The 115,343-nt window shown below is 57.0% G+C and carries 102 protein-coding genes, 2 tRNA genes, 1 other RNA gene and 1 pseudogene (2 of these 106 running past the window's edge); 60 read left to right on the top strand and 46 right to left on the bottom strand.

The features are described from left to right. From LQ945_RS13390 to rpmH, 6 genes are all read right to left on the bottom strand, one after another. Nucleotides 1–136, bottom strand: the beginning of a protein-coding gene (locus LQ945_RS13390; protein WP_044554292.1) for an MBL fold metallo-hydrolase. It extends 665 nt beyond the left edge of the window; only the first 136 of its 801 coding nucleotides appear in the window; its start codon is at nucleotides 134–136; the stop codon falls past the left edge of the window. A gap of 155 nt (nucleotides 137–291) precedes the next feature. Continuing rightward, nucleotides 292–1,656, bottom strand: a complete 1,365-nt coding sequence (gene mnmE, locus LQ945_RS13395; protein ID WP_270100955.1) for a tRNA uridine-5-carboxymethylaminomethyl(34) synthesis GTPase MnmE — start codon at nucleotides 1,654–1,656, stop codon at nucleotides 292–294. A 101-nt stretch (nucleotides 1,657–1,757) separates the two neighbouring features. Further along, nucleotides 1,758–3,395, bottom strand: a complete 1,638-nt coding sequence (gene yidC / locus LQ945_RS13400; protein ID WP_262241687.1) for a membrane protein insertase YidC — start codon at nucleotides 3,393–3,395, stop codon at nucleotides 1,758–1,760. 2 nt (nucleotides 3,396–3,397) lie between these two features. Continuing rightward, a complete protein-coding gene (gene yidD / locus LQ945_RS13405; RefSeq protein ID WP_012004505.1) occupies nucleotides 3,398–3,655 on the bottom strand; it encodes a membrane protein insertion efficiency factor YidD in 258 nt (85 codons plus the stop codon). Beyond that, on the bottom strand, nucleotides 3,619–3,978 hold the full coding sequence (rnpA, locus tag LQ945_RS13410; protein ID WP_004950547.1) for a ribonuclease P protein component: 360 nt from the start codon (nucleotides 3,976–3,978) through the stop codon (nucleotides 3,619–3,621). Before rnpA ends, yidD begins: the two co-directional genes overlap by 37 nt. Before the next feature lie 18 nt (nucleotides 3,979–3,996). Continuing rightward, nucleotides 3,997–4,137: a 50S ribosomal protein L34 gene (rpmH, locus tag LQ945_RS13415; RefSeq protein WP_004093983.1), complete on the bottom strand. Its 141-nt coding sequence runs from the start codon at nucleotides 4,135–4,137 to the stop codon at nucleotides 3,997–3,999. Nucleotides 4,138–4,818: 681 nt separating this feature from the next. Here rpmH and dnaA point away from each other — a divergent pair. The 5 genes from dnaA to yidA all read left to right on the top strand — a co-directional run bounded on the left by dnaA (nucleotide 4,819) and on the right by yidA (nucleotide 11,824). After that, nucleotides 4,819–6,216, top strand: a complete 1,398-nt coding sequence (gene dnaA, locus LQ945_RS13420; RefSeq protein WP_048824038.1) for a chromosomal replication initiator protein DnaA — start codon at nucleotides 4,819–4,821, stop codon at nucleotides 6,214–6,216. 4 nt (nucleotides 6,217–6,220) lie between these two features. Then, on the top strand, nucleotides 6,221–7,321 hold the full coding sequence (gene dnaN / locus LQ945_RS13425; protein ID WP_044554296.1) for a DNA polymerase III subunit beta: 1,101 nt from the start codon (nucleotides 6,221–6,223) through the stop codon (nucleotides 7,319–7,321). Nucleotides 7,322–7,366: 45 nt separating this feature from the next. After that, nucleotides 7,367–8,452: a DNA replication/repair protein RecF gene (recF, locus tag LQ945_RS13430; protein ID WP_012004508.1), complete on the top strand. Its 1,086-nt coding sequence runs from the start codon at nucleotides 7,367–7,369 to the stop codon at nucleotides 8,450–8,452. An 18-nt stretch (nucleotides 8,453–8,470) separates the two neighbouring features. After that, on the top strand, nucleotides 8,471–10,885 hold the full coding sequence (gene gyrB / locus LQ945_RS13435; protein ID WP_044554297.1) for a DNA topoisomerase (ATP-hydrolyzing) subunit B: 2,415 nt from the start codon (nucleotides 8,471–8,473) through the stop codon (nucleotides 10,883–10,885). 123 nt (nucleotides 10,886–11,008) lie between these two features. After that, a complete protein-coding gene (yidA, locus tag LQ945_RS13440) occupies nucleotides 11,009–11,824 on the top strand; it encodes a sugar-phosphatase (RefSeq protein WP_044554298.1) in 816 nt (271 codons plus the stop codon). Between the two features lie 43 nt (nucleotides 11,825–11,867). On the opposite strand, the gene LQ945_RS13445 is transcribed toward yidA, so the two are convergent. Continuing rightward, nucleotides 11,868–12,809, bottom strand: a complete 942-nt coding sequence (locus tag LQ945_RS13445) for an ornithine cyclodeaminase family protein (protein ID WP_044554299.1) — start codon at nucleotides 12,807–12,809, stop codon at nucleotides 11,868–11,870. Next, nucleotides 12,796–13,764: a threonine/serine dehydratase gene (locus tag LQ945_RS13450; protein WP_044554300.1), complete on the bottom strand. Its 969-nt coding sequence runs from the start codon at nucleotides 13,762–13,764 to the stop codon at nucleotides 12,796–12,798. Before LQ945_RS13450 ends, LQ945_RS13445 begins: the two co-directional genes overlap by 14 nt. Before the next feature lie 172 nt (nucleotides 13,765–13,936). Between LQ945_RS13450 and LQ945_RS13455 the strand changes: the two genes are divergently transcribed. Next, nucleotides 13,937–15,217 carry a DUF3748 domain-containing protein gene (locus LQ945_RS13455; protein WP_044554301.1) on the top strand — a complete coding sequence of 427 codons (1,281 nt, stop codon included), beginning with the start codon at nucleotides 13,937–13,939 and terminating at the stop codon, nucleotides 15,215–15,217. 34 nt (nucleotides 15,218–15,251) lie between these two features. Here LQ945_RS13455 and LQ945_RS13460 read toward each other — a convergent pair whose 3' ends face one another. Next, nucleotides 15,252–15,596, bottom strand: coding sequence for a YceK/YidQ family lipoprotein (locus LQ945_RS13460; RefSeq protein WP_044554302.1), 345 nt, complete (start codon nucleotides 15,594–15,596; stop codon nucleotides 15,252–15,254). Nucleotides 15,597–15,899: 303 nt separating this feature from the next. Here LQ945_RS13460 and ibpA point away from each other — a divergent pair, with 303 nt between their 5' ends. The 3 genes from ibpA (at nucleotide 15,900) to LQ945_RS13475 (ending at nucleotide 18,723) form a co-directional block, all read left to right on the top strand. Beyond that, on the top strand, nucleotides 15,900–16,313 hold the full coding sequence (gene ibpA, locus LQ945_RS13465; protein ID WP_044554303.1) for a small heat shock chaperone IbpA: 414 nt from the start codon (nucleotides 15,900–15,902) through the stop codon (nucleotides 16,311–16,313). A 98-nt stretch (nucleotides 16,314–16,411) separates the two neighbouring features. Further along, complete coding sequence (gene ibpB, locus LQ945_RS13470) at nucleotides 16,412–16,840, top strand: small heat shock chaperone IbpB (protein ID WP_044554304.1); 429 nt, start codon at nucleotides 16,412–16,414, stop codon at nucleotides 16,838–16,840. A gap of 224 nt (nucleotides 16,841–17,064) precedes the next feature. Continuing rightward, entirely contained in the window at nucleotides 17,065–18,723 is a 1,659-nt protein-coding gene (locus LQ945_RS13475) for a putative transporter (RefSeq protein WP_044554305.1), read from the top strand. 36 nt (nucleotides 18,724–18,759) lie between these two features. Here LQ945_RS13475 and LQ945_RS13480 read toward each other — a convergent pair whose 3' ends face one another. Together LQ945_RS13480 and LQ945_RS13485 are read right to left on the bottom strand one after the other, a co-directional pair. Next, nucleotides 18,760–20,013, bottom strand: a complete 1,254-nt coding sequence (locus LQ945_RS13480; RefSeq protein WP_044554306.1) for a valine--pyruvate transaminase — start codon at nucleotides 20,011–20,013, stop codon at nucleotides 18,760–18,762. A 134-nt stretch (nucleotides 20,014–20,147) separates the two neighbouring features. Further along, nucleotides 20,148–22,217 carry an alpha-amylase gene (locus LQ945_RS13485; RefSeq protein WP_044554307.1) on the bottom strand — a complete coding sequence of 690 codons (2,070 nt, stop codon included), beginning with the start codon at nucleotides 22,215–22,217 and terminating at the stop codon, nucleotides 20,148–20,150. Nucleotides 22,218–22,405: 188 nt separating this feature from the next. On the opposite strand from LQ945_RS13485, the gene LQ945_RS13490 reads away from it, so the two are divergent. Next, a complete protein-coding gene (locus LQ945_RS13490; RefSeq protein ID WP_044554308.1) occupies nucleotides 22,406–22,654 on the top strand; it encodes a CopG family ribbon-helix-helix protein in 249 nt (82 codons plus the stop codon). Then, nucleotides 22,644–22,931 carry a type II toxin-antitoxin system RelE/ParE family toxin gene (locus LQ945_RS13495; RefSeq protein WP_044554309.1) on the top strand — a complete coding sequence of 96 codons (288 nt, stop codon included), beginning with the start codon at nucleotides 22,644–22,646 and terminating at the stop codon, nucleotides 22,929–22,931. Before LQ945_RS13490 ends, LQ945_RS13495 begins: the two co-directional genes overlap by 11 nt. 43 nt (nucleotides 22,932–22,974) lie before the next feature. On the opposite strand, the gene ghrB is transcribed toward LQ945_RS13495, so the two are convergent. The 8 genes from ghrB to LQ945_RS13535 all read right to left on the bottom strand — a co-directional run bounded on the left by ghrB (nucleotide 22,975) and on the right by LQ945_RS13535 (nucleotide 30,489). Further along, nucleotides 22,975–23,952 carry a glyoxylate/hydroxypyruvate reductase GhrB gene (gene ghrB / locus LQ945_RS13500; protein ID WP_270100957.1) on the bottom strand — a complete coding sequence of 326 codons (978 nt, stop codon included), beginning with the start codon at nucleotides 23,950–23,952 and terminating at the stop codon, nucleotides 22,975–22,977. Nucleotides 23,953–24,118: 166 nt separating this feature from the next. Further along, complete coding sequence (locus LQ945_RS13505) at nucleotides 24,119–25,387, bottom strand: MFS transporter (RefSeq protein ID WP_044554311.1); 1,269 nt, start codon at nucleotides 25,385–25,387, stop codon at nucleotides 24,119–24,121. A 109-nt stretch (nucleotides 25,388–25,496) separates the two neighbouring features. Beyond that, complete coding sequence (locus tag LQ945_RS13510; RefSeq protein WP_269935228.1) at nucleotides 25,497–26,456, bottom strand: sugar kinase; 960 nt, start codon at nucleotides 26,454–26,456, stop codon at nucleotides 25,497–25,499. 5 nt (nucleotides 26,457–26,461) lie between these two features. Then, nucleotides 26,462–27,214: a sugar phosphate isomerase/epimerase family protein gene (locus LQ945_RS13515; protein WP_270100958.1), complete on the bottom strand. Its 753-nt coding sequence runs from the start codon at nucleotides 27,212–27,214 to the stop codon at nucleotides 26,462–26,464. A 183-nt stretch (nucleotides 27,215–27,397) separates the two neighbouring features. Next, nucleotides 27,398–28,414, bottom strand: coding sequence for a LacI family DNA-binding transcriptional regulator (locus tag LQ945_RS13520; RefSeq protein ID WP_270102987.1), 1,017 nt, complete (start codon nucleotides 28,412–28,414; stop codon nucleotides 27,398–27,400). Between the two features lie 146 nt (nucleotides 28,415–28,560). Further along, nucleotides 28,561–29,223, bottom strand: a complete 663-nt coding sequence (locus LQ945_RS13525) for an OmpA family lipoprotein (RefSeq protein WP_044554315.1) — start codon at nucleotides 29,221–29,223, stop codon at nucleotides 28,561–28,563. Nucleotides 29,224–29,491: 268 nt separating this feature from the next. Beyond that, entirely contained in the window at nucleotides 29,492–29,926 is a 435-nt protein-coding gene (locus LQ945_RS13530) for an N-acetyltransferase (protein ID WP_270102988.1), read from the bottom strand. Beyond that, the gene (locus tag LQ945_RS13535; RefSeq protein ID WP_269935230.1) at nucleotides 29,923–30,489 is read right to left on the bottom strand and encodes a DNA-3-methyladenine glycosylase I; all 567 of its coding nucleotides are present in this window, start codon (nucleotides 30,487–30,489) and stop codon (nucleotides 29,923–29,925) included. Before LQ945_RS13535 ends, LQ945_RS13530 begins: the two co-directional genes overlap by 4 nt. Nucleotides 30,490–30,686: 197 nt before the next feature. Between LQ945_RS13535 and LQ945_RS13540 the strand changes: the two genes are divergently transcribed. After that, on the top strand, nucleotides 30,687–32,675 hold the full coding sequence (locus LQ945_RS13540; RefSeq protein ID WP_270100959.1) for an autotransporter outer membrane beta-barrel domain-containing protein: 1,989 nt from the start codon (nucleotides 30,687–30,689) through the stop codon (nucleotides 32,673–32,675). A gap of 18 nt (nucleotides 32,676–32,693) precedes the next feature. Here LQ945_RS13540 and LQ945_RS13545 read toward each other — a convergent pair whose 3' ends face one another. Continuing rightward, nucleotides 32,694–34,034: an MFS transporter gene (locus LQ945_RS13545; RefSeq protein WP_270100960.1), complete on the bottom strand. Its 1,341-nt coding sequence runs from the start codon at nucleotides 34,032–34,034 to the stop codon at nucleotides 32,694–32,696. Between the two features lie 263 nt (nucleotides 34,035–34,297). Between LQ945_RS13545 and glyQ the strand changes: the two genes are divergently transcribed. Both glyQ and glyS read left to right on the top strand, forming a co-directional pair. Continuing rightward, on the top strand, nucleotides 34,298–35,212 hold the full coding sequence (gene glyQ / locus LQ945_RS13550) for a glycine--tRNA ligase subunit alpha (RefSeq protein ID WP_044554320.1): 915 nt from the start codon (nucleotides 34,298–34,300) through the stop codon (nucleotides 35,210–35,212). A gap of 9 nt (nucleotides 35,213–35,221) precedes the next feature. Next, nucleotides 35,222–37,291, top strand: coding sequence for a glycine--tRNA ligase subunit beta (gene glyS / locus LQ945_RS13555; protein ID WP_182823348.1), 2,070 nt, complete (start codon nucleotides 35,222–35,224; stop codon nucleotides 37,289–37,291). Between the two features lie 38 nt (nucleotides 37,292–37,329). Here glyS and LQ945_RS24855 read toward each other — a convergent pair whose 3' ends face one another. Further along, the gene (locus LQ945_RS24855; protein ID WP_333482949.1) at nucleotides 37,330–37,512 is read right to left on the bottom strand and encodes a Fic family protein; all 183 of its coding nucleotides are present in this window, start codon (nucleotides 37,510–37,512) and stop codon (nucleotides 37,330–37,332) included. Nucleotides 37,513–37,782: 270 nt separating this feature from the next. On the opposite strand from LQ945_RS24855, the gene LQ945_RS13560 reads away from it, so the two are divergent. From LQ945_RS13560 to LQ945_RS13575, 4 genes are all read left to right on the top strand, one after another. Continuing rightward, the gene (locus LQ945_RS13560; RefSeq protein WP_270100961.1) at nucleotides 37,783–38,502 is read left to right on the top strand and encodes a DUF3053 domain-containing protein; all 720 of its coding nucleotides are present in this window, start codon (nucleotides 37,783–37,785) and stop codon (nucleotides 38,500–38,502) included. A 533-nt stretch (nucleotides 38,503–39,035) separates the two neighbouring features. Next, entirely contained in the window at nucleotides 39,036–40,955 is a 1,920-nt protein-coding gene (locus LQ945_RS13565) for a PTS mannitol transporter subunit IICBA (RefSeq protein WP_270100962.1), read from the top strand. A 58-nt stretch (nucleotides 40,956–41,013) separates the two neighbouring features. After that, entirely contained in the window at nucleotides 41,014–42,165 is a 1,152-nt protein-coding gene (locus LQ945_RS13570) for a mannitol-1-phosphate 5-dehydrogenase (RefSeq protein WP_182823342.1), read from the top strand. Between the two features lie 94 nt (nucleotides 42,166–42,259). After that, the gene (locus tag LQ945_RS13575) at nucleotides 42,260–42,811 is read left to right on the top strand and encodes an MltR family transcriptional regulator (RefSeq protein ID WP_044554476.1); all 552 of its coding nucleotides are present in this window, start codon (nucleotides 42,260–42,262) and stop codon (nucleotides 42,809–42,811) included. Here the strand turns inward: LQ945_RS13575 and LQ945_RS13580 are convergent. Then, nucleotides 42,808–43,416 (bottom strand): LysE family translocator, encoded by a 609-nt coding sequence (locus LQ945_RS13580; protein WP_044554326.1) that lies wholly within the window; start codon nucleotides 43,414–43,416, stop codon nucleotides 42,808–42,810. The genes LQ945_RS13575 and LQ945_RS13580 overlap by 4 nt on opposite strands. Nucleotides 43,417–43,556: 140 nt before the next feature. Here LQ945_RS13580 and LQ945_RS13585 point away from each other — a divergent pair, with 140 nt between their 5' ends. Together LQ945_RS13585 and LQ945_RS13590 are read left to right on the top strand one after the other, a co-directional pair. Continuing rightward, a complete protein-coding gene (locus LQ945_RS13585) occupies nucleotides 43,557–45,023 on the top strand; it encodes a PLP-dependent aminotransferase family protein (RefSeq protein ID WP_262241987.1) in 1,467 nt (488 codons plus the stop codon). 71 nt (nucleotides 45,024–45,094) lie between these two features. Next, nucleotides 45,095–45,457 (top strand): YibL family ribosome-associated protein, encoded by a 363-nt coding sequence (locus LQ945_RS13590; RefSeq protein ID WP_044554328.1) that lies wholly within the window; start codon nucleotides 45,095–45,097, stop codon nucleotides 45,455–45,457. Nucleotides 45,458–45,488: 31 nt separating this feature from the next. Here the strand turns inward: LQ945_RS13590 and LQ945_RS13595 are convergent, their stop codons facing one another. From LQ945_RS13595 to fdhD, 5 genes are all read right to left on the bottom strand, one after another. Further along, entirely contained in the window at nucleotides 45,489–46,268 is a 780-nt protein-coding gene (locus LQ945_RS13595) for a class I SAM-dependent methyltransferase (protein WP_270100963.1), read from the bottom strand. A gap of 108 nt (nucleotides 46,269–46,376) precedes the next feature. After that, complete coding sequence (gene yiiM, locus LQ945_RS13600) at nucleotides 46,377–47,048, bottom strand: 6-hydroxyaminopurine reductase (RefSeq protein WP_270100964.1); 672 nt, start codon at nucleotides 47,046–47,048, stop codon at nucleotides 46,377–46,379. A gap of 91 nt (nucleotides 47,049–47,139) precedes the next feature. Further along, nucleotides 47,140–49,068: a methyl-accepting chemotaxis protein gene (locus LQ945_RS13605; protein WP_270100965.1), complete on the bottom strand. Its 1,929-nt coding sequence runs from the start codon at nucleotides 49,066–49,068 to the stop codon at nucleotides 47,140–47,142. A 124-nt stretch (nucleotides 49,069–49,192) separates the two neighbouring features. Then, nucleotides 49,193–49,813, bottom strand: a complete 621-nt coding sequence (sodA, locus tag LQ945_RS13610; protein WP_044554332.1) for a superoxide dismutase [Mn] — start codon at nucleotides 49,811–49,813, stop codon at nucleotides 49,193–49,195. Nucleotides 49,814–49,923: 110 nt separating this feature from the next. Continuing rightward, nucleotides 49,924–50,760, bottom strand: coding sequence for a formate dehydrogenase accessory sulfurtransferase FdhD (gene fdhD / locus LQ945_RS13615; protein WP_270102989.1), 837 nt, complete (start codon nucleotides 50,758–50,760; stop codon nucleotides 49,924–49,926). Nucleotides 50,761–50,914: 154 nt separating this feature from the next. Here fdhD and fdnG point away from each other — a divergent pair, with 154 nt between their 5' ends. The 11 genes from fdnG (at nucleotide 50,915) to darG (ending at nucleotide 63,552) form a co-directional block, all read left to right on the top strand. Further along, a complete protein-coding gene (gene fdnG / locus LQ945_RS13620) occupies nucleotides 50,915–53,962 on the top strand; it encodes a formate dehydrogenase-N subunit alpha (RefSeq protein ID WP_270100966.1) in 3,048 nt (1,015 codons plus the stop codon). Between the two features lie 12 nt (nucleotides 53,963–53,974). After that, nucleotides 53,975–54,874, top strand: a complete 900-nt coding sequence (gene fdxH, locus LQ945_RS13625) for a formate dehydrogenase subunit beta (RefSeq protein ID WP_020824680.1) — start codon at nucleotides 53,975–53,977, stop codon at nucleotides 54,872–54,874. Next, nucleotides 54,871–55,506: a formate dehydrogenase cytochrome b556 subunit gene (gene fdoI / locus LQ945_RS13630; protein ID WP_013810963.1), complete on the top strand. Its 636-nt coding sequence runs from the start codon at nucleotides 54,871–54,873 to the stop codon at nucleotides 55,504–55,506. The genes fdxH and fdoI overlap by 4 nt, the downstream gene beginning before the upstream one ends. Next, a complete protein-coding gene (fdhE, locus tag LQ945_RS13635) occupies nucleotides 55,506–56,435 on the top strand; it encodes a formate dehydrogenase accessory protein FdhE (protein WP_044554336.1) in 930 nt (309 codons plus the stop codon). Before fdoI ends, fdhE begins: the two co-directional genes overlap by 1 nt. 148 nt (nucleotides 56,436–56,583) lie before the next feature. Continuing rightward, nucleotides 56,584–57,231, top strand: coding sequence for a DcrB-related protein (locus tag LQ945_RS13640; RefSeq protein WP_270100967.1), 648 nt, complete (start codon nucleotides 56,584–56,586; stop codon nucleotides 57,229–57,231). 34 nt (nucleotides 57,232–57,265) lie between these two features. Then, on the top strand, nucleotides 57,266–57,871 hold the full coding sequence (locus LQ945_RS13645; protein ID WP_270100968.1) for a glutathione S-transferase: 606 nt from the start codon (nucleotides 57,266–57,268) through the stop codon (nucleotides 57,869–57,871). Nucleotides 57,872–57,938: 67 nt separating this feature from the next. Continuing rightward, nucleotides 57,939–59,330, top strand: a complete 1,392-nt coding sequence (gene selA, locus LQ945_RS13650; RefSeq protein WP_270100969.1) for an L-seryl-tRNA(Sec) selenium transferase — start codon at nucleotides 57,939–57,941, stop codon at nucleotides 59,328–59,330. Beyond that, the gene (selB, locus tag LQ945_RS13655; protein WP_270100970.1) at nucleotides 59,327–61,168 is read left to right on the top strand and encodes a selenocysteine-specific translation elongation factor; all 1,842 of its coding nucleotides are present in this window, start codon (nucleotides 59,327–59,329) and stop codon (nucleotides 61,166–61,168) included. Before selA ends, selB begins: the two co-directional genes overlap by 4 nt. Before the next feature lie 74 nt (nucleotides 61,169–61,242). After that, complete coding sequence (locus LQ945_RS13660; protein WP_270100971.1) at nucleotides 61,243–61,836, top strand: DarT ssDNA thymidine ADP-ribosyltransferase family protein; 594 nt, start codon at nucleotides 61,243–61,245, stop codon at nucleotides 61,834–61,836. Next, a complete protein-coding gene (darT, locus tag LQ945_RS13665) occupies nucleotides 61,823–62,479 on the top strand; it encodes a DUF4433 domain-containing protein (protein WP_270100972.1) in 657 nt (218 codons plus the stop codon). The genes LQ945_RS13660 and darT overlap by 14 nt, the downstream gene beginning before the upstream one ends. After that, the gene (gene darG / locus LQ945_RS13670; protein ID WP_270100973.1) at nucleotides 62,476–63,552 is read left to right on the top strand and encodes a macro domain-containing protein; all 1,077 of its coding nucleotides are present in this window, start codon (nucleotides 62,476–62,478) and stop codon (nucleotides 63,550–63,552) included. The genes darT and darG overlap by 4 nt, the downstream gene beginning before the upstream one ends. A 39-nt stretch (nucleotides 63,553–63,591) precedes the next feature. On the opposite strand, the gene LQ945_RS13675 is transcribed toward darG, so the two are convergent. Then, nucleotides 63,592–64,839 (bottom strand): MFS transporter, encoded by a 1,248-nt coding sequence (locus LQ945_RS13675; RefSeq protein ID WP_270100974.1) that lies wholly within the window; start codon nucleotides 64,837–64,839, stop codon nucleotides 63,592–63,594. Between the two features lie 219 nt (nucleotides 64,840–65,058). Between LQ945_RS13675 and LQ945_RS13680 the strand changes: the two genes are divergently transcribed. Then, nucleotides 65,059–66,051, top strand: a complete 993-nt coding sequence (locus LQ945_RS13680; protein WP_270100975.1) for an acyltransferase — start codon at nucleotides 65,059–65,061, stop codon at nucleotides 66,049–66,051. Here LQ945_RS13680 and LQ945_RS13685 read toward each other — a convergent pair. The 5 genes and pseudogenes from LQ945_RS13685 to xylA all read right to left on the bottom strand — a co-directional run bounded on the left by LQ945_RS13685 (nucleotide 66,046) and on the right by xylA (nucleotide 71,998). Further along, nucleotides 66,046–66,969, bottom strand: a complete 924-nt coding sequence (locus tag LQ945_RS13685) for a GlxA family transcriptional regulator (RefSeq protein WP_270100976.1) — start codon at nucleotides 66,967–66,969, stop codon at nucleotides 66,046–66,048. The two genes, LQ945_RS13680 and LQ945_RS13685, sit on opposite strands and share 6 nt — an antisense overlap. A 2-nt stretch (nucleotides 66,970–66,971) precedes the next feature. Then, the gene (locus LQ945_RS13690) at nucleotides 66,972–67,523 is read right to left on the bottom strand and encodes a cysteine hydrolase family protein (RefSeq protein ID WP_270100977.1); all 552 of its coding nucleotides are present in this window, start codon (nucleotides 67,521–67,523) and stop codon (nucleotides 66,972–66,974) included. 99 nt (nucleotides 67,524–67,622) lie between these two features. Continuing rightward, a pseudogene (locus LQ945_RS13695) lies at nucleotides 67,623–69,037 on the bottom strand (amidohydrolase family protein). A 143-nt stretch (nucleotides 69,038–69,180) separates the two neighbouring features. Beyond that, nucleotides 69,181–70,632 (bottom strand): xylulokinase, encoded by a 1,452-nt coding sequence (xylB, locus tag LQ945_RS13700; RefSeq protein WP_270100978.1) that lies wholly within the window; start codon nucleotides 70,630–70,632, stop codon nucleotides 69,181–69,183. 46 nt (nucleotides 70,633–70,678) lie between these two features. Continuing rightward, nucleotides 70,679–71,998 carry a xylose isomerase gene (gene xylA, locus LQ945_RS13705; RefSeq protein ID WP_270100980.1) on the bottom strand — a complete coding sequence of 440 codons (1,320 nt, stop codon included), beginning with the start codon at nucleotides 71,996–71,998 and terminating at the stop codon, nucleotides 70,679–70,681. Nucleotides 71,999–72,364: 366 nt separating this feature from the next. Between xylA and xylF the strand changes: the two genes are divergently transcribed. The 4 genes from xylF to xylR all read left to right on the top strand — a co-directional run bounded on the left by xylF (nucleotide 72,365) and on the right by xylR (nucleotide 77,457). Continuing rightward, on the top strand, nucleotides 72,365–73,360 hold the full coding sequence (gene xylF, locus LQ945_RS13710; protein WP_020824692.1) for a D-xylose ABC transporter substrate-binding protein: 996 nt from the start codon (nucleotides 72,365–72,367) through the stop codon (nucleotides 73,358–73,360). Between the two features lie 29 nt (nucleotides 73,361–73,389). Then, nucleotides 73,390–74,931 carry a xylose ABC transporter ATP-binding protein gene (locus LQ945_RS13715; protein WP_270100981.1) on the top strand — a complete coding sequence of 514 codons (1,542 nt, stop codon included), beginning with the start codon at nucleotides 73,390–73,392 and terminating at the stop codon, nucleotides 74,929–74,931. After that, the gene (gene xylH / locus LQ945_RS13720) at nucleotides 74,909–76,093 is read left to right on the top strand and encodes a xylose ABC transporter permease XylH (protein ID WP_044554348.1); all 1,185 of its coding nucleotides are present in this window, start codon (nucleotides 74,909–74,911) and stop codon (nucleotides 76,091–76,093) included. Before LQ945_RS13715 ends, xylH begins: the two co-directional genes overlap by 23 nt. A gap of 185 nt (nucleotides 76,094–76,278) precedes the next feature. Further along, nucleotides 76,279–77,457 (top strand): D-xylose utilization transcriptional activator XylR, encoded by a 1,179-nt coding sequence (gene xylR, locus LQ945_RS13725; RefSeq protein ID WP_044554349.1) that lies wholly within the window; start codon nucleotides 76,279–76,281, stop codon nucleotides 77,455–77,457. Nucleotides 77,458–77,506: 49 nt separating this feature from the next. Here the strand turns inward: xylR and LQ945_RS13730 are convergent, their stop codons facing one another. Beyond that, the gene (locus tag LQ945_RS13730) at nucleotides 77,507–78,361 is read right to left on the bottom strand and encodes a LysR family transcriptional regulator (protein WP_044554352.1); all 855 of its coding nucleotides are present in this window, start codon (nucleotides 78,359–78,361) and stop codon (nucleotides 77,507–77,509) included. Nucleotides 78,362–78,571: 210 nt separating this feature from the next. Here LQ945_RS13730 and LQ945_RS13735 point away from each other — a divergent pair, with 210 nt between their 5' ends. The 5 genes from LQ945_RS13735 to LQ945_RS13755 all read left to right on the top strand — a co-directional run bounded on the left by LQ945_RS13735 (nucleotide 78,572) and on the right by LQ945_RS13755 (nucleotide 83,478). Continuing rightward, nucleotides 78,572–79,687 carry a cyanate transporter gene (locus LQ945_RS13735; RefSeq protein ID WP_420136190.1) on the top strand — a complete coding sequence of 372 codons (1,116 nt, stop codon included), beginning with the start codon at nucleotides 78,572–78,574 and terminating at the stop codon, nucleotides 79,685–79,687. A gap of 76 nt (nucleotides 79,688–79,763) precedes the next feature. Next, entirely contained in the window at nucleotides 79,764–81,110 is a 1,347-nt protein-coding gene (locus tag LQ945_RS13740; protein ID WP_270100983.1) for an esterase-like activity of phytase family protein, read from the top strand. 102 nt (nucleotides 81,111–81,212) lie between these two features. Further along, nucleotides 81,213–81,307, top strand: a tRNA-Sec gene (locus LQ945_RS13745). A 248-nt stretch (nucleotides 81,308–81,555) separates the two neighbouring features. Beyond that, nucleotides 81,556–82,590, top strand: coding sequence for a virulence RhuM family protein (locus tag LQ945_RS13750; protein WP_270100984.1), 1,035 nt, complete (start codon nucleotides 81,556–81,558; stop codon nucleotides 82,588–82,590). A gap of 135 nt (nucleotides 82,591–82,725) precedes the next feature. Next, nucleotides 82,726–83,478 (top strand): nucleotidyltransferase domain-containing protein, encoded by a 753-nt coding sequence (locus tag LQ945_RS13755; protein WP_269935256.1) that lies wholly within the window; start codon nucleotides 82,726–82,728, stop codon nucleotides 83,476–83,478. Nucleotides 83,479–83,514: 36 nt separating this feature from the next. On the opposite strand, the gene LQ945_RS13760 is transcribed toward LQ945_RS13755, so the two are convergent. Then, nucleotides 83,515–83,688, bottom strand: coding sequence for a hypothetical protein (locus LQ945_RS13760; protein ID WP_269935257.1), 174 nt, complete (start codon nucleotides 83,686–83,688; stop codon nucleotides 83,515–83,517). A gap of 393 nt (nucleotides 83,689–84,081) precedes the next feature. Continuing rightward, on the bottom strand, nucleotides 84,082–84,669 hold the full coding sequence (locus LQ945_RS13765) for a histidine phosphatase family protein (RefSeq protein WP_269935258.1): 588 nt from the start codon (nucleotides 84,667–84,669) through the stop codon (nucleotides 84,082–84,084). A gap of 144 nt (nucleotides 84,670–84,813) precedes the next feature. On the opposite strand from LQ945_RS13765, the gene LQ945_RS13770 reads away from it, so the two are divergent. Beyond that, nucleotides 84,814–85,050 carry a DUF4282 domain-containing protein gene (locus LQ945_RS13770; protein ID WP_044554358.1) on the top strand — a complete coding sequence of 79 codons (237 nt, stop codon included), beginning with the start codon at nucleotides 84,814–84,816 and terminating at the stop codon, nucleotides 85,048–85,050. Between the two features lie 36 nt (nucleotides 85,051–85,086). On the opposite strand, the gene LQ945_RS13775 is transcribed toward LQ945_RS13770, so the two are convergent. From LQ945_RS13775 to LQ945_RS13795, 5 genes are all read right to left on the bottom strand, one after another. Next, complete coding sequence (locus LQ945_RS13775) at nucleotides 85,087–85,509, bottom strand: HIT family protein (RefSeq protein WP_269935259.1); 423 nt, start codon at nucleotides 85,507–85,509, stop codon at nucleotides 85,087–85,089. A 103-nt stretch (nucleotides 85,510–85,612) separates the two neighbouring features. Continuing rightward, nucleotides 85,613–86,650 (bottom strand): LacI family DNA-binding transcriptional regulator, encoded by a 1,038-nt coding sequence (locus LQ945_RS13780; RefSeq protein ID WP_269935260.1) that lies wholly within the window; start codon nucleotides 86,648–86,650, stop codon nucleotides 85,613–85,615. A gap of 68 nt (nucleotides 86,651–86,718) precedes the next feature. Further along, nucleotides 86,719–87,480, bottom strand: a complete 762-nt coding sequence (locus LQ945_RS13785; RefSeq protein ID WP_270100985.1) for an SDR family NAD(P)-dependent oxidoreductase — start codon at nucleotides 87,478–87,480, stop codon at nucleotides 86,719–86,721. 24 nt (nucleotides 87,481–87,504) lie between these two features. Next, nucleotides 87,505–89,376: a TRAP transporter large permease subunit gene (locus tag LQ945_RS13790; protein ID WP_270100986.1), complete on the bottom strand. Its 1,872-nt coding sequence runs from the start codon at nucleotides 89,374–89,376 to the stop codon at nucleotides 87,505–87,507. Nucleotides 89,377–89,399: 23 nt separating this feature from the next. Continuing rightward, on the bottom strand, nucleotides 89,400–90,413 hold the full coding sequence (locus tag LQ945_RS13795; RefSeq protein ID WP_270100987.1) for a TRAP transporter substrate-binding protein: 1,014 nt from the start codon (nucleotides 90,411–90,413) through the stop codon (nucleotides 89,400–89,402). Nucleotides 90,414–90,734: 321 nt separating this feature from the next. Between LQ945_RS13795 and LQ945_RS13800 the strand changes: the two genes are divergently transcribed. Then, entirely contained in the window at nucleotides 90,735–92,183 is a 1,449-nt protein-coding gene (locus tag LQ945_RS13800) for an alpha/beta hydrolase (RefSeq protein ID WP_044554364.1), read from the top strand. On the opposite strand, the gene LQ945_RS13805 is transcribed toward LQ945_RS13800, so the two are convergent. Beyond that, entirely contained in the window at nucleotides 92,180–92,929 is a 750-nt protein-coding gene (locus LQ945_RS13805; RefSeq protein WP_182822634.1) for an NAD-dependent epimerase/dehydratase family protein, read from the bottom strand. The two genes, LQ945_RS13800 and LQ945_RS13805, sit on opposite strands and share 4 nt — an antisense overlap. 91 nt (nucleotides 92,930–93,020) lie before the next feature. Then, the gene (locus LQ945_RS13810; protein ID WP_270100988.1) at nucleotides 93,021–93,884 is read right to left on the bottom strand and encodes a LysR family transcriptional regulator; all 864 of its coding nucleotides are present in this window, start codon (nucleotides 93,882–93,884) and stop codon (nucleotides 93,021–93,023) included. A gap of 114 nt (nucleotides 93,885–93,998) precedes the next feature. On the opposite strand from LQ945_RS13810, the gene LQ945_RS13815 reads away from it, so the two are divergent. From LQ945_RS13815 to LQ945_RS13830, 4 genes are all read left to right on the top strand, one after another. Then, nucleotides 93,999–94,757, top strand: a complete 759-nt coding sequence (locus tag LQ945_RS13815; protein ID WP_269935265.1) for an SDR family NAD(P)-dependent oxidoreductase — start codon at nucleotides 93,999–94,001, stop codon at nucleotides 94,755–94,757. A 262-nt stretch (nucleotides 94,758–95,019) separates the two neighbouring features. Continuing rightward, on the top strand, nucleotides 95,020–96,882 hold the full coding sequence (gene bglF, locus LQ945_RS13820) for a PTS beta-glucoside transporter subunit IIABC (protein WP_270100989.1): 1,863 nt from the start codon (nucleotides 95,020–95,022) through the stop codon (nucleotides 96,880–96,882). 14 nt (nucleotides 96,883–96,896) lie between these two features. Continuing rightward, nucleotides 96,897–98,300, top strand: coding sequence for a glycoside hydrolase family 1 protein (locus LQ945_RS13825; RefSeq protein ID WP_020824716.1), 1,404 nt, complete (start codon nucleotides 96,897–96,899; stop codon nucleotides 98,298–98,300). Between the two features lie 128 nt (nucleotides 98,301–98,428). Beyond that, nucleotides 98,429–99,823, top strand: coding sequence for a carbohydrate porin (locus tag LQ945_RS13830; protein ID WP_269935268.1), 1,395 nt, complete (start codon nucleotides 98,429–98,431; stop codon nucleotides 99,821–99,823). Between the two features lie 3 nt (nucleotides 99,824–99,826). Here the strand turns inward: LQ945_RS13830 and LQ945_RS13835 are convergent, their stop codons facing one another. Next, on the bottom strand, nucleotides 99,827–100,426 hold the full coding sequence (locus LQ945_RS13835; RefSeq protein ID WP_270100990.1) for an HD domain-containing protein: 600 nt from the start codon (nucleotides 100,424–100,426) through the stop codon (nucleotides 99,827–99,829). Between the two features lie 112 nt (nucleotides 100,427–100,538). Between LQ945_RS13835 and LQ945_RS13840 the strand changes: the two genes are divergently transcribed. From LQ945_RS13840 to LQ945_RS13875, 8 genes are all read left to right on the top strand, one after another. Then, nucleotides 100,539–101,003 (top strand): MarR family winged helix-turn-helix transcriptional regulator, encoded by a 465-nt coding sequence (locus LQ945_RS13840; RefSeq protein ID WP_020824719.1) that lies wholly within the window; start codon nucleotides 100,539–100,541, stop codon nucleotides 101,001–101,003. Between the two features lie 158 nt (nucleotides 101,004–101,161). Continuing rightward, nucleotides 101,162–101,587 (top strand): organic hydroperoxide resistance protein, encoded by a 426-nt coding sequence (locus LQ945_RS13845; RefSeq protein ID WP_004934114.1) that lies wholly within the window; start codon nucleotides 101,162–101,164, stop codon nucleotides 101,585–101,587. 226 nt (nucleotides 101,588–101,813) lie between these two features. Continuing rightward, a complete protein-coding gene (eptB, locus tag LQ945_RS13850; protein ID WP_270100994.1) occupies nucleotides 101,814–103,508 on the top strand; it encodes a kdo(2)-lipid A phosphoethanolamine 7''-transferase in 1,695 nt (564 codons plus the stop codon). 120 nt (nucleotides 103,509–103,628) lie between these two features. Next, on the top strand, nucleotides 103,629–104,219 hold the full coding sequence (gene uhpA, locus LQ945_RS13855) for a transcriptional regulator UhpA (protein WP_020824721.1): 591 nt from the start codon (nucleotides 103,629–103,631) through the stop codon (nucleotides 104,217–104,219). Beyond that, a complete protein-coding gene (gene uhpB / locus LQ945_RS13860; RefSeq protein ID WP_262240193.1) occupies nucleotides 104,219–105,760 on the top strand; it encodes a signal transduction histidine-protein kinase/phosphatase UhpB in 1,542 nt (513 codons plus the stop codon). Before uhpA ends, uhpB begins: the two co-directional genes overlap by 1 nt. 94 nt (nucleotides 105,761–105,854) lie before the next feature. Next, a complete protein-coding gene (locus LQ945_RS13865; protein WP_269935271.1) occupies nucleotides 105,855–107,186 on the top strand; it encodes an MFS transporter in 1,332 nt (443 codons plus the stop codon). A gap of 120 nt (nucleotides 107,187–107,306) precedes the next feature. Further along, nucleotides 107,307–107,383, top strand: a tRNA-Pro gene (locus tag LQ945_RS13870). Nucleotides 107,384–107,414: 31 nt separating this feature from the next. Further along, nucleotides 107,415–107,542: non-coding RNA, RtT sRNA (locus tag LQ945_RS13875), on the top strand. Between the two features lie 53 nt (nucleotides 107,543–107,595). On the opposite strand, the gene LQ945_RS13880 is transcribed toward LQ945_RS13875, so the two are convergent. Together LQ945_RS13880 and LQ945_RS13885 are read right to left on the bottom strand one after the other, a co-directional pair. Continuing rightward, nucleotides 107,596–107,943, bottom strand: a complete 348-nt coding sequence (locus tag LQ945_RS13880; RefSeq protein ID WP_269935272.1) for a glycosyl transferase family 1 — start codon at nucleotides 107,941–107,943, stop codon at nucleotides 107,596–107,598. Beyond that, on the bottom strand, nucleotides 107,940–108,230 hold the full coding sequence (locus LQ945_RS13885) for a toxin-antitoxin system TumE family protein (protein WP_269935273.1): 291 nt from the start codon (nucleotides 108,228–108,230) through the stop codon (nucleotides 107,940–107,942). Before LQ945_RS13885 ends, LQ945_RS13880 begins: the two co-directional genes overlap by 4 nt. 381 nt (nucleotides 108,231–108,611) lie before the next feature. Here LQ945_RS13885 and LQ945_RS13890 point away from each other — a divergent pair, with 381 nt between their 5' ends. From LQ945_RS13890 to dppD, 5 genes are all read left to right on the top strand, one after another. Continuing rightward, nucleotides 108,612–110,303: a glycosyl hydrolase family 18 protein gene (locus tag LQ945_RS13890; RefSeq protein ID WP_044554375.1), complete on the top strand. Its 1,692-nt coding sequence runs from the start codon at nucleotides 108,612–108,614 to the stop codon at nucleotides 110,301–110,303. Nucleotides 110,304–110,907: 604 nt separating this feature from the next. Then, a complete protein-coding gene (dppA, locus tag LQ945_RS13895) occupies nucleotides 110,908–112,515 on the top strand; it encodes a dipeptide ABC transporter periplasmic-binding protein DppA (RefSeq protein ID WP_020824727.1) in 1,608 nt (535 codons plus the stop codon). 170 nt (nucleotides 112,516–112,685) lie between these two features. Next, a complete protein-coding gene (gene dppB, locus LQ945_RS13900; protein ID WP_044554376.1) occupies nucleotides 112,686–113,705 on the top strand; it encodes a dipeptide ABC transporter permease DppB in 1,020 nt (339 codons plus the stop codon). Nucleotides 113,706–113,716: 11 nt separating this feature from the next. Continuing rightward, nucleotides 113,717–114,619: a dipeptide ABC transporter permease DppC gene (gene dppC, locus LQ945_RS13905; RefSeq protein ID WP_044554377.1), complete on the top strand. Its 903-nt coding sequence runs from the start codon at nucleotides 113,717–113,719 to the stop codon at nucleotides 114,617–114,619. 15 nt (nucleotides 114,620–114,634) lie between these two features. Further along, nucleotides 114,635–115,343, top strand: the 5' portion of a protein-coding gene (gene dppD, locus LQ945_RS13910) for a dipeptide ABC transporter ATP-binding protein (protein WP_270100996.1). It continues 272 nt past the right edge of the window; 709 of the gene's 981 nt are visible here — the first part of the coding sequence; it begins with the start codon at nucleotides 114,635–114,637; its stop codon lies off the right edge, out of view.

A 115,343-nucleotide genomic window follows, 5' to 3' on the forward strand; every position in this document is an offset into this window, starting at 1 on the left:
TATCAGGGCCGGTATCAAATAAAACGCTGGCAGTTTCATCCTGAAGCAGCAGGCTTAATCCGGCCTTGGCCAGCAGTGACGGATTTGCGCCGGCGGCGCGGCGGTTTTCCAGCAGCACCTTGAAGGTTAATGCCATCTTTGCTCGTTCCTGAGAGGGATCCCTGACCCACCAGTATATCGTAGAGGGTTGTGACGGCTCTGTGAGCCAAGGCGCAGAGCGGGGCAAAGAAAAACGGCCAGAACAAAGGCTTGTCCTGGCCGTGAATAGGTCGGTCGTTGCGTTACCGCCGCTTATTTACCGATACAGAAACTAGAGAAAATGCGTCCCAGCAGGTCATCGGAGGTGAATTCGCCGGTGATTTCACTCAGCGCTTGCTGCGCCAGTCGCAATTCTTCGGCCAGCAGCTCCCCCGCGTAAGCGCTCACTAACTGTTCTTTGCCCTCGACCAGATGCTGGGCCGCTTGCTCAAGTGCCTGCAGGTGGCGGCGGCGCGCCAGGAAACCGCCTTCCATATTGCTGGTGAAGCCCATACTCTGCTTCAGGTGGTCTCGCAGCAGGTCGATACCTTCACCGGTACGCGCCGATAGGCGAATAAGTGAGTGACCATTTACTTCTGTCATACCCAAGGTTTCACCGGTGATGTCGGCTTTGTTGCGCACCACGGTGATAGGTAGACGATGTGGCAGGCGGGCCATAAACTCCGGCCAAATCTCTGCCGGCTCGGTCGCCACGGTGGTGGTGCCATCGACCATGAACAGCACGCGGTCGGCCTGTTCGATCTCGTTCCACGCACGTTCGATACCGATACGCTCCACTTCGTCGCTGGCTTCGCGCAGGCCGGCGGTGTCGATGATGTGTAAAGGCATGCCGTCGATGTGAATATGCTCGCGCAGCACGTCGCGAGTGGTGCCGGCGATATCGGTGACGATAGCCGCTTCGCGACCGGCCAGTTCGTTCAACAGGCTGGATTTACCGGCGTTAGGACGGCCGGCGATCACCACTTTCATCCCTTCGCGCAGCAGGCTGCCCTGACGCGCTTCTGCGCGTACGTTGTCCAGGTCGGCCATGACTCCATTGAGCTGCGCTTCGATTTTACCGTCAGACAGGAAGTCGATTTCCTCATCCGGGAAGTCGATCGCTGCTTCTACGTAGATTCGCAGGTGAGTAAGTGCTTCCACAAGTTGATTGATGCGGGTGGAGAACGCCCCCTGCAGCGAGTTCATGGCAGAACGCGCCGCCTGTTCAGAGCTGGCGTCGATCAGGTCGGCAATCGCTTCGGCCTGTGCCAGATCCAGTTTGTCATTAAGGAAGGCACGCTCGGAAAACTCGCCGGGACGAGCGATACGCACGCCGGGCAGCGCCAGTACGCGTTTGAGCAGCAAATCGAGGATAACCGGCCCGCCGTGGCCTTGCAGTTCCAGCACGTCTTCGCCGGTAAACGAGTTCGGGCCCGGAAACCACAGCGCGATGCCCTGATCCAGGGTGGCGCCTTCGGCATCACGGAAGGGCAGATAATCGGCGTAACGCGGCTTCGGCAGTTTGCCGAGCAGGGCCTGGGCTACGTCTTTGGCGCCACGGCCGGAAATACGCAAAATGCCGACGCCGCCGCGTCCCGGCGGGGTGGCTTGGGCTACGATGGTATCGGTGGTGCTCATAGTGATTCTCTCTGACGATTCAATATGCAAAAAGGCGGTCTTAATGACCGCCTCTTATCTTTTGCTGCAAGGGTTCAGCGCGCCGAACCCCTACAATACGCTTAGGTCTTTTTCTTGTCGCGGCTGTGCAGACCACGTTTTTCCAGGCCGCGGTAAATCAGCTGCTGCTGGAGGATGGTCACCAGGTTACTGACGATGTAGTACAGCACCAGACCTGACGGGAACCACAGGAAGAACACTGTGAAGATCACCGGCATAAAGGTCATGATTTTCTGCTGCATCGGGTCAGTGACGGTGGTTGGCGACATCTTCTGGATGAAGAACATCGTCACGCCCATCAGGATTGGCAAGATGTAGTACGGGTCTTGCGCCGACAGGTCATGGATCCACAGGGCGAACGGCGCATGGCGCAGCTCAACCGAGCCCATCAACATGTAGTACAGCGCCAGGAAGATTGGCATCTGGATAACCAGCGGCAAACACCCACCCAACGGGTTCACTTTCTCAGACTTGTACAGCGCCATCATTTCCTGGCTCATGCGCTGTTTGTCATCACCGATACGCTCACGCATCGCCTGCAGTTTTGGCTGCAGCATGCGCATTTTGGCCATCGAGGTGTACTGCGCTTTGGTCAGCGGGTACATGATGCCACGCACGATGAAGGTGATGATGATAATGGAGAAGCCCCAGTTACCGATAAAGCCGTGGATAAACTTCAGCAATTTGAACAGCGGCTGAGAGATGAACCACAACCAACCGTAATCCACGGTCAGATCCAGGTGCGGCGCCAGTTGGGCCATCTGGTCCTGCAGTTCCGGACCCACCCACAGGGTGGCATTCAGCTGCTGCTGCGCACCAGGCTGCACCACTACCGGAGTAGATTTGAAGCCAATGGTGGACAGGTTGTCGCCAGGCTTGGCGGTATAGAAGGTGTTGCTGCCCTGAGTTGCCGGTACCCATGCGGTGGCGAAGTACTGTTGCAGCATGGCAACCCAACCGCCCTGCGTGGTGACACTCAGGTTTTCGTCCTTATCGAACGCATATTTCTGGTATTTGTCTTCGCTGGAAGAGTACGCCGCACCACGGAAGGTGTGCAGAGCGAAGTTGTTGCTGCCGGTGTCACGGTGCTTAGGCAGCTCGGTCGTCTGCTTCAGTTGGCCGAACAGGGTCAGTTCCAGCGGGGTGGTGCCTTTGTTGTCGACGTTGTAGTCAACAGCAACTGCGTAATGATTACGCTTGAGCACGAAAGTCTTGGTGTAGATTGCGCCGTCTTTACCGGTAAAGGTCAGCGGAATGCGCAGCTCTTCCTGGCCTTCCGGCAGGGTGTAGCTGTCCTGCGCCGCCTGGTACAGAGGACGTTCGCCGTTTGCCGGGTTATCCGGACCGTTTCTGCCGGTCAGGCCGCTTTGCGCCTGATAAACAAATGACGGTGTGGTTTCCAGCAGTTGGAATGGCGTCGATGAACCCAGAGTGTCCGGGTAAGCCAACAGTTTAGCCTGCTCGATATCACCACCACGGGTGTTGATGGTCAGCGACAGCACGTCAGTATTAACGGTAATCAGTTTACCCTGACCACTGGCTGGAACTGCTGAGCTTGCGGCATCACCGGTAGCAGTGTTCGAAGTCTGTTGCGTGGTCTGGGCGACTGGTTGCGGAGCGTTGTCCGTTTGCCAGGCTTGCCAGATCATGAAAGACACGAACAGCAGAGCGATGAGGAGAAGATTGCGTTGCGAATCCATCGTTAGTGTTCTCTGTTATCGTCGGGTTTCGGCGGCACGGGATCATCGCCACCTGGGTTCAAGGGGTGGCATTTTAATACGCGTTTCAATGCTAACCAACTGCCTTTTATCATGCCAAACCTGCTTAATGCCTCAATTGCGTAATGAGAGCATGTCGGCTGGAAGCGACAACGAGGCCCAAGCAGCGGACTGATGACGAGCTGGTAAGCCCGCACCAGCCCGATCAGGATGCGGGAGCCTGGCGACAGTGGCGACGCCATAATTTTTCCAAAGCTTCCGTCAGCGCGCGGTTATCCAAATCCGCTATCCCTTTTTTGGCCACCACGACAAAATCCATCGCCGGTAACTCGTGCTGACGTAAGCGGAAGCTTTCGCGGGTTAGGCGTTTGATCCGATTGCGTTCATGCGCGCGTTTGACGTGTTTTTTGGCGACGGTAAGACCGATGCGGGGATGCCCCAGCTGGTTCAGGCGGCCGAGGATGGTGATTTGCGGCGTGCCAGCCCGTTGTGGCTGCTGGAAGACGAAAGTGAAATGAGTGGGAGTTAACAAACGTAACTCCCTGGGAAAAGCTAGCTTAACCACTCAGCGGGTTAGCTTTTATTACTTAGAAACAGTCAGACGAGTACGGCCTTTCGCACGACGGCGGGCCAGAACTTGACGACCATTTTTGGTTGCCATACGAGCACGGAAGCCGTGGCTACGGTTGCGCTTCAATACGGACGGTTGGAAAGTGCGTTTCATGGCGATTTCTACCTAAACTTAAATAATTACTGATCAGTAAACGCGTTTGGCTATTCGGCGTGAAGACGACCGACGCCTCAATCGCAATATATAAAGAGGCGGGATTGTAATAATTGTACAGTCCTGAGTCAATTCACATCGCGCTAGCCTACCTGGTTGTCTGCCAATACGGAGTAAAATCCGGTTTTGGCCCGTGGTCACCGCAGAATCCTGTCTGGTTAATGACACACCATTAAGGAACCAGGCACACACGTAGGGCGAAGATTATACGGACTCGGGGGTAAATCGCAAGGATCCCGACGCGATCCTTGTGGCTAAAGCCAAGGATCCGACGTGGATAACAGGGTATAACCGGTTGACAATGTAAAAAATGCCGTTCTTCAGACGAGATTTTGCCTGCAATTTTGCGTGACTGGCGAAAAGATCGCCGCAGGCCGGGGCCTGTGGATAAAATGGATCTAATCTGTGATGAAGGGGAGGATCTCTTGCGCGGATTGCGCTATGATCCGTCATTCCGATCGCGATCTCTCAAGCGGGGATCGTGAGGGACATAAACCGTGAAAGGCGGTTCGCATCCCCCACAGGCAAACAGCCGATGCCGGGTATGTGTCAAAAATCATGAGTTATAAAAAATTAGCCTGATTCTTTTCTTTTATTGATCTTGTTCGAGTGGAGTCCGCCGTGTCACTTTCGCTTTGGCAGCAGTGTCTTGCCCGATTGCAGGATGAGTTACCTGCCACAGAATTTAGTATGTGGATACGCCCATTGCAGGCGGAACTGAGTGACAACACCCTGGCGCTGTATGCGCCAAATCGTTTTGTGCTGGATTGGGTTCGCGATAAGTACTTAAACAATATCAATGGCCTGTTGAATGATTTCTGCGGTACGGATGCCCCCTTGCTGCGTTTTGAAGTGGGCAGCAAACCGCTCTCCCAAATCATCAGCCAGACCGTTACCGCCAGCGTGAGTGCAAGCGCACCCAGCGCACCGGTAGCGCGAGCCGTGGCACCGTCCCGTCCCAGCTGGGACAACGCGGCTCCTCAGCCTGAACTTTCCTACCGCTCCAACGTTAACCCAAAGCATACCTTTGATAACTTTGTTGAGGGTAAATCCAACCAGTTGGCGCGCGCGGCGGCCCGCCAGGTGGCGGATAACCCGGGCGGTGCCTATAACCCGTTGTTCCTGTATGGCGGCACCGGCCTGGGTAAAACGCACCTGTTGCACGCGGTAGGCAACGGCATCATGGCCCGCAAGGCCAACGCCAAAGTGGTCTATATGCACTCTGAACGCTTTGTTCAGGACATGGTCAAAGCCTTGCAGAACAATGCCATTGAAGAATTTAAGCGTTATTACCGCTCGGTCGATGCGCTGCTGATCGATGACATCCAATTTTTTGCCAATAAAGAGCGTTCGCAGGAAGAATTCTTCCATACCTTTAACGCCCTGTTGGAAGGCAATCAGCAGATTATCCTGACCTCAGACCGCTACCCCAAAGAGATTAACGGCGTGGAAGATCGCCTGAAGTCTCGCTTCGGTTGGGGGCTGACGGTGGCGATCGAGCCGCCTGAGCTGGAAACCCGCGTGGCGATCCTGATGAAAAAGGCCGACGAGAACGATATCCGTCTGCCAGGCGAAGTGGCGTTCTTTATCGCCAAGCGCCTGCGTTCCAACGTGCGTGAGCTCGAAGGGGCGCTGAACCGCGTGATTGCCAACGCAAACTTTACCGGCCGTGCCATTACCATTGATTTCGTGCGTGAAGCGCTGCGCGATCTGCTGGCTCTGCAGGAAAAGCTGGTCACCATCGATAATATTCAAAAGACGGTGGCGGAATACTATAAAATTAAAGTCGCGGATTTGTTGTCCAAGCGGCGTTCGCGTTCCGTTGCCCGCCCGCGCCAAATGGCGATGGCATTGGCAAAAGAACTCACCAACCACAGCCTGCCAGAAATCGGCGATGCGTTTGGTGGCCGCGACCATACCACGGTGTTGCACGCCTGCCGGAAGATTGAGCAGCTGCGTGAGGAAAGTCACGACATCAAAGAAGATTTCTCCAATTTAATCAGAACATTATCTTCCTAGCGCTATGAAATTTATCGTTGAACGTGAGCATCTGCTAAAACCGCTGCAACAGGTGAGCAGCCCGCTGGGCGGTCGCCCAACCTTGCCAATTCTGGGTAACCTGCTGTTGCAGGTGACGGAAGGCTCCCTGCTGCTGACCGGCACCGATCTGGAGATGGAGATGGTGGCGCGCGTTGCCCTGTCCCAGCCCCATGAAGCGGGCGCGACTACCGTCCCCGCGCGTAAATTCTTTGATATCTGCCGTGGCCTGCCTGAAGGGGCCGAGATCACCGTAACGCTTGAAAGCGAGCGCATGCTGGTGCGTTCCGGCCGCAGCCGCTTCTCACTTTCTACGCTGCCGGCGGCGGATTTCCCGAACCTGGACGACTGGCAGAGCGAAGTTGAATTTTCGCTGCCGCAGGCGACGCTGAAGCGCCTGATTGAAGCCACGCAGTTCTCGATGGCTCATCAGGACGTGCGTTACTACTTAAACGGCATGCTGTTCGAAACCGAAGGGGAAGAGCTGCGTACCGTGGCGACCGACGGTCACCGCCTGGCTGTGTGCTCGATGCCGATCGGCCAGGAATTGCCGTCACATTCGGTGATCGTGCCGCGTAAAGGCGTGATGGAGCTGGTGCGTCTGCTGGACGGTGGCGAGACCTTGCTGCAACTGCAGATCGGCAGCAACAACATTCGCGCTCACGTCGGTGACTTTATCTTCACCTCCAAGCTGGTTGATGGCCGTTTCCCTGATTATCGTCGCGTATTGCCGAAGAACCCGGACAAAACGCTGGAGGCCGGTTGCGACCTGCTCAAGCAGGCGTTTGCCCGTGCGGCCATTTTGTCGAACGAAAAGTTCCGCGGCGTGCGCCTGTACGTTAGCCAAAACCAGCTCAAGATCACCGCCAACAACCCGGAACAGGAAGAAGCGGAAGAGATCCTCGATGTCAGCTACGACGGCACCGAGATGGAGATTGGTTTCAACGTCAGTTACGTGCTGGACGTCTTGAACGCGCTCAAGTGTGAAGATGTGCGCCTGCTGCTGACCGACTCGGTTTCCAGCGTGCAGATCGAAGACGGTGCCAGCCAGGCGGCGGCTTACGTCGTCATGCCAATGCGGTTGTAGTCTCGTTACCTTGAATTACAGCACCGTCATCGGTAAAGAGATTGCATGGCTCTGACGCGTTTACTGATTAAAGACTTCCGCAATATAGAAGCGGCGGATTTGGCGCTGGCGCCGGGATTCAACTTCCTGGTTGGCGCCAACGGCAGCGGGAAAACCAGCGTGCTTGAGGCGGTGTATACCCTTGGGCACGGGCGTGCATTTCGCAGCCTGCAGGCCGGTCGGGTGATCCGCCACGACCAGCCGGAGTTCATTTTGCACGGCCGCATTGACGGTGCAGAACGTGAAATTTCCGTAGGATTAAGCAAGAGCCGTCAGGGGGACAGCAAGGTACGCATCGATGGCAGCGACGGCCACAAAGTGGCTGAACTGGCGCAGCTGTTGCCAATGCAATTGATTACCCCCGAAGGTTTTACCCTGCTAAACGGCGGGCCGAAATTCCGGCGCGCCTTCCTGGACTGGGGTTGTTTTCATAACGAACCCGGTTTTTTCACCGCCTGGAGCAACCTGAAACGGTTACTGAAGCAGCGCAATGCCGCGCTGCGCCAGGTCAGTCGCTATGCGCAAATCCGCGCCTGGGATCAGGAACTGATCCCGTTGGCAGAGCGCATCAGCGAGTGGCGGGCAGCTTACAGCGACGCGATTGCCGCGGATATTACCGCGACGTGCGCGCAGTTTTTGCCCGAATTTGCCCTGAGTTTCTCTTTCCAGCGCGGCTGGGACAAAGAGAGCGACTACGGAGAGCTGCTGGAGCGCCAGTTTGAGCGCGACAGGGCGTTAACCTATACCGCGGTGGGGCCGCATAAGGCGGACTTCCGCATCCGTGCCGACGGCACGCCGGTAGAGGATTTGTTATCGCGCGGTCAGCTTAAATTGCTGATGTGCGCATTGCGCTTAGCGCAGGGTGAGTTTCTCACCCGGCAGAGCGGGCGGCGTTGCCTGTATCTGATTGATGATTTTGCCTCCGAGCTGGACACCGGCCGTCGCCGGTTGCTGGCCGATCGCCTGAAAGCCACCCAGGCCCAGGTCTTTGTCAGTGCCGTGAGCGCTGAACAAGTGACCGATATGGCCGGTGAAAAGGGCAAGATGTTCCGCGTGGAACAAGGTAAAATAGAGGTTCAACCACAGGACTAAAATGAGCGAGAAACGTTGATGTCGAATTCTTATGACTCCTCAAGTATCAAGGTATTAAAAGGGCTGGACGCGGTGCGTAAGCGCCCGGGCATGTATATCGGCGACACCGATGATGGCACCGGTCTGCACCACATGGTATTCGAGGTTGTGGACAACGCTATCGACGAAGCACTCGCTGGCCACTGTAGTGACATTCAGGTGACCATCCATGCCGACAACTCCGTTTCGGTACAGGATGATGGCCGTGGTATCCCAACCGGTATTCACGAAGAGGAAGGGGTTTCCGCAGCACAGGTGATCATGACCGTGCTGCACGCCGGCGGCAAATTTGATGACAACTCCTACAAGGTGTCCGGCGGTCTGCACGGCGTGGGCGTCTCCGTTGTTAACGCCCTGTCTGAGAAGCTGGAACTGGTGATCCGTCGTGAAGGCAAGGTGCACGAGCAAACCTACGCCATGGGCGAGCCGCTGTCGCCGCTGAAAGTGGTCGGTGAAACCGATCAGACCGGTACCACGGTCCGTTTCTGGCCGAGCTATGAAACCTTCACCAACAATACCGAATTTGAGTACGACATCCTGGCCAAGCGCCTGCGCGAACTCTCTTTCCTGAACTCCGGCGTGTCTATCCGCCTGAAAGACAAACGTACCGACAAAGAAGACCACTTCCACTACGAAGGCGGTATCAAGGCGTTTGTTGAATACCTGAACAAGAACAAAACCCCGATCCACCCGAACGTGTTCTACTTCTCGACCGTGAAAGACGACATCGGCGTGGAAGTGGCGCTGCAGTGGAACGACGGTTTCCAGGAAAACATCTACTGCTTCACCAACAACATCCCGCAGCGTGACGGTGGTACCCATCTGGTCGGTTTCCGTACCGCGATGACCCGTACCCTGAACAGCTACATGGATAAAGAAGGCTACAGCAAAAAGGCCAAAATCAGCGCCACCGGCGACGATGCGCGTGAAGGTCTGATTGCCGTGGTCTCGGTGAAGGTGCCGGATCCGAAGTTCTCTTCTCAGACCAAAGACAAGCTGGTGTCTTCCGAGGTTAAAACTGCGGTTGAAACGCTGATGAACGAGAAGCTGGTCGACTATCTGATGGAAAACCCGGGCGATGCGAAAATCGTCGTCGGTAAAATCATCGATGCGGCGCGTGCTCGTGAAGCGGCGCGTAAAGCACGTGAAATGACCCGTCGTAAGGGCGCGCTGGATCTGGCCGGCCTGCCGGGTAAACTGGCGGACTGCCAGGAACGTGACCCTGCGCTGTCTGAACTGTACCTGGTGGAAGGGGACTCAGCGGGCGGCTCTGCCAAGCAGGGGCGTAACCGTAAGAACCAGGCGATCCTGCCGTTGAAAGGTAAAATCCTCAACGTAGAGAAGGCGCGCTTCGACAAGATGCTGTCTTCGCAGGAAGTGGCGACGCTGATCACCGCGCTGGGTTGCGGCATTGGCCGTGACGAGTACAACCCGGACAAACTGCGCTATCACAGCATCATCATCATGACCGATGCCGACGTCGACGGCTCGCACATCCGTACGCTGCTGTTGACCTTCTTCTACCGCCAGATGCCGGAAATCATCGAGCGCGGCCACGTGTTCATTGCTCAGCCGCCTCTGTACAAAGTGAAAAAAGGCAAGCAGGAACAGTACATCAAAGATGACGAGGCGATGGATCAATACCAAATCGCCATCGCGATGGACGGCGCTACCCTGCACATCAACGCCAGCGCCCCGGCGCTGGGCGGTGAGCAACTGGAAAAACTGGTTGCCGAACACTACAGCGTGCAGAAGCTGATCGGTCGTATGGAGCGTCGCTACCCGCGCGCGCTGCTGAACAACCTGATCTATCAGCCAACTCTGCAAGAAGAGGATCTGAGCGATCAGGCCAAGGTTAAGACCTGGATTGATTCTCTGGTGAAACTGCTGAATGACAAAGAGCAGCACGGCAGCAGCTATGACTCGGTGATCTTCGAGAACCGCGAACGCCAGATGTTTGAGCCGGTGTTGCGCATTCGTACCCACGGTGTGGATACAGACTACGCGCTCGACTTCGACTTTATCCACGGTGGCGAGTACCGCAAAATCTGCGTGCTGGGCGAGAAACTACGCGGCCTGATCGAAGAGGGGGCCTTCATCGAACGTGGTGAGCGCCGTCAGCCGATTGAAAGTTTCGAGCAGGCATTGGAGTGGCTGGTGAAAGAGTCACGTCGCGGCCTGGCGGTACAACGTTATAAAGGTCTGGGCGAGATGAACCCAGAGCAGCTGTGGGAAACCACCATGGATCCGGAAAGCCGCCGCATGCTGCGCGTGACCGTGAAGGACGCCATTGCTGCAGACCAATTGTTCACCACCCTGATGGGTGATGCGGTTGAACCTCGTCGTGCCTTTATCGAAGAGAATGCCCTGAAAGCGGCCAATATCGATATCTAACGCATTGATGGCTGTGAAAATCCGCGCCGGGCAACCCGCGCGGATTTTTTTACGCCGTTTTTGACGCTGACACGGCAGGCTGAAACGCGTTAGCATGGGGAAAAACCACTGGGAGAGGCTCGAATGGCTATTGAACTGATTGCGATTGATATGGACGGCACGCTGCTCAACCCGCAGCACCAAATTACGCCGGCGGTAAAGCAGGCAATCACCGAGGCGCGCCGTAAAGGGGTGCATGTGGTGCTGGCCACCGGGCGGCCTTACGTCGGCGTGCAAGACTATCTGCGTCAGTTGGACATTCAGGGACCTGGTGATTTTTGTATTACCTATAACGGTGCGCTGGTTTTGAAGGCGGTAGATGGTGCCTGCATTCTGCAGGAAACGCTGGGCTTTGAGGATTATCTCTACTTCGAGCAGATGGCGCGCGAATTCGGCGTTCACTATCAGGCATTTGATTTCGATACGTTGTATACACCGAACAAAGATATCGGCAAATACACCGTGCATGAATCGGAGATGACCGGCATTCCGCTCAAGTACCGCAGCGTGGAAGAGATGGATCCGGCGATTCGTTTCCCTAAGTTGATGATGGTCGACGAGCCTGAGCTGCTGGATCGCGCCATCGCTCGCATCCCGGCTGAAACGCGGGAGCGTTATACCATTCTGAAAAGCGCGCCGTATTTCCTGGAGATCCTGCATAACAACGTGGATAAAGGGACCGGCGTAAAAATGCTGGCCGATCATCTCGGTATTGCACAGCAGAACGTGATGACGTTGGGCGATCAGGCCAATGACACCGCGATGATTGAGTATGCCGGCGTTGGCGTGGCCATGGGCAATGCCATTGAGGAACTGAAGGCGGTGGCGCAGTTTGTGACCACCACCAATACCGAAGACGGCGTGGCATATGCCATCGAGAAATTTGTGCTGAATGCCTAAAGTTGTTTTGCATCAGGGGGCGCAGCTGCGCCCCTTAATCCCGTTATAACCGCGCTAAAATTCCCTTCACAATCTGCACATCCTGAATCGCCAAGCCGGTCAGATCGGCCAGGGTGATTTGCTCCGGATCGTTGCGCACCTGCTTTCCTTGCGCCAGAGCGGTACCTAATTCGACGATGGGCATCGAAGCCAATAATCCCTGCCGATAAGCCGTGGCGATCTCGCCGTATTCGGTACATTGAGAAACAGAGTCTGCCAGCAAGACATCCGCCCTGGCCACCAGACCGCTCTCCAGTTCCTGTTTGCCGTGCGCATCGGCGCCGACCGCGGTGATGTGGGTGCCGGGCTGAATATCGGCAGCCCGCAGAATGGGCTCGCGGCTGGGTGTGGTGGTGATAATCAACCGGCAGTATGCCGCCAGCTCTGCCGCATCCTGGCTGATATTCACCCGGAAACCTTCGGCTTCAGCACTGCGACGGTAGGCTTGCAGCGCCTGCTCGCTGCGGCCCCATACCCAGACTTCCCGGCAGGCGGTCACAGATTTTAGCTGTTGCAACTGCAACAGGGCCTGCATACCGCAGCCGACGATACCTATTGCCGAGATCTCCGTCGGTGCGCACAGTTCGGCGACGATCCGCCCGGCCAAAGCGGTGCGTAATGCGGTTAACCAGCCTTCGTCCAGCAACAACGCCTGCGGTTCACCGGTATGTGCCGAGAAAGCCATCATCAGCCCTTGATTGCTGGCCAACCCTTGCGCCGGATTACGGTAAAAACCGGAGGAAACCTTGAGGACAAATTGCTCATCTCCTTCCAGCCACGCCGATTTAATACAGCAATCGCCGGCTGCCTGCTCAAACAGAAAATGTTGTACCGGCGGTTGCTGTACCTGCCGTTGTGAGTAGGCAATAAATCCTTCTTTTAGCAGTAAAGTGGTGGCATCTGCGTCGAAAGCTTCGAGTATCTGCCGTTTGTTAAGAATTTTCATCGGCGATCGCCTTGAGGTATTTCTCCAGCACGATGTTTTTTCCGCACAGGACCACGGCCACTTTTTTTCCCTGAAACTCCGGCGCCAATTTGATGGCGGCGGCTAAGGCTACCCCGGCAGCCCCTTCGACAATCCAGCGATCGCTGGCGGCAATTTGACGCATTGCCTGCTTGATTTCAGTTTCACTGACCAAGACTTTGCGGTCGATCAGCTGCTGACACAGAGGGAAGGTGATGGCGCCGGGCTCCACGCCCCCGGCAGTGCCGTCGGACAGGGTATCTTGTTCTTCCACCGGGAAAATATGGCCGGCTTCCAATGCGCTGTACATGCTGGTGGCGTTTTCCGGCCAGCAGGCAATTAGCTGTGTTTTCGGCGATAGTCGCCGCAAAACGCTGCCGATACCCGAAATATAGCCGCCGCCACCTACCGCGACAAACACCGCATCCAAATCCGGCTGTTGTTCGACCAGCTCCATGCCGCAGGTCCCCTGACCGGCGATGACTTGCTCGTCATTATAGGGGGAGACATAAGCCTTCCCTTGTTCCTGCGCCGCCTTTTCTCCCGCCTGCTCGGCATTTAGCGCATCGCCCGCCACCAGTTCCACCTGGGCGCCCAGAGCGCGAATGGTGTCGAGTTTTATCGCCGCTGCCGTCTCCGGCGCATAAACCTTGACCTCAATGCCCATCAACTTTCCCGCCAGTGCCATTGCCTGGCCGTGATTACCGCTGGAGGCGGCGATCACCCCGCGCAGGCGTTGCTCGTCACTCAGCAGCCGCAGCTTGTTGCTGGCGCCACGGAATTTAAAAGAGCCGGTAGGCTGCAGGTGATCGCATTTCAGATACAGCTCGCAACCCAACTGCTGCGACAGCAGCACGCTGCGTTCCAGCGGGGTCACACGAACCTGCGGGCGCAATTGCTGATGGGCGGAAACAATGGCATCGAATAAGTGGCTCATGGCGGCTCCGGTAAGAAGGTGTTTTTGTGGACTATAAAATCCAGTTTGTACTTTTTAGTATTTTTTGTAAACCCCAATCTGTCTGCGGGAAAGTGTGTCGATGGGCAATGTGAAGCCGCGCCCCAATCCGGTAAGATGGCGACTCAGTGCCAGCATGCGCAGGGGAGCCGCCATGAGCCATCGGGAAAAACAGCTGACTTTTGACCCACGTGGGCATCAGTTAACCAATATTAATATCTGGACGCCGGACAGCCAGTGGCTGGCTTACGACGTGCGCCCGAACGGTGCCTCCTTCACCGGCCTGAGCATTGAGCGGGTGAATGTCGATAGCGGCGTAGTCGAAGTCGTGTATCGCGCCCAACAGGGGGCCCACGTTGGCGTTGTGACCGTCAGCCCGGATGAACCGGCCCGCTATGCTTTCATTCATGGGCCTGAGCACCCGGACAGCGTCTGGCATTACGATTTTCACCATCGCCGCGGGGTGATCGTCAGCGAACCCGATCGTGAGCTGGCCATTACCCTGGATGCGATGGACATCACTCCCCCTTATACGCCGGGCGCACTGCGTGGCGGCACTCACGTACACGTGTTCAGCCCGGACGGCAGCCGCCTGAGCTTTACCTATAACGACCATGTGATGCATGAGCTGGATCGGGCGCAGGACCTGCGTAACGTTGGCGTGGCCGTGCCGTTGCAGGGGGTGAATCCGCCGAAGCAGCATCCACGTGAATATGACGGCAGCCACTACTGCGTGCTGGTGAGCGAGACCACGGCACAGCCGCAGCCCGGTAGCGATCAGATTAACCGCGCCTATGAAGAGGGCTGGGTCGGGCAAAGGGGTTATGTACGGCCCGATGGGAGTCAGCAGCGCTGGGCGCTGGCCTTTATCGGCGATACCCTTTCCAGCGGCGGTGAGAAGTTGCCGGAAGTGTTTATTGTGGATTTGCCGCAGGATGACGCGGATTACGCCAGGGCCGGTTCCCGGCCGCTGCAGGGGACCGAAAACAGCTTGCCTGCTCCGCCGCGTGGCGTGCGTCAGCGGCGGCTGACCTTTACCGGCGAGCGTCGTTATCCCGGCGTGGTAACCGCCCCACGTCACTGGTTGCGCAGCTCGCCAGACGGCAGCATGATTGCCTGTTTGATGAAGGATGATGCGGGTGTGGTGCAGTTATGGACAGTTTCGCCGAATGGCGGTGAACCACGGCAGGTCACTCGCGGCGATCAGGGGATCCAATCGGCGTTCAGCTGGCACCCGCAGGGTGGCCGGATTGCGCTGGTATGTGACAACAGCCTGATGCTGTGCGAGGTGGCCAGTGGCCGCATGCAGCGCCTGACTCAGCGGACGGCGCTGCCGCCATCGGGCGATGCTATCGTATTTTCACCGGATGGAAACAAAGTGGCCTTTATGCGCGAGGTCGACGGATTCAGCCAGATTTTTGTGGTTGAAGCCTGATCAACTGCGGGCCACAAGCCCGCAACTGCGTAGTTTACTGTGGGGTTGTCGTGGCGGCATGGGCAGGATCGCCGCTGGCGGCCAGATTCTGTTCTTCACCGCGCAAGATCCGCGCTCTGGGTGAGTCTGTGGTGCTGTCGCTGCCGGAGCGAATGTAGTCGTAAGGCAGCAATACGGTATCCATCACCGCCGAGAATGGCAGGTCCAACGCCACCAGCGGCATCATCGCCCAACTGGTATTGTCGTCCTTCAGCATATCCACGCTGGCACGGGTGCCAGGATAGTAACCCTGATTAGGGCCAGTATGACTCATTACGCTGGAGCAGCCGTTGGTCGCTAACAGCATGCAACTGGTTGCTATGACTCTTATCGTTTTCATTTTCCATCCTGCAGGGTGCTGTTCCCCAAAATCTGCTGATCTATAACATCCTCTGGATGTTTTAAAAGGAGCAAGGACCCGCTCTGTGGCGGTTGTCTCACTTTATTGTAAGGGATAAAAAAACTTTCGCCGAACTGATTGTCATTTTTTTGATCGTGGGCGGTTGAAATGGTGAAAGCGACCCCCATTTTCTTATCAGAGCCAAATTAAGAATTTGCCGTAAGGGAGTTCTGGCTATTTAGTCTGTCCATGATGGAAGACTTAATTATTCAACCTCGCTGAAGTGCCTTAGGAGGCTGTTTTATGCGTAACTTTGATCTTTCACCGCTTTACCGTTCCGCGATTGGATTTGACCGTTTGTTTAACGCGTTGGAGGCAGGACAGAGCCAAGGCAATGGCGGTTATCCACCCTATAACGTTGAGCTGGTAGATGAAAATCATTACCGCATTGCCATTGCGGTGGCCGGATTTGCCGAGCAGGAACTGGAAATCACTACCCAGGACAATCTGCTGATAGTCCGTGGCGCCCATAATAGTGAACCGGCGGAAAGAACCTACTTATATCAAGGTATTGCCGAGCGTAATTTTGAACGCAAATTCCAGCTGGCCGAGCATATCCAAATTAAAGGCGCCAAACTGGAAAACGGGTTGCTGTATATCGATATGGAACGCCTGGTACCGGAAACATTAAAACCGCGTCGTATAGAAATTAAATAATTCATATTTCATCGGCGAAACGTCTCGCTGGTGCAATGTTCATGCCTGCCGACAGGGGGCACTAAAAATTACCTCGCTTCATAGAAGGAGTTTACATCATGCGTAATTACGATCTTTCACCTTTACTGCGTCAGTGGATTGGTTTCGACAAGTTGGCCAGTTCAATGGGCGGCCAGGAGCCACAGGGGTTCCCGCCTTACAACATTGAGAAAACCGACGACAACCACTACCGCATTTCTCTGGCGTTAGCCGGGTTTAAACAAAGTGAGCTGGATATTGAAGTAGAAGGCCCACGCCTGACCGTACGTGGCAAGCCGACATCGCCAGAAAAACAGGTGGAATATCTGCATCAGGGGTTGGTGTTCAAAGACTTCAACCTGACCTTCACGCTGGCTGAACACCTGCAGGTCTCTGAGGCCAAGTTTGAAAACGGCCTGCTGCATATCGATCTGGTGCGTCATGTCCCAGAAGCTCTGCAGCCACAGCGTATCGCCATCGGCACCACGCCGGGGCTGGAAGCCAAATAACGCTTTGAAAAACGCATAGTTTTACCTATGCATTTCAGGCCGCAGAGGTTCGTACGGCGGCCTGAAAGAGAAAAGGTATCGACGGGGGAAGTCCAAACGGGCTTCCCCCGTTGCATTATGTGGCTCACCCCACAGTCGCGTTTTCCTACCTATGCCAAAATCCCTGTTAATTGTGTGACTTTGGCCGCAAACCGGTTGTTAAACTTCTGGCAAGGATGTGACCTATGAGCGAAATCGCCCTGACCGTCAGTATGTTGGCGTTGGTGGCCGTTCTCGGGCTGTGGATGGGTAACTGGAAGCTGTATGGGGTTGGATTGGGTATTGGTGGGGTGCTGTTTGGCGGCATTATCGTCGGGCATTTCGCCCAGAGCTGGCAGCTCAGTCTCAATGGCGACATGCTGCACTTCATTCAGGAATTTGGCCTGATCCTGTTCGTTTACACCATAGGTATTCAGGTCGGGCCCGGTTTCTTTTCTTCCTTGCGGGTATCCGGGTTGCGGCTCAACGGCTTCGCCATTTTGCTGGTGCTGGTGGGCGGAGTGGTCGCGGCGGGGGTTCACAAGCTGTTTGACGTCCCGCTGCCGATCATTCTTGGCGTGTTCTCCGGCGCGGTCACCAATACCCCTGCACTCGGCGCCGGGCAGCAAATTCTTACCGATTTGGGCTCAGATCCGGCAATGGTCGATCGCATGGGGATGGGCTATGCCATGGCCTATCCGTTCGGTATCTGCGGCATTCTGCTGGTGATGTGGCTGATACGTCTGTTTTTCCGCATCAATATCGAACGGGAGGCTCAGGCCTTTGAAAGCAGCCTGGGTAACCAGCGCGAGCTGCTGCAAACCATGAATATCGCGGTGCGTAACCCGAACCTGCAAGGGATGGCGATCAAGAATGTGCCGTTGCTGAACGGTGAGGATATTATCTGTTCACGCCTGAAACGCGGTGAGTTGCTGATGGTACCGGCGCCGCTCGAGAGGCTGGAACTGGGCGACTATCTGCATCTGGTGGGCAAACGTGAAAGTCTGGAAAACGCCCGGCTGGTGATTGGCGAAGAGGTCGACGTCTCGCTGTCAACGCGGGGGACGGAGCTGCAGGTGGTGAGGGCGGTGGTGACCAATGAAAAAGTCCTGGGCAGCAAAATCCGCGATCTGAACCTGAAGCAAAAATACGATGTGGTGATTTCGCGCCTCAATCGCGCGGGGGTCGAACTGGTGGCAGGCAGCAATGTGACGCTGCAATTCGGCGACATCCTCAACCTGGTTGGCCGACCGGAGTCCATCGAGGCGGTGGCGGCCATTGTCGGTAATGCCCAACAGAAGCTGCAGCAGGTGCAAATGTTGCCGGTGTTTATCGGTATCGGTTTGGGAGTGCTTTTGGGGTCTATACCGCTGTTTGTGCCGGGTTTTCCAGCAGCATTGCGCCTCGGGCTGGCCGGTGGGCCCTTGGTCGCGGCCTTGATACTCGGGCGTATCGGTAGCATCGGCAAGCTGTATTGGTTTATGCCGCCCAGCGCCAACCTGGCGCTGCGTGAACTGGGTATCGTGCTGTTTCTGGCGGTGGTGGGGCTGAAGTCGGGCGGTAACTTTGTCGATACCCTGATTAATGGCGAAGGGATGGTGTGGATTGGTTACGGGGCACTGATCACCGCAATCCCGTTGCTCAGCGTTGGCGTATTGGCGCGGACGGTGGGCAAGATGAATTATTTGACGCTGTCCGGCATGCTGGCGGGTTCCATGACCGATCCGCCGGCGCTGGCTTTTGCTAACGGTCTGCACCCGACCAGCGGCGCTGCCGCGCTGTCTTACGCCACGGTTTACCCTTTGGCGATGTTCCTGCGCATCATGTCGCCTCAACTGCTGGCGGTGTTGTTCTGGGTAATGTGAAGTTTTGGGGCGCCTTCTGCGCGCCCCATTCGAGGATCAGCCAGCTTCCTGATGAGCACGCTCAATCTCTTCCGCCAGTATCGCCACGCCACGTTCAATTTTCTCCGGATCTGGCACGTAGTTCATCCGCATGCACTGATGAGTATGCGGCCACTCATGCTCCAGTCCCGGAAAGAAGTAGTGGCCCGGCACCATCAGCACGCCGCGTTTTTTCAGACGCTGATACAGCAGCTCGGTGGTGATCGGCAGATCCTTGAACCACAGCCAAAGGAAAATAGCCCCTTCCGGTTTATGGATCAGGCAGCGTTCCGGCGACAGATAGCGGCGGATAATGCTGATGGTCTGTTCGACGCGTTGCTTGTAGAACGGGCGGATCACCTCGTTTGACAGCCGCAACAGGTCACCACGTTCGATCATTTCCGTTGCCATCGCCGGCCCCATGCTGCCTGGCGACAAGCTGATAATGCCGTTCATGTTGGTCAGGGCACCGATGGTTTTCTCATCGGCGATCACGATGCCGCAGCGCGAGCCGGGCAGGCCCAGTTTTGACAGGCTCATGCACAGGATAATGTTTGGGTTCCACAGCGGCGTAGCGTCACTGAAGATAATGCCGGGGAAGGGCACGCCGTAGGCGTTATCGATCACCAGCGGGATATTGCGCTGCTGCGCCAGCCGATCAAGCTTCATCAGCTCTTCGTCAGTGATCACGTTGCCGGTTGGGTTGGTCGGGCGTGACACGCAGATCATGCCGATATCGTCGCCGATATTCAGATGTTCAAAGTCAACGTGATACTTGAACTGGCCTTCCGGCAGCAGCTCAATGTTGGGCTTGGCTGAAACAAACAGCCCCTCGTCCAACCCGGCATCGGCATAGCCGATATATTCCGGCGCCAGCGGAAACAGCACGCGGCGACGGCTGCCGTCGGCATAGCGCCCGGCAAACAGGTTAAACAAGTAGAAAAATGCGCTCTGACTGCCATTTGTCAGTGCAATGTTCTGTGGCGAGATCTGCCAGCCCAGCTCATCGCGCAGCAAATTAGCCAGCGCTTTCAGCAGGGCGTCTTTGCCCTGCGGGCCGTCATAGTTACACAGCGCCTCGGTCAGTTTGCCCTGATCGAGCATGTCCTGGCACAGTTGTTTGAAGTAGCTTTCCATCTCTGGAATTTGCGCCGGATTACCGCCGCCGAGCATGATGGCACCGGGGGTGCGCAGGCCTTCGTTCAGGTCATCCATTAAACGGGTAATGCCCGCGTAACGGGTAAATTTGTCGCCGAAAAGTGAAAAAGTCATAGGTGCAACTGTATTGTTTTTAGCAGGTAATACCCCACCATACCGCCAGACAATTTCCGGTGCAATGCGGTTCATAAAACAACCATCGGGAGTAAACTTCACCCGATGGTTTTTTAGCAGCATATTTCTCTGAATTATCGTGACCGATCGCCGACCCAGGCCACCATCACTTTATCGTCGCCGAGCCGCCGGCTGAAAGCATAGTAGTGTGCCGTTTGCTGCGACTGCTGCGTGCCGGCACCGATCGCCGGGTGACGAGCGCGGAATTGACCCAGCCGCTGCCAGTGTGCCAACAGAGGAGCTTTGCTACCCTGCAACTCGGCCCAGTTCATATCGGAACGGGTCCCCTGCAACGGATCTGAGCCGGTGGGGCCCAGTTGACGGCCACTTTCATCGCCGTAGTAAATCTGCACCGCTCCGGGCGCCAACAGCAGCAGATCGGCGGCGCGCTGCTGTAGCGCCAGCGACCCTTTAGCATCGCTGGCAAAGAACAGCCGGGTATCGTGCGAGGAGATATAGCTCAACACGTTGAAATCCTGAAGCTTGTCGGCCATCTGCCGGTAGGTGGCGTCGATAGTGGAGAAACAGCCCAGTGCCTGGGAAGCCTGATCCTGGAAGTCAAAATTGATCATCGCGTCGAAGCCGTTCTGGTAATAGTCGCTTTTCATCACGCCATGGCCCCAGGCCTCGCCGGTCATCCAGAAAGGGGCGTCATCCAGTGCCTGTTGTGGATGGGCGGCTTTCCACTCTGCCAGAGCTGCGGTGGCGCGCTGTTTCAAGAGCGCCAGCGTTGGTTTTTCTACGTGCTTGGCGGTGTCGACGCGAAAACCGTCAATGCCGTAGTCGCGTACCCACTGGCTGAGCCAGGTGGTCAGGTAGTCTCGTGTGGTGGCGCCGGGAATATCCCGCGCGGCGGTATCGGGTTTATGGCGGTAAAACAGGGGCAGGCCACTGGCACCGGGCGCTTCAGTTTTGATGTCCGGAAGGAAAGCCAGCGACATGGTGAGATCGTTATAGCCCGGTGGATCGTAGTCACCGATATCGGTACGGATCCAGTTTTTGCCCCACCATGAGCTCCAGCCCGCTTTGTCGCTGAAGTTGATGTAATCGTTGAAGCTGTGCCAGTTTTGACCGGGGCCTGGCCGCCAGTCGCCCCAATGTTTACCCAGGGTTTTTTCGATTTCTTCCTCCTTCAGATACAGCGAACCGAATTGGAAGGCCTGCATATCCGCCAGCGTGGCGTAGCCGACGTGATTTACGACTACGTCAAACAGAATGCGGATGCCGCGTTGGTGCGCCTGATCGACCAGCGTGCGCAGCTCTTGCTCGCTGCCCATATTGGCATCGAGTCGGGTCCAGTCCAGCGCGTAGTAGCCGTGATAGGCGTAATGCGGGAAGTCCCCTTTGGTGCCGCCGCCGACCCAACCGTGGATCTGCTCCAGCGGTGAACTGATCCACAGCGCATTGACGCCAAGCTGTTGCAGATAATCCAGTTTTTTGGTCAGACCCGCCAGATCGCCGCCGTGGAAGGTGCCGATCTCCTGCATGCCGTCACTGCGGCGCCCGTAGCTGTGGTCGTTGGCCGGGTTGCCGTTCTCAAAGCGGTCGGTAAGGGCAAAATACACCGTGGCGTTGTGCCAATTGAAGGGGGCCGGTTTTTCACTGCCGGCAGATTCAAGTAACAGCAGTCCGCCGCTACCGGCGGCAGGTTGCAGGGTAATTTTGCCCTGGCTGACCTTCGCCGTTTGGCCTGAATAGAAATCGCGTACCGATTCGCCTTCGTCAAAGGTTGCCGCGACGTCAAGGGTGACCGGTTTACCGTCCCAGCGTTGGCAGGTGTGTGTGGCGGCGGCAGTGGCGGTTTCCGGTGCGGTTTTCAGACTGAGTTGTAACGTCGGCGTGCCGCTGCGCGTATCGATGCGCACCTGGTATTCCCCGGTGCGGAACAGCCGCCAGTTAACCGGCGGGTTATCGCCGCAGGGTTGCAGTGACAACGCTTGGTTCAGTTTGACCGGCGCAGCTGGCTGCCAGCATTGCTGGTCCTGGTAAATCTTCAGCGGCAGTTCGCCTTTGGGCAGCGTGGCGCGGCTGGTGAACAAGCCGTCGGCGGAAGTACCGTCAAAGGCCGGGAAGCTTTGCAGCGTCCAGCTTGCTATTACCGCAGGCGACAGCAGCATCAGCAGGGGAAGGGTCAGGCGTTTCATGGCTCTCCTTACGCGTGGCAGGAAGCGTTTTTATTGTAGGGTAATGCCCAGTGTGACGAACGATGAAAAAATAGCCTCATCCCGGCGCGAGATTTTCAGGGAGGAGAAGGCAGGGGGAGAGCGGAGGCTGTTATCCGGTGATTTTTTAATCTATATTACAATGTATACATTGTAGTGTGAGGTGATCTATGAGCGTGATGTCCGTTCGACTATCGGAAGATCTCAGTGAGCAGCTCGAGGCTTTGGCCAAAGCGACCGGCAGGACTAAATCGTTTTTGGCCGGGCAGGCTATCCGAGATTTCATTAACCGCGAAGCCTGGCAAATTGCTGAAACTCAGCAGGCAATCATTGAGGCGGATCAGGGTGATTTTGTTTCTGACGATGAAATGGAAACCCGCTTCAAGAAGATGGGGGTGATTGATAACGATGAAAATTAAATGGCTAAGGAAAGCCGCAAGCAATCTTGATGACGAATATGATTGGTTTTATCAAGAGAGTCCTCAGGTTGCGACAGAGTTTGCCAGGGAGGTCTTTCGCTTAGTGAATTTGCTGGTTTCAAACCCGGCCCTCGGCAGAGCTGGCAGGGTGATGGGCACCCGGGAAATCGTGATGAAAACCTTCCCGTACCTGATCCCGTACAGAATTAAAAACAATGAAATACATATCCTTAGAATATTCCATATGCGCAGGCGTGCGCCAAAAAAGTGTTGGTGATTTTGCATGGATGCCAGTTTTTTCTCACTGGCATCCATGAAAGTTACTTCTTCAACAGCTGCGGGTTGACGCAGTTTTCTGTGACCTTGCCGGTCAGTGCGGCGATCAGGTTGTCCACGGCGCAGGCGGCCATGCCGTAACGGGTCTCATGGGTCGCAGAACCGATGTGCGGCAGCGCCACGACGTTCGGCAACGTCAACAGCGGTGAAGAAACCGGCAGCGGTTCCTGTTCGAACACGTCCAGCCCGGCGGCATGAATAGTGCCGTTTTGCAGCGCCTCAACCAGCGCCACCTCATCAACCACGGGGCCGCGGCCGGCGTTGATCAGAATGCCGCTCTTTTTCATTTTCGCCAGTTGGTCACGGCTGATCATATGGAAAGTTTCGTCGGTCAGCGGCAGCGTAATGCAGATGAAATCGGATTCGGCCAACAGGGTATCCAGGTCACAGCGGCGGGCATTAAAACGCTGCTCCGCTTCTTCATGAGTGCGACGGGCGTTATACAGCACCGGCATGCCGAAGCCGAAATGAGCACGTTGCGCCAGCGCCAGACCAATACGGCCCATGCCGAGGATGCCGATGGTTTTGTGGTGCACGTCAACGCCAAACCAGTCTGCCCCGATACTGCCTTGCCATTCGCCGGCTTTCACCCGCTCGGCCACTTCTACCACTCGACGAGCTGTCGCCAAAACCAGGCTCATGATGGTGTCGGCGACGGTTTCAGTCAGCACGGTTGGGGTGTGCATCAGCAGCACGTGATGGGCATTAAGCGCGTCAACGTCGAAATTATCGTAACCGACGGAAATGGTTGAGGCCGCGCGCAGTTTGGGTGCCTGCTGCAAGAAAGCCTCATCAATTTTGCCGCCGGAACCGATGATCCCTTCTGCCTGCTGCAGCGCCTGGCGCAGCTCATCGCGGTTTTCCGGGTTTAGCCCGTTGAAGGCATGCACGGTGAAGTGCTGTTCCAGTCGTTCACGCAGATCGGTGGGAATGCTTTTGTATAACACGATAGAAGGCTTCATCACTTACTCCAGCAATACCCTTCGTCTTTCAGACTGCTGCGTTGTTAACGGCTCGAACTTCCCCCAGTGACTTACTTAAGTAAGCGCCTGGGGGAAGTTCGTTTGTCGCCTGGCTGCGGCCTGAAAGCCATTGGGTATATTCAACAGAACATAAATTATAACGAGACTAAGCCAGCTGTGGGTGAGCCTCGTTGCGAGCGGGTTTGACGATCAACGTGACGAACACGGCGACCAGCAGCGCAATGGCCATGAACATATAGGAAGCCGCGGGGCTGCCGGTCGCGCCGTTGAGGTAACCGACGAACCAGGAGCCAAAGAAAGAACCCAACGCCCCCATGCTGTTGATCAACGCCATGGCGCCGCCGGCGACGTTTTTCGGCAGCATCTCGGGAATGATGGCGAAGAACGGACCGTAAGGGGCGTACATTGCCGCACCGGCAATCACCAGCAGGGCATAAGAGACCCAGAAGTGGTTGGCACCTACGGCATAAGAACCAAAGAACGCCAGCGCGCCAACCAGCAGCAGCGGCCAGACGAACAGCTTACGGTTTTGCATTTTGTCCGAAGCCCAGGACACCAGGATCATGGCGATGGTCGCCGCCAGGTAAGGCACCGCCGACAGCCAGCCGGCCTCCACCATGCCCATTTCCATGCCGCTGCGCAGGATGGAAGGCAACCACAGCACGAAGCCATACACGCCAATGCTCCAGGCGAAGTACTGGACACAAAGCAGGATCACGTTGCGTGAGCGGAAGGCTTCGCTGTAGTTACGCACCGCTTTGATGCCTTTCTGCTCTTCTTCCAACTGCTGCTGCAGGGCCAGCTTTTCGTCATCGCTCAGCCATTTGGCCTGCGCCGGTTTGTCTTTGACCAGCACCCACCAGCAGAAGGCCCAGATCACCGCAGGAATGCCTTCAAAGATGAACATTTCACGCCAGCCGTAGGCATGGATCAGGTAGCCGGAAACCACCGACATCCACAGCACGGTGACGGGGTTACCGAGGATCAGGAAGGTATTGGCACGCGAACGTTCGGACTTGGTGAACCAGTTGCTGATGTAAATCAGCATGGCTGGCATCACCGCGGCTTCCACCACGCCGAGAATAAAACGGATCGCCGCCAGCATCGGGATATTGCTGACCATGCCGGTCAGCGAGGCGCAGGCGCCCCACAGGATCAGGCACCAGAAAATCAGTTTTTTAACGCTGCGGCGTTCGGCATAGATCGCGCCCGGGATTTGGAAAAAGAAATAGCCGAGGAAAAACAGTGCGCCCAACAGCGAAGACATGCCTTTGGTGATGCCCAGGTCATCATTGATGCCGGCCGCAGAGGCAAAGCTGAAGTTGGCCCGGTCGAGATAGGCCAGGCTGTAGGTGATAAACACGATGGGCATGATGTACCACCAGCGTTTAGCCGCGATAGTCGCTTTGGTCATGTTCAGATTCCTTCAGTGGTGTCGTAGTGCTCTCCCGGCGGATCTGGTTGTAGGGCCAGAGGCATCAGCCGTTCGGAGAAGGCTATTAACTGATATTGTTTTGTTATATTTATTCAGCCAGTGCCGCGCGGGTCGGCAACCCTTCGCTGTCGCCGATGGCCTGAATGGCCAGCGAGCCGATTTTATTGCCGCGTTGCACCGCCTGTTTCAGCGTGTTGCCTTCCAGCAGGGCGCTGATGGTCCCGACGGCAAAGCCGTCTCCTGCCCCTACGGTATCCACCACATTGCTGACTTTAATTGCGGCTACCGCCGCCTGATCGCCCGCTGCGGTTTTAAACCAGGCGCCGTCCGGGCCAGTTTTAATGATCACCGCCTGTACGCCACGCTCCAGATAAAAATCGGCAATCCCTTCCGGTGTCGACTGGCCGGTAAGAATTTGCCCTTCTTTCAGCCCCGGCAGCACCCAGTCGGCGGCAAACGCCAGCTTGTTCAGCTGCTCGATCATCACCTGTTGGCTGGACCACAACACCGGGCGCAGATTGGGGTCAAATGAAATGGTTTTTCCCATCGCCCGCATCTCGCGCGCCGCGTGGTTGCACAGCGCCAGCGATTGGCCGGACAGCGCTGCCGCCACGCCGCTCAGGTGCAGGTGGCGTGCGGAACCGAAGTAATCGCGGCTGAAGTCGTCGACCGACAGGTGGCTGGCCGCCGAGCCCTTGCGGAAATACTCAACACTGGGATCGGTACCATCGGTGGTTTTAGATTTGATCTGAAAGCCGGTCGGATAATTAGCATCTACCGTCACTTGCTGGGCGTTGATGCCTTCTTTTTTCAACTGCTGCAGGGTGAAGCGGCCGAAAGTGTCGTTGCCGACGCGGCTGACCCAGCCGACGTTCAGCCCCAGGCGAGCCAGGCCGATCGCGACGTTCAGCTCGGCGCCGGCAATGCGTTTGGTGAAGTTGTCCACTTCCGCCAGGTCGCCGGTTTGGGTTGCCACGAACATCGCCATGGCTTCACCCAGAGTGACGACGTCCAGTTGCGCGCGATGCGCGGTAGTCAGCGTTGTCATGATATTTACTCCGCGCGCAAAAGGTTAACGTAGTAGCGGGTCACGTCTTCCAGACTGTCACCTTGCAGTGGGAATTCAATGCCGCGTGGTGCGTCCAGCGGCAGGTGAGTCAGCAGATCGCGCCATTTGCCGTCGCTGTCATCCAGCGCCACGGCACGCCAGCCTTTCAGGCTATGAGTGGCGGCTTTAACGTGAACGTAGCTGACGTGGCGGGCCAGGCGATCGGCGGCGGCGAAGGCGTCTTGCCCCACCCAGTGCCAGTTGGCCATGTCGAACGTCATGCTGACCGGCAGACGGTTATCTTCTGCGGCGTGGAAAAAGGCGTTGAGCAGCGACAGAATGCCGCAGTCAGGCGTTTGATCGTTCTCGACCACCAGGCTGACCGGATGTTGCTCCAGTGCCACTTTCAGTTCGGTAAAGTCGAAGCCCGGCTGGTAATGGCCCAGAGAGAGTTTCAACTGACGCGCGTTCAGGGTCTGGGCTTCCGCCAGCAGTGCCGGCAGGTTCGGGTTGAGCGTATGCTGTGGGGTAAACAGAGCCTCAGGCGCAGAGTAAACGGCAAACAGCTGCTGTTGTTCGATGGCCTGAGCCAGTGCCGGCAGGTTTTCCAGCTCTTGAGCAGAAAACAGTTCGCGGCGGATCTCTACACCGTCGGCGCCGGCATCGGCAATGATCGGCAATAATGCGGCCTGGCCGCCGAGCTGTTGGACGGTATCGGTGCCGTAGGCACCGGTCACCACGATAATTTCTCTTGTCATTTTTTGCTCCTGAGGTGGCGTTATCCCACCGCTGCTGTTAACCACACGTTAAATGGTACCGGTTCCAGGCGAAAGCGACAGAGTGTAAAAATATGATCGCAATCACGAACATGAGCAAAAAATAGTCTGGGGAGAAGTTGGCTGGGGCGCCGTATGTCGCGCCCTGAGCGGGAAAGAAGGGGACTATCGGGTGGTGGAGCCGCGCACGATCAGTTCACCGGGGAACATCTGCTCGCTGATGGGGGTATCCAGACCCTGAATGCGTTGCACCAATTGCTCTAGCGCGGCGTGGCCCATTTGATAGGTCGGCTGTTTCAGCGTGGTGATGCCCACGCCGGCCAGTTCGGCCCATTCCAGTTCGTCAAAGCCCAGCAGGCCTATATCGCTGCCCCATTGGATACCCAGTCGACGCATGGCGCGCGCTACCTGTAGCGTCAGCGCACCGTTGGCGGAAATCACCGCTTTGCGCATGCCGCGATGGCGGGTATTAAAATCGCCGAGCACGTCTTCCAGAAGCTTGACGTCGTTCAGCGGGACTTCGGCCTGCTCGGCCAACAGCCCGGCATGTTGCGCCATGGTTTGGTTAAACGCGTGCAGCCGTTCCAGACGGGTATTGACCGTGCCAATGGGCTCGCTGAGAAACAGAATGGCTTCGAAACCTTGTTGCAGCAGGTGTTCCGTGGCGGTCGTGGCGGCTTCGTGGTTGTTGAGGCCCACCACATCGCAGGCGAAATCATGAATTTTTCGGTCGATCAGTACCATCGGCAGCATGGATTGTTGCAGCGTCGATAACGCCTCTTCGCGCATACCGACGGCGTTGACCACAATGCCCTCTACCCGGTAGCTGCTGAGCAGTTGCAGGTAGTGCTGTTCCTGATTGACCTCGTTGTTGGTGTTACACACCAGCAGGGTAAAGCCGTGCTGACGGCAGGCGGCTTCTATGCCGCGCATGACGTCCACCGAATAGGGGTTGGTTATATCGGCGATGATCAGGCCAATCAGCCGCGTCTGTCCGCCTTTCAGGCTACGCGCCATCTGGCTTGGACGGTAGTCGAGCTGGAGGATAGCCTGCTCGATGCGCTGTTTGAGAGCGTCAGAAAGCAGGTGCTGCTCACCATTCAAGTAGCGCGATACGCTGGTTTTACCGGTCTTGGCGGTTTTCGCCACATCGCTGATGGTGGCCCGCCCCGAGGCGCGCATTGCCTTAACACTGCTCACAACCGATCTCCCCTGAGGTTAATTGCCAAGGAGACTATCACACAGAATGTATAGCCGGGAATGTTGAATGGGATACGGGAAGGGGATCGACAGGATAAAAATGGCGGGGCGTTGTGCCCCGCAAGGGATTATTGCAGCGGGCTGAGGGTGATCTCGACGCGACGGTTTTGCGCCTTGCCTTCTGCCGTGCTGTTGGAAGCGATCGGATTGTCCGGACCTGCCCCGGTGGTGCGAATGCGGTTAGCCGCCACGCCCTGGGTGATTAACGCGCTGCCAACGCCGTCGGCACGTTGCTGGGACAGGGTCATGTTCAGTGAGCGGGAGCCGGTGCTGTCGGTGTAGCCGACCACGTTAACCGCCGTTTTCGGGTATTCCTTCAGGACCATGGCAACGCCGGTCAGGGTGTTGGCGCCTGCTGGTTTCAGGGTGGCGCTGCTGCTGTCAAAGGTGACATTGTTCGGCATGTTCAGAACGATATTGTCGCCCTGACGGGTAACGCTGACGCCGGTGCCTTTCATTTTGTCGCGCAGCTTGGCTTCCTGCACGTCCATGTAATAGCCGGCACCGCCGCCCAATGCCGCACCGGCCGCTGCGCCGATCAGTGCGCCTTTGCCGCGGTCTTTTTTCGACGAGGACAGCATGCCTACGCCGGCACCCAGCGCGGCGCCCAGGCCTGCGCCAATGCCGGATTTACCGGCTTCGGATTCCCCGGTGTACGGGTTGGTGGTACAGGCTGACAGCGTGAGCGCCACGCTCACCGCGCCGGCAATAATCGCAATGCGTTTTTTCATCTTTTTTCCTTTGTGGCATCAGAATCTGGGTGCGCCAATCCAATTTGGGGGGCGCTAAAAAACCGTTGTCGGCACGCCAAGACGTACCGAAGCGCTACTATGACGCGGATACTTTCCGGCAGTTCCGGAAAAAAACGTGACAAAATATAAGCGGATAACGGGCTTGAGCCTGTTATCCGGCAAAAAGCGAGGGAATACCATGCAGCGGATTCTGAATTGAACGCATCCCGGTGTGGGATGCGCCTTTTTTAGCCGGAAGTGACAAGATTTAGACTGCGGAAGGCCAGTTCATGATTAAGGTATAGGCCTGAGTTTCTTCGTTAAACAGACGCTGCGTCACCTGAAAACCCAGCTTGTGGTAGAACGCGCAGGCGCGCAGGTTTTGCTGATACACCTCCAGGCTTAGCTGGGGATAGCGCTGTTGTACGTGCGCCATCAGTGCCTGCCCGACGCCGCGGCCATGAAAGGCCTGTTCAACGAACAGTGCGCCAATAAAGCGTTGATCCAACACGCTGATAAACCCGACGATTTCCCCTTGATGCCAATAGGCCCAGCTTTGCGCTCGCGGCAGATAGTTTTCCCGCACCAGCGTCGCGCTTTCTTGCCAGTAACTTTCCTTGACGAACGGGTGCGCAGCAATGGTGCTGGGCAACCACAAGGCCATTAACCGCTCCATGTCTGCCGGTTGGCAGGGGCGGATCACTGCGGCTTTGGGTAGCAGAGGCACCCTGTCAGATGATCGTTCACCAGCCCGCTGGCCTGCATAAAGGCGTAACAGGTGGTGGAGCCGATAAATTTGAAGCCGCGTTTTTTCAGTGCCTTGGACAAGGCGTCCGAGCGCTCGGTTTTCGCCGGCACCTGGCCCAGCGTCTGCCAGCTGTTGAGCTGTGGTTCTCCGTCGACAAAGGACCAGATGAAAGTGACAAAATCCTCCCCGGCCGCCTCCATCGCCAGATAGGCTTTGGCATTGGCGATGATGGCTTCAATTTTTCCCCGGTGGCGGATAATGCCGCTGTCCTGCAGCAGCGTTGCTATCTCCTGTTCATCGATAGCGGCCACCCGTTGCGGATCGAAGTTGTGAAAGGCGCGACGGTAATTTTCACGCTTTTTCAGCACGGTGATCCAGGAAAGCCCAGCCTGCTGCCCTTCCAGACAGAGCATTTCAAACAGCTCGCGCGCATCGGTTGTCGGTGCGCCCCATTCCTTGTCGTGATACTCGAGATATAACGGATCCGCCGTCACCCAACCGCAACGTTCGTTGGTCATACTGACTGTCCTTGTGCTGTGTTTATTTACAGTAATCATTACCTGAAGTGATGAACTTGGCAAGCCCCTGATTGTTTTATCATCAGTCGGCTTGACGTGGGGGAAAAGCCAGCAATATTTACTAGATGGCCGGCAGGTAAAAAGGCCAATGATAAAAACGTATTTTCCTTCATTTGCTGGCTCTCAGGAGTCTATTCATGCCTCTAAAAATAACTCGTATGCACCGTCCGGCGGTGCTTGCAGTGGCGATATTGTGCAGTATGACGACCCCGGTGTTGGCCTATGATCAACTCTACGTCTTCGGCGACAGCCTGAGCGACACCGGCAACAATGGCCGCTTTACCTACGACAGCAATAAGCATCTGTTATACGACGAAGTATTGGCGCAGCGCATCGGCGCGGCGTTAGTGGCGTCGGACGATGGTGGCAATAACTATGCTGCCGGCGGTGGCGTGGCGGTACCGGCGCTGAATTCGGCAGATAATACTCAGGATCAGGTACAGAGCTACCTCAACCGGGTCAATGGCCGGGCAGACGGTGACGGTCTGTATATACACTGGATTGGCGGCAACGACCTGGCGGCGGCGGCATTAAACCCGACGACCGCGCCGGGCGTAGCCTACAACAGCGCAGCGGCGGCGGCCGCGCAGGTTCATTCATTGCTGAATGCCGGCGCCGGTACGGTGATCGTGCCGACGGTGCCGAATATTGGCTCCACGCCGCAGTTGATGGAGCTGATTATCCAGCAGGCGTTGACGCCGGTGCAAAACGCAGCGGTTCAGGCGGCTTACGCCACCCTGAATTCGCTGGCCACGCCGGATAACGCTTCACGTACCGAGGCTATCCATCAGGCCCTGACGGCAGCCGCCGCGCAGGGTAGCGCGGTCCCGCAGGTGCAGCAGGCAATCGCCGCGCAGCTGATTGCCGCTTATGACAGTCTTAGCGCGCAGGCGGCGCAACTGACCGATTTCTACAACCAGAGCGAAGACCGCCTGTTGGCGCAGGGGAGCGGGAATATCGTTCGGGTTGATGTGAACAAACTGTTTGGCGAGGCGATGGCCAACCCGGCGCAGTTTGGCTTTACCAATACCGCAGGCATGGCCTGTCCGCCGGGCGTTTCCTCTGCGGTGTGCCGTTCTGCCATGCCGGGCTTTGATAGCAGCCAGGCCTACCTGTTCGCCGACCATTTTCATCCCAGTCCGCAGGCGCATCTGCTGATTGCCGATTACATTCAGGCGGTGCTCGACGGCCCGGCGCAGGTGGTGGCGCTGAATCAGGCGACGGCGGCCATGGCGCGTGACAGCCGTGCGACCCTCGACAGCCGTTTCCAACAGTTGCGCAGTGGCGACAACCCGCAAGGATCGCTGGGGGTGTTCGGCGGCTATGCCGGGCAGCACTATGACTATTCTTCCAATCTGGCGGCAGGCGACGGCAACGCCACCACCCACAATCTGACGGTAGGGGTGGATTACCAGTTGACCGAGAGTTGGCTGATCGGCGCGCTGATTTCCGGTTCCAATGACGATCAGCAGCCCTCCAGCCGCTACGACTACAAGGCGCGTGGCCTGCTCTTTTCCGCTTTTACCGCCCTTGACCTGTTTGAAAACGGTTGGGTGAATGCCGATTTGCACTATGCGACGATGAATTACGACGATATTCGCCGCAGCATGCAGCTTGGGGCATTATCCCGCACTGAAACCGGCAGCACCGACGGCAAGCAGTGGGGGGCGCGGATCACCGCCGGTTACGACTTCCCCGTCACCTCTTACCTGACCACCGGACCGATGGCGCAGTTCGCCTGGGATTACAGCAACGTCTCCGGTTACAGTGAGGACGGTAATGACAGCACCGCCATGCGCTTTAACGATCAGACCTACCATTCGCAGATCGGTGCGTTAGGTTGGCGGTTGGACAGCAAGTTCGGCCTGTTTAACCCTTATGCCGAGATAAGCTACCAACATCAGTTTGGTGATGACGTTTACCGTGCCAGCGGTGGGCTGAAGTCCACGCAGACCTCGTTTACCCGCGACAGCGCCAGCCAGGATAAAAACTGGGTGGATGTGACGCTGGGGGCGAATATGCCGCTGACCGATCAGGTGGCGGCTTTCGCCACCGTTTCTCAGACCGGCGGCCTGAGCAGTGGCGAACAGTTTATGTATAACGTCGGGGTCAGCGCGCGTTTTTGAGTGCCGATGCCCGATCGCTTAGGGAGCTGTTTGGTGCACTCCCGGGCGGTTGGGTAGGGTGCCCTCGGCCACTATCTTTTTTTCCGGCTGTAGCAGCGTCATGCACAGCATGCTGCAGAAAGACACCACGGCGGTGGCGAAGAACATGGCGCCATAGCCGTGGTGCTGTGCCAGCCAGCCGCTCAGCATCGGCGCGGTGATCGAGGCAATATTGGCGATCGCCAGCGTCATGCCGCTGTAAGCCCCCACCGAAGCCTTCGGCGTGACGTCTATCACTACCGACCAATACACGTTATTGACCAGCGCATTCAGCGCATTGCCGAGCGTCATCAACAAAATGATTTCGGTCGGCGTGCTCATAAAGGGGATCAGGACAAAGCAGGTGGCGGTCAGCAACAGGGTGACTGCCGCAAACAGGTTGCGCGCCAGCCGCAGGTTGCCAAAGCGTTTCAACAGCGCATCGGCGATGCGACCGCCGAGCAGCACGGTGAAGCAGGCACCGCTCCACGGGATCATCGCGACGTACCACAGCGAATGCAGGTCGTAGTTAAAAGTATCCTGCAGGTATTTGGGGCCCCAGGTCACCAACACAAAGGTGACATAAAGGAACGAGAAATAACCCAGCGCGTTAAACACCAGCGTGCGGTTGGTGAAAAACGCCCACCATGGCAGAGGCGTTTGTGCATTATCGGCTTCCTGATCGGCGCTGATGATGGTCAGTTCGGCGGCGTTGACTTCAGGATGCTCCTGCGGTGTGTCGGTGAAGAAACGGGCAAACAGCAGAATGGCGATAAGCGAAAACAGGCCCAGCAGCATGAACATGCTGCGCCAGTCATCGGTCAGCAGCAGTAACCCCACGGCCAGCGGCGCGGTCAGCAGAGAACCCACCTGGGTGCTCAGCAATCCGATGCCCAGTGAAAAGCCACGCTCTTTGCGCGGCGCCCAGTTGGCGATGGTTTTATTCATCAGCGCGTAGGCCGGACCTTCGGCAAAGCCGAACATGATCCGCAGTGCGGCAAACCCCATAATGGCGGAGCCGCCGAACAGCGCCACGCCCAGCTCGCCGGCCCAGGCGGTAGCAATCTCCAGCAGTGACCACAGAGCCCCGGCGATCAGCCAGACTTTTTTGGTGCCGATACGGTCGGCCAGAAAACCGCCGCACAGCGAACCGAACAAATAACCAAAGCCAAAATAGCCCAGCACGGCGCCCAGCTGCGCCTTGTTGAAGTTGAATTCATGGGAGATATCGTTGGCGGCGAAGGAGAGCGCGCCGCGATCGACGTAGTTGATCAGTGCAATGAAGAACACCATGGCGAAAATACGGTAACGATAGCGGCTGTCGGTTAAGGCGGTTGTCATCAGCGAATCTCCTGAAAGGACGAATATCAGGACGCTAGCAAGGTTGGTGCCAGCCTGAGTGACGCCCTCGGGCCGGGGAATGGGGAGGGATTAAGACGCTGAACCGGTGCTAAAGAGGGGCATTTGCCCTGTTTTAGTGCGTGAAAAGACCGCGCTTCTTTGATGATTAACACTTGTTGCGGGATTCTGGCTGTATATCTTACGGTCAACGGGTATACTGGCCCATCCCATTTAAATCCACTTGTATCGCGTGCGAATTCAACATGCAAAAGTTTGATACCAAGACCTTTCAGGGCCTGATCCTGACACTGCAGGACTATTGGGCGCGCCAAGGCTGCACCATCGTTCAACCACTGGACATGGAAGTCGGCGCGGGAACTTCTCACCCGATGACGTGCCTGCGCGCGCTGGGGCCGGAGCCAATGGCTACCGCTTACGTGCAGCCGTCCCGCCGTCCGACTGACGGCCGCTACGGTGAAAACCCGAACCGTTTGCAACACTACTATCAGTTCCAGGTGGTGATTAAGCCATCGCCGGACAACATTCAGGAACTGTACCTGGGCTCGTTGAAAGAGCTGGGTCTGGATCCGACCATTCACGACATCCGCTTCGTGGAAGATAACTGGGAAAACCCGACGCTCGGCGCCTGGGGCCTGGGTTGGGAAGTTTGGCTCAACGGCATGGAAGTGACGCAGTTCACTTACTTCCAGCAGGTTGGCGGCCTGGAGTGCAAACCGGTCACCGGCGAAATCACCTACGGTCTGGAACGTCTGGCGATGTATATCCAGGGCGTGGACAGCGTCTACGATCTGGTGTGGAGCGATGGCCCGCTGGGTGTGACCACCTATGGCGACGTGTTCCACCAGAACGAAGTGGAGCAGTCCACTTATAACTTCGAATACGCCGACGTGGACTTCCTGTTCTCCTGCTTTGAGCAGTACGAGAAAGAAGCCCAGTCGCTGCTGGCGCTGGAGAAACCGCTGCCGCTGCCGGCTTACGAACGTATTCTGAAGGCCGGCCACACCTTCAACCTGCTGGATGCGCGCAAGGCGATCTCGGTGACCGAGCGTCAGCGTTATATTCTGCGTATCCGCACGCTGACCAAAGCCGTTGCCGAGGCCTACTACGCTTCCCGCGAAGCGCTGGGCTTCCCAATGTGCAAAAAGAACGAGAACTAAGAGGCAGCCATGACTCAACAGACTTTCCTGGTGGAAATCGGCACGGAAGAGCTGCCGCCGAAGGCTCTTCGTTCACTGGCAGAATCCTTTGCCGCGAATTTTACCGCCGAGCTCGACAGTGCCAATCTCGAACATGGCGAAGTGAGCTGGTTTGCCGCACCGCGCCGTCTGGCGCTGAAAGTGGCCAACTTGCACGCAGCGCAGGCCGATCGCGAAGTCGAAAAGCGCGGCCCGGCCATTGCCCAGGCGTTTGACGCCGAAGGCAAGCCAAGCAAAGCGGCCGAAGGGTGGGCTCGCGGTTGTGGCATCACCGTCGATCAGGCCGAGCGCTTGGTGACCGATAAAGGTGAATGGCTGCTGTATCGCGCCCATGTTAAAGGCCAGCCTGCGCAAGCGCTGCTGGCGGGCATGGTCAGCAATTCGTTGGCCAAGCTGCCGATCCCGAAACTGATGCGCTGGGGTAATTCTGACGTGCAGTTCGTGCGTCCGGTACACACCGTGACTATGTTGCTGGGTGAAGAACTGATCCCGGGCACCGTGCTGGGCATCGATTCTGCCCGCACTGTTCGCGGTCACCGCTTTATGGGTGAAGCCGAATTCACCCTCGACAACGCCGACCAATATCCGCAGATCCTGCTGGAGCGCGGTAAAGTGGTGGCCGATTATGAAACCCGTAAGGCGCTGATCAAGCGCGATGCGGAGCTGGCAGCGCAGCAGCTTGGCGGCAAAGCCGATCTGAGCGAAAGCCTGTTGGAAGAAGTGGCCTCGCTGGTGGAATGGCCAGTGGTGCTGACGGCCAAATTCGAAGAGAAATTCCTGGCGGTGCCGGCGGAAGCGCTGGTCTACACCATGAAGGGCGATCAGAAGTATTTCCCGGTGTATGACGCCGCGGGCAACCTGATGCCGAACTTTATCTTCGTGGCCAATATCGAATCCAAAGATCCGCAGCAAATTATCTCCGGTAACGAGAAGGTGGTGCGCCCGCGTCTGGCCGATGCCGAGTTCTTCTTCAATACCGACCGTAAAAAACGCCTGGAAGACAATCTGCCGCGTCTGGAAACCGTGCTGTTCCAACAGCAACTGGGAACCTTGCGCGACAAGACCGATCGCATCCAGGCACTGGCGGGCTGGGTTGCCGGCCAAATTGGTGCTGACGTTAACCACGCCACCCGCGCGGGCCTGCTGTCGAAGTGCGATCTGATGACCAACATGGTCTTCGAATTTACCGACACTCAGGGCGTGATGGGCATGCACTATGCGCGTCATGACGGCGAAGCGGAAGACGTTGCCGTTGCTCTGAACGAGCAGTACCAGCCGCGTTTTGCCGGCGATGCGCTGCCGGAATCGCTGGTGGCCTGTTCGCTGGCGATCGCCGACAAGATGGACACCCTGGCCGGTATCTTCGGCATTGGGCAACACCCGAAAGGCGATAAAGACCCGTTCGCACTGCGCCGCGCCGCGCTGGGCGTGCTGCGCATCATCGTTGAGAAAAACCTGCCGCTGGATCTGCAGACCCTGACCGAAGAGGCCGTGCGCCTGTACGGCAGCAAGCTGACCAACGCCAAGGTCGTCGACGAAGTTGTCGAATTCATGCTGGGCCGTTTCCGCGCCTGGTATCAGGAAGAAGGTCACGCCGTCGACACCATTCAAGCGGTGCTGGCACGTCGTCCGACCAAGCCTGCGGACTTCGACGCACGCGTCAAGGCGGTCACCCACTTCCGTACGCTGGAAGCAGCCACGACGCTGGCAGCGGCCAACAAGCGCGTTTCCAACATCCTGGCCAAATCTACCGATACCCTGAACGATCGCGTTCACGCTTCGGTGTTGAAAGAGGCGGCTGAGATCCAACTGGCAACCCACCTGGTGGTGCTGCGCGATAAGCTGGAGCCTTTCTTTGCTGAAGGCCGCTACCAGGATGCGCTGGTGGAACTGGCGGAGCTGCGTGAGCCGGTCGATGCGTTCTTCGACAACGTGATGGTGATGGCCGATGACGAAGCAGTGCGTGTAAACCGTCTGACGCTGCTGAGCAAGCTGCGTGAGCTGTTCCTGCAGGTCGCGGATATCTCCGTACTGCAGTAAGCGGTTCAGTGGTGAAAAGGCGCCTTAGGGCGCCTTTTTTATTGCCGTCGTTGCAGCGAAGCACCTTGAGCAGTTAGTCGGTATTTCTGCAGACGGCTGTTCGGTTTCTCGGGCAGGGTCATTTCAATCAGCCGCGCGTTTAGCGCCGGACGTAAATAACGCTCCCGGAAAGATTTCCTGTCCTGAAGCTGCAATGCGTGCTGAATTTCTTCTCGCGACATCTCGCCTTTTAATATCGCTAATAACTCACCGACTTGGGGGGTGACTTGGGGGCTGACTTGGGGGGCAAGCTCTGTTCCAACGCGCGCAAGATCATGTCCAGCATAAACTCGACAAAGGGGGCGCAATCGCGCTTTCGCCCAAGAATAACCATCAAAAGGTGAATCGCGTATCGGATCGCATTCAGTTGATCTATTCTTATAGGCGCAAGGAGTGCAGCAAAAGGGACGGAGTCCGATGAAAAAGCAGGTTTATAACAGGAGTTATGTCACATGGCGGTAGGGATCCAGAGCAGAATTTTCGCGCGTTGGTTGGCCCCGGTATTGGCATTGTTGGTGGTCATGCAATTGACTGCCTGCGGCGATAAAGAGCCGGAACAACGCAAGGCGTTTATTGATTACATCCAGAATACGGTGATGCGCAGCGGCGCGAAAATCCCGACGCTGAGCGAAGATCAGAAACAGAAGTTCGGCAACTATGCCGGTGATTACGCCATCCTGGTCGGTTTTTCTCAGCAGTTGTCCAAGTCACTGGATGCCAGCCTGACGCCGGCGTTGGATCAGATTAACCAGATCCGCACCGCACAGGACTACATGAGCAAGCGTGATACGCTGCAACAGTCCGTTGGGGCGCTGAACCTGCTGGGGCAGCAAATCCAGTCAGCCAAGTCGCAGGCGGATACCGCCCGGGCCGCGCTGAAGCAACCTGACGATCTGAAAGCCGTGTATAACCAGGCGTACGACAAGATTGTTACCGGGCCAGCCAATGCGCTGATGCCGGTGATCCCGACCACGGCCAGCTTCGTTCAGGATCTGGTTCAGGTGGGGGATTTCCTGCGTGCCCAGGGCAATCAGGTGGCCTTTAACAATAACGGCGTGCAGTTCCGTACTTCCCAGCAGGCAACGCAGTACAACACCATGATGTCGAATCTGGTGGCCAAGCAGCAGGATTTACTTAACGCACAGAAAGTCGTCTCTGGCGTTACTCAGTAATCTCCAAACGCAGAGGCCGGCATTCCGGCTTCTGCCATTCCCCTGTGACTTTCCAACGGCTTGCTCACTTCTTGCACCACGCTTCTGTACTACACTTCAATTAATCATCGATTTCCGACATGTAGTTTTCTTTCATTCATCGCACCGCTATTTCCCGACGGGATGAATGCTCACAGGGAAGAACACCCCCAAGCCAGGATTCGGTAGCCACCGAAAAATAGATTGTGATCAATGTCACAATTTAAAAACAAACACGCATCAGAAAAGTGTGATTAATATCACATTTAATGGGCATTTAAGCGATTTTTGTTCTGGTTGTGGCTTTTTTACACTGAGTAAATGTGATCGTGATCACTATAACTGCCCAGTTGATGGGGGTTGTAGTGTGATGTTTGTCACAAAAAATCCGTGAAGTTCGCACGGTAAAAACCGCGTGATAGAGTCCATTTCGCATACAGCGACAACATGGCTGGATCGTAACAACAATAATCACGCGCTCTTATTGTCAGCGCGTAACAATAGGGGTGTGTTTTATGTTTTCACCAGACATCAAAGTCAAAGTTCAAAACTTTGGCCGCTTCTTAAGCAACATGGTGATGCCCAACATTGGCGCCTTTATCGCCTGGGGTATCATCACCGCGTTATTCATTCCTACCGGTTGGCTGCCGAACGAAACCTTAGCCAAACTGGTTGGCCCAATGATCACTTACCTGCTGCCGCTGCTGATCGGTTTTACCGGTGGTCGCCTGGTGGGGGGCGATCGCGGTGGGGTGGTGGGCGCTATCACCACCATGGGCGTGATTGTCGGGGCGGATATGCCGATGTTCCTCGGCGCCATGATTGCCGGTCCGCTGGGCGGCTGGGCGATCAAGCATTTTGACCGCTGGGTAGACGGCAAAATCAAAAGCGGCTTTGAGATGTTGGTGAACAACTTCTCCGCCGGCATTATCGGCATGCTGCTGGCTATTCTGGCATTTATGGCCATTGGCCCGCTGGTCGAAGGGTTGTCACATATCCTGGCTACCGGCGTGAACATCATGGTGACCAATAACCTGTTGCCGCTGGCGTCGATCTTCGTGGAGCCGGCGAAAATCCTGTTCCTGAACAACGCCATCAACCACGGTATCTTCTCGCCGTTGGGCATTCAGCAGGCGACCGAAACCGGTAAATCCATCTTCTTCCTGATTGAAGCCAACCCAGGCCCGGGTATGGGCGTACTGATGGCTTACATGTTCTTTGGCCGCGGCAGTGCCAAACAGTCTGCCGGCGGTGCCGCGATCATCCACTTCTTCGGCGGTATTCACGAAATTTACTTCCCGTACGTGCTGATGAATCCACGCCTGCTGCTGGCGGTGATCCTGGGCGGTATGACCGGCGTGTTCACGCTGACCCTGCTCAACGGCGGTCTGGTGTCTCCGGCTTCTCCTGGTTCGATTCTGGCGGTATTGGCGATGACCCCTAAGGGCGCTTACTTCGCCAACCTGGCGGCGATCGCCGCAGCGTTCGCGGTGTCCTTTGTGGTTGCCGGCTTCCTGCTGAAAACCTCGAAAGCGAAAGAAGAGGATGATCTGGAAGAGGCCACTCGCCGCGTACAGGCGATGAAATCTGAGTCTAAGGGCGGTGCTGCGGCTCATGCAGCCGTCGATGGTGACCTGACCACGGTGCGTAAGATCATCGTTGCCTGCGATGCGGGCATGGGGTCCAGTGCTATGGGGGCTGGGGTGCTGCGCAAAAAAGTGGCGGACGCCGGGCTGAAAAATATCTCCGTGACCAACAGCGCCATCAACAACCTGCCGGATGATGTGGATCTGGTGATCACTCACCGTGACCTGACTGAGCGCGCGATGCGTCATGCGCCGCAGGCGCAGCACATCTCGCTGACCAATTTCCTCGACAGCAAGCTGTATAACGATCTGACCGAGCGCCTGGTGGCGGCCAATAAAACCACCGATAACCAGCAGAAAGTCATCAGCACGCTTGACGACAGTTTTGAGGCCACCGAGCAAAACCTGTTCAAACTGAGCGAAAGCAACGTGTTCCTTAATCTGCAGGCCGGCGACAAGGAGCAGGCGATCCGCTTCGCCGGCGAGCAGTTGGTCAAAGGGGGCTACGTTGAGCCGGAATACGTCGCGGCGATGCTGGAGCGTGAAAAACTCACCTCAACCTACCTGGGCGAGTCAATCGCCGTGCCGCACGGCACCATCGAAGCCAAGGACCGGGTGTTGCGCACCGGCGTGGTGTTCTGCCAGTACCCGCAAGGCGTGCGCTTTGGCGATGAAGAGGACGAGGTGGCACGGCTGGTTATCGGTATCGCCGCACGCAACAACGAACATATTCAGGTGATCACCAGCCTGACCAATGCCCTGGACGACGACGGCGTCATCGAGCGGCTGGCGCATACCACAAGCCGGCAGGAAGTGCTGGACCTGCTCAGCGCCAAAAAAGCCGGATAACAGAATCATTTTAAGGGGTGCAGCTTGCTGCACCCTTCGACATTAGAAAGGTAGGAATATGAAAGCATTACATTTCGGTGCGGGAAATATTGGGCGTGGTTTTATCGGCAAGCTGCTGGCGGACGCACAGGCCGAACTGACTTTTGCCGATGTTAACCAGACGGTGTTGGATCTGTTGAACAGCCGTAAAAGCTACCAGGTTCACGTGGTCGGCGAGCAGGAGCGGGTCGAGCCGGTCAACAACGTCAGCGCAGTGAACAGCGGCAGTGAAGAGGCGGTAGCGCTGATCGCCGAAGCGGATATCGTGACGACCGCCGTAGGCCCGCAGATCCTGGGTAAAATTGCCGGCACGATCGCCAAAGGGCTGATCAAGCGTCATCAGCAGGGCAACAACCAACCGCTGAACATCATTGCCTGCGAGAACATGGTGCGCGGCACCAGCCAGTTAAAACAACATGTGTTTGATGCGTTGCCGCAGGATGAGCAGGCGTGGGTCGAGCAGCATGTCGGCTTTGTCGACTCGGCGGTTGACCGCATTGTGCCGCCGGCGGAAGCAGGCAGCAGCGATCCGCTGGAAGTGACGGTGGAAACCTTCAGCGAGTGGATTGTCGACCAGACCCAGTTCAAGGGCCAGCCACCGGCGATCGCCGGCATGGAGCTGACCGATAACCTGATGGCCTTTGTCGAGCGCAAACTGTTCACGCTCAATACCGGTCATGCCATCACCGCTTATCTTGGCCAACAGGCCGGTCTGCAGACCATTCGCGATGCCATTCTGGACCCGGCGATCCGCCGCGTGGTGAAAGGGGCGATGGAAGAGAGCGGGGCGGTGCTGATCAAACGCTATGGCTTCGACGCCGCCAAGCATGCCGCTTATATCGACAAAATCCTCAGTCGCTTTGAGAACCCGTATCTGCACGACGACGTTGAGCGCGTGGGCCGCCAACCGCTGCGCAAACTGAGCGCGGGCGATCGTCTGATCAAACCGCTGTTGGGCACTTTGGAATACGGCCTGCCGCACGCGAACCTGATTCAGGGCATCGCCGCCGCCATGAGCTATCGCAGCGAGCAGGATCCGCAGGCCCAAGAGCTGGTGGAACTGTTAGCCAAACTGGGACCAAAAGCGGCGCTGGCGCAAATTTCCGGCCTGCCGGCGGAAAGCGAGGTTGTAGAACAGGCTGTTGCTGTGTATAACGCCATGCAAAAGTAGATTCAGCATGATGAATTCACGGGCGCAGCAAGTTGCGCCCCTACACCCCGACTTCGGCATTGACGGCGCGACCCAGGCCATTCGAAAAGCGACGATGGAAGAAGCACAGGCATTTGAAAATAAGGTTCTGGAAAGGCTGAACGCAGGCAAGACGGTGCGCAGTTTCCTGATAGCGGCGGTAGAGCTGCTGGCGGAAGCGCTCAACGTACTGGTGGTGCAGGTGTTTCGCAAGGACGATTATGCGGTGAAGTATGCCGTCGAACCGCTATTGTCCGGTGCCGGTCCGCTGGGGGAGTTGTCGGTACGCCTGAAGCTGATGTACGGGCTGGGAGTGATCTCCCGCCACGAATACGAAGATGCCGAGTTGCTGATGGCGATGCGTGAAGAGTTGAATCACGACGGGACAGAATACCGCTTTGTCGATGATGAAATTCTCGGGCCGTTCGGCGAGCTGCACTGCGTGGCCGCGTTGCCGCCGGTGCCGACCTTCCTGCAGCCCGGCGAAGCGGAAGAGTCGCTGATCGCCATGCAGCGCCAGCGCTACCAGCAGGTGTTGCGTTCCACTATGGTGCTTTCCGTCACCGAACTGATAGCCGGTATCGGCGCCAAACAACCGTCCCGGCTCTCTCCTCTCGGCCGCAGTTAGGCAAAGGCCGCGCGCCACTCGTCGAACAGCAGCCACAGTGCCGTGGCTGCCATCAATCCTGCCATCACACCGTTAAACAACCGCAGTTTCCAGGTCACTCGCAACGCATCACGCAGACGATCGCCCAACACCGCCCAGACCAACACGCATGGAATATTCAGCGCCGTAAAGGCAGCAATAATCATCAAAGTATGACCGAGGCTGGCCCCTTCCCGCGGGGTGAACAGAATGGCGACGTTAATGGCCATCAGCCAGGCTTTGGGATTGACCGCCTGGAATAACGCCCCGTTGATTAAGCGCATCGGCTGCGCTTGCTGCTTGCCGTCTGGCGATGCCGCTTTGAACAGCTTCCAGGACAGCCACAGCAGATAGGTACAGCCGATCACCGCCAGCGGAAAACGGATCATGCCGGCCCAGCTCAAAATCAGCGCCAGCAGGGTGGTGGTCAGGGCCAGTTGCACTGCGCAGCCGACGCTGATGCCAAAAACCATCGGCAGAGTGCGGCGCAGGCCAAAATTTACGCCGGACGACGCCAGCAGCAGGTTGTTGGGGCCTGGGGTGATCGACATGACGGTGACATAACTGATAAAGGCGGAGTCCAGCATAATGGGTTCCTCACAGGGCTGGGGGAGCAAGGGAACCAGCATAAAACCTGCCGATGGATGGTGACAGAACCAAAAACCAGTTATTGTTATGGATACAGTTACATCAATATTAAACTGTACCCATTGCCTGGAGACAAACTGTGACCCTGCTCGATGAAATGCCGGAAACGCGCTACCAACAGCTGGCGGATACGCTGGCAGAAGCCATTCGCCGCGGCACGCTGCTGCCCGGTAGCCGTTTACCCTCGGTGCGTCGCTGCGCGCAAACTCACAGCGTCAGCATCAATACCGTGGTCGCGGCTTACCGCACGCTGGAAGATCGTGGGTTGATAGAAGCGCGGCCACAGTCGGGGTTTTATGTGTGCAACACTCTGCCGGCGTTGAAGGCCGCCTTGCCGACCAGCAGCCGAATAGAGCCACCGGCGGACGATGTGCTGGCCTTGATCGACACCGTGTTTGCCGCCCAGCAGAACCCGGCATTCACCAACCTTTCGCTGGCCTGCCCACAGACCTCGGATTTCTACCCCGGCGGGAAATTAGGGCGGATGCTTTCATCGCAGCTGCGTCGCCAGCCGAACCTGATCGGTCAGTACGCGCTGCCGCCCGGTAGCCTGCGGCTGCGTCAGCAGATCACGCGTCGTTCGATGACGCTGGGTATGCTGCTGGAGCCGGGTGATATCACGCTGACGCACGGTTGCATGGAAGCATTGCAACTGGCGCTGCGGGTAACCACCAAACCGGGCGACTGCGTCGGGCTGGAATCACCGACCTATTTTTACCTGCTGCCGCTGCTGGCCAGTCTGGGGCTGAAAGCGCTGGAAATCCCCACCGATCCGCAACACGGGCTGTCATTGGACGCGCTGGAACTGTTGCTGAACGAGAAACGGTTGAACGCGGTAATTGCCATGCCGACGGTGCAAAACCCGTTGGGCTGCACCATGCCGCTGGCGGCGAAAAAACGCCTGGCGCGGCTGATGAACGATCATCAGGTGCCGTTAATTGAGGACGGGCTGTACGCGGAGATCCAGTTCGGAGGCGCGCTCTCCCCGGCGGTGAAATCATTCGACCGCGACGGTTGGGTGCTGTTTTGTTCCAGCTTTACCAAGACGCTGGCGCCGGATTTTCGCATCGGCTGGATCAGCGGCGGACGTTTCAACGACGCGTTGCGCAAGCTGAAAGCGGTTTCGTCGATGTCCGAGTCACAGTTGCTGTCGGAAACTCTGGCGATGTTCCTGGAAACCGGCGGTTACGATCACCATCTGCGTAACCTGCGCAAGCGCTATGCAGCCCAGGTGGATGAGGCGCGAGGGTTGATTGCCCGTCACTTTCCACGCGGCACGCGAGCCACGCAACCGGCGGGGGGATTTGTGTTCTGGGTGGAGTTTCCGGACGGGGTCGACAGCGTAGCGTTGTTCCACCAGTTGTTGGAGGAGCAGATCTGCCTGACGCCCGGCACGCTGTATTCTCCCAGCGGCCGCTATCGTAATGCGCTGCGGCTCTCCTGTTGTTATCCGTTTAATGCGCGCTACAGCCAGGCGCTGGCGCGCGTGGGGGCCAAAGCCTGCGAGATGAGTGGCTTGCCGCCGGGCATTGCGCAAGACGGGTAACGACGCGCGCATTTTGCTACAATGTGGGCATCATTGATTAGCGTGCCGACAGGCACAACAGGCCAGAAACCATGAAAGAGATAGAAAAGGCAGAGATTAAGCGCCTTAGCGACCTGCTGGACGCACTGAACCACAAAGACACCCTGGTGATCCAACAGGGCAATCTGGATCTGATTGCCCAGCACACCAAAGAAAAAGAGAAGCTGGCGGCAGAAATCGAGCGCCTGAAAGGCGTACGTGTTGAAAAGCTGAGCGCAGAAGCGCAAAAGCTGAGCCAACTGCCGTTCAGCCGTGAAATCACCAAAAAAGAACAGGCGGATATGGGCTCGTTGAAGAAAAACGTGCGCGGCCTGATCGTGGTGCACCCAATGACCGCTCTGGGCCGTGAAATGGGCCTGAAAGTGGTCACCGGCTACGCCAGAAAAGCTTTCTGATCGCCGGGGCGCCGTCAATGGCGCCCGGCTTTCATAGCTTGGTGGTGAAATACGCCTTGGTCTGATAGGGCACGGTCAGGTTTTCTTTGCCCTGCAATTCCTCTTCTTCTGCCACCAGTTGGCGGATCTCATCGATTACTTCTTCCTGCTGCTGGGACGGCAAGGCAGCGATAAAGCTGGTGGAACGCACCCGGTTATAAATCACATCTTCTGCCGCACCCTGGTGGGCGAGCATAAACACCTGCTCCTGCAGTGCATCCAGCCCTTTGAACGGGAAAAGCTTACGCCACTCTCCGGTGTAAAAACGCGGGGCGTCGCCTTCGTGTCGGTCGACAATCTGGTTCAGCTTACGCACCCAACTTACGCGCGCATCGCGCATGTTCCATACCAGGCCAAGCTTGCCGCCGGGTTTGAGAATACGCTTTATCTCGGCCAACGCCTGCGGCGTGGCAAACCAATGGAAGGACTGTGCGCAGACCACGGCGTCCACTGATTCATCCGGCAGCGGGATCGACTCCGCGGTGCCCGCCAATGTTTTCACCTGTGGCAGCGCAATCGACAGTTTTTCCAACATCTGTGCCACAGGTTCAACGGCGATCACCTGAGCGCCGGTTTCCAGCAGGCGGGGCGTGAATTTGCCGGTGCCGGCCCCGAGATCGATCACCGTCATACCGGCATGCAGGCCGAGGGAGTCGCGCAGCCAAGCGGCAATTTCCGGTGGGTAATCCGGTCGCCCTTTAACGTAGCGATCGGAATTGGCCTGATAGCCAACGGCTGCGGCATGGTGGATCGAATGAGATGGGGAGGTCATAGCTTTGCTCCTGCCTGAAAGGGGTTGCCGGTTGCATCACAGTATAGGCCGGTAAAATTGCTTAACGCAGTCTCCTGCGCCACGTTTTTCATTCCCGGCTGTTGTTTCTCAGCGGCCCAGCAAGCGGCGATTAAAGTCTTCAATACGGTGTTCACTGATGCGCGTCAGCATGGTTTTACTCCAGCTGGCGGACAGCCCGGCCACCGCCAGCAGGCGGCGATATTGCTCTTCATCAAACGGCATATGCCAGGCGATGCCAATCGCCTCGGTGACCGAGACATCGCTGCTGCGAGCCACCAGTTCCAACGGGCGATCGCCGCTGACTTTACCGGCGGAGATCACGCGGTACAGCCAGCCGCAGCGGCCGCTTTGTTGCATCAGCACCGAGATGTCGTCGATATCAAAATGGTAGTTGAGCTTGAAGCAGGGAGAGCGCGGTTGGGTGACCTGGATCAGCGCGTCGCCCCAGCGGAAGATGTCGCCCATAAACACGTTGTGTTCGGTCAGCCCCTGAGTGGAAATGTTTTCGCCAAAGGCCGGCGCGGTGAACAGTTCCGCCTGCGTTGGGAACTGTTCGCGCCAGTGTTGATAATGCTCACGGGGATAGTGACACAGCGCGCGATCCGGCCCGCCGTGATAGCTTTTCTCCGCCTGCTCATCGCCTTCCAGGCCGAGTGGCGTCAGCTTGATGACACCTTCTACCAGGCGTTTGGCGATGCCGCTCGGCCGCCCGTCCTCGTAGGGTTGAACGGTGCCGATGTAAACCTCAGGGTGATGCATATGCGCCTCCATGTCTCGCTTCGAAGGTTCAGCATAGCCTGAGTTGGCCGGGGGGAACAATAACCGCCCGAGAGGTTCGGGCGGCTGAGGGTCAGAAGGTGGTCCAGTTATCTTCCGCTTCGGCGCTGGCTGTGGGCTTTTTCATCGCTGGCGCCTTGGTCGCCGTCCCTTTCACGGGGGCCGGTGCAGAAAGCTCCGCCAGACGGAATACCGAGACGCTTTGCAGCAGTATCTCCGCCTGTTCTTCCAGCGAGTCGGCTGCGGCGGCAGACTCTTCCACCAACGCGGCGTTCTGCTGAGTGGTGTGATCCATTTCCACAATCGCCTGGCCAATTTGGGCAATACCGCGAGTCTGCTCGTCGGAGGCGGCGGCGATCTCCGCCATGATGTCGCGCACATGGGTGACCGACAGGACGATTTGCTCCATGGTATTGCCGGTGTTTTCCACCAAAGTGGTGCCGGTCTGTACCCGGCTGACCGACTCGGTAATCAACCCTTCGATCTCTTTTGCCGCCTGGGCGCTGCGCTGCGCCAGGTTGCGTACTTCGCTGGCCACCACCGAGAAGCCACGGCCTTGTTCACCGGCACGCGCCGCTTCCACTGCCGCATTGAGCGCCAGAATGTTGGTCTGGAAGGCAATGCCGTTGATCAGGGTAGTAATTTCGGCGATCCGCTGCGAGCTGCTGGAAATGTCGCGCATGGTATTGACGACGTTTTCCACCAGTTTGCCCCCCTGCTGGGCGGTTTGTGAGGCGTCCGTGGCCAGTTGATTGGCGTGATGGGCGTTTTCGGCGTTCTGTTTCACCGTGGCGGTGAGCTGTTCCATGCTGGCGGCAGTTTCCTCCACCGCGGCGGCCTGTTGCTCGGTGCGGGAGGACAAATCGGTATTGCCTGCGGCAATCTCCGCAGCGGCGGTAGACACCTGGCTGACGCCCATCTGGATTTTCTCAATCATGTCGCGCAGGTTCTGGCTCATCGCCGCCACGGCATTCAGCAACTGCCCCAGTTCATCGCGACGGGTGCTGGTCTGCGCCTGCCGCAGATCGCCACTGGCAATACGTTCCGCCAGCGCCAGCGTACTTTGCAGCGGTCGGGTGATTTGCAACGTGATGCGCCAGGCGATCAGCAGCCCGGCAATGATGGCAACCAGCGTGGTGATGCCCATTTGCAGCTGCGCGGCGTTGATATCGTTATGGGTTTGCGTCAGTTCGTCCTGCATAAAAGCGTTGACCAGCGTACCGACTTCCTGCGCGCTGTTGCCCAGCTGTTGGCTGATGTTTTGCTCCTGTTGATAAGCCGGCAGGTAGGCCTGGATACGGTTCTTGTAATCATCAAGCGCGGTCAGCAGCGGTTGGAGCAGAGGGCGCTGAGCGTCATTAAGCCGCCGGCTGAGCGCATTGGCCGCGCTGCGGGCATCATCTATCGCCGCGACCAGCGGGGCTTCGGACTCGCTGCTCAGGCTCAACAACAGGCCGCGCGCGCCGTAGCGCACCAGGGTCAGTTTTTGGTTCAATTGTATGAAGGCCAGCTGCAGGTCGCCATTGGTAAGCTGACGCTCTACCTGATTCAGGCTGTCTTGCACTTCCGACATGTTCCAGCTTTGGCGCACGGCATCCTTTGCCGCTACCGCCTTCTCGAAAGCGTTTTGCTGCTGCTGGTAGCGGCCGATCAGCTCCATCAAACGCTGCAGGTCTTTGCGGCTTTGGGGATCCCAGTCCAGGTCCTGGCCCTGGTTAATCATCTTCACCGCGTTCTCGATGCTGGTGCGGTTATTTTTCAGGTATTCCGGCTTATAGGTTTGGCCGAACAGCGCGCGGTTGTATTTGGCTTGATTGATCTCGTCATTCAACCTGTTGCTGAAGTCGATGCGATCGGCGCGGGATTCGATGGTATGCAGATACTGTGCGCCGGTTCCGGCGATAATGGCCGTCAGTAACAGCATCAGGCCAAAACCGAGACCGAGCTTTTTACCCACGGTGAGATGTACGAACTTTCCTGCCAGTGTTTGCAATGCCGCCATAATGATTTTCCTTTCCGGGCGAACGTCAATTGAACAAATCATCGGCAAAGGGCGGTTAAACTTTAGCGGATTTTGGGCAAAAAAATGCCCGCATTACGCGGGCATCTTCACAACCGGGGGCGAATTACTTCTTCGCTGCGAAGCGTGCTGCTGCTTCATCCCAGTTAACCACGTTCCAGAATGCTTTGATGTAGTCTGGACGTTTGTTTTGATATTTCAGGTAGTAAGCGTGTTCCCACACGTCCAGGCCCACGATTGGGAAACCTGAAGCGCCGGCAACAGCTTCGCCCATCAGCGGGCTGTCCTGGTTAGCGGTAGACACCACGGCCAGTTTGTCGCCTTTCAGCACCAGCCAGGCCCAACCAGAACCGAAACGGGTCGCTGCGGCTTTCTCGAACTCTTCCTGGAATTTCTCTACGCTGCCGAAATCACGCTCGATAGCGGCTTTCAGATCGCCACCCAGCGTGGTGCCGGTTTTCAGGCCTTTCCAGAACAGGCTGTGGTTAGCGTGGCCACCGGCGTTGTTACGCATGAAGGTGCGCTTGTCAGCAGGCACTTTATCCAGATCCTGGATCAGTTCTTCAACGCTGTATTGCGCCAGCTCTGGGTAGGCTTCCAGTACGGTGTTGGCGTTGTTAACGTAGGTCTGGTGATGTTTGGTGTGATGGATTTCCATCGTCTGCTTGTCGAAATGCGGTTCCAGTGCGTCGTAGGCGTACGGCAGGGATGGCAGTGAATAACTCATAATCATCATCTCCAGTGGTGTATGGGCGGCGCAATGTTGTGAGCACCGCGTAAGCAGTCGGATCATTATAGTTATTTAAATGATATTGAAAATGATTATCAATGCCCTACTTACAGTGTGGGTTTAATCTGATCAACCAGGCGCTGTGGGTGGGTAAACACCGTAGCGCGGCCGGGTTTGCTGAAGCCGACCAGCGTCAGATTGCTGCGCTCGGCGATTTCCACGGCCAGCGAGGTTGCCGCTGACACCACGAACAAAATCTCCACGCCGCACATCGCGGCCTTCTGCACCATTTCATAACTGGCACGGCTGGAAGTTAATACCGCGCCCTGAGACCAGCCCTGTTTGGCACGTACGCCGAGCAGCTTGTCCAGGGCGACATGACGGCCCACGTCTTCGCATCCGCCAAGTACTTCACCCTGTGGAGATAACCAGGCGGCGGCATGGGTGCAACCGGTCAATTGCCCAACTTGCTGTACTTCCCGCAGCTGTTTCAATGCGGAGTCGAGATTATCTAAGGAAAAGTGCTGAGTGAACGGCAGTGCAGGCAGCGGACGGAAAATGTCCGCCAATTGTTCAATACCGCATACGCCGCAGCCGGTACGGCCTGCCATGGCGCGACGACGCTCCTTCAAACCGGCAAAGCGGCGACTGGAAAGCTCTATTTGTACCTCCAGTCCGTTACAGGTTTGGTTAATCTCTATACTGTAGATATCGCGTGGCGATTCGATGATGCCTTCCGACAGGGAAAAACCCAGGGCGAAAGCCTCAAGATCTTTGGGCGTGCACATCATCACCACGTGAGAGATGCCGTTATAGACCAGCGCGACCGGAACCTCTTCCGCCAGCCAATCCGGCTGTGCGGTGGCGAGTTGCCCGCGTTGATAAACCTGAGCCTGGGTCACCCCTGTGAGCGAGGTCTCATTTATGTGTTGGTCTGAGTTTATATTGTTCACTTAACTGGCACCTGTTTGTAACAACCACATACACGCTGTGGTAATATTGCCACCGCAAAAACAACAGTAATTTTAGCGCTTCCCGCTTCGAGGGGGAAAGCGCCATTTGAAACAATGTGACAATCGAGAGTGAAAGGAGACCCCCATGCAGGTCAGCAGAAGGCAGTTCTTTAAGATCTGCGCTGGCGGTATGGCAGGAACGACGGTAGCTGCGCTGGGCTTTGCCCCGGAAGTGGCGTTGGCGGAGACCCGGCAGTACAAACTGCTGCGTGCGCGCGAAACCCGTAATACCTGTACGTATTGTTCCGTCGGCTGTGGGCTGTTGATGTACAGCCTTGGTGATGGCGCCAAAAACGCCAAAGAAAGCATTTTCCACATTGAAGGGGATCCGGATCACCCGGTCAACCGCGGTGCGCTTTGCCCGAAAGGCGCCGGCCTGGTCGACTTCATCCATAGCGAAAGCCGCCTCAAGTACCCAGAATACCGGGCGCCAGGTTCGGACAAATGGCAACGCATCAGCTGGGACGATGCCTTCACCCGCATCGCCAAGCTGATGAAAGAAGACCGTGACGCCAATTTCATCAAAACCAACGAACAGGGCGTTACCGTCAACCGTTGGCTGAGCACCGGCATGCTGTGCGCCTCTGCCGCCAGCAACGAAACCGGTTATTTATCGCAAAAATTTAGTCGCGCTCTCGGCATGCTTGCCGTAGACAACCAGGCGCGTGTCTGACACGGACCAACGGTAGCAAGTCTTGCTCCAACATTTGGTCGCGGTGCGATGACCAACCACTGGGTTGATATCAAGAACGCGAATCTGGTTATCGTCATGGGCGGTAATGCGGCGGAAGCGCATCCGGTGGGGTTCCGCTGGGCGATGGAAGCCAAAATTCACAATAAAGCCAAGCTGATCGTTATCGATCCGCGCTTTACCCGTACTGCATCGGTAGCGGATTTCTATACGCCAATCCGTTCCGGGACCGACATTGCTTTCCTGTCGGGCGTGTTGCTATACCTGATGACCAACAACAAAATCAACCGCGAATACGTTGAGGCCTACACCAACGCCAGCCTGCTGGTGCGGGAAGACTTTGCCTTCGACGACGGCCTGTTCAGCGGCTATGACGCGGAAAACCGCAAATACGACAAAACCACCTGGAACTACCAGTTCGACGAGAACGGCTTCGCCAAGCGCGACGTCACGCTGCAAGATCCTCGCTGCGTCTGGAACCTGCTCAAGGAGCACGTCAGTCGTTATACGCCGGACGTGGTGACCAACATCTGCGGCACGCCGAAGGAAGACTTCCTCCAGGTGTGTGAATACATCGCCGAAACCTGCGCGGCGGATAAAACCGCGTCGTTCCTGTACGCCCTGGGCTGGACTCAGCACTCGGTCGGCGCACAGAACATTCGTACCATGGCGATGATCCAGCTGCTGCTCGGCAACATGGGCATGGCGGGCGGCGGCGTTAACGCGCTGCGCGGCCACTCCAATATTCAGGGCCTGACCGATCTGGGTCTGCTGTCGCAGAGCCTGCCGGGCTACATGACGTTGCCGTCGGATAAGCAACCGGATCTCGACAGTTACCTGAAAGCCAACACGCCGAAGGCGCTGCTGCCGGGCCAGGTGAACTACTGGGGCAACTACCCGAAATTCTTCGTCAGCCTGATGAAGAGCTTCTACGGCGACAAGGCGCAGAAGGACAACAGCTGGGGCTTTGACTGGTTGCCGAAGTGGGACAAAGGCTACGACGTACTGCAGTACTTCGAGATGATGTCACAAGGCAAGGTCAACGGTTACTTTTGCCAGGGCTTCAACCCGGTGGCGTCGTTCCCGAACAAGAACAAGGTCGTGGCTTCCCTGTCCAAACTGAAGTTCCTGGTGACCATAGATCCGCTTAACACCGAGACCTCTAACTTCTGGCAGAACCACGGCGAGTTCAACGACGTCGATCCGTCGAAGATCCAAACCGAAGTGTTCCGCCTGCCGTCCACCTGCTTTGCCGAAGAAAACGGTTCTATCGTCAACTCCGGCCGCTGGCTGCAGTGGCACTGGAAGGGCGCCGATGCCCCGGGGGAAGCGCTGAACGACGGGGAAATCCTGGCGGGCATCTTCACCCGTCTGCGCGAGATGTATGCGCGTGACGGCGGTGCGGTGCCGGAACAGGTGCTGAACATGAGTTGGGATTACCTGACGCCGGACAACCCTGCCGCCGAAGAAGTGGCGATGGAGAGCAACGGTAAGGCACTGGCGGACATTCTCGACGCCGACGGCAAAGTGCTGGCGAAAAAGGGTGAGCAGCTAAGCACCTTTGCTCACCTGCGCGACGACGGCACCACCGCCAGCGGTTGCTGGATCTTCGCCGGTAGCTGGACGCCGGCCGGCAACCAGATGGCGCGCCGCGATAACGCCGATCCGTCCGGCCTCGGCAATACGCTGGGGTGGGCCTGGGCATGGCCGCTTAACCGCCGCATCCTGTACAACCGCGCTTCGGCGGACCCGCAGGGCAAGCCTTGGGATCCAAAACGTCAGCTGCTGGAGTGGGACGGGGCCAAGTGGGGCGGGGTGGATATCCCGGACTACAGCGCCGCAGCACCCGGCAGTGACGTCGGGCCGTTCATCATGCAGCCGGAAGGCATGGGGCGCCTGTTCGCCACCGATAAAATGGCCGAAGGGCCGTTCCCGGAACACTACGAGCCGTTCGAAACTCCGCTCGGCACCAACCCGTTGCACCCGAACGTGGTGTCCAACCCGGCGGCGCGCGTGTTCAAGGACGACCTGGCAGCGATGGGCAAATCCGACAAGTTCCCTTACGTCGGCACCACCTATCGTCTGACCGAGCACTTCCACTACTGGACCAAGCATGCATTGCTCAATGCGATCGCGCAGCCGGAGCAGTTCGTGGAAATCGGCGAAAAACTGGCGGAGAAAAAGGGCATCAAGCACGGCGATACCGTGAAGGTCAGCTCCAACCGTGGCTACATCAAGGCCAAGGCGGTGGTGACCAAGCGTATCCGTACCCTGCAGGTGCACGGCCAGGAGGTCGACACTATCGGCATCCCGATCCACTGGGGTTACGAAGGGGTGGCCAAGAAAGGCTTTATCGCCAACACGCTGACGCCGTTTGTCGGCGACGCCAACACGCAAACGCCAGAGTTCAAGGCGTTCCTGGTTAACGTGGAAAAGGTGTAACGGAGACGAATTATGGCAATGCAATCTCAGGACATCATTCGTAAATCCGCCACCAATGGTTTCACGCCGGCGCCGCGCGCCCGTGACCACCAGGAAGAAGTGGCCAAACTGATCGATGTCACCACCTGTATCGGCTGCAAAGCCTGTCAGGTGGCCTGTTCCGAATGGAACGACATTCGCGACGAAGTCGGGCACAACGTCGGGGTGTACGATAACCCCGCCGATCTGACCGCCAAGTCGTGGACGGTGATGCGCTTCTCCGAAGTGGAGGAAAACGGCAAGCTGGAGTGGCTGATCCGCAAGGACGGCTGCATGCACTGCGCCGACCCGGGCTGCCTGAAGGCCTGCCCATCGGAAGGGGCGATCATCCAGTACGCCAACGGCATCGTCGACTTCCAGTCTGAGCACTGTATCGGCTGCGGTTACTGCATCGCCGGCTGCCCGTTCGACGTGCCGCGCATGAACAAGGACGACAATCGGGTGTACAAGTGCACCCTGTGCGTCGACCGCGTTGATGTCGGCCAGGAACCGGCCTGCGTGAAAACCTGCCCGACCGGCGCTATTCACTTCGGTACCAAGGAAGCGATGAAGCAGGTCGCCGCCGATCGCGTCAGCGAGCTGAACACCCGTGGCTATCAGAACGCCGGTCTGTACGATCCGGCGGGCGTTGGCGGCACCCACGTCATGTACGTGCTGCACCACGCGGACAAGCCGCAGCTGTATCACGGTTTGCCGGATAACCCGAGCATCAGCCCGGCGGTCACGTTCTGGAAAGGCGTGTGGAAACCCCTGGCGGCCATCGGCTTTGCCGCCACCTTTGCAGCGAGCGTGTTCCACTACGTCGGCGTCGGGCCAAACCGCGTCGAAGAGGAAGACAACGACGAGCTGCACGATGAGGAGACGCGCAAATGAAGAAGGAAAAGCGTATTCAGCGCTACAGCGCGCCGGAGCGGATTAACCACTGGATCGTGGCGTTCTGCTTTGTGTTCGCCGCCATCAGCGGGCTGGGGTTCTTTTTCCCCTCCTTCAACTGGTTGATGAACATTTTCGGTACGCCGCAGCTGGCGCGCATTCTGCACCCCTTTGTCGGCGTGATTATGTTTGCGGCCTTCCTGCTGATGTTCCTGCGCTATTGGAAGCATAATCTGATCAATCGCGAGGACATCGTCTGGGCCAAAAACATCCATAAAATCGCCATGAACGAGGAAGTGGGTGACACTGGGCGTTATAATTTCGGTCAGAAGTGCGTATTCTGGGCGGCAATCATTAGCCTGGTGTTGCTGTTGGCCAGCGGTGTGGTGATCTGGCGGCCTTACTTTGCGCCGTCGTTCCCGATACCGCTGATCCGCATTGCGCTGCTGGTGCATTCGCTGGCTGCGGTTGGTCTGATCATCGTGATTATGGTGCACATTTACGCCGCGCTGTGGGTAAAAGGCACCATTACCGCGATGGTGGAAGGCTGGGTGCCGGCGGCCTGGGCTAAAAAACATCACCCGCGCTGGTACCGAGAGGTCCGCGAGAAACAACAGGAAGACAAACCCTGATGAGCATCCGCATCGTTCCTAAAGAGCAGTTAGGGGCACAGCGCGAGAAGTCCACAACGGCGGAGACCATCCCGCCGTTACTTTTCGCTAATCTGAAAAGCCTGTACAGCCGCCGTGCTGAACGCCTGCGTAAGCTGGCGATCGACAACCCGCTGGGCGACTACCTGAATTTTGCTGCCCAACTGGCCGAAGCGCAGCACCATGCGTTGCACGACAACCCGCTGACGCTTGATCTTACCGAAGTTCTGCAACAGGGTGCCGACAGCGGCAAACCGCCGCTGGATCTGAGCGTTTTCCCGCGTAGCCAACACTGGCACCGGTTGCTGACATCGCTGATTGCCGAGCTGCGCCCGCAGGCGCCGGAACACATTCTGGCGGTGTTGGATAATCTGGAAAAAGCCTCGGCGCACGAGCTGGAATTGTTGGCCGACGCGTTGCTTAACCAGGACTTCGGCAAGATCGGCAGCGAAAAAGCGCCGTTCATCTGGGCCGCGCTGTCGCTCTATTGGGCGCAGATGGCCAGCCTTATCCCCGGCAAGGCGCGCGCCGAGTACGGCGAACACCGTCAATTCTGCCCGGTGTGCGGCAGCATCCCGGTTTCCAGCGTGGTGCATATCGGCACCATCAGCGGCCTGCGCTATTTGCACTGCAACCTGTGCGAAAGCGAGTGGCACGTGGTGCGGATCAAATGCAGCAACTGTGAGCAGACCCGCGATCTCAACTATTGGTCGCTGGACACCGAGCTGGCATCGGTTAAAGCGGAAAGCTGCGGTGACTGCGGTACCTACCTGAAGATTTTGTATCAGGAAAAAGACCCGCAGGTTGAGGCCGTCGCCGACGATCTGGCCACGCTGGTGCTCGACGCCAAAATGGAAGACGAAGGCTTTGCCCGCAGCAGCATCAATCCGTTCCTGTTCCCGGGGTCGTAAGATCGCCGCGCACTCTGCTATGGGCTGAATATATTCGGTCCATAGCATTCACCGGATGAGTAATTTCGGACGGGGATTCTGGCATTCGCCCGGGCGAGTTGCTACGTTTACGCAATGACGCGCGAAGCGAAAGGAAAAGGGACAGACGATGTTGAAGACCATTGCGAAATTCACTGCGGTTGCTGTTTTAGCGGTTGGGTTGGCGGCCTGTGACAACAAGGACGATGCCAAGCCGGAGATACCAAAGCCGGATCCCAAACCGACCGTCACGCAGCCTGCACCGCCACCGCCGGTGGTCGAGACCCCGCCAGCGCCGCCTCCGGGGCTGAAAGTCTCGATGCAAAAGGGCAAGATTACCTTTGAACTGCCGCCGGGCTTTAGCGATCAGACCGAAAACAGCGGCATCGTCAACGACAGCCAATCCACCATTCAGCGCTTCCTCGACGGGAAATCGCGCCAGAGTACCGTCTCTTCCGAAGTGATCCCGCCTGACGGCATGAAGCTCAACGGCAGCGATAAAATGCTCAAGGATCTGACGCAGAGCATGCTCACCGAACTGGCCGATCGCTATCAAAATATTCGGACCACCAAAGAAGAGAATTTCACCGTCGGCAAGCAGAAGTTCCATCGGTTGGACACCGAGCAGAGCGTCAGCGGGCAGAAGGTGGTGTCTACCATCATACTGACGGTGTTCAACAAGCGGGTGGTGACGTTGCAAATGCTGTCGCCGGCCAAAACGCCGGAAGCGCACCAGGCGCTGGTCCAGAAGATTATCGACACGCTGGCGGTGCAATAACAACGTTGTGGTTTGCAAGCCGAGGGGAAGACTGATGAAGCTTATTGGCAGTTACACCAGCCCTTTTGTCCGCAAGATTTCCGTGATGCTGCTGGAAAAGGGGATGGCGTTCGAATTCGTTAACGATCCGCCGTATGAACCGGGCAGCCGGGTGGTTGAGCTGAACCCCTTGGCCAAAGTGCCGGTGCTGGTGGCCGATGATGGCGCCGTATTTTACGACTCGCGGGTGATTGCCGAATACCTCGAGCTGTTGTCCGTGGCCCCGGCGTTTTTACCTGCCGAACGCGCCGCCGCGTTGCGGATACGCCAGGTGGAAGCCTTGGCCGATGGCGTGACGGAAGCCGCTGCCACGCTGTTTCGCGAGAGCAAGCGGGAGTCGGTAAAACAGGACGAAAACTGGATCTTGCGCCAGCGAGACAAGCTGACGCACGGACTGGATGCGCTGGAAAAACTGGCGCAGGAAAAAACGTTGCTCAATGCCGAAGCACTGACGCTGGCGGATATCGCTACCGGCTGTGCGCTGGGCTACCTGAATTTCCGCCGCATCATGCCCAACTGGTGCGTCGAGCGACCGGCGCTGATCAAACTGGCCGAGCGGCTGTTTGCCCGCGAAAGCTTTGCCCGCACCTTGCCCCCCTGATCTCCCTCACCCCGCTGCGGCGGGGTTTTACTTGATGCCGAGACCTCTACACTGAAACCGAGCGACCATGAGCACTGAATCCCAGCTTCTTTACAGCCAGTTACCCGCCATCGATCGCCTGCTGCGCGATCCCGCTATCGAACCGCTGGTGACGCAGCACGGACAAACGCTGATTGGCGAGTTACTGCGTCAATTGCAACTGCAGGCGCGTGAAACCATTAAGCACCATCAAAGGTTACCCGACTGGTGCGGCGACTGGGCACAGGCGCTCAGCGCGGGGCTGGAGCAATGGCAGCGCCCGGCATTGGCGCCGGTATTCAACCTCAGCGGCACCGTGCTGCACACCAACCTTGGCCGGGCCCTGCTGGCGCAGCCGGTGATAGAGGCGGTGACAGATTCCATGAGTGCGGCGGTGACGCTGGAATACGATCTGGACGGTGCCGGCCGTGGGCACCGCGATCGCGCGGTGGCGGATTTATTGTGCCAACTGACCGGTGCGGAAGACGCCTGCATCGTCAACAACAATGCGGCTGCGGTGTTGCTGATGTTGGCGGCGATCGCCCCCGGCAAGCAGGTGGTGGTATCGCGTGGCGAACTGGTGGAAATTGGCGGTGCGTTTCGTATTCCCGACGTCATGCGCCAGGCCGGTTGCCAACTGGTCGAGGTCGGTACGACCAACCGCACCCACCTGAAAGATTACCGCAACGCGATTAACGAACAGACCGGGCTGCTGATGAAGGTGCATACCAGCAATTACAGCATCCAGGGCTTTACCGCCGCGGTGGAGGAAGCCGAACTGGCGCAGCTCGGCGCAGAGCATGGCCTGCCGACCGCCACCGATCTGGGCAGCGGCTCGTTGATTGATATGGCGCAATATGGTCTGCCGGCAGAACCCATGCCGCAGCGATTGCTGGCCGCCGGGGTAGATTTGGTGACGTTCTCCGGCGACAAGCTGCTCGGCGGCCCGCAGGCCGGCATCATCGTCGGCAAAAAGGCGCTGATCGCCCGGCTGCAGCAACACCCTCTGAAGCGTGCGCTGCGCGTTGGCAAACTGACGTTGGCGGCGCTGGAAGCGACCTTGCGACTTTATCAACAGCCCGAACTGTTGGCACAACGGCTGCCGACGCTGCGGCTATTGACCCGCCCGCAGCAGGCGATGCAGGACTCTGCCGAACGCCTGTTGCAGGCGCTGGCGCCGCAGTTTGCCGGGCATTTCCAACTGCGCACCGAACCCTGCTGGTCGCAGATTGGCAGCGGTTCATTGCCGGTCGATCGGCTGCCCAGCTATGCCTTGACCTTTGCGCCGCTCGATGGCCGTGGCGCAACGCTGGAAGCGCTGGCAGAGCGCTGGCGTCGGCTGCCGCAGCCGGTGATAGGCCGAATTAACGACGGCAGGCTGTGGCTCGATCTGCGCTGCCTGGAGCAGGAAGACGCGCTGATTGAGGCCCTGAGCGCATGATTATTGCTACTGCCGGCCATGTCGATCATGGCAAAACCACCCTGCTGCAAGCGATCTCCGGGATCAATGCGGATCGCCTGCCGGAAGAGAAACGCCGTGGCATGACCATAGATCTGGGTTATGCCTACTGGCCGCAACCCGATGGCCGGGTGCTGGGCTTTATCGACGTGCCGGGACACGAGAAATTCCTCGCCAATATGCTGGCGGGCGTTGGCGGCATTGACCATGCCTTGCTGGTGGTGGCTTGCGATGATGGCGTCATGGCGCAAACCCGCGAGCACCTGGCGATATTGCGATTGAGCGGGCGTCCGGCGCTGACGGTGGCCTTGACCAAAGCCGATCGGGTGGATGAAGCGCGTGTCGAAGAGGTTCGACAGCAGCTTGACGAGGAGCTGAGGCGCCAGGGTTGGCCACAGGCACCGGTGTTTGTCACCGCCGCGCCTCAGTCGCAGGGGATCGACGCACTGCGCGCACATCTACTGGCGTTGCAGCCTGACGAACATGCGGTAACGCGCCGCTTCCGCCTGGCGGTCGATCGCGCGTTCAGCGTGAAAGGCGCCGGTCTGGTGGTAACCGGTACCGCGTTGGGGGGACAGGTTGCGGTGGGCGATACGCTGTGGCTGACCGGCGCTGACGCGCCGGTGCGGGTGCGCGGTTTGCACGCCCAAAACCAACCGGCTGAGCAAGCGCAGGCTGGGCAGCGCATTGCGCTGAATATTAGCGGTGACGTCAGCAAAGAGCAGGTCGCCCGCGGCGATTGGTTGCTGGCGCAAAAGCCGGCGATCGCCGCCGAACGAATTCTGGTGGCGTTAGATAAGGATTTGCCGATAAAGCACTGGCAGCCGCTGCATTTGCATCATGCTGCCAGCCATATCACCGGACGTGTTTCGTTGCTCAGTGATGGGCTGGCAGAACTGATCCTCGACCGTCCGCTATGGCTGGCCGAAAACGACCGGCTGGTGCTGCGCGATATTGGCGCACGCCAAACCCTGGGCGGCGCAAGGGTGCTGAGCTTGACGACGCCCAAACGCGGTAAGCGCCAACCCGAGTATTTGGCCTGGCTGACGGCGTTGGCGCAGGCCGACGATGACAGTCAGGTGCTGGCGCTGCATTTGCCCAAGGGCGCGCTGGATCTGGCGGCCTTTGCCTGGGCGCGACAACTGACCGAGAAACCGCTGGCGGCGTTGTTGGCGAGTCATGAGTTGCTGATTGCCGGCGATAGGGCATTGGCGCAGGAGAATGCACAGCTGGATCAGCAGCGCCTGCTGCAGGTGTTGGCCGAGTATCACCAGCAGCATGCCGATCAGCTCGGCCTGGGGCGTGCACGGCTGCGGCGCATGGCGGTGCCGCAACTGTCTGAGCCATTGGCATTTATGATGATCGATCGGCTGCTGGCTGCCGGTTTACTCAGCAATACGCGCGGGTGGCTGCACCTGCCGGAGCACGGTTTGGCGTTCAGCGCCGAAGAGCAAATCCTGTGGGCCCGTATTGAACCGCTTTTCGGCGACGAAGCCTGGTGGGTGCGCGATCTGGCTGCTGAATTGGGCGAGGATGAGGCACAGGTGAGGACCACGCTGCGTAAAGCCGCTCAGTTGGGCCATGTCACGGCAGTGGTGGTGGATCGTTACTATCTTAGCCAACGGATAGAACAATTCGCCGCGTTGATCCGTGAATTGGATGAAACGCAGGGCAGCGCCAACGCTGCCGATTTTCGTGACCGGCTCGGCGTGGGCCGTAAACTGGCCATTCAGGTGCTGGAATTTTTCGACCGCAGCGGATTCACCCGCCGCAAGGGTAACCAACACCTGCTGCGCGACGGCGGGTTGTTTAAAATGTGATGTTGCTTTAACCACATTTGTTCAATATTTGATAGATTACATCAGTAAATTTAATGTGTTTAAGGATGAATATCATGGGAAATATTGAGCATGGACAACTGCTATATCATTTAACCAGTTTGAGCAATTTACCTTCTATTTTGCGATTAGGTTTATTAACTCGTGCTGAACTAAAACCTGAATTATTTGAAGATGTTGCAGACGGAGATATTTTAGAAAAACGAAAAAAATTGGGTTTGGACTACCGAGTTCCATTCCACTTTTTTGCCAATAATCCTTTTGACGGAAGGGTTCAATTCGAACATCGAGATAAACAGTTTATTATCATTAGTGTCCGTCGCGATATTGCAGCACGCGATAATTGGCACATCGTTCCTCGTCACCCTCTTTCTCATGAAGAAATACAATTATTTGATTATCTAAAAGGTATTGAACTTATTGACTGGGAAAGTATGGAGCGGCGTGATTATCATGATAGCAAATCAAAATGTGTTTGCATGGCGGAGTGTTTAGCTCCGGGAAAGGTTGAACCTACGTTTTTTTACGCTATTTGGTGTAAAGATGAGAGTACGAAGCAGCAAGTAGATGCGTTGCTTACACAGACGAAATATACTCCCCGAGTGACCGTTAACCAATGGATGTTTCTAAAGCAGCATGGCGAACTATAAGAGCCTGAACCCCCAAAAAGCGCTGATTTGGCGTATCGTCCATAAGGATAATCTTCCTTGGATTCTGGCTAATGGTTTGTATGCGGGTAGTAGCCAGAAAAAAGCGGCTGACTGGGTGAGTATCGGCAACATGGAACTCATTGAACGTCGTAAACAACGTAAGGTGCCTGTAGCACCTGGTGGGACACTCAACGACTATATCCCTTTCTATTTCACTCCTTTTTCGCCGATGCTGTACAATATTCATACTGGTCGGGGGGGCGTAGCCCGGCAGGCTAACGAGGATATTGTCATCTTGGTTTCAAGCCTGCATCGGTTACAGCAGCAAGAGTTGATTTATGTGTTTACCGATCGTCATGCATATACCCCTATGGCAGGTTATTATAGCCATCTTGCGCAGTTAGATAAAATTGATTGGGAACTGTTGCAGCAACGTAATTTCCACCGGGAACCCGATAAACCTGAACAAATCGAACGTTACCAAGCCGAAGCCTTGGTTCATCAGCATTTGCCTGTCGCTGCACTGTTGGGCATTGTTTGTTATAGCTCGACGTTACAAGAAAAATTGCAAAAAGAATTTGGTCATTTACTGAACATACAGTGTTTGCCTGGTTGGTATTTTAATAGTGGGGGGAGCCAATGATTCGTTTTACACAAGGTAACCTGTTGGATGCGCCCGTAGAGGCGCTGGTCAATACTGTTAATACCGTCGGGGTCATGGGTAAAGGTATTGCCCTGATGTTCAAAGAACGTTTCCCTGCCAATATGAATGCCTATGCAGCGGCATGTAAGGCCGAGACGGTGCAAACGGGTAAAATGTTTGTTACTGATACCGGGGAACTAATGGGACCGCGTTGGATTATTAATTTTCCAACTAAACAACATTGGCGCAGTCCGTCTAAATTAGAGTGGATTATTGAAGGGTTACGCGATCTACGCCTTATCATCATCCAAAATAAGATTGCTTCAATTGCTATCCCGCCGCTTGGGGCCGGGCATGGTGGATTAAGTTGGCCTGTGGTTCGCGATGCGATTACCCAAGAGCTCAGCGATCTGCCTCAGGTGGATATTATTATTTATGAACCCATTGAAAAGTATCAAAATGTCGCAAAAAAAGTGGGTGTTGAAAAACTAACCCCAGCTCGAGCATTGATCGCTGAGTTAGTCCGTCGCTATTGGGTCTTGGGGATGGAGTGCAGTTTATTGGAAATACAAAAGCTGGCGTGGTTCCTGGAGCGCACAATCACCGCTCAACAAGTTGAAAACCCTTTGAGTCTCCAGTTTAAAGCTCAGAACTATGGCCCTTATGCGGACAGATTGCGTCATTTGCTAAATGGGTTGGATGGAAGCTATTTGCAGTGCGAGAAACGTCTGGGTGACGCAAAGCCTTTGGATATTATCTGGTTTAATGATGCCAAGCGTGATGTGGTTCTCGCTTATCTCAAAAGCGAAGCTAAAGCCTGGTTACCTGCGTTGCAGAAAACAACGGAGTTGATTGATGGTTTTGAATCACCTTATGGATTGGAACTGCTCTCGACAATTGATTGGTTAGTCTACCAGGAACATATTTCTGCTGATGAGGAGTCGCTGGCGGAAGGTCTTCGTCACTGGCCAGCAGGCGAACGTTGGGCACAACGGAAGGTAGGGTTATTCGATAAAACGGCAATAAATATGGCGTTAACCCGCTTACAAACATTATATCCCCCTCATGCTTGATGGGGGTCAGTTTATCAAACTGCCCCCCATCAGATGAGATTACATGCTTGTCGTTGCCGTCGGCGTCGCGTCGCCGCTGCGGCGTTTGCTGAGGAACAGCGCCACCAGTGCCAGCCAGCACAGGCCACTGAGCAGGTTGAACAGATTGAACAGCCCGCTGCCGCCCCACACGTAAGCCACTTTTGCCAGCTCGATACCGACGGTGAACACCATCATGCTCAACATGCCCATGGTGGCGGAGACCGTGCCTTTGCTGACGTTGCTCGAGAACAGCGTCAAACGGTACAGCCCGGCGTTGGCCAGCCCGATACCGTAGGCATACAGGCTGAGACCCGCGGTCATCCACAGGTAGGCATGGCTGGAGAATATCGTCGCCAGCGCCGCGATCAGCAGACCCACCATCATCGGCCCTGCACCCAATTTGATCAGGCGAGGTACGCTGTTCTTGCCGGTCAGACGTGCCAGCGTCAGGTTGCCGAGGATCAGCGCGCCGAACACCGGAATTTGCAGCAGACCGTAATCCAGCGTCGACAGCGATTCGCCGCTGATCAGGATCACCGGCGATTGGGCAATCCAGGCCAGCAGCGGCAGGCTGGCAAAACCGATGGCCAATGCGCCGCAGATAAAGCGACGGTTGGACAGTACCTGACGATAGTCGCGCCACAGGTTGGCAGCCGAGAATTTCTCACCTTGCAGCGAGGCCGTTTCCGGCATCGCTTTCCACAGGCCATAAAAGGCAAACGCCGCCAGCGCGGCGAACAGCACGAACATGCTCTGCCACGGCGCGACGTGGATCAGCGCTGCACCGGCCAAGGGCCCGAGCAGCGGGGCGATCAGCGCCACGTTGGCCATCAGCGCGGTGATTTTGATGCACACCGACTCTTCAAACGACTCCTGGATGGTGGCGTAACCCACGGCGCCGATAAAGCACAGGCCAATCCCCTGCAGGAACCGCATAAAGATAAACTGTTCGATGCTGGTCACCAGCAAAATGGCCAGGCAGGCGACGATAAAGAACGCCACGCCGGCCAGCATGACCGGGCGACGTCCGCGACGATCCGACAATGGCCCCAGCAGCCATTGCAGGAAAATACCGCCGGCCAGATAAGCGGTCATTGAGGTTGGCACCCACTCTTCACCGGCGTTGAAATCGGCCACTACTGCCAACATGCCAGGCTGGATCATATCGTTGGCGATATAGGTAGCGAACTCGAACAGCACCAGACAAAGTGGGAATAAAAGCGCCTGTCGACCCAAGCGAGCCGCAGGTGGTAACGTTGTTTTCATATTTATCGTACTGAAAGTAAAGAAGAAATAAGGAACTGCCAGGGCGGGAAGCGCAATCTGAGCGAGTTGTGGCGGCTATTTTGCCGCCAATTGTTCACCTTAGCAACGATAAGGTGTTGTTTCAGCACATTCTGATATTCGCCGCCGGGGTTGCCACCTGCACCTTCGCTCTATAACCTCATTTTAACAAACCAAGATGACAACATTGCGGGCGCGCTTTTGAGCAATAAAATTGGCTGGATAGATAACTTGCGCGCAGTGGCGTGCATGATGGTGGTGGTGATCCACGCCACCACCTACTACGTCACCAGCGGGGTGGCGGTGGGCGAACATAACTGGGACATTGCCAACGTGCTGAACTCTCTGTCGCGCGTTTCGGTACCCTTGTTTTTCATGATTTCCGGCTACCTGTTTTTCGGCGAGAAAAGCGCCGGCAAAAAGCATTTCATCCGCATTGGCTGCTGTATCGCGTTTTACAGCGCGGTGGCGCTGATTTATATCGCGGCGTTTACCAAAATCGGTTTCTGGCCGTCGCTGCGCGGCATATTGTTAAAGCCGGTGTTCTATCATCTGTGGTTCTTCTATGCGATTGCGGTGATTTATCTGCTGTCGCCGCTGATCAACGTCAAACCGGTATCACGCCGCTACCTTGCCGGCGTGCTGGTGATCCTGGCGGTGATTGCCAATCCCAATACCGGCCCGCTGACTCTGGGTAACGCTCACCTGCTGCCGGTCAATCTGTATATCTATGGGGATACCTTTTACTACCTGCTGTACGCGTTGGCCGGCCGGGCGATTGGCATGATGGAAACTCAGGGGCGAGGCGTCAGTTGGCTGGCGGCACTGGGGTTTGTGGCCAGCGTGGCGCTGATCATTCAGGGCACCAAAAGCCAGATGTTCATCAACGGCAACTTTGCCGATACCTACTACATCTACTGTGGGCCGCTGGTGTTTATCGCTGCGGTAGCCCTGGTGGTGTGGTTCAAAAATTGTCTGTCCGAGCCGATAGGTTGGTTGGCGACTTTTTCCCGACATTCGCTGGCGATCTACGGTTTTCACGCCATTATCGTCAATTTTATGCGCAGCCGTCACCTGACGCTGACCGCCTATCCGCTACTGGATATCTTTTGGGTATTTGGCGTGGCGCTGGCGCTCAGCCTGCTGTTGTCGATGGGGCTGCAGAAAATAGACCCTCGGCGACTGGTGTCATAACGCGGTTGAGCCGCGCTGCTGGGCACGTCGCAGTTGACGACCGGAGGAAAACCCCGCCGCCAGCGCTGCTTTTTCCAGCCCATAGCCCTGTTGCAGCCGCTGCTGCGCCACCGCCAGCCGCAGCTGTTCATGGTATTCACGCACGCTGATGCCGACATGGCTACGGAACAGCCTGGCCAAATGGCGGCTGCTGACATGGGCCTTTTCCGCCACCTGCGGCACCGACCACTCGGCCTCGGGTTCGGCGGCCATCACGTCTTGCGCACGGTGCACCGCCGGGTGCAGATGGTTGCGGTAACGCAGCCAGGGGGAGAGCTGCGGGTCATCGCCGGAACGGCGAAAATACACCACCATTTCGCGGGCAATCTCCATTGCGCGTATTGCACCGCATTGACGGTTAATCAAATGCAGCGCCAGATCTATACCGGCGGTAATGCCGGCGCTGGTATACAGGTTGCGGTCTTCAACAAAGATACGGTTCTCTTTCACCTGCGCGGCCGGGGCCTGCTGACGCATGCGTTCGATCACCTCATGGTGGGTGGTGCACTGGTAGCCGTTGAGCAGACCGGCCTGTGCCGCCAGCAGGGCGCCGGAGCAGATACAGACCAGCGTGATGCGCTGCTGCTGCAAATCGGGTTGCAGCGTCGCCAGCCAGTGGCGGGCCTGTGCGGCCGCCTGATGGTCGAAATCGCTGCGCGAATCGCGTGAACCCGGCACCACCAAAATAGCGCCGTCTTCCAGCCGGGCAGGCAGCGGCTGCAGCTGGCTCAACGTCATGCCAATCGAACAGGTGATCTGTGGCAGCGGGCTGATGTAGTGCAGGCTGAATACCCCGGCCAAACGCAGGGTCTCGGCCGGGCCGCTGACGTCCAGCGACAGCGCGTTGGGCAGCATCAAAAAGTAGACGGCCTGCGGCATGATTACTCCTGTGAGAGTTGCGCCAGCACGGCATCCACGCTGGCGAGCTGGGCGAAGCGGTCGACCAGCACCGTCTCAGTATGCCGCTTGAGCTGTTCGGTGGTAAAGACTTCTCCATTGGGATGCTGCATCGGGAAAGTCATCGTGGCCTCGGTGACGAAAGTCACTCGATAGCCGAGATCGGACGCCACCCGGGTGGTGGTTTCGCAGCACTGTTCGGTGCGGATGCCGGAGATAATCAAGTGATCGATATCCCGTTGGCGCAGCCAGGCGTCCAGACCGGATTCGGTCAGTGCATTGTGCACCTGTTTATGAACGGTGACGTCTGCCTGATGGGTGAGGAACGGCAGCGGTTTTACCCAGCCGGATGCCAGGGAAAACGGCCCCTCCGGTGAGACGTGGAAAACATCAACCAGGGCTACGCCCTGCCGACGACAGCCTTGGATCAGCCGTGTCAGTGCCTGCTGGAAAGCGGGCAGATCTTCTTCCTGCCAGAATGGGCGATGCTGGAATGATTGTTGAACATCGATGATCAATAACGCGCTCTGTGACATTTTCGGCCCTCCGCCAATGGGTATGACGCCATACTGCGCCGTTACCTTATCTGGCAGAAGGCCAAAAACGGCCATCATGGTGGCATCAACGGACCAGCATCAGGCTTTGCCGACCTGGCCGGCGACCAGCCGTCCCTGATGGAAGGTGGCCGTGCGCGCCGGCAGGCGTGCCACCGCTTCGGCAGAGCAACTGGCGTTGACCAGCACAAACTCGGCGTTGTCTCCGGCCTGCGGCCAAACCCGTTGGCCTGCGGCCAAACCCGTTGGCCTTTGTCGTTCAGCGGCAGCACGCCACCGGTCGAGATTGCCATGGCACGGGAGAGGTGGAATTCGTCGGAGCCGCGGTAAAGTTGGGCGTAAAGATTGGCCTTTTCCAGAATGTCGCCGCTGCCGAACGGTGACCAATGGTCGATCACGCTGTCGGTTCCGGTCATCACAAATACCCCTTTCTCACTGAGCTGCGGCAGCGGCATCATCAGCCCGCCAATCGGCACCGTAGAGGCGATGGTGATTTGCTGCGCCGCCAGCCGGCTAGCGGTTTCCTCCAGTTCATTCGGGTTCAGCACGGTCAGGGCAAACGCATGGCTGATGGTGACTTTACCGCGCAGCGCCGGGTTCTTTTCTACGGTGGCGATCATGTAGTTGATTGCCGCAACCCCGGCGGGGCTGGTCTCATGCAGGTGGATATCGACGCCTTTGCCGGTGTCGAGCGCAATCTGGAACATCGCGTCCAGCGACTTCTCCATGGCACCGTCGACGTTGGTCGGATCCAGTCCGCCGACGTATTGCACCCCCATCTGCATGGCTTCGCGCATCAAGCCGTCGACTTTGGAATGCAGCAGGCCATGTTGCGGGAAGGCGACGATTTCACAGCTGAAATCCGCCCGGTGGTTTTCCAGCGCGCGTTGCAGGTGTTCCAGGCTTTTCAACCCGCTGACCGGATCGATATTGCAGTGGCTGCGCGCCACGGTGCTGCCCTTGGATTGCAGCAAGGCGATCAGGTTTTCCGCACGCTGCTGCGAGGTGGGCAACAGCTTGGGGATCAAGGTCTGTTCGAGCGCGATCATGTCCATGATGGTTTTGCCCTGGCGTGGGCGCGGTGCCTGCCATGGGCCGCTGTAGAAGGTTTTATCCAGATGGATATGCATATCGCGAAATGCCGGCAGCAGCAGTTGGCCCTGTGCCTGATAGCGCGCTACGCCGGCGGGGGGCGTTGCCTCTTTCGGGTGAAGGGCAGCAATTTTGCCGTCTTTGATTTCAAGTTGATACAGCGCGGTGCGGGTGCCGATCACCGTCTCGCCATCGTATTCGAAACTTTCTTCAAGTCGGACGTCGCTGAGCCAGTAATGGCTGTCGGTCAGGGTCATGGGTGTGCTCTCTGGTATACATGCGCTGCTCGTTGGCGCGGCGGCTTGCGCCACGCCCCCCGTCAGGCCAATGACTGCACAGGCGGTGGTGAGCTTGCCGGTTTGGCTGAGGAAAGCTCTGCGGCTTTGTTGTTGGTTTTTTTCCACGTTCAATTCCTTAATCCAGAGGTGAGGTGCGTCAAAAGACAGCCACCAATTTAGGAGAGGAGCACGCGGGTTGGCAGCGACATTTGCCACTGGCGACTATTCGATTTCGCAATGATAAGGGGGCGTTGTTTCGCCCCCGGGTTTTACATCAGCGGCAACAGGCGCGTATAGAGTTCACGGAAGGTGCTGCGCTGTGCGGCGTACGCCTGGTGGTGCTCGGCATCGGGAGTGTGTATCTGCTCCAGCGGCAGCTCAGGCATCAGTTCGCCCAGTGGGCGCTGCGGGTTCAGGGCAATCTGAGCCAACCGAGCCGCCCCCAGCGCCGGGCCAACGTCGCCGCCGGTACGGTATTCCAGCCGCTGGCCGCTGATATCCGCCAACATTTGCCGCCAGAAGGGACTGCGCGCGCCGCCGCCAATCAGGGTGATACTGGACGGCTGCAGACCGCTGGCGTGCAGCACGTCCATGCCGTCCGCCAGGGCGAAACCAACGCCTTCCAGCACGGCGCGCGCCAGGTCGGTTGGCCCATGTTGGTGAGTCAGGCCCCAGAAGGCGCCTTTGGCGTTAGGGTTGTTGTGCGGCGTACGTTCGCCGGACAGATAGGGCAGGAACCACAGCGGCGCTGCCGGCGGCGGCGCCTGTTCGACGTTGCGCAGCAGGGTAGCGACGTCATTGACGTTGGTCAGTTTGCACACCCAGTCCAGACAGGAGGCGGCGCTGAGCGTGACCGACATCAGGTGCCAGGTGTCGGGCAACGCATGACAGAAGCTGTGTACCGCGCTGGCCGGGTTGCTGAGAAAGCCGTCGCTGACGGCAAAATAAACGCCGGAGGTACCGAGTGACAACATCGCCTGTCCCGCCTGATACAGACCCACGCCGATCGCCCCGGCGGCATTATCACCGCCGCCGGCCACCACCGGCACTGGCGACATGCCCCAACGTTTGGCCAGTTCAATAGGGGTCTGGCCGGTGATCTGATTGCCCTCGAACAGCCGTGGCATCTGGCGGTGCGTCAGGCCGCAAGCCGCCAGCATCTCCTCGCTCCAGTCGCGCTGCGCCACGTTCAGCCAGCCGGTTCCTGCGGCGTCCGACATGTCGCTGGCGAAGTCGCCGGTGAGGCACCAGCGCAGGTAATCCTTGGGCAGCAGCACCTTGTCTATGTGGTTGAACAGCTCGGGTTCATGCTGCTGTACCCACAGCAGTTTGGGGGCGGTGAAGCCCGGCATCATCAGGTTGCCGGTGATCTTGCGCGATTGCGGCACCGCCTGTTCCAGCGCCAGACACTGCGCAGCGCTTCTGCCGTCGTTCCACAAGATGGCCGGCCGCAGCACCTGTTGACGTGCATCCAACAGCGTGGCGCCGTGCATCTGACCGCTGAGCCCAATGGCTTTTACCTGCTGCAGGCTGTGTTGCTTGCCCAGCGCCAGCATCGCGCGGTCGGTGGCGTGCCACCAGTCCTGCGGGGCCTGTTCTGACCATAGGGGATGAGGACGGGAAATGGGCAGCGATTCACCGTGGCTGGCGAGCAATTGGCCCTGCTCGCTGAGCAAAATGACTTTTACGCCGGAAGTGCCGAGATCGATGCCGATATACATGGTCGAAGATCCTTAAAGGCGCGGCGAAGCGCCGCGCGGGAGTCAGTTAGCCGAACAGATAGCGGTTCATCAGGTTCTCGAGCTGTTCCTGACGGCCGCTGACGTGCTGCGGCGCCAGTGCATGGCCTTCAGCGTACTGCGCCAAGGCTTCGAGCGACAGTTTGCCCTGCAAAATTTGCTGGCCCAATTCACCATTCCAGCCGGCATAGCGTTTCGCTACCTGCTGATGCAGCTGGCCGTCGGTCACCATTTTTGCCGCGACCTTCAACGCCAGCGCCATGGTATCCATGGCGCCAATATGACCATAGAACAGATCGTATTTGTCGGTGCTTTGGCGGCGGACTTTGGCATCGAAGTTCAACCCGCCGGTGGTGAACCCCCCGGCTTTGAGAATTTCGAACATCACCAGCGCGTTCTCTTCTACGCTGATCGGGAATTGGTCGGTATCCCAGCCCAGCTGCGGGTCGCCCCGGTTGGCGTCGACAGAGCCGAAAATGCCCAGCGCAATGGCGGTGGCGATTTCATGGTGGAACGAATGGCCTGCCAGCGTGGCGTGGTTGGCTTCGATATTCACCTTGATCTCTTTTTCCAGGCTGAACTGCTTCAGGAAACCATAGACGGTGGCGACATCGTAGTCGTACTGGTGTTTGGTCGGTTCCTGCGGTTTAGGCTCAATCAGCAGGGTGCCCTGGAAACCGGTTTTGTGCTTATGCTCCACCACCATCTGCATAAAGCGGCCAATTTGCTCGCGTTCCTGGCGCAGATCGGTATTGAGCAAGGTCTCGTAGCCTTCACGCCCACCCCACAGCACGTAGTTTTCGCCGCCCAGACGTTGGGTGGCGTTCATGGCGGTAAACACCTGGGTGGCCGCCCAGCTGAAGATCTCCGGATCCGGATTGGTGGCGGCACCGGCACCGTAACGCGGATGGGTAAAGCAGTTGGCGGTGCCCCACAGCAGTTTCACGCCGCTGCTGTGCTGCTTTTCTTCCAGCACGTCGGTCATCACCGCAAAGTTGTGCAGATACTCTTTCAGCGAGGCACCTTCCGGTGAGACGTCTACGTCATGGAAGCAGTAGTAAGGTACGTTCAGCTTGTGGAAGAACTCGAACGCCACGTCGGCTTTGCGTTTGGCCAGCGCCAGCGCGTCGCCCGGCTGCTGCCAGGGACGATCGAAGGCGCCGACGCCGAACATGTCTGCGCCATTCCAGCAGAAGGTATGCCAGTAACAGGCGGCGAAACGCAGGTGTTCCGCCATGCGCTTGCCGAGCACCAGTTCATCCGGATTGTAATGATGGAAGGCCAGCGGATTATGACTGTTCGGCCCTTCATAGCGCACTTGCTCAAGCTGATCAAAATAAGGTTGCATTATCGACTCCTGGGTAGCAATGCCCGAGTTACGGGATGGCTTTATCTTCGGAGTTTGCTACCGGCGGCTCAATTACGTTATTTCACACTTAAATTCACAGAATTATTAAATGTGCGGTAGATCGCATAATAGGGTTATAACCGCTTTTTATTTAAGGCTTATTTCATTTTTATTTGTCGATGTGCTGTTTTACAGCGTGAAAGCATGACCGCCATCATAAAAATAACATTAAACCAAAAATCGTAACTGGCCGGTAAAAATCAGTAATTGCCGAAGCATAAATAAGCGACAACAATCTGCTCGAAGCTGCGTAATCGGCCTATTTAAATTGCCTTCCTTATGCTTTAAATAACAAAGGTATATAAGATGAAATTTAAACCTGTGTTCCTTTCGGTCTGCGCGCTGCTGGCGCTGGCCAGCCAACCGGCGTTCAGCAAAGAAGTCAAAATCGGTATGGCGATCGACGACCTGCGCCTGGAGCGCTGGCAAAAAGACCGCGACATCTTCGTCAGCAAAGCCAAGTCGCTGGGGGCAGACGTGTTTGTCCAATCCGCCAACGGCAATGAAGAAACCCAAATGGCGCAGATCGAAAACATGATCAACCGCGGCGTCGACGTGCTGGTGATTATTCCTTATAACGGCCAGGTGCTGAGCAACGTCATCAGCGAAGCCAAACGGGAAGGCATTAAGGTCCTGGCTTACGATCGCATGATCAACAACGCCGACATCGATTTCTACATCTCCTTCGATAATGAAAAGGTTGGCGAGTTGCAGGCGCAAAGCCTGGTGCAGCGGGTGCCGCAGGGCAATTATTTCCTGATGGGCGGTTCGCCGGTGGATAACAACGCCAAGCTGTTCCGCCAGGGACAGATGAAGGTGCTGCAACCGCTGATCGACGGCGGGAAAATCAAGGTGGTGGGCGATCAGTGGGTTGATGGATGGCTGCCGGAAAACGCATTGAAAATCATGGAAAATGCGCTGACCGCCAACAATAACAAGATTGACGCGGTAGTGGCTTCTAACGATGCCACCGCCGGCGGCGCAATTCAGGCGCTTGCCGCACAGGGCCTGGCGGGCAAAGTGGCCATTTCCGGGCAGGACGCCGACCTGGCGGCGGTGAAGCGCATCGTCGCCGGCACCCAGACCATGACGGTCTATAAGCCAATCAGCAAACTGGCCGATGAGGCTGCGGGCATTGCCGTGCAGCTGGGCAAGGGCGAACAGCCGAAAACCAACGCCAGCTTAAATAACGGCAGCAAAGAAGTGCCCTCCTGGTTATTAACGCCGATCCCGGTGGATAAAGCGAATATTGACAGCACCATTATTGCCGACGGTTTCCACAAAAAAGCCGACATTCAATAATTCCGAAAGCCGGTAATGTGGAGGGAATAATGCCCAACCTATTAGAAATGAAAAATATTACCATGCAGTTCGGTGCGGTTAAGGCGGTGGATAATGTCAGCCTGAAACTGGAAGCTGGCCAGGTATTATCGCTGTGTGGTGAGAACGGTTCGGGAAAATCCACCCTGATGAAAGTGCTGTGCGGAATATATCCGCACGGCAGTTATCAGGGAGATATTTATTTCTCTGACGATTTATTGGCGGCGAAAAATATCCGCGACACCGAGCAGAAAGGCATTGCCATCATTCACCAGGAGCTGGCGCTGGTAAAGCAGATGACGGTGCTGGAAAACATGTTTCTCGGCAATGAATGGCGCCGCTACGGGGTGATGGATTATGACGCCATGTACCTGCGTTGCCGACGCATGCTGGCGCAGGTCAAACTGGAGGTTGATCCCAATACGCCGATTGGCGAACTCGGGTTGGGGCAGCAGCAGCTGGTGGAGATCGCCAAGGCGCTGAACAAACAGGTTCGGCTGCTGGTATTGGATGAACCTACGGCTTCGCTGACGGAAAGTGAAACCGCTACGCTGCTGGCGATCATCGGGGATCTGCGCGATCACGGTATTGCCTGTATTTATATTTCGCACAAGTTGAACGAGGTGAAGGCGATCTCGGATCTGATCTGCGTGATCCGCGATGGCAAGCATATCGGCACCGGTTCGGCGGCGGCGATGAGTGAGGACGACATTATCGCCATGATGGTGGGGCGAGAGCTGACCGAGCTGTATCCGCAACAACAGCATGAGATAGGCGAGGTGATCCTGCAGGTGGATAACCTGACCGCCTGGCATCCGGTAAACCGTCAGGTTCGCCGGGTGGACGATGTCTCCTTCAGCCTGCGGCGCGGCGAGATACTCGGCGTTGCCGGGCTGGTCGGCTCAGGGCGCACCGAAACCATGCAGTGCCTGTTCGGCGTCTACCCCGGTCGTTGGCAGGGCAGCATTACCCTCCATGGCCAGCCGGCCACCATCAACAACTGCCGTCAGGCGATGCGCTACGGCATTGCCATGGTGCCGGAAGACCGCAAGCGTGATGGCATCGTCCCCGTGATGGGCGTCGGGGCCAATATGACGCTGGCGGCGCTGAGTGATTTCAGCGGCATGTTGACGGTGATCGACGACGCACGCGAACAGGCAACCATCCGCCAGTCGCTGGCGCAGCTGAGGGTGAAAACCTCCTCGCCAGAACTGGCTATCGCCCGCTTGAGCGGGGGCAATCAACAAAAAGCGATTCTGGCCAAGTGTCTGCTGCTGAAGCCGAAAATCCTGATCCTGGATGAGCCGACGCGCGGCATCGACATCGGTGCAAAACAAGAAATCTATAAATTAATCAATCAACTGGTACAGCAGGGGATCGCGGTGATCGTGGTTTCTTCCGAGTTGCCGGAAGTGTTGGGATTAAGCGATCGGGTGTTGGTGATGCATCAGGGGCGCATCAAGGCTTCGTTGATCAACCGCGGTTTGACCCAGGAACAGGTGATGGAAGCCGCATTGAGGAGTGAAACAGATGTCGAAAAACACGCAGTCTGAAGCGATGGTAGCGGCAAAGGTGGAGAAAAAAACGGCGGTGAAGCTGAAATCCATCAATTTGCAGGTGTTTGTCATGTTGGCGGCGATAGTCGTCATTATGCTGTTCTTTACCTTTACCACCGAAGGGGCCTATCTCAGCGCGCGTAATATCTCCAACCTGCTGCGTCAGACGGCGATCACCGGCATTTTGGCGGTCGGGATGGTGTTTGTGATCGTTTCGGCGGAAATCGATCTGTCGGTCGGTTCGATGATGGGGCTGCTGGGCGGGGCGGCGGCGATTTTTGACGTCTGGTTCGGTTGGCCGCTGCCGCTGACCATCGTGGTGACGCTGGTGGCCGGTCTGCTGTTGGGGGCCTGGAACGGCTGGTGGGTTGCCTACCGCAAAGTCCCTTCGTTTATCGTCACTCTGGCGGGGATGTTGGCCTTTCGCGGCATCCTGATCGGTATTACCAATGGCACCACGGTGGCACCGACCAGCGGCGCCATGTCGCAAATCGGTCAGAGTTATTTGCCGGGCGGGCTGGGTTTCGGTATCGGCGCGGTGGGGCTGATGCTGTTTGTGGCCTGGCAATGGCGGCGGCGCAGCCGACGCGTACAGCTGGGCCTGCCGGTAGCCACGCCGACCGGTGACGTAACCCGACAAAGCATTTTGGCGCTGCTGGTACTCGGCGCAATCTATTTGCTTAACGACTATCGCGGGGTGCCTACGCCGGTGCTGATCCTCACCGCGCTGATGCTGGCGGGGATATTTATGGCCACCCGCACCGCCTTTGGCCGTCGGATCTACGCCATCGGCGGCAATATTGACGCTGCGCGCCTGTCGGGCGTCAACGTCGAGCGCACCAAACTGGCGGTGTTCGCTATCAACGGTCTGATGGTGGCGATTGCCGGTCTGATCCTCAGTTCGCGACTGGGTGCCGGTTCGCCTTCGGCAGGCAATATTGCCGAGCTGGACGCCATCGCTGCCTGCGTGATTGGCGGCACCAGCCTGGCCGGAGGCATAGGCAGCGTTGCCGGGGCGGTGATGGGGGCGTTTATTATGGCCTCGCTGGATAACGGCATGAGCATGTTGGACGTACCGACTTTCTGGCAGTACATCGTCAAGGGTGCCATTTTGCTGCTGGCGGTGTGGATGGATTCCGCCACCAAGCGCCGGGCATAAGAATCGCGCCCGCGGTCACAGTTATGAGGTGATGCTTGCTGCTCTCGCAGAGAATACCCTGTAGCTTTCAAGTTGCGGCCAGGCGCCTCACTCGCCATCTCCAGACAGGGTAGGAGTGCTGCATGCTGCGCCCGCCTTAATCGGGGCGAATTTATTCGCCCCCTATCGTCACTGGGGGTTACCGCATGTTCGAAAAGCGCTTTCGCATTACGTTGCTGTTCAACGCCAATAAAGTGTACGACCGCCAGGTAGTCGAGGGCGTTGGTGAGTATTTGCAGGCTTCACAGTGCGATTGGGACATCTTTATCGAAGAGGATTTTCGCTGCCGTATCGACAACATCAAGGACTGGCTGGGCGATGGGGTGATTGCCGATTTCGACGACCGTGAAATCGAACATTTGCTGCATAACGTCAGGGTGCCGATCGTCGGCGTGGGCGGCTCTTATCATCGCGATGAGGATTACCCGCCGGTGCATTATATCGCCACGGATAATCAGGCGTTGGTAGAGGCGGCGTTCAGCCACCTGAAGGAAAAGGGCATTAATCGCTTTGCCTTCTACGGGTTGCCGAGTGAAGGTGGCAAACGTTGGGCGCAAGAGCGCGAACAGGCTTTCCGTCAGCGGGTGGCGCTGGAGCAGTATCAGGGCGTGGTCTATCAGGGCATGGCCATTGCGCCGGAGAATTGGCAATACGCCCAGAACCGGCTGGCGGACTGGGTACAGACGCTGCCGCAGCAGACCGGCATCATCGCCGTGACCGATGCGCGGGCACGCCATCTGCTGCAGGTTTGCGAACATCTGGACATTGCGGTGCCCGAAAAGCTGTGCGTGATCGGCATCGACAATGAAGAGCTGACGCGCTACCTGTCGCGGGTGGCGCTGTCTTCCGTGGCGCAGGGCACCCGCCAGATGGGCTACCGTGCCGCCAAGCTGCTGCATCAGTTGCTCGACCGTCGTGAGCTGCCGCTGCAACGTATTCTGGTGCCGCCGGTAAAGGTGATCGAGCGCCGCTCCACCGACTTCCGTTCGCTGCGTGACCCGGCGGTGATCCAGGCCATGCATTATATTCGCCATCACGCCTGTAAGGGCATCAAGGTCGAACAGGTGCTCGATGCGGTAGGGCTGTCGCGTTCCAATCTTGAAAAGCGCTTCAGAGATGAAACCGGCGAAACCATCCACCATGTGATCCATCAGGAGAAGCTGGATCGGGCCTGTAACCTGCTGAAGGCCACTTCGTTGACCATCAACGAGATTTCGCAGATGTGCGGCTATCCCTCACTGCAGTATTTTTACTCGGTATTCAAGAAGGGCTACGACATGACGCCGAAAGATTATCGCGAGCGTTACGGTGAGGTCGGGTATTAGGAGGTGTAGCCATAATGGCTACATACGTAGCGAATAAGGCTACACCCTTTCATACCAACCCGCAGAATGCCTTCAGCCGTTCGGCCAGTGCCGGGGTGGCGGCAGGGGCGCCGTCGCGGTAATACAACGCCAGTTCGATGCTGTCGATCGGCGGTAACCCTTCGGCGACGCCGAGCACCCGGTGGCGGGGCAAGCGGCAACTGGCCGGCAACAGCGTGACGCCCAACCCGGCGGCGGATGCCGCGGTGAGAGCAGCCAGACTGGCACTGCTGTAGCCGATACGCCAACGCTTGCCGAGGTTATCCAGCGCCTGGCACAGGTCATCGCGGTACAGGCCATTGAGCGGGAACACCGCCAGCGGAACCGGGGATTGTTCGATGGCCGGAAAAGCCAGGCTATCCAGCCACAGCAGCGGCTCCGGCCTGGCGGCGCGTGGGGGTTGGCTACGACGCTGTTTCACCAGGATCAGATCCAGCTCTTCACGGGCATAGGCGCTGTGCAGATCGGCGCTCAGGCCGCTGGTGACGTCCAGCCGCAGGTGCGGATGCGCCCGGCTGAATTCCGCCAGCAGTTCCGTGGTCGGCGCCGCGAAATCCTCCGGCATTCCCAGCCGCAGTACGCCGTCGCGCCAGATACCGGTCAGGGCGTCGTGCGCCTCTTCATTCAGCGCGATGATCCGCCGCGCATAGCTCAACAGTTTGACGCCTTCCTCGGTCAGCAACACCTGATGAGAGGAGCGCTCAAACAGCGGTTTACCGAGCATCTCTTCCAACCGGCGCACCTGCTGGCTGACGGTGGACTGCGATAAAAATACCCGGTCCGCGGCGCGGGTGAAGCTACCGCTGTCGCACACGGCGACAAAGCTGAGCAATAACTGCGGATTGAACATCGGGTAGCGATTCATTTTCCCACTGCTGGCTATTTTATTATTTAATTTCCCAATACTAGCGGCGTTGCCTAGAGTAATGCAACGCTGCGGCGTACAGGTTGTGACGCCGCACTCTTCACCCCGGAAGTTCAGGAATAGACCGTGTTAAATCATTTTATTGCTCCCCCTTTCTTACGCCGTTGGTTCAATCCCCTGCTGTGGGTACTGGTGCTGATTGGCCTGAATATGCGGCCGTTGCTGACGTCGATTGGCCCGCTGTTGCCGACGCTACGCCAGGCTACCGGGCTGAGTTTTGGCGGCGCGGCCCTGCTGACCACCTTGCCGGTGTTGATGATGGGGCTGATGGCGTTGGCTGGCGGCGCCATCAACCGTCTGTTCAGCGAACGCACCAGCGTTGTCCTGAGTTTGTTGGCCATTGGCCTGGGCGCCGCCTGGCGTGAGCTGGCACCGGGCAGCACGCAGTTGATGTTAAGCGCGGTGCTGGGCGGGCTGGGGATTGGCGTTATCCAGGCGGTGATGCCCGGCATTATCAAGCATCACTTTCTCAAGCAGATGGCGTTGGTGGCCGGGCTATGGTCGGCGGCGCTGATGGGGGGCGGTGGCTTGGGGGCGGCGATCACGCCTTGGCTGACGAGCATCGGTCATGACTGGCATAGCGCGCTGGCCTGGTGGGCAGCACCGGCGCTGGTGGCGCTGATCGCCTGGTGGCCCGTCAGTAGAGGTTTGGCACGTTTGACGCCGTCCGGTACTGCTCGCGGACCAAGCTTATGGCTCAGCCGCCGCGCCTGGCTGCTCGGTGCTTATTTCGGTTTGATTAATGGCGGCTACACCAGCCTGATCGCCTGGCTGCCCCCTTACTATATGCAGCTCGGCTGGCAGCCGCAGGCCAGCGGATCGCTATTGGCGCTGATGACTTTCGGCCAGGTCGTGGGGGCGTTGCTGTTGCCCGCCTTGGCCCGCTCTACGGATCGGCGCCCGCTGTTGCTGCTGGCGCTGGTCATGCAGTTGGCAGGTTTTATCGGGCTTATCTACCAGCCGCAAACGCTGCCTTGGCTGTGGGTACTGCTTTCCGGCCTGGGGTTGGGTGGCGCTTTCCCGCTGTGTCTGGTGCTGGCGCTCGACCATATCCCGCACCCGGCGGCGGCGGGGCGGTTGGTGGCATTTATGCAGGGTATCGGTTTCCTGCTGGCGGGCACGACGCCGTACATTTCCGGCCTGTTGCGTGATTACAGCGGCGGCTTTGTGCTGGATTGGCAGATCCATGCGCTGGTGGTGGTGGTGCTGATCGCCATCACCTGGCGCTTCCATCCGCACAGCTACCGGCGGGCGTTCGCCGAATAATATTTCTGTCATTGCGGCTCCCTATAGTGACGTTGCTTTTACTTCTGGGCGATAACAACAAAAAGGGAACCATGACATGCACATCACCAAAACTCGTCTGGCGCTGTTGGCCGGCTGTATGGCGCTGAGCGGTAACCTGTGGGCCGATGCCCAACCGGTGCCTGCGACGCTGGCCGGGCATGCGCTACTGGCGGTAAAATCCAGCATCGCTGCGCCACAGGATGCCCCCGCTGATTTGCGACAGAGCGGCAAATACACCAGCGGCAAACGTGTGACTGAACTGGGCAGCGTGGCGGGAAAATCTGCCGATCGCATGACCGGTATCGGCCTGCCGATCGCAGGCCAACCCCTACAGGGCCATTCCGGTATCAAGCACATGCACGACGGCACCTACTGGGTACTGACCGATAACGGCTTTGGCAGCAAAGCCAACTCACCGGATGCCATGCTGTACCTCAATCACTACAAAATCGACTTTGACAACGGCACGGTGACGCCGCTGAAAACGGTATTCCTGCACGATCCCGACCAGAAGGTGCCGTTCCATATCGTCAATGAGAGCACCGACAAACGTTACCTGACCGGCAGCGACTTCGACCCAGAAAGCTTCCAGTTCGCCGATAATGCCCTGTGGATCGGCGATGAATTTGGTCCTTACCTGATCAAGGCCGATCTTGCCGGCAAGGTGCTGGCGGTGTTCGACACCAAGGTGGACGGCAAGGTAGTCAAATCGCCGGATAACCCGACGCTGACCCTGCCGGGCGCGCCGGACGGCAAACAGAACTTCCAGGTGGCGCGTTCCAAGGGCTTTGAGGGCATGGCGGCATCACCGGACGGCAGCAAGCTGTACCCATTGCTTGAGGGCGCGCTGTGGGATGGCGAAAAGTTTGAAAACCTTGACGGAAAGCGTTACCTGCGGGTGCTGGAATTCGACGTGAAACAGCAGGCCTGGACCGGTCGCAGCTGGCAGTACGTGTTGGAAGACAACCAGAACGCCATCGGCGATTTCAATATGATCGACGCTACCCATGGCCTGGTGATTGAGCGTGATAACGGCGAAGGCACACCGGACCAAGCCTGTGCGGCGGGGGCGCCAACCGACAACTGCTTCAGCCAGGTGGCGAAGTTCAAGCGGGTATATAAAATCGCCTTTTCTGATGCCAACGTCGGCAAACCGGTGGACAAACTGGCTTATATCGACCTGTTGAACATTCAGGACCCGAACAAGCTGGCGCGCAAACCGCTGAACAACGGCGTGCTGACCTTCCCGTTCTTCACCATTGAAAACGTCGACGTGGTGGATGGCAGCCATATCATCGTTGGCAACGATAATAACTTCCCGTTCTCCTCCAGCCGCCAGCCGAACGTGGCGGATGATAACGAATTTATCCTGCTGGACGTCAAAGATCTGTTGAAGCCGTAATTCTGCCGGCCTCCGGTATTGTTGCCGGAGGCCGCCGCTATTTCCCTCTTAGCGCTAAGGATAAACTGCGCTATAATCAGGCTCTTGCTTCTGACTCCCGAAGGAAGATCCTCGTCCCCGGTGGGGCGGCCGGACTTCAAATCCGGTTGGGGCCGCCAGCGGTCCTGGGCAGGTTCGACTCCTGTGATCTTCCGCCAATTTGACGTCTTCTGAAGTCTCCTCAAATCAATGACCCCTTGCCAGCACTAGAAAAATAGACTGTTTTATCCACGATCTGATGTTCAAACGGCGGGATCTGGTGGCGAACATGAATGACATCATCACCAAGCATTATCCAGGCACGTTGCCGACAAAATAAACGCCATACGCGTAATGAGCTCCAACATGGATCTCTGGCATACTGGGTGCATTACAGCACGGTAAGTCAGATTAAAGCGGAGGCGACATGACAGATAAGCACTTAACCCAATCCCCGGCAGGTGAATTTGTTATGTTTTCCAGCGGTGATGGAAAGGTGCGCGTTGAATGTCGTTTTGAAGGCGATACCCTGTGGCTATCCCAGGCAATGATCTGCGAATTGTACGGCAAAGCTAAAGCGACTATCAGCGAACACATAAAGAATATCTTTGCAGAAGGTGAACTGGTCGAAAATTCAGTTGTTCGGTTTTACCGAACAACTGCCAGCGACGGGAAAAATTATCAAGTTCAATATTTTAGCCTGCCGTTGATACTCGCTGTTGGTTACCGCGTCCGTTCTGTCCGAGGTACCCAATTCCGTCAGTGGGCGACCCAAACGCTTCAGGAATATCTGATCAAAGGTTTCGTGATGGATGACGAGCGGCTTAAAAACCCGCCGGTGGGTGCATCCGCAGTGCCTGATTACTTTGATGAGATGCTGGAGCGCATCCGTGATATCCGCGCCAGCGAACGGCGGGTTTATTTGCGGGTTCGGGAGATCTTTGCCTTAGCCGCCGACTACCAACCGTCGCTCAAAGAGACGACGCTGTTTTTTCAAACTATCCAGAACAAGCTGCATTTTGCTTGTACCGGCAACACCGCTGCCGAACTTATCCATCAGCGTGCCGACGCCAACCAGCCCCATATGGGGTTGAGCAGCTATAAGGGCGAGGAGGTGTGCAAAAGCGATGTGACAGTGGCGAAAAATTACCTCAGTCAGGACGAAGTCAGCGAACTCAACCGCGTGGTCAATATGTGGCTGGATTTTGCCGAAGATCAGGCCCGACGTCGTCAACAGGTGTTCCTGCGTGACTGGCAGGATAAGCTGGATCAGTTTTTGCAGTTTAACGATCGTGACGTTCTACAAGGAGCTGGTTCGGTCAGTAAGAAAATGGCAGATGAAAAAGCGCAGGCTGAATACGTCCAGTATGACGAGCAGCAGCGCCGCTTAAAAGAAGCTGCGGGGGAAAAGGATATCGCCGGCTTACTGCAGTGGAAAACAGACACCAGGAAGCAGCCATAAAGCCCCCAGAGCCCCGCAAACAAAATCATTTGGGGGCATCTGTCAAAATTGAACGAGATAAAACCAAGCAAATTCAATAGCAATAGCTATCTAATGCGGTTCCTGTGATGCCTTAAAACCCTTTCGGAGCAGCCAATGACATTCTGCCGCGATGGCTTTATTCCCACGGTTACCGACTTTCCACTGCCGGATGCGTTCACGTCCGTGCTGACAGCGTTGGTCGCAGGTTTGCCGAGCAATTTCCCTGGGCTGATCCACTGTATTTATCTCTATGGCAGCGTGGCACGGGGGCAAGCGACGCCGGGGGAGTCTGATTTGGATATCACCTTGTTGCTGAGTCGGCGGGCTACTGATGCTGAATTGGCGCTTATTGAGCAATGGCGTGAGGATTTCCAGCAACATCTGACGATAGTCAGCAAGGTGGATTTTGATATTGGCACCCTTGATGAAGCGCTAAACCCCGCCAATCGCTATAGCTGGGGCTATTGGTTGAAACACCATTGCCGCTGTCTTTGGGGAAATGACGTTAGCAACGCATTGCCACTGTTCCGGCCAGATCGTCGTATTGCGCGGGCGATAAACGCCGATCTGCGCACCGTGCTGGAAGATTATGGTGTGAAAATCTCGCGTGCGTCTCGGGTTGCTGAGCTGCAACGACTCAAACGCGAGGTGGCCAGAAAACTGATCAGGGCAACCAATATGCTGCGCGATCCTGATAGCCTGTTTTGGCCGATAGCGCTTGATGATTATGTCGGGCAATTATTAGCGCTGCATCCTGACAAGGCTCCAGAAATAGATTACCTGCTGGCACATGCTATCAATAATGCTAATGACGTTGAGTTTACCGAGCGAATGATGGACTTTCTTTGTTGGCTTGAACATCAATAATAAAGCCGCCCGAAGCGGCGGCTTATAATTTAAGGCTTAAGCGTACTGGGTTAACTTCCAGGTAACCGCCTGGTTATTGTAGGGTGGCATGGTATTGCCTTTCGCGATAGGGGCGGTGGTTGATGGTGTGCCCACCACCTTCCAAACGCCGCTTTCCGGGCATTTTTGCCCTGTTGATGCAGTAGTACCAAGGGGGGATCTGGTCATCATGATCTTTCCTTAATCAGTGCGGCGCTACCCTAGCACCGCTAATAAATATATTTACAGGTTCCCGTAGATATTCAATCCCATAAGTGAAATACAAAACATTAGTTTGATATTAGTGAGTGCGGGAGTTTGTTTTTTAAATTTAAAGATATTCAGTCACTGTTTGTTTCAATATATAAATAATCTATATTCTTTCTTTTGCAGTATTTTATTTATATATGCGTTGGTGAATAATCTTAATGGCTTATTATTATGAAATAACGGCTCTGTTTAGAAAAAAAGCCTAAGATACAATAAATTAAAATATCCTGACTGACTCTCTGATCACGGACGTTACCTTTGGCCGTCGTCGTTATCTATCCTGATGCAGAGAGCCAATTCAAACGGGGCCTGGCATCACCCCGCGAAAGGACAGCTCTCCACCAATTGAGTCAACCCCTCACGTTCTTGCCGGAACGAAACCTTGCCCTGATCCAGCGTGACCACAAAAATGCTGTCAAAGTCGCTGCCCGGCCACTCAGGCACCAAACTGGCGTCGCCGCCGCGTGCGGCAACGATGTTCTTCACGGCCTTATCGAGATTCTTGTGTTCCCAGGCGATGAAGATGCGCGAGTTTTGGTATTTATCGCTGAGCAGCTCCTGCTGCAGCTCGGCGATGTCATCGGCGTGGAATTGAATGCCGATCGGCAGTCCGACGCGTACGGCGGTGGGCATAATGGTCGACAGCGCCCGCAGCGAGCTGCCGGTTTTATTCTCTTTGGGCCCGGCGGCAAAGATAAAATCCGGTTTGCCATAGCGGTCCAGCAGCACGTCCGGCAGCGCCAGCGCGCGATTCAGTCCTTTACAGGTTAATTGCCCGCTGTCGTTGGCGGGTTTCTCCCCGTGCCGCACGAAGATCAGCGTTTCCTGCGCCAGTGCGCTTTGGCTGAACAGCAGCAGCGCAGCTAAACCGCCCAGGATTTTGTTGCCCGTTTTGTTAAACATCCTCAACCCTTATGTAATGGCTTGTTGATTTCTGAGCGCTTTTCATCGCGTTACTCGCTATCATTACTGGCGTGACAACAAGGCATGCCGCACTGATGCGGTGCCTCTGGGATAATTAAATACTGGCCTAAGGAAGGATTTACAATGAAAAACATTTTCTTTTTTGACGCGATGCTGACGCCGAAAATCATCACCGGCGTGTACTGGCTGTGCCTGCTGAGTATCGTGGTTGGCGGGATTGGTGCGATGTTCTACGGCGAATTTTTCCGTGGTCTGTTTGCGATCGTTATCGGCGGCGTGTTCACCCGCGTTTGCTTCGAAATGATCATCATTGCCTTTAAAAATAACGAATATCTGCGCAAAATCGCCGAAAAACCGTAATTCAATTGAAAACGCCGGGCCAGGCCCGGCGTTTTGTTATTCCCCCAGCGTGATCGCCAGCCGTTCCCTCATTAATTCAATAAAATTCTCCGGCACGGTTCTCGCCGTTGGCGCCCGCAGCGCCTGGCTCCATACCGGCTCCGGGAAATGCGAGTCGTCGAGGTAACGCGGGATGATATGCCAGTGCAAATGGGGCAGTGCGGTGCCCAGGCTGGCGATATTGATCTTCGTCGGCGTCAGCAACTGCCGCAGTTGCGCTTCAACCTGTGCTACCACGGTCATGATGCTGTTGCGTTGGTCGTCACGCAAATCACTCAGTTCGGCGATATGCTCATGCCAGACCACCCGGCACCAGCCGGGAAAAGGGCTGTCGGCAATGAAAATGGCCCGGCACAGCGGGTTTTGCCACAGCAGGATTTCATTGGTTGGATGGCAGTAAACGCAGGATTCATTATTCATTTTTATTCTCCCGCTGCGGTTTTGGGCGCAGCGAAGCCCCGCCGCGCATTAGCGCAGCATGGATTCAGTATGAAAGAGAGCGGAACCGCAGCTCCGCTGGAGATTACGCGTTAATAACCGACTGGCGGCGCACCAGGCTGGGAGCGAACAAAAACTCCTCCACCGGCAATTCAGGGTTTTCCAGCCGACCTATCAGCCGATCGACAATTTTCACCGCCATCTCGCGCAGCGGCGGCGCCACTGAGCTGAGCGCCGGGTTAAACAGTTCGGACAGAAACATGTTATCGATGCCGACAACCGAAATATCTTCCGGTACCCGCACGCCGAGCCGCTGGAAGGCGGAAATCATGCCGATGGCCAACATGTCGTTCAGCGCCACAATGCCGTCCGGCCGGGTTTCACTCTGGCAAACCTGCTCGGCCAGCGCCTTGCCTAACTCGGCCATTTCGGCATCGCCGTAGGCGAACTGCGCCTTGCCTTCGATCACCCAGACCGGCAACCCGGCGTTTTCCAGTGCCTGCCGGTAACCGGCAATTTTGTTGGCGCGGCTGCTGGTCATGCCGGATGCGGTAGCGAAGGCGATACGGTGGCAACCCTGGGCAATCAGATGCTGTGCCGCCATGCTGCCGGCGGCGCAATTATCCATCGACACGCTGTCGATCGGCAGCGCCGTCTTGCCAGGGGCGGCCAGGGTGCGCTCGTCGTAGTTAATCATCACCAGGCCGCGTTTCAGGGCATCGCGAAAATGGGGGCGATCGTAAAACGTGGAGGCCACCACCACGCCGCGAATGCCTAATGCCAGCAGATCGTCGAGAAAACGGATCTCTTCTTCCTGTTGGCGATGGGTATCACCCAGCAACACCTGATAGCCATAGTTTTGCTTGGCCGCCAGCTCAATTTCGCGCACCAGCGCAGCGAAGCTGGGGTTGACGATAGACGGCACCAGCAGGCCCAGCATTTTGACCTGCCCGGTTTTAAGCTGCTGCGCGGCGCGGTTTGGCTGGTATTGCAGCGCCGCCATCGCCTGTTCAATACGGGCCAGCGTATCCTTGCGCATCTGATCGACTCGGCCGTTCAGCACGTTGGATACCGTACTGACCGATACCCCGGCATGACGTGCCACATCACGTATATTCGCCATCACATTCCCGTTTTGCATTAACCCATTACCCCGACTTTATCACGCGGCCGAAAGTGAGTCACAGGCCCTTAGGGCGCGAGTTGACCGCCGTTGACGTCGATAATTTGCCCGGTGATATAGCCGCTGCAGTTATGCGATGCCAGAAACAGGTAGCTGGGCGCCACCTCTTCGCTGCGACCAAAGCGGCCCATCGGAATGGAAGCGCGCATTTTACCTAGTACCTCGTCGCTCTTGCCGTGATGGAAAGCGGTGTCGATGCTGCCCGGCGACACGATATTGAAACGGATATTGTCCTGGGTGAACTCCTTCACCCAGTTGCGGTGGATATTGTGCAGCCAGGCTTTGGCGCTGGCATACAGACCGGCACCGATCCCGCCGCCTTCGCGAGCAGCAATGGAGCCGGTGCTAATGACGCTGGCGGTCGTCCCGTTCTCGCGAGCCGAAGCGCGCAGATAAGGGATAGCGAATTTGGTCACCATCAGCGCCGAGCGGCAGTTCAGGTCCATCACCCGATCAAAGAACTCGTCGTCTATCGCTTCCAGCCCGTTGCGGCCGCCCAGCCCACCGGCGTTGTTGATCAATATATCGATGCCGCCAAAGCGGGCGACAAAGGCTTCCACCAATGCCTCACAGCCGGCGGAGCGCGACAGATCGGCCGAGAAGAATGCGCATTCACCGGGGAAAGCGGCGATCTCTGCCGGTGGCTCGCTACGCAGGCCATTAATGCCCACCTTGGCACCGTGTTGGGCGAACAGTGCGGCGGTCGCCAGCCCGATACCGGCGGTGGAACCGGTGATCAATACGCGTTTGTCGGTTAAATCAGAGAACATGGTGTGACTCCTTGCTTGAGAAAATCAGTAGCCCAGCCGCGTCGGCAACCAGGTGGAGAGCGCCGGGAACAGCGCGATAACGATGATGCCGAACAGCACGATCAGCAGGTATTTGGCCATGGGTTTAATCACGTCCTGCATCGGGACGCCGCAGATGGCACAGGTGGTGTACAACCCCAGGCCAATCGGCGGGGAAAACAGGCCGAAACCCATCGCCAGAATCATCACAATGGCGTAGTGCAGCGGGTTGAAGCCGAGCTGGGTGGCGATGGGCACCAGGATCGGGGCAAAGATAATCAGCGCCGGAGCGCCCTCCAGGACTGCGCCGAAGATAATCAGGATGACAATCGACAGCAGCAGGAACAGCCACGGGCCGTAGTCTGCACCGATGGCGACCAGCAGCTGTGCGCACTGCTGTGGGATCATCTCGATGGTCAGAGCGAAGGACAAACTGGTGGCACAGGCGACGATAAACAGCAGCATGCCGGACAGCGCGGCGGTGTCGACAAACAGCTTCAGGGTGGCCTGCAGCGTCAGCTCACCAAAGGCCAGCCGACCGACCACGATGGCGTAGACCACCGCGAAGGCGGAGATCTCCGTAGAGGTGGCTATACCGGCCACCACCCCCTTGCCGATCATCAAAATCATGACCAGACCGACGGCGGCACCGATCAGCAGTTGGCGCGTCGGCATCCGTACCGGATAGGCGTCATCGACGTTGATGCGTTTGCCGAATATCACGGCGGCAATCAGCAGCAATATCAGCAGGCACAGGGCGGGGATCAGCCCGGCGATAAACAGGGCGCCAATCGAAATGTTGGCGATAAAGCCCATGACGATCAGGTTGACGCAGGGGGGAATGGTCTCCGCCATAATGGCCGAAGCGGCGAATACCCCGGCAGACTCTTCGGCAGGTTGGCGAGCCCGGCGTACCGCCGGCATCAGCACGCCGCCGACCGTGGCGACGTCCGCCAGTTTGGAACCGGAAATGCCGGAGAAAAACGCCATCGACAAGATCGTCGTCATGTTCAGGCCGCCACGATAGCGCCCCATGCCGCGCACGATCAGCTCTACCAGCCGTGACGACATGCCGTTGACTTCCATCACCGCGCCCGCCAGCAGAAAGAACGGGATCGCCAGCAGCACGAAATGGTCGACGCCGGCGGTGACCTGTTGGGCAAAGAACACGAACGGCAGTGACGGATCGCTGAGGAAAAACACCATCGCCGACATGCCGAGGGTAAAGGCGATCGGCACGCCGGAGATAATGCCCAGAATAAAGCAGGCCAGCATCAGCGCGGCGGGCAGCGAGCCCAGTCCGGTTGCGGTATGCAAGCTAAGGTAGCCCGCGGCACCCAACAGCGCGACGACGCCGGCGCTGGTTAACACCACTTTCAGCGGTGCCTGGCAGGCATGGTCGAGCGCGCTGACCAACATCACCGCCGCACCGATAAATACCGGCACCACAAAAATCGCCTGCGGCAGGCCGTGCTCGGTGGTTTGCGGCAGCGAAATACCGACCAGGCTGAAGCTGGATACCGTCAGCCCCAATGCCACCAACACCAAAACCCAGCGGCTGGCATGGACTACATATGGCCGGGTGGCTGCCGGTAGCCAGCGTAGAAACAGATCGACGCCGATGTGTCTGCCGCGCCCGGTGGAGGTGGCAACGCCGAAGAACACCAGCGTCACCATCAGCGCACGCGCCACCTCTTCAGCCCATTCGATCGGGCTGTGCAGCGCGTAGCGCCAGACGACCGAAGCGAATACCACCACCACGTTCACCAGCAGCGCCAGTGCGCCGCCCCAGGCGGTAAAGCGGGTCAGGGCGCGGCTCAACTGCGTCAGGATAGCCACTTTTTTCACGCTCATTTCAAGGGTTACAGGAAGGGTCATAGCAAATCCTCCGCCGGGGCGCGTTACGGTTGCGCTGCGGCATGAATGGCGTCCAGCACCGCTTTGGCCTGTGGATACTTGGCGGTAAACGCCGCCTGCAGCGGCAGGGTTTGCTGGCGGAAATAATTGCGGTCGGTTTCGCTGAAAATCACGCCGGCGGCTTTCAGTTTTTCCATGGCCTGAGTTTCTTTTTCCGCCGCAATTTTGCGTTCATAAAGGGTGGCTTCGTTGGCTGCGGCCAGCACCTCGTCACGCAGGTCTTGTGGAATGCGCTGGAACGCCGCCTGGCTGATGGTGGCCACTATCGGGTTATAGATATGACGGGTCAGCGTGGCGTTTTTGGCGATCTCGTAATACTTGCTGGTGTACACCGTGGCGGCATCGTGTTCCACGCCGTCGATCACCCCCATCTGCAGCGCGGAGTAAACCTCACCGCCGGGCATCGGGATCGCCGTAGCGCCCATGCTTTTCAGCGTGGCGATGAAATTGGGAGCCGGCAGCACCCGCACCTTCATCCGATTGAGATCCTGCGGCGACTGCAGCGGTTTTTTACTGTAAATGTTGCGTGCCCCGAGGCTGAAACCGTAGCCCAGCACTTTGATGTTGCTTTGTTTGGCCAGCATGGCGCTCAGCAACTGGCCTGCCTGACCGTCGAGCGCCTGACCCAGCTGTTGGTTGTCGTTAAACAGATAGCCCAGATCGAGCACGCCGATTTCGGGCACCAGCGTGCCCCAGATGGAAGTCCCGGAGATCATCATATCGATCGCGCCGATACGCACCTGCTGCACCGCATCGGCTTCTTTTCCGAGCATGCCGTTAGGGAAATAGTTGAGGGCGATTTTGCCCGGCAGACGTTGCTCCAAATTCTGCTTGAAGCGATTGAACCAGATGGCGTGTGCGGAGTAGCCATCGTCGGGTAACGATGAATAAACCCGCAGGCTGACTTCGGCGGCGTTGGCGCGTAGCGGCAGGGTAAACAGCATAAATAACAACGTGATAAACAGGCGCGGCGTTAAGCGACATGTCATTGATTTCATGAGCCTGGCTCCCGATCGCAGACAGCCTGCGATGCTGGTGGTGAAGATGACTCCCCTGCTGGGCAATGCGGTAGGGACAGGGGGAACGGTGGCGATACTTTGTGTCTGTTCTTTAACTGTAACGTTTTAGTGTATCGTTACAGAAAACCTACAAACATTCGGTTGGCAGATCAATTTTTATCCGTGAAAAAGGCCGGGAAATGCACGTTATGTGAGCAGGCTCTAAAAATAGGCCGCTTGAGATTCGCGATCGGCGGGCTGCCGCTGCGGGCATTTAGCTTCTATAATCGCTGCTGGATAACCGTGAATTCAGGAGTGAGCATGCCTTCCAGGGCGATAATTAAATGGACCAAACGGCTGACGATAGTAGGCGTCACCGTCTTGCTCACGCTGTTTGCGGTGCGGGTTTACGATACTCAGCGCGGCCCTGCGTTGGAGCCGTGGCATACTTTTGTGCCGCACGAGCTGTCGGCTGCCGAGCTGGATAAAACCAACTGGCAGGGCTATCTGGCCGCAGAGAGCCGGGTATTTGACGAGGTGAAAGTTAACGTCACCGACAAACTCTCCGCCAGCGAACGTATTCCGCTCAACCGCTATTTTGACGGCAGCCCGGTCTACCCGGAACATTTTGCCCGCGACTGGAACCGCTCCTACGAATTGCTGCCGCAGGGCGAGCCGCGCGGGGCGGTGGTGCTGTTGCACGGCCTGACAGATTCGCCTTATAGCCTGCGGCATATCGCCGAGAACTACCGGCAGCAAGGGTATGTGGCGGTAGGTATTCGCCTGCCGGCGCACGGTACGGTGCCGGGGGCACTGACCGATATTGAATGGCATGACTGGCTGGCGGCAACGCGATTAGCCGTGCGCGAAGCGCGCAGTAAAGCCGGGGGCGACAAGCCGCTGCATATCGTGGGGTTTTCCAACGGCGGTGCGTTGGCGATGAAGTATGCGCTGGATGCGCTGGACGATCCGCAGTTGGCGGCGCCGCAACGGTTGGTGCTGATCTCGCCGATGATAGGCGTGACCAGTTTTGCCCGTTTCGCCGGCATCGCGGGCTGGCCGGCGGTGTTCCCGGCATTTGCCAAAGCGGCCTGGCTTGGCGTTCTGCCGGAATTTAACCCTTTTAAATACAATTCGTTCCCGGTGAACGGCGCGCGTCAGTCCTATTTGCTCAGCAACGGTCTGCAACAGCAAATCGCCCGCGCAGCGCGTGACGGCAAGCTGGAAAAGTTGGCACCGGTGCTGACCTTCCAGTCGGTGATGGATTCGACCGTCAGTACCCGGGCGGTGATCCGCGCCTTATATAACGAATTGCCGGCTAACGGCAGCGAACTGGTGCTGTTCGACGTCAATCGGACGATAAACTTTGGGCCGTTGCTGCGGCCAAACGCGGCTGCGGCGGTCAGCCAACTGCTGCCTGCGCCGCCGCGTCGTTACCAGACGACGGTGATCGGCAACGCCTCCCCGGAAAGCAGCGAGGCGATCGCCAGCGTGACGCAGGCCGGCGAAACGACGGAAAGCGTGCAGCCGCTGGGCATGATCTATCCGGCGGATATCTATTCGCTGTCGCACGTGGCGCTGCCATTCCCGGTGAGTGATTCGCTTTATGGCCGCTTCCCGGCTCAGCGCGGCGAATTCGGCATCAGCCTGGGCACGCTGGCAGCACGCGGCGAACGTTCAGTGCTGGTGGTTGATCTTGATTCGCTGATGCGTATCGCCTCCAACCCGTTTTTCCCCTACCTGCTGCAGCGTATCGATAACAAGCTTTAGGCGAACCCCAGGATGCTGAACGCATCGTCTTGCGGGCAGTAGCCGAGCAGGCGGGTGGTTTCTTCCAGCGACAGGCGCTTATAGCGGTTGTTGGAAACCCCGTGTACCACCGCGTGGTGCACGCCTTCGATGCGCAGGCAGCGTTCAAGCAGATCGGCGGCGTCGCGGTGGCTGAGAAAAGCGCTCATATCACGGGCGCTGAGCTGCTCGCCGGGCTCTAGCGTGTTGAAATTGGCGATGCGTACCGACAGCGAAGACAGCCCCTCCTGATGGGCAAAATAGGCAGCGATGCCCTCGCCAAACGCTTTGCTGACCCCGTACAGATTTTTCGGCTTGGGCGCGTCCTGCGGCCGAATTTGGTAATCCAACGGATAGCCCTCCACCGCCTGCGCGCTGCTGGCGAACACCACGCGTTTGCAACCGGCGTCTTTCGCCGCGCGAAAGATATTGAAGGTGCCGAGGATATTGTTATCCATCAAGGAATTGCAAAAGTCGGCATCGGGGGAAGGATCGGCCGCCAGGTGCAGTACGGTATCGATATTGGCGCAGGCCGCCCGGCAGGCCTCGATATCGGCGATATCAAAGCTGATGATCTCGTCGTCCGGCTGCAGGTTGTGCAACAGGCTGACGTCCCTTTCCGCCAGCCGCAGCTGATAGCGATTGCCGACGGATTGGCGGAATGCGGTGGCGACCCGGCCGCCCGCACCGGTAATCAGAATTCGTCCAAATTCAGTACGCAAAGTCATGATCTCAGCAGTCCCTAAAGTCAAATACGCGGTGATCAGTAATAATCCCCTGCGTGACTTTTGTCCAGCATCAATTAGCTTGGCTGATGTTTTATGTCACCAATGGGCATTTTTTTTCGATGATATCGGCCAGGAAAGTCATCACCGCGCGTACGGCAACGGACCGCGCCAGATCGGGGTAGGTGACCAGCCACAGTTCGCGCGTCGGCGCGGCGATGGCGGTGGGCAATACCACCAATTCCGGGTCGTTATCGGCGACAAACGTCGGCAATACTACGGCCCCCAGTCCCGAATGCGCGGCTTCTTGCAACGAGAACAGGTCGCTGGCCTCAAAAACCACCGGGCGGCCCTGCAACAGCTGCTGCAACCACTGCTGGTGGGGCTGGTGTTGGTAGTGGTGATCGTAGGCGATAAAGGCCCGTGCGGCTTCCGGCAGGGCTGCGTGCTGAGGTGTGGCGTACAGTGCGTAGCGCATCATGCCGATGCGCTGAACCAGCAGATCCGGTTGCTGCGGGCGCACCATGCGCACCGCCACTTCAGCATCGCCCCGATCCAATTCGGCGATGGCCGATTCGCCGGATAATATCAACGTAATATGCGGAAAAGCCTGATGAAACTGCGCAATTTGCGGTGCAATAATCCGTGCGGCAACCGACGGTGGCGCACTGATGCGCACCTGGGTTTGCGGTGTCTCGCCGGCGCTGCGCGCATGGCGGGTAATGGCATGGCTTTGATTTTCAATCTCGGCAGCCAGCCCGGCAATCATTTTGCCATCCTGTGTCAGCGGCGTGCTGCGCGGCAAACGCAGGATCAGCCGCAGGCCAAGCGCTTTCTCCAGCGCTGCGACCCGACGGCCCACGGTAGCATGGTCGCAGCCCATTTCTCGCGCGGCTGCCGACAATGAACCGGTGCGCGCCAGCACCACAAAGTGTTTTAAATCCTGCCAATCGAACATCAGTGAATTCCTGCACAGTATTGCCGCGAATTTAAGGAATATTCACACAGAGCGAGCTGTGATTCAATGCGATTATCTTTGCAACCAGATTGAATTATTCAATAAGGTAATCTTATGAATTTGCAACTGCAGGATCGCGTCGCGCTGGTGACCGGTGCCAGTGAAGGGATTGGTGCGGGTATGGTTCGGGTATTGGCGGCGCAGGGCGTTACCGTGGTGGCTACCGCCCGTCGTGAAGACCGCCTGCTGGCCCTGGCAGATGAGATCGAGAAAAATGGGGGTGTGCGTCCCTGCGTGATGGCGGCGGATATCACTGATGCGAGAGCGCTCGACAGTATGCTTGCGCAGGTGGTGCAACGCTTTGGCACCATAGACATTGTGATTAATGCCGTCGGCGGTGCCCGTCCGACCGCATTGAACGAAGGGGACGCGGGCTGGGAAGAAGCCTTTGCCCTGAACTTTACGCCGGCGCGTCGGGTGACCCATGCATTGCTGCCCGGCATGCAGGCGCAGGGATGGGGGCGGATTATCAACATCAGTGGGTCGATGGAGCCACGCAGTTTGAACGCCGCCACTGCCGCTAAAGGCGCATTGCATCTGTGGGCCAAGGGGTTGGCGGGTGAGGTGGCGGCGCAGGGCATTACCGTCAATACGCTGCAGCCCGGGCGGATTAATAGCGAACAGGTGCGTGAAAAGCTGCACCCGACCGACGCTGCGCGCCTGGCATTTATCGAACAGAACATCCCGATCGGCTATTTTGGCGAGCCGGAAGACATGGCTTATCTGGCCGCGTTTCTTTGTTCCCCGCTCGCGCGGTATATCACCGGTGCGGTGATCCCGGTAGACGGCGGCATGCACTATTTCGCTCACTGACGCCGTTTTGTACGGCGGATCACAGTTCGGTAATTTGCCGACGCAAGCTCTTGCCTCGACAAAAAGCCGGGTGTTAACGTCATAGCTCAGCCGATTTAGGGTTGTCACTGCTCCGGCAGGCAAAACCTAAACCTCGTGCTTCTGTCCCCTTTTGGGGCCCAGAGGCCATGAGGTTTAGGTTTTTTTTTGCGCTGAATTCTGTGGCGGCGATTGGCCACCGCTGAATGGGATTTGGCAGAACGCAGGATTGAAGGATATCGCGATGAAATATGAAGCATTAGCCAGTGAGATTTTGGCCGGCGTCGGTGGCCGCGACAACGTAAAAAGCCTGGTGCACTGCGCCACTCGCCTGCGCTTCAAGCTGCGCGATAGCCGCCGTGCCGACGCCGCCGCCCTGAAAAAAAATCCAGGTGTGATCATGGTGGTGGAAAGCGGCGGGCAGTTTCAGGTGGTGGTAGGCAACCATGTGGCCGACGTCTACAACGCGGTCAATCAGGTGGGCGGCCTGAGCGAGCGTGAGGCGCTGGCGGAAGATGGCGACAAAAAAGACAACCTGTTCAGCCGCTTTATCGACGTGGTCTCCGGCATTTTTACTCCGCTGCTGGGGGTGATGGCCGCTTCGGGGATCCTGAAAGGCTTCCTGGCATTGAGCCTGGCCTGTGGCTGGCTGCTGGAGAGCAGCGGCACCTTTAAAATGCTGTTTGCTGCCAGTGATGCGCTGTTTTACTTTTTGCCCATCATGCTCGGTTACACCGCTGGGAAAAAGTTTGGCGGTAACCCCTTCATTAGCATGGCGATCGGCGGTGCTTTGACCCACCCCCTGATGATGGCGGCGTTTGAAGCCGCCCAGCAGCCCGATGCAGTGCGGGAATATTTCTTCGGTATCCCGCTGACCTTTATCAACTACAGCTCGTCGGTCATCCCAATCATTTTTGCCGCCTGGATCTCGTGCCGCCTGGAGCCGCTGTTTAACCGGGTGATCCACAGCGCGGTCCGCAACTTTATTACGCCACTGCTGTGCCTGGTGATCACCGTCCCGCTGACCTTCCTGCTGATCGGCCCGGCGGCCACCTGGCTCAGCCATCTGCTGGCCAACGGCTATCAGAGTATCTACGCCTTTAACCCGATTATTGCCGGTGCCTTTATGGGCGCGATGTGGCAGGTGTGCGTGATCTTCGGCCTGCACTGGGGACTGGTTCCCTTGATGATCAATAACCTGAGCGTGCTTGGCCGCGACACCATGGTGCCACTGCTGCTGCCGGCCGTGATGGGGCAGGTGGGGGCCACGCTGGGCGTGATGTTACGTACCCGCGACGCCAAACTCCGGGCGCTGGCGGGATCTGCTATCGGCGCAGGGATTTTTGGTATCACCGAGCCCGCCGTTTATGGCGTGACCCTGCCGAACAAGCGGCCGTTTATTTTCGGTTGTATCGGTGGTGCGCTGGGCGGAGCGGTGATCGGCTATTTCCACACGGCCACGTATTCCTTTGGGCTGGTGAACGTTTTCACCTTTGCGCAGATTATTCCCGCCGGTGGCTTTGACGCCACGGTGTGGGGCGCGATTGCCGGTACCTTGCTGTCGTTCTGCTTTGCGGCAGTGGCCAGCTATCTGTTCGGCGTGGTCCCCGTTGAAGTGGTCGCCGAGCAGGCGCCTGCCGCCCCGCTTAACCGCAAGCAGTCCGTCGTCAGCCCCATTGCCGGTGACGTGTTGCCGCTGGAGCAGGTAAACGACGCGACTTTCGCCAGCGGTTTATTGGGCAAAGGGGTAGCGATCGTCCCACTGCAGGGCCGGGTGGTGTCACCGGTCGCCGGGCACGTGGCCTCATTGTTTAAAACCCGTCACGCCATCGGCATTGAATCGGACGACGGCGCGGAGATTTTAATTCACGTCGGCATAGATACCGTCAAGCTCGACGGGCTGCATTTCAGCGCCCATGTGCGAGAGGGGGATCGGGTTATGCCAGGCGATCTGCTGATTGAGTTTGACCAGGCGGCGATCCGCGCCGCTGGCTTTGACACCACTACGCCGATCATCATCAGCAACAGCGATGACTACGTCGAGGTGTTGGCCAGTGGCGAGAGCAGGGTGCGGGAGCAGGCACCGCTGCTGACTTTATTACGTTAATCGAGGAGAAAACCATGAGCAGCAAATTTCCAGACCATTTTCTGTGGGGCGGTGCGGTAGCGGCCAATCAGGTGGAAGGGGCGTATCAGACCGACGGCAAAGGGCTGTCGACCTCTGATTTGCAGCCGCAGGGCATTTTCGGCGCGATTGTCCCACGGGTTGACGGCGACAGCGGCATCAAGGACGTGGCGATCGACTTTTACCATCGCTACCCGCAGGATATCGCGTTGTTCGCGGAGATGGGCTTCAAATGTCTGCGCACCTCCATCGCCTGGACGCGGATTTTCCCGCAGGGCGACGAGGACACGCCGAACGAGGCGGGTTTGGCGTTCTATGACCGGTTGTTCGACGAAATGGCGAAGTACGGCATTCAACCGCTGATCACGCTGTCGCACTACGAGATGCCGTACGGGCTGGTGAAACGCTACGGCGGCTGGGGCAGCCGCAAGACCATCGGCTTTTTTGAACGCTACGCCCGCACGGTGTTCGAGCGCTACAAGCACAAGGTGAAGCACTGGCTGACTTTTAACGAGATCAATATGTCGCTGCATGCGCCCTTTACCGGCGTTGGCCTGGCAGAGGACAGCAGCAAGAGCGAGATTTACCAGGCCATTCATCATCAACTGGTGGCCAGCGCCAGGGCGGTAAAAGCCTGCCACGAAATCGTGCCGGACGGCAAAATCGGCAATATGCTGCTGGGCGGTATTGTCTATCCGCTGAGCTGCCGACCGGAGGACGTGCTGGAGACCCAGCGCCAGAACCGCGACTGGCTGTTCTTTGGTGACGTGCAGGCCCGCGGTGACTATCCGGCCTATATGCAACGCTACTTCCGCGAAAACGGCATCCAGATTGAGATCACCGCCGAAGACCGGCTGGCGCTGCGCGAGACCATCGATTTTATCTCCTTCAGCTATTACATGAGCGGCTGCGTCACCACCGACGAACAGCAAAACAACGCCGCCCGCGCCAACATTCTCAATATGGTGCCTAACCCGCATTTGGCCAGTTCGGAGTGGGGCTGGCAGATCGACCCCGTTGGCCTGCGTTATCTGCTGAACGTCTTGTACGATCGCTATCAGAAGCCGTTGTTTATCGTGGAGAACGGGTTGGGGGCCAAGGACCGTATCGAAGCCGACGGCAGTATCAACGACGACTACCGTATCGATTATCTCAACGATCATCTGGTGCAGGTGGCGGAAGCGATCGACGACGGCGTAGAAGTGATGGGCTACACCAGCTGGGGGCCGATCGATCTGGTCAGCGCTTCTAAAGCCGAAATGTCCAAACGCTACGGCTTTATTTATGTCGACCGCGACGATGCCGGTAACGGGAGCCTGGAGCGCCATCGTAAAAAGAGTTTTTACTGGTATCGCGATGTGATCAAAAGCAACGGTAACTCACTGAAAGAAAAAGCCTAAGTTTTACCCATTCACCCGGTGGCAATCACCGGGTCATGACCTTTATCTACTGCTGCCAATGTTTGGGGAATTCTCGCCCAGGGAATGCTGTTGCCCGCAGTCAGCGTAATATGCGGAGAAATATAATAATGAAATACCCATTACCTCACTCAATAACCTTCGCAGGATTATTGTGGGTCAGCGTTGGCGCACAGGCCGAAGCTTTGCAAACCGCCAAAGACGTGGAGGCGCCAACGCCCCAATGGCAAGGCGTGGCGCTCGGGTTCGAACCGCCACAACCCGGGTTGTTGGGCGATATGCTGGGGATCAGACCGATCCTCGAAGATCATGGCTTCCACTATAATCTGGGTTATCTCAGCCAGCTTTCCTATAACGCCGGCGGTGGATATAACCACGACCGGCAGGCGTCCTATATCGATCAGTTCTCGCTGACCTTCAGCCAGGACCTGCAGGCGTTGACCGGCATTCCGGATGCGGCGCTTGAAGGCAATATCGTTAACCGCAACCATGATAACAACCTGACGCGCGACCGCCTGCAGGATCCGCGCGTCAACCCGACCGACCTGTCCCAGGAAAGCTACGGCGGCCAGTCGATCACCCGGCTGGGCTGGCTGACCTTTAGCCGCAGTTTTCTTGAGCGTCGGCTGCAATGGCGCATCGGCATGATGAACAAGGTACAGGATTTCGATCAGATCATTCCTTGCGATTTCCAGACGCTGACGCTGTGCGGCGGCAAGTCCGCCAACTCATTGACCTGGTATAACTGGAACGTCCACTACTGGGGCACCACGCTGCAATACAAACTGACGGACGGGTTGACCTTCAAAACCGGCCTGATGGAGCAGAACCCAAGCGCCCCAAGCCGCAGCCATGCCTGGAGCTGGTCGACCAAAGGCAGTAAAGGCCTGTTGCTGCCGATGGAACTGGAGCTGAAAACCCATGCGTTCAATCAGTTGCCGGGGGTTTATAACCTGGGAGTGTTGTTCACCAATGCCCGGCAACCAGATTTGTATGAGGGGGTCTCCGGCGGCCCGGGAGCGAGCGATCCGAACGGCTATCGCAGCCATGACCGCACCTGGTTCCTGTACAGCGGTTTTAACCAACAGCTAACGCGTCATCCGGATGATGCCAACCGGGGTCTGAGCCTGTTCTACAGCCTGGGATTGGCGGATCCGCGTTCCAACTATATGCATTACTCCACCTCAACCGGTATCCGCTACCGTGGTTTGTTTGATGCGCGGCCGGACGATTGGCTGGGCCTGGGCGTTTCCATGGTCAAGTTGAGCGACCATTACCGGGATAATCAGCGTTACCTGAATCAACTCAACAACGCCACCGCGTATAGCGATGCCAATTTCCGCCCGGTACCAGGGCATTCCGTGACGGCAGAACTCTACTATCGCTTTAACGTCACCCCCTGGCTGCAGCTGCAGCCGGGCCTACAATACTGGCATCATCCGGGAGGCGTAAGTGAAACGCAGGATGCCTGGGTGACGGCGTTGAAAACCGTAGTGACCTTCTGAGGGCTACGCCGCATCGCTTTCCCGGTAACGCTGGCGTGCATGTTCGAACCAGCTTGCCGGGACGTTATGCGGCGGCAACAGCAGTTTCTCCAGCCCCTGCTCGACGATATGGTTGGCCTGGCGCCACAGCGTCGGGTCACCTTCGGTCAGCACTTCCAGCAGACGCTGTTTTTCTATCAGATAAGTGCGCGCAAAATGGCTGTCGAATTCCAGCAGTGAACGGGTGTTGTCGATCAGATCGGCCAGCTTAATGGTTTTGGCCTGCGGTGAAGCTTTGGCGCTGTGCCGTCGATCGCGGTTTTTACGCTCAAAGCGGTTACCGCCGCCGGTGCCGCTGACGTTGGTCAGCATTGCCACCAGTTCTGCCACCTTTGGCCCAAAATGGCTTTCGATATCGCCGAGTGTGGTGGGCGTGTCTTCCACCGTGTCGTGCAGCCAGGCGGCAGCCAGCATTTCCTCGCTGTGCGGCACGCTGCTGACGATTTCCATTACCGCCTGCGGATGAACGATGTAGGGGTCATTGGTGTATTTGCGGCGCTGATCGATAGCCGCATGCGCCTTGGTGGCGTAGCGGCGTGCGCGTTCTACCAGTGTGGTTGTCATATCCTTTTCCTCCGGCACAGCACCCTGCTGTGGCATCCCCTGCATTAAAAAAGGTAGCATACCGATTAAAAAATAGCTTGCGATTACATCGTGCGCTATCTATATTCAAAACATGAAAAGTAAAAACCCTGAACACCCGGTAGCGAAAAACCTGCTGCTGCTCGATCAGCAGATGTGTTTTGCCCTGTACTCCGCCAATCTGGCGTTGCACAAGGTGTATCGCAAACTGCTGAGCCAGCTTGATCTCACCTACCCGCAGTACCTGGTGATGCTGGTGCTGTGGGAACGGGACGAAATCACGGTTTCGGACATCGGCGAGCGGCTGTTTCTTGATTCCGCCACGCTGACGCCGCTGTTGAAGCGGCTCGAGACCGCAGGGCTGTTGTTGCGTTACCGCGCCACGACCGACGAGCGGCAGGTGATCATCGCGTTGACTGACGCCGGGCGCGCGCTGCGTGAAAAAGCGCAGGCGGTGCCGGAAGCGGTGATGTGCGCCACCGATTGCAGCCTCGATGAAATCGTTAATATCAAGCAGCAGCTCGAAAAGCTGCGCGGCAAGCTGATCGATCAGATTTGACGAACGGGGTGCCAGACGCAGGATCGGCGATCCTGCGCTACACTGAAGTAAGTGGATAATTTAAGTAGTGCGCGATTTAATCGTGAAAGATAGACCTGTGATCGGGTTCAGCCAACTGGATCCGATGTAATGCCTCCAACCAAAAGAAGGAATGATTTATGTCGATTGAAAAAGTTGTTTACCGCGCTCATGCCACAGCAACCGGTGGCCGCGATGGCCGTGCGACCTCATCCGACGGCGTGTTGGATGTCAAACTGGGCGTGCCGAAAGAAATGGGTGGCGCGGGCGGTGAAGTCACCAACCCGGAGCAGCTGTTTGCTGCCGGTTACTCGGCCTGTTTCCTCGGCGCGCTGAAGTTTGTTGCGGCGAAAGAAAAGGTGAAAATTCCTGCCGAAGCCAAAATTGATGGCACCGTCGGCATCGGTGAAATCCCCAACGGTTTCGGTATCGAAGTGCAGCTGGATATCAGCCTGCCGGGTATCGAGCGCAGCGTGGCGGAAGACCTGGTGAAAAAAGCCCACGTGGTCTGCCCTTATTCCAACGCCACCCGTGGCAATATTGATGTCACCCTGAACGTTAAGTAAGTTTTTCGCTGACGTTTAGCAAAAGTGGAGGGGTTATCCCCTCCCTTATCTGGTTCTGCCCCCGCCTTTGCACTTCTCACAGAAAATGAAAAAAATGTTCATTTTTTGAGAATTCACTTGATTATTACCCCCAAAATAGCGCTTATTGCCGATCGGCTGAACCTGAGGCCGCATTGAATGTCTGACTGATTCAGAACTGTTATCGTCCCCGGAGCCACCGCGTTACATGAACAAAGTTAAATCGCTTTCACAGCAGAATTTATCGTTATTGTTAGCGATCTATATCGGCATATTTTTAAACCTTTCCGTTTTCTATCGTCGCTTTGATTCGTTTTCGCACGGCATTCAGGGGATCAAGGTTATTTCTGCGATAACGGAAGTTATCGCTATCGTGCTGTTCACCTTCTTTATTATGCGGCTGGTCTCGCTCGGCGGTCGGCTGTTTTACCGCATTGTCGCCTCGCTACTGGTCCTGATTTCCGTTGCTGCCAGCTATTACATGACGTTCTTCAACGTGGTGATTGGCTACGGCATCGTGGTTTCGGTCATGACCACGGATATCGACCTGTCAAAAGAAGTGGTCGGCATGCACTTCGTGTTGTGGATGCTGGTGCTCAGCGCCTTGCCGCTGTTGTGCATTTGGAAAAACAACCTGCGCTACACGCTGATCGAACAGCTGAAAACCCCAGGGCACCGGGTGAAACCGCTGGCGGTGCTGGTGGCGGTGGTGGCGCTTGTGTGGTTGCCGTTGCGCATGCTGGATAGCGAGCAGAGCGCGCAGGAAAAAATCACCAATGTGGATTTGCCAAGCTACGGTGGCGTAGTGGCGCACTCCTATTTACCTTCCAATTGGCTGTCGGCGCTGGGTCTGTTTGCCTATACCCGTTATGACGAAAGCCAGGATCAGGCCAATTTGTTCGATCCGGCCAAGAACTTTACCTATGTGCCGCCGGCCGATATCGATGACACCTACGTGGTGTTTATTATCGGTGAAACCACGCGCTGGGATCACATGGGGATACTGGGTTACGACCGTGACACTACGCCACGGCTGTCCAAAGAGAAAAATCTGGTCGCGTTCCGCGGTGAATCCTGCGATACCTCGACCAAACTTTCTCTGCGCTGCATGTTCGTGCGGGAAGGCGGTACGTCAGACAACCCGCAACGTACGTTGAAAGAGCAGAACGTGTTTGCGGTGCTGAAAGATTTGGGCTTCACCTCGGAGCTGTTCGCCATGCAGAGCGAAGTCTGGTTCTACAACAATACCGAAGTGAACAACTATTCGTTCCGTGAAATGATCGCCTCCGAGAAACGCAACGACGGTAAATCGGTTGACGATATGCTGTTGGTGGACGAAATGAAGGAGTCGCTGGCCCGTTATCCGCAGGGCAAGCACATGGTGATCCTGCACACCAAAGGTTCGCATTACCTCTATTCACAGCGTTATCCGCGTAGCTACGCCCGCTACCAACCGGAGTGTACCGGCGTCGACAATTTCTGCTCTAAAGAGCAGTTGGTCAACGCTTTCGATAACTCGGTGTTATATACCGACACCTTTATCGCCAACGTGATTGATCAGGTGCGTGAGAAGAAGGCGATTGTGTTCTATTCGTCCGATCACGGTGAATCGATAGGCGAGAATTCGCACCTGCACGGTACGCCGCGTGAAATGGCACCACCGGAGCAGTTCCGCGTGCCAATGATGGTTTGGGCATCCGACAAATTCCTGGAAGATCCTCAGCATCGCGGCGCGTTTGAGCAACTGCAGGCCCAGCAGCGCGTGGGCAAAACCCATCGCCACGTAGAGCTGTTCGATACCATTCTCGGTTGCCTCGGTTATACCTCGCCGAACGGCGGCATCGTGGCGAAAAACAACTGGTGTAATATGCCGCAGGAAAAAACGCCGGCGGCACGGCTGTAACCTCTTCAATACCGGGCGCACTGCGCCCGGTAAAATCCGTTAATACCTTCCCTTCATCAATTAATCCGGCACAGGCTTACGGTATACTTGCACACTTTCCCCCTCGAACCGGAGATTTCCATGACCTTGCGCGTGGCGTTTATTGACGATCATGACATTGTGCGATCGGGCTTTGTGCAACTGCTGTCGCTTGAGGCGGATATTCAGGTAGTGGGGGAGTTTAGCAGTGCCGCTCAGGCGCGCGCCGGGTTGCCTGGTCTGGAGGCGGAAATCTGCATCTGCGATATTTCGATGCCGGATGGCAGCGGGTTGGATTTGCTGGCGGACATCCCTTCCGGTATTCGGGTGGTGATGCTGTCGATGCATGACAACCCGGCGCTGGTGGAAATGGCGCTGGAGCGCGGTGCCTGCGGCTTCTTGTCCAAACGCTGCAAGCCGGAAGATTTGATCACGGCGGTACGTACCGTCGCCAGCGGCGGCGTGTATCTGATGCCTGAAATCGCCCAGCAGTTGGCGCGGGTGAAGGTGGATCCCCTCACGCGTCGCGAACGCGAGATCGCGCTGTTACTGGCCCAGGGGCAGGAGGTGCGGGAGATTGCCGTCGCCCTGGGGCTATCGCCGAAAACGGTCCACGTGCATCGCGCCAATCTGTTCGCCAAGCTGGGCATCAACAATAACGTCGAACTGGCGAAGCGGATGCTGAATCTGTGATGCAACGCCTGATCACCCAACTGGCGCTGTTTTTCATTTATGCCACCAGTGCGTTTTGCCTGTGGGGGATCGGTACCGCGCTGATCGACCCGCCCTGGCAGGCGCTGCTGCTGTTCCCGTTTGGCCTGCGCCTGGGCATTCTGCTGCAAAGTCCTTATCGCTTCTGGCCGGGGATCTTGCTGGCCGACCTGCTGCTGATGGTATTGCTGGCGGATCAGTTCGGTTATGGGCCGGCGTTGTGGGCTTCGGTGGTGGTGCTGGCGTTGACGGTGCTGCTCAGCCTGGTCGCTTCCCCCTGGCTGCTGCGTCATCAACAAAACGACAGCGAATGGCAATGGCCGCTGATGCAGGGCGCGGTGGTGGCGGTCGCAGCACTGCTGCAGGCGCTGGTGTGGCAGGTGGTGAACGGCGAGGGCGCCCGTGCGCTGTTGCTTGGGCTGGCGGGCGGTTTCACCATTGCCCCGACCTGCCTGCTGTTGTGGCACTATCTGGCGCGGCAAATCTGGGTACCGCTCGAACCGGGCCTGATCCATAAACCGGTCACGCTGCGGTTGCGGCATCTGGCCACCTATCTGCTGCTGTTTGCGCTCAGTATCTGGCTGCAACAGCAGGTGAATGCCGCCGAGCTGCGTCGCTTTGCGCCGTTTTGTCTGGCCATCCCCATCGTCTTCATGTCGTACCGTTACGGTTGGCAGGGGGCACTGTTGGCGACGCTGCTTAATGGCGTGGTGTTGGTCGCCAACGAGCCACCGCAGCCCGAGTCGCATCGCGATCTGCTGCTGTCGCTGCTGGCCCAGAGCCTGACCGGCCTGCTGCTCGGGGCCGGTATTCAACGCCAGCGCGAGCTGAATCATCAACTGCGGCTGCGATTGACGGAAAACCGCCAACTGGCGCGTGCGCTGGTGACGGCGGAAGAGCAAACCCGGCGGGAGGTTGCGCGAGAACTGCACGACGAGGTCGGCCAGACCATCACCGTTATCCGTACCCAGGCCAGTATTATCAAGCGTCTGGCGCCACAGCCGCCGGTGATCGGCTGTGCAGAAGCGATAGATACGCTGGCGCTGCGGGTGTATGACGGCGTTCACGACGTGCTGACCCAGCTGTGGCCCGCCGCGCTGAATAACCTGCCGCTGTCGGCGGCGGTGGCGGCGATGCTGCGTGAGTCGCTACCGCAAGATACGTCGCTGGTGAGCACGATGCAGTGGCAGGTGCCGGATGAGCTGCTGGATGAAACGCTGAAAATTACCCTGTACCGGGTCTGTCAGGAGGGGGTGACCAACGTCTGTCGTCACGCTGCTGCCAGCCGCATTGAGCTGGATGCGCGTCTTCGTCACCGTAAAGGGCGACCGCCGCAAATTCTGCTGACCATTCGCGATAACGGCATCGGTATCGATTTGGCCGACCATGAGCCGGGTTACGGCCTGCGCGGCATGCAAGAGCGCATTAGCGCACTGGGGGGCCAGCTGCGGCTGACGTCGGAGCATGGCACCTGTTTGAATGTGATCTTACCCACAGTTTCAACGGCAGAAGCGCCAAACTAGGAAATACTCCTAACTGCGTCGGGAATCCGGCGTAAGTCATTTTCGCGCGCGCGCAGCATGATAGCGGCACTTTTCCTATTCTCTGAGGTTTCACATGTGGTCTTTCCTTAAAAGCCGCCAGGATGTGCCGCCGGTCACCGATCAAAAACAGATCGATGCCAGCTATAAATACTGGCGTATCCAGCTGATGTGGACGATGTACATCGGCTATGCCGCGTTTTACTTCACGCGCAAAAGCTTCAACTTCATCATGCCGGCGATGCTGAGCGATCTTGGCCTGACGATGTCCGATGTCGGCATCCTGGGTACGCTGTTTTACATCACCTACGGCTGCTCGAAATTTATCTCAGGCATGATCAGCGATCGTTCCAACCCGCGCTATTTTATGGGCCTGGGTCTGATCATGACCGGCATACTGAATATCTTCTTCGGGCTCAGCTCTTCGTTGCTGATGCTGGGTACGCTGTGGATCCTCAACGCCTTCTTCCAGGGCTGGGGCTGGCCGCCCTGTTCCAAGATCCTTACAAGCTGGTATTCCCGCTCCGAACGCGGCAGTTGGTGGGCTATCTGGAACACTTCGCACAACTTCGGTGGTGCGCTGATCCCGCTGCTGGTCGGTTTTATCTCGCTGCATTTCAGCTGGCGCTACGGCATGATTATTCCGGGCATCATCGGCGTGGTATTGGGCCTGCTGATGTGTTGGCGCCTGCGTGACAAGCCTTCTACCATGGGCCTGCCTAGCGTGGGTAAATGGCGCAACGACGCCATGGAACTGGTGCAGGAATCGGAAGGCCAGGGCCTGACCAACCGGGAAATCATCAAGCGTTACGTGCTGACCAACAAGTACATCTGGCTGCTGGCAGTGTCTTACGTGCTGGTATACATCGTACGTACGGCGATCAACGACTGGGGCAACCTGTATCTGACGCAGGAAAAAGGCTATTCGCTGATGACCGCCAACTCGGCGATTTCGCTGTTCGAAGTGGGTGGCTTTATCGGCTCGCTGGTGGCAGGTTGGGGCTCTGACAAGCTGTTCCGCGGTAACCGCGGGCCAATGAACCTGATCTTCGCCATCGGTATCTTCCTGTCGGTGGCGGCGCTGTGGCTCATGCCGGGCGTGACTTTCCTGCTGCAGGCTGCCTGCTTCTTTGCTATCGGCTTCTTTATCTTTGGCCCGCAGATGCTGATCGGCATGGCGGCGGCGGAATGTTCGCACAAGGATGCTGCCGGGGCGGCGACCGGTTTCGTCGGCCTGTTTGCCTATCTGGGGGCGGCACTGTCCGGCTACCCGATTGCCCGCATCATGGAAATCTGGCACTGGAACGGCTTCTTCGTGGTGATCTCTATCGCCGCCTGCCTGTCCGCGCTGTTCCTACTGCCGTTCTTGCGTGCGCAATCACCGGCGCTGAAAACCGCCAAGGCATGATGAAAAAACGCGGTACAGGGCTTCGTACCGCGCTTTATGACGCTTTTATCGCCACTTGGCGTGCTGGGTTGAAAAAGTGATTGACGCGTATTATCCCCAGCAGTAAGATGCGCCCCGCATCGGCGAGTAGCGCAGCTTGGTAGCGCAACTGGTTTGGGACCAGTGGGTCGGAGGTTCGAATCCTCTCTCGCCGACCACATTCAAAAAAACCCGCTTTTAGCGGGTTTTTTTACATCTGTAGTTTATAGGATGAGCACCTCCGAAGGAGGTTTGAGCCGAGCGCAGCGAGACAACGTTGCTTCAGCAACGGCCCGCAGGGCTGCATCGCAGATGCAGTAATCCTCTCTCGCCGACCACATTTGAAAAACCTGCTTTATAAGCAGGTTTTTTTTCGCCTGTCATTTGCCCTTCAGGCCGCTTTTCCGACCACGAAGTCAAAATGGATTTCGTCATAGGGAAAAATAATCCCCCGTTCGCTTTTATCAACAATGCCGCATCCCAGCAGTGCCTGCAGATCGGTATGCACCGCTTTCACATCCCGTTTGACGCGGCGTGCCACTTCCCGGATAGAAAGTTCACCACAGCCGGTCATGGTGTGCAGGATTTGCATTTTCTTGGGCGACAGGGTTTTCCACAGGCTCTCCCAATCTAAAAATGTGATGTAGTTTCCTTGTTGCTGTTTATTGCCCTGCAGGGCTTCTTCCATATTGCGTTGAAGCTCATCAAGAGAAGCAACACGGATGGTGACTCTGTTCATTCTCTTTCTCCTCTCAGTTGAGCAACTTCACTGAAGAAACTGCGCTTCAGCGCGATAGGGTGGATAAAAACAATAGGTTGCTCAGTGTTGCCCACATGTTTGTGATCGCCTTTACCTGCCTCGTTGTCATAACGCAAACGGCAAACACCCTCTTTCACATAGGCAAACCGGTACTTATAGTGATGAGTGCTGCCGCTAACGGGTGGCTCTACATGCCAAATAACCAATTGTATAAATTCCGTGTTTGTCAGTTGGATCCTGTCCTGATAGATCAGTTGAGAAGGCACTTCCATCTCCTTCATGTTGTTTAAAATAACAGCATATTTTAAGTGTTGTCAATGATGACAACATTGTGTGATGTGACAAATATTTATCCTTTCCCAGAAATTAATTCACATTCCTTATTCCTATTGGTCGCGATGATTAATTATTAAATAAATTCATCGCTGCTCAATAAAACCCGCTTGATAGCCATCTTGTTTTAATGATTATTTTATCTATAGTCTGAATACACGAAATGGGAATGATAGATTTCTGTTGCGTGGAAAGATGAATGCTTATTTATTGACTTTAATCGGCCATGATTATTGCGGGATTATTTTGTTCCGACAATGGGTGGCCATGATTAATTATTTTATGTTTATCCTCTCGGAATAAAGGAATCAGTTATGCGCAAATTTAATAAACCGCTGTTGGCGTTGCTGATCGGCAGCACGCTGTGCTCTGCGGCGCAGGCCGCTGCACCGGGCAAACCTACGTTGGCCTGGGGCAATACCAAATTCGCCATTGTCGAAGTCGATCAAGCGGCGACGGCTTATAATAATCTGGTGAAAGTAAAAAATGCCGCCGACGTTTCTGTTTCATGGAATTTATGGAATGGCGATACCGGTACTACGGCAAAAGTATTATTAAATGGCAAAGAAGTTTGGAGCGGTGCCTCAACCGGCGCTTCGGGAACCGCAAACTTTAAGGTGAATAAAGGCGGCCGTTATCAAATGCAGGTGGCGTTATGCAATGCCGACGGTTGCACCGCCAGCGATGCAACCGAAATTGTGGTGGCAGATACCGACGGCAGCCATTTGGCACCTTTAAAAGAACCTTTGTTGGAAAAGAATAAGCCTTATAAACAAGACTCCGGCAAAGTGGTCGGCTCTTATTTCGTTGAATGGGGCGTTTACGGCCGTAACTTCACCGTCGACAAACTTCCGGCTCAGAACCTGACGCACCTGCTGTACGGCTTTATTCCTATCTGCGGCGGTGACGGCATCAACGACAGCCTGAAAGAGATCGAAGGCAGCTTCCAGGCGTTACAGCGTTCCTGTCAGGGGCGTGAAGACTTTAAGGTATCGATCCACGATCCGTTCGCTGCGCTGCAGAAAGGCCAGAAGGGCGTGACCGCCTGGGATGACCCCTACAAAGGCAACTTCGGTCAGTTGATGGCATTGAAACAGGCCCGCCCGGACCTGAAAATCCTGCCGTCGATTGGTGGCTGGACGTTGTCCGATCCGTTCTTCTTTATGGGCGATAAGGTGAAGCGCGACCGCTTCGTCGGCTCGGTGAAGGAGTTCCTGCAAACCTGGAAGTTCTTTGACGGCGTAGATATCGACTGGGAATTCCCGGGCGGGCAGGGTGCTAACCCGAAACTGGGCAGTACGCAGGATGGGGCAACCTATGTGCAACTGATGAAAGAGCTGCGCACCATGCTGGATCAGCTTTCGGCGGAAACGGGCCGTAAGTATGAACTGACCTCTGCGATCAGCGCCGGCAAGGATAAAATCGACAAGGTGGATTACAACACCGCACAAAACTCGATGGATCACATTTTCCTGATGAGCTACGACTTCTATGGGGCATTCGATCTGAAAAATCTGGGCCACCAGACTGCGCTGAAAGCGCCGGCCTGGAAACCTGATACGGCGTATACCACGGTGAATGGCGTTAATGCACTGCTCACGCAGGGCGTGAAGCCGGGCAAAATCGTGGTGGGCACCGCCATGTACGGTCGCGGTTGGACCGGGGTGAACGGCTACCAGAACAACATTCCGTTTACCGGCACGGCCACCGGCCCGGTGAAAGGCACCTGGGAAAACGGCATCGTGGATTACCGCCAGATCGCCAATGAGTTTATGAGCGGCGAATGGCAGTACAGCTACGATGCTACCGCTGAAGCGCCTTATGTTTTCAAACCTTCCACAGGCGATCTGATCACCTTTGATGATGCTCGCTCAGTGCAGGCGAAAGGCAAGTATGTGCTGGATAAGCAGTTGGGTGGACTGTTCTCATGGGAAATTGACGCTGACAACGGCGATATTCTGAACAATATGAACAGCAGCCTGGGCAACAGCGTCGGTACGCCATAACTCGGTTGTAGTACGTTGCCGGGGGATATCCCTTCGCCCCCGGCATTTTGACAGACGAAAGTTTTTTAACGGCGCATAGATTGTGGCGCCGGCCCGATCAAAAAGGCCACTGACACCTCACTCTTTCGGGTAGGGGATCAGCATTTCATCCTGTATTTAACGCAGATCACAAAAATAACCGTTCAGATATTCATCATTCAGCAACAAACTTTTTTAGTTTTTTATCGGAGTTAAACACCAGTAACTTTCTTCAGTGCAGCCTATCGAACTAAAAATGGCGCTGTAGCATAATTTTTAATGCTGCAACTGTTAAAGAAAGGTTTTTTTTATGTTTGTTTGCTGTTTCTCACAGTCTGTGTAAATCCCTACTGGTTATATTGACGACACCCCAAACAGTTGGCAATTTGGTAGCCTCAGGGGTAAGAGCGAGAGTTGTTTGAGTGAATTCCACGCGCTCAGACGCCCCCACCGGGACGCGTTCCACCCGGCTCTCTCGCGCAATTATCCCTCCCAGCCTTCGGGCACCGACTGCACAGGCCGCGCAATAAAAAATACAGGCTCTGGCGGTAAAACACACATCACATCACATAATGGAGCACTAGCGATGACAAGTTCCTTGGGAAAAACAGGGATTCTGAAATTCGGTATTGGGCTGATTGCGTTGACCGTTGCGGCCAGCGTGCAAGCCAAGACTCTGGTTTACTGTTCTGAAGGTTCCCCGGAAGGGTTCAACCCGCAGTTGTTCACCTCGGGTACCACCTATGACGCCAGCTCGGTGCCGATTTACAACCGTCTGGTCGAATTCAAAATCGGCACCACCGAACTGCAGCCGGGCCTGGCTGAAAAATGGGACGTCAGCGAAGACGGTAAAGTCTACACCTTCCACCTGCGCAAAGGCGTGAAGTGGCAGAGCAGCAAAGATTTCAAACCGACCCGTGACTTCAACGCCGACGACGTAGTGTTCTCCTTCGAACGCCAGCTGGACGCGAATAATGCCTATCACAAAGTCTCCGGCGGCAGCTATGAGTACTTTGAAGGCATGGACATGCCGAAACTGATCGCCAAAATCGAGAAAGTGGACGATTCCACCGTTCGTTTCGTGCTGAACCGTCCGGAAGCCCCGTTTGTGGCTGACCTGGGTATGGACTTCGCTTCTATTCTGTCTGCCGAATACGCCGACGTGATGATGAAAGCCGGTACCCCGGAAAAAGTTGACCTGAACCCCATCGGTACCGGTCCGTTCCAGCTGCTGCAATATCAGAAAGACTCCAAAATCCTTTATAAGGCATTCGACGGTTTCTGGGGCACCAAGCCGAAGATCGACCGTTTAGTGTTCTCTATCACACCAGACGCTTCAGTGCGTTACGCCAAACTGCAGAAAAACGAATGTCAGGTGATGCCGTTCCCGAACCCGGCTGACATCGCGCGCATGAAGCAGGACAAAACTATCAACCTGATGGAACAACCGGGGCTGAACGTTGGTTACCTGTCGTTCAACGTTGAGAAAAAACCGCTGGATAACCTGAAGGTGCGTCAGGCGTTGACCCTGGCGGTCAACAAGCAGGCGATCATCGACGCGGTGTACCAGGGCGCAGGCCAGGCGGCTAAAAACCTGATCCCGCCAACCATGTGGGGCTATAACGACGCGGTGAAGGATTACACCTACGATCCGGTCAAGGCCAAAGAGCTGCTGAAAGAAGCGGGCATGGCAGACGGCTTCGCCATCGATCTGTGGGCTATGCCGGTACAACGTCCGTACAACCCGAACGCGCGACGCATGGCGGAAATGATCCAGTCTGACTGGGCGAAAATCGGCGTGAAAGCCAAAATCGTGACCTATGAGTGGGGCGAATACCTCAAGCGCGCCAAAGCGGGCGAGCATCAGACGGTGATGATGGGCTGGACCGGCGACAACGGGGATCCGGATAACTTCTTCGCCACGCTGTTTAGCTGTGCTGCGGCGAAAGATGGCTCCAACTATTCTCGCTGGTGCTACAAGCCGTTTGAGGATCTGATCCAACCGGCGCGCGCTGAATCGAACCACGACAAACGCATCGAACTGTACAAACAGGCTCAGGTAGTGATGCACGATCAGGCTCCGGCACTGATTGTCGCCCACTCCACCGTTTACGAGCCAGTGCGTAAAGAAGTGAAGGGCTATGTTGTGGATCCGCTTGGTAAGCATCACTTTGAGAATGTCTCTCTAGATTAATTCTGGCCGTTAAGCCGGCGACACACGAATGGACTTGGCAGGGGCGCAACAGGTTGCGCTTCTGCTGACCAGTCTCCGGCGTACGGCATCAGGGTTGTTCAAAGTGTGTGAGCTTTAATAAGCCTGGCGGACGATGAGCTGCCGGGCACTTTATACAGAGAGTTCGGGATATGTTGCAGTTCATACTCCGACGTTTGGGGTTAGTTATCCCAACGTTTATCGGCATAACTTTGCTGACTTTTGCATTCGTCCATATGATCCCCGGTGACCCGGTGACCATCATGGCCGGGGAACGCGGGATCTCCGCAGAACGCCATGCGCAGTTGATGGCGGAAATGGGGCTGGATAAACCGCTCTATCAACAATATTTCTCTTACGTATCCAACGTATTGCAGGGTGATTTGGGTACGTCCCTCAAAAGCCGCATCTCCGTTTGGGATGAGTTTGTTCCACGCTTCAAGGCCACGCTGGAATTAGGGTTCTGCGCGATGATTTTCGCCGTGCTGGTGGGGATCCCGGTAGGGGTGCTGGCGGCGGTCAGGCGAGGCTCAATATTCGATCATACCGCGGTGGGCATCTCGCTGACCGGCTACTCAATGCCGATTTTCTGGTGGGGCATGATGCTGATCATGCTGGTCTCGGTGCAGCTAAACCTGACGCCGGTATCGGGGCGAGTCAGCGACACGGTGTTCCTTGACGATACCTTGCCGTTAACCGGCTTTATGCTGATTGACACCCTGATTTGGGGCGAACCGGGTGACTTCATTGATGCCGTGATGCACATGATCCTGCCGGCTATCGTGCTCGGCACCATCCCGCTGGCGGTGATCGTGCGTATGACGCGCTCCTCAATGCTGGAAGTGTTGGGCGAAGATTACATCCGTACCGCGCGCGCCAAGGGCGTGAGCCGCATGCGGGTGATTGTGGTGCATGCGCTGCGCAATGCCTTGCTGCCGGTGGTGACGGTGATTGGTCTGCAGGTCGGCACCATGCTGGCCGGTGCGATCCTGACCGAAACCATCTTCTCCTGGCCGGGCCTGGGGCGCTGGCTGATGGATGCGCTGCAGCGTCGCGACTATCCGGTTGTTCAGGGCGGCGTTTTGCTGGTCGCCTGTATGATTATTCTGGTTAACCTGCTGGTAGACGTGCTCTACGGCGTGGTCAACCCGCGTATTCGCCACAAGAAATAAGGGGCGCTCTGATGTCTCAAGTCACTGAGTCTGTAGTTAAAGGTGCGCCGAAGCCCATGACCCCGTTTCAGGAGTTCTGGCACTATTTCAAGCGCAATAAAGGGGCCGTTGTCGGCCTGGTCTATATCATTGTGATGTTCGTTATCGCCATCGGTGCCGGGGTGCTGGCACCGCATGCGCCGGCGGATCAGTTCCGCGACGCGCTGCTTAAACCGCCGGTCTGGCAGGAAGGCGGCAGCTGGCAATATCTCCTCGGTACTGACGATGTGGGCCGCGACGTGTTGTCGCGCCTGATGTACGGCGCGCGGCTGTCGCTGTTGGTCGGCTGTCTGGTGGTGGTGCTTTCGCTGATCATGGGCGTGGTGCTGGGCCTGCTGGCGGGCTATTTCGGTGGCGTGGTGGATGCGATCATCATGCGTATCGTCGACATCATGTTGGCGTTGCCGAGCTTGCTGCTGGCATTGGTGCTGGTGGCCATTTTCGGCCCGTCCATCGTCAACGCTTCGCTGGCGTTAACCTTCGTCGCCTTGCCGCATTACGTGCGACTGACGCGCGCGGCGGTCTTGGTGGAAGTGAACCGCGACTACGTTACTGCTTCGCGGGTGGCGGGCGCCGGTGCGGTGCGCCAAATGTTTATCAACATCTTGCCAAACTGCCTGGCACCGCTGATCGTCCAGGCTTCTCTTGGCTTCTCGAACGCCATTCTGGATATGGCCGCTCTCGGCTTCCTGGGCATGGGTGCGCAACCGCCAACGCCGGAGTGGGGCACCATGCTCTCCGACGTACTGCAGTTCGCCCAAAGCGCCTGGTGGGTGGTGACCTTCCCCGGCGTGGCGATTCTGCTGACGGTGCTTGCATTTAACCTGATGGGGGACGGCTTGCGTGACGCTCTCGACCCCAAACTCAAGCAGTAACAGAGGACGAGAGAGATGGCGTTATTAAATGTAGACAAGCTTTCGGTGCACTTCGGTGACGAAGGCACCCCCTTCCGCGCGGTAGACCGCATCAGTTACAGCGTGGAGCAGGGCCAGGTGGTGGGCATTGTCGGCGAATCCGGCTCCGGCAAGTCCGTTAGCTCGCTGGCGATTATGGGGCTGATCGACTTCCCCGGTAAGGTGATGGCCGAAAAACTGGAGTTTAACGGCCAGGATCTGCGCAAGATTTCCGAAAAAGAGCGTCGCCAACTGGTGGGCTCGGAAGTGGCGATGATTTTCCAGGATCCGATGACCAGCCTGAACCCGTGCTACACCGTCGGCTTCCAGATCATGGAAGCGTTGAAGGTGCACCAGGGCGGCAACCGTCGCACTCGTCGTCAACGGGCTGTCGATCTGCTGACGCAGGTAGGCATCCCCGACCCGGCTTCGCGTCTCGACGTGTATCCGCACCAGCTTTCCGGTGGGATGAGCCAGCGCGTGATGATCGCCATGGCGATTGCCTGCCGACCAAAGCTGCTGATTGCCGATGAACCGACTACCGCGCTCGACGTGACCATTCAGGCGCAAATTATCGAACTGCTGCTGGAACTGCAGCAGCGTGAAAATATGGCCCTGTTGCTGATCACTCACGATCTGGCGCTGGTATCCGAGGCGGCGCATCACATCATCGTGATGTATGCCGGGCAGGTGGTGGAGTCCGGTA

It is taken from the genome of Serratia liquefaciens (assembly GCF_027594825.1).
GTDB classification, from domain to species: Bacteria; Pseudomonadota; Gammaproteobacteria; order Enterobacterales; family Enterobacteriaceae; genus Serratia; species Serratia liquefaciens_A.

Coding starts and splice junctions, on each gene's coding strand:
- rpmH (WP_004093983.1), bottom strand. CDS start 4,137: ATGAAACGCACTTTCCAACCGTCCGTATTGAAGCGCAACCGTAGCCAC.
- LQ945_RS13830 (WP_269935268.1), top strand. CDS start 98,429: ATGAAATACCCATTACCTCACTCAATAACCTTCGCAGGATTATTGTGG.
- LQ945_RS13660 (WP_270100971.1), top strand. CDS start 61,243: ATGGGAAATATTGAGCATGGACAACTGCTATATCATTTAACCAGTTTG.
- eptB (WP_270100994.1), top strand. CDS start 101,814: ATGAACAAAGTTAAATCGCTTTCACAGCAGAATTTATCGTTATTGTTA.
- LQ945_RS13805 (WP_182822634.1), bottom strand. CDS start 92,929: ATGACTTTGCGTACTGAATTTGGACGAATTCTGATTACCGGTGCGGGC.
- LQ945_RS13865 (WP_269935271.1), top strand. CDS start 105,855: ATGTGGTCTTTCCTTAAAAGCCGCCAGGATGTGCCGCCGGTCACCGAT.
- xylF (WP_020824692.1), top strand. CDS start 72,365: ATGAAATTTAAACCTGTGTTCCTTTCGGTCTGCGCGCTGCTGGCGCTG.
- xylH (WP_044554348.1), top strand. CDS start 74,909: ATGTCGAAAAACACGCAGTCTGAAGCGATGGTAGCGGCAAAGGTGGAG.
- LQ945_RS13755 (WP_269935256.1), top strand. CDS start 82,726: ATGACATTCTGCCGCGATGGCTTTATTCCCACGGTTACCGACTTTCCA.
- LQ945_RS13450 (WP_044554300.1), bottom strand. CDS start 13,764: ATGAGCCACTTATTCGATGCCATTGTTTCCGCCCATCAGCAATTGCGC.
- LQ945_RS13580 (WP_044554326.1), bottom strand. CDS start 43,416: ATGCTGGACTCCGCCTTTATCAGTTATGTCACCGTCATGTCGATCACC.
- gyrB (WP_044554297.1), top strand. CDS start 8,471: ATGTCGAATTCTTATGACTCCTCAAGTATCAAGGTATTAAAAGGGCTG.
- LQ945_RS13845 (WP_004934114.1), top strand. CDS start 101,162: ATGTCGATTGAAAAAGTTGTTTACCGCGCTCATGCCACAGCAACCGGT.
- xylR (WP_044554349.1), top strand. CDS start 76,279: ATGTTCGAAAAGCGCTTTCGCATTACGTTGCTGTTCAACGCCAATAAA.
- LQ945_RS13460 (WP_044554302.1), bottom strand. CDS start 15,596: ATGAAAACGATAAGAGTCATAGCAACCAGTTGCATGCTGTTAGCGACC.
- LQ945_RS13645 (WP_270100968.1), top strand. CDS start 57,266: ATGAAGCTTATTGGCAGTTACACCAGCCCTTTTGTCCGCAAGATTTCC.
- LQ945_RS13760 (WP_269935257.1), bottom strand. CDS start 83,688: ATGATGACCAGATCCCCCCTTGGTACTACTGCATCAACAGGGCAAAAA.
- bglF (WP_270100989.1), top strand. CDS start 95,020: ATGAAATATGAAGCATTAGCCAGTGAGATTTTGGCCGGCGTCGGTGGC.
- darG (WP_270100973.1), top strand. CDS start 62,476: ATGATTCGTTTTACACAAGGTAACCTGTTGGATGCGCCCGTAGAGGCG.
- LQ945_RS13800 (WP_044554364.1), top strand. CDS start 90,735: ATGCCTTCCAGGGCGATAATTAAATGGACCAAACGGCTGACGATAGTA.
- LQ945_RS13790 (WP_270100986.1), bottom strand. CDS start 89,376: ATGACCCTTCCTGTAACCCTTGAAATGAGCGTGAAAAAAGTGGCTATC.
- LQ945_RS13485 (WP_044554307.1), bottom strand. CDS start 22,217: ATGAAACGCCTGACCCTTCCCCTGCTGATGCTGCTGTCGCCTGCGGTA.
- dppA (WP_020824727.1), top strand. CDS start 110,908: ATGACAAGTTCCTTGGGAAAAACAGGGATTCTGAAATTCGGTATTGGG.
- LQ945_RS13835 (WP_270100990.1), bottom strand. CDS start 100,426: ATGACAACCACACTGGTAGAACGCGCACGCCGCTACGCCACCAAGGCG.
- LQ945_RS13535 (WP_269935230.1), bottom strand. CDS start 30,489: ATGACCAACGAACGTTGCGGTTGGGTGACGGCGGATCCGTTATATCTC.
- LQ945_RS13715 (WP_270100981.1), top strand. CDS start 73,390: ATGCCCAACCTATTAGAAATGAAAAATATTACCATGCAGTTCGGTGCG.
- LQ945_RS13770 (WP_044554358.1), top strand. CDS start 84,814: ATGAAAAACATTTTCTTTTTTGACGCGATGCTGACGCCGAAAATCATC.
- selB (WP_270100970.1), top strand. CDS start 59,327: ATGATTATTGCTACTGCCGGCCATGTCGATCATGGCAAAACCACCCTG.
- LQ945_RS13445 (WP_044554299.1), bottom strand. CDS start 12,809: ATGAAAATTCTTAACAAACGGCAGATACTCGAAGCTTTCGACGCAGAT.
- LQ945_RS13605 (WP_270100965.1), bottom strand. CDS start 49,068: ATGGCGGCATTGCAAACACTGGCAGGAAAGTTCGTACATCTCACCGTG.
- xylA (WP_270100980.1), bottom strand. CDS start 71,998: ATGCAACCTTATTTTGATCAGCTTGAGCAAGTGCGCTATGAAGGGCCG.
- ghrB (WP_270100957.1), bottom strand. CDS start 23,952: ATGAAGCCTTCTATCGTGTTATACAAAAGCATTCCCACCGATCTGCGT.
- LQ945_RS13840 (WP_020824719.1), top strand. CDS start 100,539: ATGAAAAGTAAAAACCCTGAACACCCGGTAGCGAAAAACCTGCTGCTG.
- LQ945_RS13675 (WP_270100974.1), bottom strand. CDS start 64,839: ATGAAAACAACGTTACCACCTGCGGCTCGCTTGGGTCGACAGGCGCTT.
- LQ945_RS13525 (WP_044554315.1), bottom strand. CDS start 29,223: ATGAAAAAACGCATTGCGATTATTGCCGGCGCGGTGAGCGTGGCGCTC.
- LQ945_RS13590 (WP_044554328.1), top strand. CDS start 45,095: ATGAAAGAGATAGAAAAGGCAGAGATTAAGCGCCTTAGCGACCTGCTG.
- darT (WP_270100972.1), top strand. CDS start 61,823: ATGGCGAACTATAAGAGCCTGAACCCCCAAAAAGCGCTGATTTGGCGT.
- LQ945_RS13825 (WP_020824716.1), top strand. CDS start 96,897: ATGAGCAGCAAATTTCCAGACCATTTTCTGTGGGGCGGTGCGGTAGCG.
- uhpB (WP_262240193.1), top strand. CDS start 104,219: ATGCAACGCCTGATCACCCAACTGGCGCTGTTTTTCATTTATGCCACC.
- LQ945_RS13475 (WP_044554305.1), top strand. CDS start 17,065: ATGAGCGAAATCGCCCTGACCGTCAGTATGTTGGCGTTGGTGGCCGTT.
- recF (WP_012004508.1), top strand. CDS start 7,367: ATGGCTCTGACGCGTTTACTGATTAAAGACTTCCGCAATATAGAAGCG.
- dppC (WP_044554377.1), top strand. CDS start 113,717: ATGTCTCAAGTCACTGAGTCTGTAGTTAAAGGTGCGCCGAAGCCCATG.
- LQ945_RS13480 (WP_044554306.1), bottom strand. CDS start 20,013: ATGACTTTTTCACTTTTCGGCGACAAATTTACCCGTTACGCGGGCATT.
- ibpA (WP_044554303.1), top strand. CDS start 15,900: ATGCGTAACTTTGATCTTTCACCGCTTTACCGTTCCGCGATTGGATTT.
- mnmE (WP_270100955.1), bottom strand. CDS start 1,656: ATGAGCACCACCGATACCATCGTAGCCCAAGCCACCCCGCCGGGACGC.
- LQ945_RS13785 (WP_270100985.1), bottom strand. CDS start 87,480: ATGTTCTCTGATTTAACCGACAAACGCGTATTGATCACCGGTTCCACC.
- xylB (WP_270100978.1), bottom strand. CDS start 70,632: ATGTATATCGGCATCGATCTCGGCACTTCCGGCGTAAAAGTCATTTTG.
- selA (WP_270100969.1), top strand. CDS start 57,939: ATGAGCACTGAATCCCAGCTTCTTTACAGCCAGTTACCCGCCATCGAT.
- LQ945_RS13740 (WP_270100983.1), top strand. CDS start 79,764: ATGCACATCACCAAAACTCGTCTGGCGCTGTTGGCCGGCTGTATGGCG.
- LQ945_RS13455 (WP_044554301.1), top strand. CDS start 13,937: ATGAGCCATCGGGAAAAACAGCTGACTTTTGACCCACGTGGGCATCAG.
- LQ945_RS13690 (WP_270100977.1), bottom strand. CDS start 67,523: ATGTCACAGAGCGCGTTATTGATCATCGATGTTCAACAATCATTCCAG.
- LQ945_RS24855 (WP_333482949.1), bottom strand. CDS start 37,512: ATGTCGCGAGAAGAAATTCAGCACGCATTGCAGCTTCAGGACAGGAAA.
- yiiM (WP_270100964.1), bottom strand. CDS start 47,048: ATGCATCACCCTGAGGTTTACATCGGCACCGTTCAACCCTACGAGGAC.
- LQ945_RS13810 (WP_270100988.1), bottom strand. CDS start 93,884: ATGTTCGATTGGCAGGATTTAAAACACTTTGTGGTGCTGGCGCGCACC.
- glyQ (WP_044554320.1), top strand. CDS start 34,298: ATGCAAAAGTTTGATACCAAGACCTTTCAGGGCCTGATCCTGACACTG.
- LQ945_RS13765 (WP_269935258.1), bottom strand. CDS start 84,669: ATGTTTAACAAAACGGGCAACAAAATCCTGGGCGGTTTAGCTGCGCTG.
- dnaN (WP_044554296.1), top strand. CDS start 6,221: ATGAAATTTATCGTTGAACGTGAGCATCTGCTAAAACCGCTGCAACAG.
- sodA (WP_044554332.1), bottom strand. CDS start 49,813: ATGAGTTATTCACTGCCATCCCTGCCGTACGCCTACGACGCACTGGAA.
- LQ945_RS13490 (WP_044554308.1), top strand. CDS start 22,406: ATGAGCGTGATGTCCGTTCGACTATCGGAAGATCTCAGTGAGCAGCTC.
- LQ945_RS13595 (WP_270100963.1), bottom strand. CDS start 46,268: ATGACCTCCCCATCTCATTCGATCCACCATGCCGCAGCCGTTGGCTAT.
- LQ945_RS13640 (WP_270100967.1), top strand. CDS start 56,584: ATGTTGAAGACCATTGCGAAATTCACTGCGGTTGCTGTTTTAGCGGTT.
- uhpA (WP_020824721.1), top strand. CDS start 103,629: ATGACCTTGCGCGTGGCGTTTATTGACGATCATGACATTGTGCGATCG.
- yidC (WP_262241687.1), bottom strand. CDS start 3,395: ATGGATTCGCAACGCAATCTTCTCCTCATCGCTCTGCTGTTCGTGTCT.
- LQ945_RS13570 (WP_182823342.1), top strand. CDS start 41,014: ATGAAAGCATTACATTTCGGTGCGGGAAATATTGGGCGTGGTTTTATC.
- LQ945_RS13730 (WP_044554352.1), bottom strand. CDS start 78,361: ATGAATCGCTACCCGATGTTCAATCCGCAGTTATTGCTCAGCTTTGTC.
- LQ945_RS13880 (WP_269935272.1), bottom strand. CDS start 107,943: ATGAACAGAGTCACCATCCGTGTTGCTTCTCTTGATGAGCTTCAACGC.
- LQ945_RS13890 (WP_044554375.1), top strand. CDS start 108,612: ATGCGCAAATTTAATAAACCGCTGTTGGCGTTGCTGATCGGCAGCACG.
- LQ945_RS13780 (WP_269935260.1), bottom strand. CDS start 86,650: ATGGCGAATATACGTGATGTGGCACGTCATGCCGGGGTATCGGTCAGT.
- LQ945_RS13795 (WP_270100987.1), bottom strand. CDS start 90,413: ATGAAATCAATGACATGTCGCTTAACGCCGCGCCTGTTTATCACGTTG.
- LQ945_RS13560 (WP_270100961.1), top strand. CDS start 37,783: ATGGCGGTAGGGATCCAGAGCAGAATTTTCGCGCGTTGGTTGGCCCCG.
- LQ945_RS13815 (WP_269935265.1), top strand. CDS start 93,999: ATGAATTTGCAACTGCAGGATCGCGTCGCGCTGGTGACCGGTGCCAGT.
- LQ945_RS13520 (WP_270102987.1), bottom strand. CDS start 28,414: ATGCGCGCCTCGGGGCGGGCCACCATCAGCGATGTGGCGAAAACCGCC.
- fdoI (WP_013810963.1), top strand. CDS start 54,871: ATGAAGAAGGAAAAGCGTATTCAGCGCTACAGCGCGCCGGAGCGGATT.
- LQ945_RS13545 (WP_270100960.1), bottom strand. CDS start 34,034: ATGACAACCGCCTTAACCGACAGCCGCTATCGTTACCGTATTTTCGCC.
- LQ945_RS13750 (WP_270100984.1), top strand. CDS start 81,556: ATGACAGATAAGCACTTAACCCAATCCCCGGCAGGTGAATTTGTTATG.
- LQ945_RS13495 (WP_044554309.1), top strand. CDS start 22,644: ATGAAAATTAAATGGCTAAGGAAAGCCGCAAGCAATCTTGATGACGAA.
- ibpB (WP_044554304.1), top strand. CDS start 16,412: ATGCGTAATTACGATCTTTCACCTTTACTGCGTCAGTGGATTGGTTTC.
- fdhE (WP_044554336.1), top strand. CDS start 55,506: ATGAGCATCCGCATCGTTCCTAAAGAGCAGTTAGGGGCACAGCGCGAG.
- LQ945_RS13685 (WP_270100976.1), bottom strand. CDS start 66,969: ATGCCGCAGGCCGTCTACTTTTTGATGCTGCCCAACGCGCTGTCGCTG.
- yidA (WP_044554298.1), top strand. CDS start 11,009: ATGGCTATTGAACTGATTGCGATTGATATGGACGGCACGCTGCTCAAC.
- LQ945_RS13540 (WP_270100959.1), top strand. CDS start 30,687: ATGCCTCTAAAAATAACTCGTATGCACCGTCCGGCGGTGCTTGCAGTG.
- yidD (WP_012004505.1), bottom strand. CDS start 3,655: ATGGCGTCGCCACTGTCGCCAGGCTCCCGCATCCTGATCGGGCTGGTG.
- LQ945_RS13565 (WP_270100962.1), top strand. CDS start 39,036: ATGTTTTCACCAGACATCAAAGTCAAAGTTCAAAACTTTGGCCGCTTC.
- LQ945_RS13775 (WP_269935259.1), bottom strand. CDS start 85,509: ATGAATAATGAATCCTGCGTTTACTGCCATCCAACCAATGAAATCCTG.
- LQ945_RS13735 (WP_420136190.1), top strand. CDS start 78,572: ATGCGGCCGTTGCTGACGTCGATTGGCCCGCTGTTGCCGACGCTACGC.
- fdxH (WP_020824680.1), top strand. CDS start 53,975: ATGGCAATGCAATCTCAGGACATCATTCGTAAATCCGCCACCAATGGT.
- glyS (WP_182823348.1), top strand. CDS start 35,222: ATGACTCAACAGACTTTCCTGGTGGAAATCGGCACGGAAGAGCTGCCG.
- LQ945_RS13505 (WP_044554311.1), bottom strand. CDS start 25,387: ATGACCAAAGCGACTATCGCGGCTAAACGCTGGTGGTACATCATGCCC.
- LQ945_RS13515 (WP_270100958.1), bottom strand. CDS start 27,214: ATGACAAGAGAAATTATCGTGGTGACCGGTGCCTACGGCACCGATACC.
- dppB (WP_044554376.1), top strand. CDS start 112,686: ATGTTGCAGTTCATACTCCGACGTTTGGGGTTAGTTATCCCAACGTTT.
- LQ945_RS13510 (WP_269935228.1), bottom strand. CDS start 26,456: ATGACAACGCTGACTACCGCGCATCGCGCGCAACTGGACGTCGTCACT.
- LQ945_RS13575 (WP_044554476.1), top strand. CDS start 42,260: ATGGAAGAAGCACAGGCATTTGAAAATAAGGTTCTGGAAAGGCTGAAC.